Raw genomic sequence first — 115,343 nt, 5'->3', positions numbered from 1 at the left:
GAAAGAAAGAACTGAATATCCTCCTTCTTTAACCCCGCTTTTTCGATGGCTTTCTCACAAGCTTGTTCAAGCATTTTCTTTTCGGCTTTCTCGAAGCTGTCTTGTCCTAACCATGTGTCCTGATGCAGCATATCAAAGTCGTCAGCTAATGGTCCTTCTGCTTCAAAAGGACCTCCAACCACTCCTGTCGAGAGTATAACGGGTTTGTTGGAAAACACCCAGGTTTGGTGTCCTTGCAGCATTTTTAAACCCCTCCTAACTTAGTAATGGCCGTCTTGATTAAGGCAACGACAAAGGCTGCAAACACCCCGAACACAATGACCGATCCGGCAAGCTTGAACATATTCCCGCCCACACCTAAAACAAACCCTTCGGAGCGATGTTCAATGGCTGCTGACGCTACAGAATTGGCAAACCCCGTAACGGGAACAGCCGTACCCGCACCTGCCCACTGAGCAATATGATCATACACCCCAAACCCCGTTAATAAAACGGCTATAAAAATAAGTGTCGCTACGGTCGGGTTTCCTGCGGTTCTTTCATTGAAATCAAAATACGTCATGTAAAAGTCAGATATTAATTGCCCCAGTAGACAAATAAAACCACCCACCAGAAAGGCTCGTACGCAATTGAACAGTACCGGTCTTTGTGGTTCTCTCGCTTTTGCAAATTGCTGGTATTCCTGTTGGGTTGGCGATAACTTTTTCTTTTTCTTATCGGACATTTGCTTTCACCCTCACCGTTTAAGTTGTGTTCGAAGGTCAGTTAAGACCTCCATCAATTGTTCAGCTGATCTTTGGTATCCTTCCTTCACTGCCTTATCCTGAGTTGATAAAGCGTATAACTCAAGATCTGCTTCACACTTTTTCAGTGTGGCATATAGTAATTCTTTCGTTGTCGGTTTAGGGAGATAAATCGCATCGTTAAATAAGTCGACATATAAGTCACCAGATGTATCTACTTGACCTATAAATACATTCTCTAGTGCTATCCCCATCTTTTCAAGCTCTGTATGAAGCCACCCTCGATTAAGTCCTTGATTGCGTAGTCCCTCGTCGATGATATTCCCATCTAAAATTACCGTTTGCGGCTCACCGGTAATGGCTACCTTCCATTCCAGATGGCGTGGTGTAATGGGCGTTTGTTCCGGCTTTAGCATCACGCTAACTTCTCCATTTGCTTCCATTACTGCGAACTCTACATCCGCTAAGTTAAATACATTTTTCCTTCTAAGCTGACCAAGAAGCTCTTCCCCGGTATATCTTACTTTTTTCAAGTTATCCTCAAGTACTTTGCCATGCTTAATGAGAATCGTTTGATTTCCATATATAAAGTCATGGAACTTCTTGCTTTTCATTGCAAAATAATTCACGGCAACGGGCATTAACATCCATAGAGCCAGTGCCAGCAACCCATACGCAAGATTCGTTATGACATTGAGAGATATGAGCGCCACAATTCCTCCGATGGCAATCCCCACAACAAAGTCCGCATAAGTCATTTGTGAGGTCTGTTTACTTCCAACGATTCTTAAGAAAGAGATTACAATAACAAACATAAGAAAAGAACGAAAAAGTATAATTAACCACTCAGCCATTTCACTCACGCCTCTCCTTCTTAAAAGCCTTTATACTGAGGTTCTTCATACTCCAGCTGTGAAATCCGCTCTTCTAGAAACTCAATAATAGTTTCTATCGTCTTGCTGTTCCTCTCATAAATCACCTTTTCCTCTTCCTTAGGTGATTGGGAAGCGTATATATCAAGCGTTGCTCTTACCCCCTTCAAACTTGCGGCTGTTTGTTTTACTTGAGATCCAACTGTCATATGCATCCCACCTCACGAATTCGATATATATAATTTCCCTCATACCCATTTTTTTCATGTACAGAAAAAAACTTTCGCATGGCCTTTGAATGTAAAAAAACCTGTCGAAGGAAACCAAAGCTTCCCTTCGACAGGTTCTAAAACAAGAAAGCCTCATTAGAGGCTTATTATTCTTTCTTCAATTTCATATCCTCAAGTGTACAATTGTACGAAGACCAAATATCTCTCATATCCAACTGGGTAGAATCCACCTTAATTCCATAGGAGAGACGCTCCATTACAATAAACGTGATAAAGAAAAAAGACCCCATGATACACAAAAACTCAACCATATACATCATCCCTCCATTAGCTCGGTAATAGATGTATATGATCGTTACTCTAATTATTTTCTGATTATTTAGTAATTAGTTCTTTATTCTCCTCATTCACTTCTTGAAAGCAATCTATGCAATACCCGTTCTTTTCTTCTACTTCAAACTCAGTTAGCTTCACGCCACAACTTAAACATGTCTTCTCGAGAAGTTGGATATTCACTCCATTTCCTCCCTACTCTAAAATAATTTGTATATTCTAACATTTACGTTATATTAAATATATCAGAATCATCTTGCCGAATGTAGTGACAATATTGTGAACACCTCTAAGTCATAGTTATGGTTGAAGTTTACTTGGGTAAAATTATAGCCGCTCCGTATCCTAAGGAACAAGGAGGTGGACTATCGATGAAGAAGGTACCTTTTACACTTACTTTTCTCTTGATGTTGGGCTTACTTACGGGTTGTTCTCTTGATCATCGGTTCAATTCATTAGAGGAAGCCTCTTACCGAGCTAAAGGATTCGAAAACAATATGAATACCGCTCCCATAGATCCTGCAGACCATATAGAAAAAAGGGTGGAGGCTATACCTGGCGTTAAAGAGGCCCATGTTTTATTTTATGGAGTAGATAATTTAATTCTCGGCATCGATACCGAGGAACCACCTAGCTTACAAGCTATTAAAGGATGGATTAAGCAAGAACTCCAAGGTGAAGCAGTAGATTTCTTAATTTACGTTGTTACCAATCGTGAGTCTGACCTTCTTGCTCGTGTTAAGGCCATGCGAAGTAACATTCTTGAGGGACAGAAGGTGAGAGAGAGCGAAATGGTGAGGTTAGTAAACGGGGTTTGGAAGACAGTCGTACCATTTAACTTACTAAGTAAATCTTAAAAACTCATGCGGCGGATCTTACACATGGCGATTCGCCGTTCCCTTCTTAGTATGAAAAAAGGCCGTCTACCTGAAGATGCAATCTGCTCGCTCCTCTTATAGACGACCTCTCCTTATATTTAGCCCACTTGGGACTCATTCTTGTTCATGAAATCTTCCCACTTCAAACGCCACTTCTCTCTACGCTCTTCTCTTGAGCCCTTGTACATTTTCTTGTACTTCTTCCAGCGCTCCTTCCATTCCGTTCTTCGTTGCTGTCTTGTTTTCATTTTTTTCTCCTTCCATCACGCTTATTATTTAGAGGATAATAAACATATGCGTTCAACCCTTAATTTTACATGATTTATTCCCAAAAGTGGAAGTAAAAATACTGGATATAAAATATTAAATTTCCAAATATAAAATAAATCATGAAAAAGGATCCAGAGGCTGTCCATCAAGCCACCCAGTGGATTGCCGATTACGCTAAAAAAGAAAAGGCTCATCTCCTGTAGAGATAAGCCTCTATTTTTACTTTACTAAACCAATCATCAAATCATTCATCAGACGGATACGCTTATTAATGGTGTCGATTAGGTCATTGACTTCCCAGATCTCCACCTCAGAAAGGCATGAATGTTGAAGGTGATCCCTTAATTGCTTCTTTCTCTCTTCTAATTCCTGAATACTGTAGATCTCTTCAATCTCCCTATTCATCTCTCTGATCACTTGATACACCACTCCTAATTTTATGTATCCCAAAGAAGATGCTCTCAGTTGCTTCTTGTCTATAATAATCATATTATAACTCTGTATTTCAACAGAGAAAAGGTCGATTAATCGACACTAAACTACAGAAATCTACGTTAATTGAGCATAGATCGCCTCAACTAATAGAGGAATCTCTCGTGGATGTATAGTACGAAAATCAAGGATATATTCGTCCTTTGTTATTCTACCCACAACAACAGGGTTCCCTGTTCTGAGTTTTCTTTCTATGACATGGGCAGGATAGGAATCATGATGAAGGACGGCCACCACAGTTGGAAGAAGGACCCCTGGAAGACTGCCTCCCCCTACTTCGGTCTTGTCCTCCCGAACCTCAATCGTCATTCCTTCTAGCTTATCACGGAAGGATTCTGCTCTTGCTCGCACTTCCTCCATGGGCATAAGCATATCACGAAGAGCAGGAATAGACTCTGCAGCTTTTCGAGGATTAAGGTAGAGTCGGAGCGTAGCTTCTAATGCGGCTAAAGTAACCTTGTCTACACGGAGAACACGAGCTAGTTGATTTTTCTTGAAACGGTCAATCCACTCTTTCTTACCCGCAATAACTCCTACCTGTGGACCTCCTAACAGCTTGTCTCCACTAAAGGTTACCACATCCGCCCCTTGCTGTATGCTCTCATGGATGACAGGCTCATCCCCAATCCCATGTTTGCGCAAGTCATAGAGGACGCCACTGCCTAGATCCTCATACACTGGCACTCCTTTGCTTTTTCCTAACTCAACCAGCTCTTCTAGAGATACCGTTTTTGTAAACCCGCTCATGGCAAAATTACTTGTATGGACTTTTAGCAATAAGGCCGTGTTCTCATTCATCACCTGTTCGTAATCACGAGTATGTGTCTTATTCGTCGTTCCTACTTCTCGTAGAATGGCTCCACTCTCTTTCATGATCTCGGAAACACGGAAAGACCCGCCAATTTCCACCAGTTGCCCCCGCGATACAATGACTTCCTTATCCTTTGCCATTTCCCTTAGGACAAGATATACCGCAGCTGCATTATTATTTACCACCATGGCCGCTTCTGCTCCTGTCAGTCTGCGGATTAGATCCTCTACGTGATCATGGCGGGACCCTCGTTTTCCTTCTTCGATTCGATACTCTAGATTCGAGTAACCTGTCGCAATTTCAACCATCTGATCAATGGCTTCTTGCGCCAGCACAGCTCTACCCAAATTGGTATGAAGAATGACACCTGTGCCATTAATTACGGGTCTCAGATTTTGCTGTTGAGTATCTCTAATTTTTTCTTTTACTTTTTCTAAAACTATAGAATAAGATATCTCAACTACTTGGTGCGCTAATATATCTCTCCGTATGGATTCAATGGTTTCTTTCACTAATTGGGTAAATAGTTCTTCAGGAATCTGATTTGCTTCAACCCATTCCATTAATGTCAAATCATGTGTAAAATGATGGACAGCAGGTATCTCACGAAGCAATTGTTTTATTTCTGCCTGCAAAATAATAACCTCCTTTCAGGAAGGTGAAATATGCACATTCTATTTTTCACACCTTATTTTAACCAGCCCAGAGGAAATGCGACAACCTCTAAGCGGGTGATACACTATCTTCAAAAGCAGGGCATCCAAACCTGCGTATTTCCTTATGATGAAGCGGATCTCTGGCACCTGCCCCATACCGTGGATATCGTTCATATTCTCCATGCTACAAGATTTGCCGCTTGGGCACGGGAGCATAAATTTACCTTGAGTAAACCTTATATCCTGACCATGGGAGGAACGGATATTAACTCTGATCTGCAAAGTGAGGTATCCAATGATGTATTTCAACTTCTCGATCGGGCTGATGCTCTCACTGTGTTTACCGAGGATGCGCTAGAAAAGGTTAAAGCCTTAAACCAGGATTGGTTCACGAAAACCCATGTGATTCCCCAAGCCGCTTGGATCTCTTGGAAAGTGAAAAAACGGGTAGATTACCATTCTCCACATATCCTTTTGCCCGCTGGCCTGCGACCTGTCAAGGATGTTCTCCATGCACTACCAGCCCTAGATATTTTAGCTCAGGAGTACATGAATCCATCACTAAAATATACCATACTAGGTGCTAACCTAGATCAAGAGGTCCATAAACAAGTCATGATGGCAGCGGAGAGTCGCCCCTGGATGGATTATGCTGGAGTTGTCCCCTTTGAAGTTATGACACAATGGTATAACGATTCTAACATCGTCATTAATACTTCCATAACCGAAGGGCAATCCCTAGCTGTCATGGAGGCTATGGCCATGGGAAGACCCGTCATCGCTCGAAGAAATCCAGCTAACGAGAGCTTGATTCAACATGGAATTACAGGATGGCTGTATGAGACACCGAACGAGTTTGTCCAAGCTGTCCATTCCATTATGAAGGAGCCTTCTCTAAGGAATAACGTCACACGAAAAGCACAGCAGTGGATTGAACAGTATTCCTCACCTAAGAAGGAAGCGGAAGCTTATATCCGACTTTACCGAAAAGCGACCGAGTCCGTTACGGTCTGTCGGTAAATAAACAGGATTATATTCCGTTATTTATGTATACGGGTCAAAAACAGCAAAAATAGGCGGAGTTTTTCCGCCTATTCTGCGTAAAACACCTATTTTTTCGTGATTCTTACTAAATAACCGGAATCTCTCCGCTTAGCCCATTAAGCCTCAACTCGGATACATCCTACATTTTCATCTGTTACCCTTCCTATGATACTGGCATCAGCAATTCCACTGGCTTTTAACGCCTCTAAACAAGCTTGTGCTTCAGCTTCAGGGAGACTCACCATTAACCCACCTGAGGTCACCGCATCACAGAGTAAAAATTGCTCAGATTCGGACAAGGTACCGTAGTCTACACAATCATTCAGCCACTTATGATTCGCCTTCGAACCACCAGGTACAATTCCTTGCTCAGCCAATTCATAGGATCTAGGGAGTACAGGAACCTGTGTCTTATGCAGTGTCATCCCTACTCCACTGCCTGACGCCATTTCCTTTGCGTGACCCAAAAGCCCGAATCCCGTTACATCCGTACAAGCATGGACAGAATAATTCATAAAGACTTCAGCAGCCTTCTTATTCAGCTCAGCCATGACTTCCGTCACGCGCTCAATCTCTTGCTCATTGAGCAAGTCTCTCTTGATCGCTGTGGTTAGAATACCTACCCCAATTGGTTTGGTCAAAATAATCACATCGCCAGGCTTGGCTCCATGGTTTGTCCAAACTCGATCCGGATGGACGGTTCCTGTCACAGCCATACCAAACTTCGGTTCTTGGTCATCAATAGAATGGCCTCCAACAATAAGAGCGCCTGCTTCCTGGACTTTCTCCCCAGCTCCCTTTAAAATATCAGCTAGGATCGAAGGATCAAGTTTCTTAATAGGGAAGCCTACAATATTAAGAACAGTAAGGGGCTTACCTCCCATTGCGTAAACATCGCTTAACGCATTCGCAGCGGCGATTTGACCAAACATACGTGGATTATCTACAATGGGTGTAAAATAATCTACAGTTTGAACTAGAGCAATTTCATTCGTTAATTTGTATACTCCAGCATCGTCAGGAACATCAAGACCAACGAGGAGATTAGGATCTACTTCTGCAGAACTCGGTAAATGACGCAAAACTTGCGCCAGGTCTTCAGGACCTATTTTGCATCCTCAGCCAGCTTTACTGGACAGAGAGGTTAACTTGATTTGAGATTGCTCTGACACAGGACTTACCCCCTTCGAAATTATATATCCTTTATTCTATCTTACATGAAAAAATGAACCTAATCCAATTCAGGAGATGCTCAATATGAAAGAAATTGATATTCGACAAGCATTTACGATTGAAGACCACGTATTCATCGACGTGAGATCACCTGGTGAGTTCGATGAATCACATATCCCAGGTGCTATTAATGTACCCATATTTAACGACGAAGAAAGAGCAAAAGTCGGAACCACGTACAAAATCAAAGGGCAAGATCCAGCTAAGTGGCTCGGCATGGAGCTCGTCTCCCCTAAGATTCCACATTTAATGCAGTGTATTAGAGAGGTTTCTGAAAGTGGGAAAAAACCCATTATCTATTGTTGGCGAGGTGGCATGAGAAGCAAGTCAGTCGCTACTTTCTCCGAGATGGCAGGGTTGCAGGTCCAGCGCCTTACAGGCGGATTTAAACAATATCGTCAGTGGATCGTGGACAACTTAAACGAAACCATACTCCCTAATCGATTTATAGTCCTCCATGGGATGACCGGTGTAGGGAAAACCATGATCTTAGATCGATTAAAAGGGAAAGGGTTTCCTATCCTTGACCTTGAAGCGTGTGCAGGACACAGAGGATCGGTATTCGGTGGGATTGGCGCACCCGTGTATAATCAAAAAACCTTTGAGTCTAATCTATACCATCAATTAGAAAAGATAAAAGGTCTCCCCCTTGTCTTCATGGAAGCTGAAAGCAGAAGAATAGGAAAAGCCGTCCAACCTGAGTTCCTATTAGAGGCAAAGGCAAAAGGCATACACGTCGTCTTGGAAACTTCCGTTGAGATTAGAGCCAAGCGTATTTACGAGGAGTATGTAATACCCTATAAGTCTGAAGCACAGTTCCAAGAACGCGTAAAAGAAGCCGTTACACCCATACTCAAGCGATTCATACCAGCAATCAAAGACGAACTAATCCAGCATATTGATAAGGAAGACTATAAAAATCTAATCGTCCTACTATTAGAACAATACTATGATCCAAGATACCAGCATAAGCTTGAAGAATATGACGGACCATTCTACCATGTACGAGTTGACGATATAGAAGATACGGTAAAGCACCTTACCAAAATTATTCTGCAACATCAGCGGGATTCAACACTAGTCCAGGGCTAGACATATATCTACATCTAATAAACCGATCCCTATGGGTCGGTTTATTCTAATTATAAGTCTATAAAAAACAAAGAAGCCCAGCTATTACTAGCTGAGCTTCTTTATATTAAATACTACTCAAGGATTTTAGCAACAACGCCAGCGCCTACAGTACGTCCACCTTCACGAATAGCGAAGCGAGTTCCTTCTTCCATAGCGATTGTGCTGATCAATTCAACGTCGAAAGTTACGTTGTCACCAGGCATAACCATTTCTACGCCTTCAGCTAACTTGATGATTCCAGTTACGTCAGTTGTACGGAAGTAGAACTGAGGACGGTAGTTAGCGAAGAAAGGAGTGTGACGTCCACCTTCGTCTTTAGACAATACGTAAACTTCTGCAGTAAACTTGCTGTGAGGCTTAACGGAACCTGGCTTAGCCAAACATTGTCCACGCTCGATGTCTTCACGAGTTACCCCACGAAGAAGAGCTCCGATGTTGTCTCCAGCTTGAGCTTGGTCAAGAAGCTTACGGAACATTTCAACACCAGTTACAGTTGTTTGCTTTGGCTCTTCAGTTAAACCGATGATTTGAACTACGTCACCAACTTTAACGATTCCACGCTCAACACGACCAGTAGCAACTGTTCCACGACCTGTGATAGAGAATACATCCTCAACAGGCATTAAGAAAGGCTTGTCTACATCGCGCTCAGGAGTTGGGATGTAAGAGTCAACAGCTTCCATTAATTCATGGATCTTTTGAGCCCACTCACCAGTTGGGTTCTCAAGAGCTTCTTTAGCAGATCCCTTAACAACTGGAGTGTCATCACCAGGGAACTCATACTCAGAAAGAAGATCACGGATTTCCATTTCAACTAGCTCAAGAAGCTCTTCATCGTCAACCATGTCGCACTTGTTCATGAATACTACGATGTAAGGAACACCTACTTGGCGAGAAAGAAGGATGTGCTCACGAGTTTGTGGCATAGGACCGTCAGCAGCAGAAACTACTAGGATCGCTCCGTCCATCTGTGCAGCACCAGTGATCATGTTCTTAACGTAGTCAGCGTGTCCTGGGCAGTCAACGTGAGCATAGTGACGGTTAGCAGTCTCATACTCAACGTGTGCTGTAGAGATTGTGATTCCACGCTCTCTCTCTTCAGGAGCAGCGTCAATGCTACCATAATCCATAGCTGTAGCTCCACCACTTTGAGCCAATACAGTAGTGATAGCAGCAGTTAAAGTAGTTTTACCGTGGTCAACGTGACCGATAGTACCAATGTTAACGTGTGGCTTGTTACGTTCGAATTTAGCTTTTCCCATGAATTTAGCCTCCTTAAACATACAACGTTGGATTCAACGTGTTTTGTTATGAACTGTTTTAATTTAATTTATATAAGGAAAGGTATAAAAAGGCAAGATGCCCAACGATTATTTTATACCTTTCTTCTTAATAAGGGAAGACCTAATCTATTAAGAATTTGTTAACAAAGATTAAGCACCTTTGTTCTTCTTAATGATTTCTTCAGCTACAGACTTAGGAACTTCTTCGTAGTGATCGAAGGTCATTGTGTAGTTTCCACGACCTTGTGTACGAGAACGCAAGTTAGTTGCGTAACCGAACATCTCAGAAAGAGGAACGAATCCACGGATTACTTGTGCACCAGCACGAGCTTCCATACCTTCAATACGTCCACGACGAGAACTAATGTCTCCCATGATGTCTCCCATGTACTCTTCAGGAACAACAACTTCAACTTTCATCATTGGCTCAAGAAGAGCTGGGTTACACTTCTTACCGGCTTCTTTAAGAGCTAGAGATCCAGCCACTTTAAACGCCATTTCAGAAGAGTCAACATCGTGGTAGCTTCCGTCAACGATTGTCGCACGCACGTCAAGTAGAGGGTATCCAGCAAGAACACCATTCTTCATGGATTCTTCGATACCTGCTTGAACAGCTGGGATGTATTCTCTAGGAACAACCCCTCCGACAATCTTGTTAACGAATTCAAAGCCTGCACCAGCTTCAAGCGGCTCGAACTCAACCCATACGTGACCGAATTGTCCACGACCACCGGATTGGCGTACGAACTTACCTTCAACCTTAGCAGATCCACGGAAGGTTTCTTTGTAAGCAACCTGTGGAGCACCTACGTTAGCTTCTACCTTAAACTCACGCTTCATACGGTCAACGATAATGTCAAGGTGAAGCTCACCCATACCAGAGATGATCGTTTGACCTGTTTCTTCGTCAGTGAAAGTTTTGAAAGTAGGATCCTCTTCAGAAAGCTTCATCAAAGCGATACCCATCTTATCTTGGTCAGCTTTCGTCTTAGGCTCGATAGCTACAGAGATAACTGGCTCAGGGAACTCCATGGACTCAAGAATAACAGGATTCTTCTCATCACATAAAGTGTCGCCAGTCGTTGTATCTTTTAAACCTACTGCTGCTGCGATATCTCCAGAGTATACTACTGGGATTTCTTCACGGTGGTTAGCATGCATCTGAAGAATACGTCCAACACGCTCACGCTTACCTTTAGTAGAGTTCAATACATAAGAACCGGAAGAAAGTGTTCCAGAGTAAACACGGAAGAAGGTTAATTTACCAACATAAGGGTCAGTCATGATTTTGAAAGCAAGTGCGGAGAAAGGACCATTGTCATCAGACTCACGAACAACTTCATCTTCAGAATCAGGAAGAACACCTTTGATTGCTGGTACATCTAGTGGAGATGGCAAGTAGGCGATAACGGCGTCAAGCATTGGTTGAACACCCTTGTTCTTGTAAGAAGATCCACAAAGAACTGGAGTGATTTCAACGTTACAAGTCGCACGACGAAGAACAGCCTTGATCTCTTCTTCAGTCGGTTCGATACCTTCCATGTACTTCTCCATTAACGCTTCATCAAGCTCAGATACCTTCTCGACAAGGTTTAAGCGCCATTCTTCAGCTAGATCCTTCATATCCTCAGGGATCTCACGAGCTTCAGAAGTTGTTCCAAGGTCATCTGTATAGATGATCGCCTTCATTGTTATAAGGTCAACCATACCTTGGAAAGTATCTTCAGCACCGATTGGCAACACGATAGGTACAGCGTTAGCTTTTAAGCGATCGCGCATTTGGCTAACAGCAGACAAGAAGTCAGCACCCATGATATCCATCTTATTTACGTAAGCGATACGAGGAACACCATACTTGTCAGCTTGACGCCAAACAGTTTCGGATTGAGGCTCTACTCCACCCTTAGCGCAGAATACACCAACAGCTCCATCAAGTACACGAAGGGAACGTTCAACCTCTACTGTGAAGTCTACGTGACCTGGTGTGTCAATGATGTTAACTCGGTGACCATTCCATTGAGCAGTTGTAGCAGCAGAAGTAATTGTAATTCCACGCTCTTGTTCTTGCTCCATCCAGTCCATGGTAGCTCCACCTTCGTGAACCTCACCAATCTTGTGAACACGGCCTGTGTAGAACAGGATACGCTCAGTCGTTGTGGTTTTACCAGCATCGATGTGAGCCATGATCCCGATATTACGAGTCTTTAACAAGGGAAATTCGCGACCCATGATTTTGACTCCTTTCAATTGTTTAGAGTTATGTAACGAAAAAGCCTGACGGCTTTCCCATTACGATTTTACACCCAAATGGTAGATCTTATCCAGATCTACTCATCGAAGGGTATATGTTGTTTTTGTAAAGATGAGTTGGAATAGTTCCTACACCCATCAGTTCGGTATCATCTATTGCCAGCCATAGCTGGGCAATAATCCTACACCCATTAGTCGGGTATCATCTACTGCAAGCCATAGCTTAGCAGTAATCTTACCAACGATAGTGAGCAAACGCTTTGTTCGCTTCAGCCATCTTGTGAGTGTCTTCACGCTTCTTAACAGATGCACCAGTGTTGTTAGCTGCATCAAGAAGTTCAGCAGCTAGACGCTCTTGCATAGTCTTCTCTCCACGGTTACGGGAGTTTTGAACTAACCAACGAAGTCCAAGAGCAGTACGTCTCTCAGGTCTTACCTCAACAGGAACTTGGTAGTTAGCTCCACCAACACGGCGAGCGCGTACTTCAAGTACAGGCATGATGTTCTTCATTGCTTCTTCGAACACTTCTAGAGGATCGCGTCCGGTACGCTCTTTAATCACATCAAATGCACCATAGAGGATTCCTTGAGATGTTCCTTTCTTTCCGTCAACCATCATACGGTTAACAAGACGAGTAACTAGCTTGCTATTGTAAATCGGATCAGGCAATACGTCCCTGCGGGTTACTGGTCCTTTACGTGGCATGCTATTTCCCTCCTTTATCCAGTATTAGCTATTAAATAGCTTGTATTATTGTTTGGTTTGCTTTTCTTACTTCTTAGCAGCTTTAGGACGCTTCGCGCCGTAACGAGAACGAGCTTGTTGACGGTTTGCAACGCCAGCTGTATCCAATGCACCACGGATGATCTTATAACGTACCCCTGGAAGATCCTTAACACGGCCTCCACGAACAAGAACAACGCTGTGCTCTTGAAGGTTATGTCCGATACCAGGAATGTAAGCAGTAACTTCGATTCCGTTAGTTAAGCGCACACGAGCATATTTACGAAGAGCGGAGTTAGGCTTCTTAGGAGTCATGGTACCTACACGAGTGCAGACTCCACGCTTTTGCGGAGAAGCCAAATCATTGTGCTCCTTCTTCATGCTGTTGTAGCTCTTCAAAAGAGCAGGAGCTTTGGATTTTACCTCTTTTCTTTCGCGACCTTTGCGTACTAGCTGATTGATTGTTGGCATTTGTCGCACCTCCTTCAAAAAATTTTAAAACTGATTTTTAAGTCCACAGACCCAGGTGAATCATATATGAGCAAAGTAAAAGCTTTTGAACACATCTTACAGTACCCTGCTTAAGGGCACTGTAAGAATCGTGTATCAAAAACTGAAAGGTACTTACTCATGTATCAAAATCGCTGCCGTAGCGGCTCCCACTTCGATTCCACATGCTTTACCAAGCTGTTTCATCGAATCAACTATTTCAACTGGTATGTTCTTCTCCTTACAGAGCAGAGCAATCTTACCTGTTACTTTCGGATCCGCATCCTTGGCGACAAAGACTTCTTTCACCATTCCTTGCTCAACGGCTTTTAACGTTTGCTTCATGCCAATGGTCAGTTGAGTAGCCTGTTTAACTTTTTCATAAGACATCGAACATCCTCCAAAGAACAGGGTTACTTGGCACACTAAGAGATAATATCATCTTGAGAAAAAGAAGTCAACACTATTTATTCCACTGTTACAATTTCTTTTGCATCAGGGTTATCGGCTAATGTCTCTTCTCCTTGCTCCTGATCATTCATCAATCGTGTGTTACGGTATCTTGACATCCCTGTACCTGCAGGAATCAACTTACCGATAATAACATTTTCTTTCAATCCAAGCAAGCGGTCAACTTTACCTTTAATGGCAGCATCCGTTAAGACACGAGTAGTTTCTTGGAAGGATGCAGCAGAAAGGAATGATTCTGTCTCAAGAGATGCCTTCGTAATACCAAGCAATACAGGACGAGCAACAGCCGGCTCTCCGCCGTCACGGAAGACCTTGCGGTTTGCATCCTCATACTCGTGAATATCCACGTAGGATCCTGGCAGAAGATCGGTCGTACCACTATCAATGATACGGATCTTTCTAAGCATCTGACGAATCATAACCTCAACGTGCTTATCGTTGATTTCTACCCCTTGCATACGGTAAACCTTCTGAACCTCTTGAAGGATATAATACTGCACACCACGAAGACCCTTGATTCGCAACATTTCCTTCGGATCAATAGAACCCTCGGTTAGTTCATCCCCTGCTTGAAGTTTAACACCTGGAGTTACCTTTAGACGAGAACCAAATGGAATCTGGTACACCTTGGATTCCGCATGTCCCTTCACTTCGATTTCACGACGATCCTTCGTGTCACGTACATCAATCACTTCACCATCAAATTCCGTGATCGTCGCTTGACCCTTCGGATTACGCGCCTCGAATAATTCCTGAATGCGCGGCAAACCTTGCGTGATATCGTCTCCTGCAACCCCTCCGGTATGGAACGTACGCATCGTTAACTGAGTACCTGGTTCCCCGATAGACTGAGCTGCAATGATACCTACTGCTTCTCCGATTTCTACGTCTTGACCTGTAGCCAAGTTACGTCCATAGCATCGCTTACATACCCCATGCTGAGTCCGGCAAGTCAATACCGTACGAATATGCACGGATTCCACATCTATTTGGTTAGCTAAGATGTCAGCGATCTCTTCCGTAATGAGTTCATTTTTCTTGATAATAATCTCGCCTGTTTCAGGGTGACGTACTGTAGCGAACGAGATTCGACCATTAATGCGGTCATAAAGATCTTCGATCTTGTTCTTTCCATCAACGATTGGCGATACCTTTAAGCCTTTGTCAGTTCCGCAATCAATCTCACGCACAATAACGTCTTGCGCAACGTCAACCAAACGACGAGTCAAGTAACCGGAATCCGCTGTACGTAGGGCCGTATCGGCCAAACCTTTCCGTGCACCGTGGGTAGAGATAAAGTACTCTAATACCGTTAGACCTTCACGGAAGTTCGACTTGATCGGTAACTCGATGATACGTCCAGATGGGTTTGCCATCAATCCACGCATTCCAGCTAGCTGTGTGATCTGAGATACGTTACCACGCGCTCCAGAGTTCGCCATCATATAAATAGAGTTAAACTTATCCAATGAGGACATGAGAACTTCTGTTACTTCGTCCTTCGCTTTACTCCATACGCTAATAACGCGATCATATCGCTCGTCTTCCGTAATCAAACCTCGGCGATATTGATGCATGATCGTTTGAACTCTTTCTTCTGCGGCAGCAATAATTCTCTTCTTCTCTTCAGGTGTCTTGATGTCCGCTACCGCTACTGTTAAACCAGCCTTAGTAGAGTAGGTAAAACCAAGATCCTTTACTCGGTCTAGCATGACTGTCGTTTGCGTTGTTCCGAAACGACGGAATACTTCTCCGATAATCGTTCCAAGGAAACCTTTCTTAACAGCTTCCTGTTCTTTTGCTAATTGAGTATCAATGAATTCTTTGACACTTGCTCCCTTATCGAAAACAAAGTAACGATCAGGTGTACCTACTTGTAGGTTGCCTTTCGTCGGTTCATTGATAAATGGCATATCAGGAGGGAAGATTTCGTTAAAGATGATTTTCCCTGTTGTTGTAACAATTAAAGCCTGCTCCTGTTGTGGAGTAAAGGAGGTCTTTCCTAATGTTTTCGCTGGAACGGCTACGCGAGCATGTAAGGAAATTAATCCGTTTTGGTAAGCATGGATTGCTGCATTAGGAGAATGGAATACTTGACCTTCCCCTTTAGATCCTACTCTCTCAATGGTTAGATAATAACTTCCTAGAACCATATCCTGAGATGGAGTTACAACTGGCTTACCATCCTTAGGGTTCAAGATATTATGAGCTGCCAACATGAGAAGACGAGCTTCTGCTTGTGCTTCAGCAGAAAGCGGAACGTGAACCGCCATTTGGTCTCCGTCGAAGTCAGCATTATAAGCTGTACATACCAGCGGGTGAAGACGAATCGCGCGACCTTCAACAAGGATCGGCTCGAACGCCTGGATCCCTAGTCTGTGCAAAGTAGGGGCACGGTTCAATAGAACTGGATGCTCCTTAATGACTTCCTCAAGAACATCCCAAATCTCTGGGTGAACGCGTTCTACTTTACGCTTTGCACTCTTAATGTTATGAGCAAGACCCTTGCTCACCAATTCTTTCATTACAAAAGGCTTAAATAGCTCTAGAGCCATTTCCTTCGGTAATCCGCATTGGTACATTCTTAGATTCGGCCCTACAACGATAACCGAACGACCAGAATAGTCAACACGCTTACCAAGCAAGTTTTGACGGAAACGACCTTGCTTTCCTTTAAGCATATGACTCAAGGACTTCAATGGGCGATTTCCTGGGCCGGTCACTGGACGACCACGACGTCCATTATCGATTAGAGCATCTACTGCTTCTTGCAGCATACGCTTTTCATTTTGAACGATAATATCTGGCGCACCCAGATCAAGAAGACGCTTCAACCGATTATTTCTGTTAATGACACGACGATAGAGATCGTTCAAGTCAGAAGTAGCAAACCTACCTCCATCGAGCTGTACCATAGGACGAAGCTCTGGTGGAATAACAGGAAGGACTTCAAGTACCATCCACTCTGGCTTATTGCCAGAAGCACGGAAGGACTCTAGAACTTCCAATCGCTTGATGATTCTAGATCTGCGCTGACCTTGAGCAGAGTTCAACTCTTCCTTTAACTGAACCACTTCTTTGTCCAAATCGATTTGTGCAAGAAGTCTCTTAATCGATTCAGCACCCATACCCGCGGTAAAGGAATTACCGTACTTCTCGCGATAGTTACGATATTCTTTTTCGGAAAGAAGCTGTTTTCTGTCAAGTGGTGTATCCCCAGCATCAATTACTACATAAGAAGCAAAGTAAATGACTTCTTCTAGAGAACGTGGAGACATATCTAATACAAGTCCCATCCGGCTAGGAATTCCTTTGAAATACCAGATATGTGAAACCGGAGCGGCTAGCTCAATATGAGCCATCCGCTCGCGGCGAACCTTTGCCCTCGTGACTTCAACCCCACAACGGTCACAAACTACGCCCTTGTAACGTACGCGCTTGTACTTACCGCAGTGACATTCCCAGTCTTTCGTAGGACCGAAGATCTTTTCGCAGAATAGACCTTCTTTCTCCGGCTTTAGCGTTCTATAGTTAATCGTTTCAGGCTTCTTAACCTCTCCGAAAGACCAAGATCTGATTTTTTCAGGTGAAGCTAAGCCGATTTTCATATACTCAAAATTGTTCACATCTAACAAGGGGCATACCTCCCATGACCGGTTTTCAACCCTTAATCTTCAGCGCCTACACCTTGAAGGTTGAGGTTTAACTTGTCACCTGCATTATCATCTTCTTCATCGACTTCGCGCATCTCGATTTCCTGCTCATCTTCGGCCAGGATCTTAACATCCATACCCAAACTTTGCAGCTCTTTTATTAATACCTTAAACGATTCAGGAACACCTGGCTCTGGTACGTTCTCACCTTTAACAATCGATTCGTAAGTTTTCACACGACCAACCACGTCATCGGACTTGACTGTAAGGATTTCTTGAAGCGTGTAGGCCGCACCGTAAGCTTCCAGCGCCCAAACCTCCATCTCCCCGAAACGCTGTCCACCGAATTGAGCTTTACCACCCAATGGCTGTTGCGTAACAAGAGAGTATGGTCCAGTCGAACGAGCATGGATCTTATCGTCAACCATGTGAGCCAGCTTAATCATGTACATGACACCCACAGTTACACGGTTATCAAATGGCTCCCCTGTACGTCCATCGAACAATACGGTTTTACCATCCTTAGATAAACCAGCTTCCTCTAGTGTTTCGAATACGTCAGTTTCCCGCGCACCATCGAATACTGGAGTAGCTATATGGATACCTAATGCCCTTGCCGCCATACCTAGGTGAGTCTCTAATACCTGACCGATGTTCATACGAGACGGTACCCCAAGCGGGTTCAATACGACTTGTACCGGTGTGCCGTCAGGTAAGAATGGCATATCTTCTTCAGGTAGAATTCTTGCAATTACCCCTTTGTTACCATGGCGTCCGGCCATCTTATCTCCAACGGAGATCTTACGCTTCTGAGCGATATAAACCCTTACCAACTGGTTCACACCTGGTGGGAGTTCGTCACCGTTCTCGCGAGTAAACACTTTAACGTCTACGATAATACCAGATCCACCGTGTGGAACTCGTAGAGATGTATCTCTTACTTCACGCGCCTTCTCTCCGAAGATCGCATGAAGAAGTCTTTCTTCCGCCGTAAGCTCCGTAACCCCTTTAGGTGTTACTTTACCTACTAGAATGTCGCCGTCTTCGATTTCGGCCCCTACGCGAATAATACCGCGCTCATCCAAATTCTTCAGGGCATCTTCCCCTACGTTTGGAATATCACGAGTAATTTCCTCTGGCCCTAATTTCGTATCACGCGCTTCTGACTCATATTCTTCAATGTGAATAGAGGTGTAAACATCCTCTTTCACAAGCTTCTCGCTCATAAGGATGGCATCCTCGTAGTTGTACCCTTCCCAAGTCATAAAGGCAACCAGAGCATTACGTCCTAATGCTAGTTCTCCTTTTTCTGTAGAAGGACCATCTGCGATGATGTCTCCAGCCTTCACATATTCGTTCTTCCGAATGGTTGGGCGTTGATTCACACATGTTCCTTGATTGGAGCGGATAAACTTCTGTAAACGATACTTATCCAAGTCTCCTTTAACCATCTTCACGCCTTCTGGAAGTTCATTTGTTGCCGTTGGTCTTAATCTAGACTCAAGTCCAGATAGACCCCAATCCTTCGGTGTAGGAACAGGATTGTTGTTTTGGTCAAAGAATTGAACTCTGCGAATCCAAATCTCTCTTGCTGTTACTCTTTCCACGATTCCTGGGTGCTTCGCAACAGCTGCTACTCCTGAGTCTTTTGCTGCTTTATACTCCATACCCGTTCCGATGAACGGAGCTTCTGGTACTAAGAGAGGCACGGCCTGACGTTGCATGTTCGCTCCCATGAGGGCACGGTTGGCGTCATCGTTCTCTAAGAAAGGAATCATCGCTGTAGCGACGGATACAACCTGCTTAGGCGATACGTCCATAAAGTCAACCTTATCGCGCGGAATGGTTAAGATTTCACCCTTACGGCGACAAATGACGGTTTCGTTTAAGAATCGGCCTTCTTCATTGATTGGAGCATTCGCTTGCGCAACATTATAAACATCTTCCTCATCGGCTGTGAGGTAGACGATCTCTTCTGTTACTAAGCTGGTTTCTGGATCGACTCTTCTGCGCGGAGTTTCAATGAATCCATACTCATTAATCCTCGCATAACTAGAAAGAGAGTTGATCAAACCAATGTTTGGACCTTCCGGTGTCTCAATCGGACACATACGACCATAGTGAGAGTGATGCACGTCACGCACTTCGAAACCTGCGCGTTCCCGCGTCAAACCACCAGGCCCCAAGGCACTCAAACGACGCTTATGCGTAAGTTCTGCCAGTGGGTTCGTTTGGTCCATAAACTGAGACAGCTGACTGCTTCCAAAGAACTCCTTAATCGCCGCAATAACAGGGCGAATATTGATAAGAGCCTGTGGTGTAATAGCATTGGCATCTTGAATAGACATCCGCTCTCGAACGACACGCTCCATACGAGACAACCCGATACGGAATTGGTTCTGTAATAGCTCACCTACGGAACGCAGTCTACGATTCCCAAGGTGGTCGATGTCATCCGTGTTTCCAATGCCGTGAAGCAAGTTAATAAAGTAATTAATAGCCGCGATAATATCAGCCGGCGTAATGTGTTTAACTGTTTTATCAATAATACCGTTAGAGATAACCTTAATGATCTGCCCGTCATCCGTTGGTGAGAAGATATTAATACCTTGCACTTCGATATCTTCTTCTACTACACCGCCGCGAGGCTTCATTTTCGTGATGTTCAATCCACCCGCTAAGTACTTCTCCAACTTCTCCATAAGACGACGATCAACGGTTTGCCCTGCTTGAGCCAAGATTTCTCCTGTGCTGTTATCGACAAGGGTTTCAGCTAACTTCTGGTTATAGATTCGGTTGCGTATATGTAATTTCTTGTTGATCTTATAACGACCGACATTCGCCAGATCATAACGCTTAGGATCAAAGAATCGAGATACCAAAAGACTCTTTGCATTGTCTACTGTAGGTGGTTCACCTGGACGAAGACGCTCGTAGATTTCAATAAGAGCTTTTTCTGTAGAGTCCGTGTTATCTTTTTCTAATGTATTCTTGATATACTCGTCTTCACCAAGGATATTCAGGATTTCTGCATCAGACCCAAAACCTAATGCACGCAAAAGAACCGTAACGGGGATCTTCCTTGTACGGTCGATACGAACGTAAATGACGTCCTTAGCATCAGTCTCTAGTTCCAGCCAAGCCCCACGATTCGGGATGACAGTAGCCGTAAAAGCTTGTTTTCCGTTTTTATCCACTTTTGTATTGTAGTAAACACTAGGGGAACGTACAAGCTGACTGACGATGACGCGTTCCGCACCATTAATAACGAAGGTACCTGTATCCGTCATGAGAGGGAAATCTCCCATGAAAACTTCTTGTTCCTTTACTTCACCAGTTTCCTTATTAATTAAGCGTACTTTAACACGAAGGGGTGCTGCGTAGGTAACATCCCGTTCCTTGGTTTCATCGACAGAATATTTAGGCTCACCTAAACTATAGTCTATGAACTCCAAAACTAGATTCCCAGTAAAGTCCTGGATTGGGGAAATGTCCTGGAACATCTCTCGTAACCCTTCATCCAAGAACCATTGATAGGACTTCTGCTGGATTTCAATTAGATTAGGTAATTCCATTACTTCTTCAATTCTGGCATAACTCCTGCGTTGACGATAACGTCCGCTTTGAATCAGATGACCTGCCAAATCCATTCACCCCTCAAACCCGAGTATTATCAATGCTAAAAACCCTCAAAAACGCTAGAAAACTTGGCTAACGCCAAGCCTTATCGTAGCGTCGTGCAAATTTCCTTCAACCTCTCTTACTAGTTTAAGACAGGGACAGAAAAATTGACTGGCGCCAAGTTACTAACCCTCCTTATCCATCCTCCTTAACATTGCCGGAGTGAGTAAGAAAAATTTCAGTAATCCTAGATAACCGAGGGTACATATAACCAATAATTAATGCAGCTACACAATGATGTAATAGAGCATCTAAATAAAAAATGGACAGTTCTATTATGTTATTATTGCCATAAAAAAACTCATCCATTCAATAAAACTGTAAAAAACTTAAAAGACAATGCATAAGAACTGAATATCCAGTCTTAACTCGAAGTTGTACAAGATCTCTGCGTACTGTAAGATGCATTATAACGGGGTTATAATAAATACCTACAGTCGAAAAAAGTCAACTCTTGACAACGATAAAAAAATTGCCTCTTTTAGCATTTTATAACGATAACACAAACAAAAATTGATGTCAACTTCTATTTAGATGAGACTTTACAAATGATCTAGCCTTGTTGCTTTGATAATCCAGTATCCCTTGTCTTGGACTACCTTTTCTACTTTCTGATAAATCTCCTGCAATTTGCTCATAGCTGAAGGTCCACCTTGCTTCTTCTGGATAACAATCCATAACGAACCTGTATCCTTAAGTCTTGGGTAGGCCTCTTCGAAGATTTGGTGTACGGTTTGCTTACCAGCGCGAATGGGTGGATTAGTAAGAATCACGTCATACTTCTGATCTGGAAGATTCTCAAATAAGAAGCTAGTCATGATTTCAACATTATGTATGCCATTTCGCTCAGCGTTCCTCTGCGCTAATGTAACAGCTCTCTCATTCACATCCGCCATCCATACCTTTCCTTTGCTCGCTAACCTAGCGGCAACCAATCCGATAGGGCCATAGCCACAACCCATATCTAACACTTCATCTTTAGGTTGAATTTGCATTTCCTCAATTAATAGAACACTTCCATAATCAATACGGTCTCTTGAGAATACACCTGCATCAGTGATGAATTTAAGAGATTGGTCCCGCAGTTCAAAAACAAACTCTTTTTCCTGATGTTCTACTGAAGGCCTATTAGAATAGTAATGTTCACTCATGGTGCTCACCTCTTTCCATTAACCAAGTCTACCTATCTCTTGTTTGTACGAACGAAGGGAAAAATATACGAAGAGTAGAAAAAGAGTACAAAAAGCAAGACCCACTGCATATAACAGTGGGTCTTAGATGATAAAAGTAGAAACTACTTAACTTCTACAGTTGCGCCAGCTTCTTCAAGCTTAGCTTTGATAGCTTCTGCATCGTCCTTAGAAACGCCTTCTTTAACAGTAGCAGGAGCTCCGTCAACCATAGCCTTAGCTTCTTTAAGTCCAAGTCCAGTCAACTCACGAACAACCTTGATTACGTTGATCTTACCAGCACCTGCGTTAGCAAGTACTACAGTGAACTCAGTTTGTTCAGCAACTTCAGCAGCAGCAGCTCCGCCTACCATTGCAACTGGAGCAGCAGCAGTTACTCCGAATTCTTCTTCGATTGCTTTTACTAGATCGTTAAGTTCAAGAACAGACATACCTTTAATTGCTTCTAAGATTTGCTCTTTAGACATGTGTGAATCCTCCTAAATTTTTAATAGTTATATTGGTTCGAACGCTAGTGAATTAAGCTTCTTGTTCTTTCTTTTCTCCAACTGCCTTAACAGCAAGAGCAAAGTTACGCATTGGCGCTTGAAGAACGCTAAGCAACATAGAAAGTAAGCCTTCGCGGGAAGGTAGAGCTGCCAATGCCTTGATTTGTTCATCAGACATTACCGCTCCGTCAACGATACCGCCTTTAATTTCAAGCTTATCGTTCTTCTTTGCGAAATCAGCAAGTACTTTTGCAGCTGTAACTTCATCTTGAGCAAACGCGATCGCAGTAGGTCCAGTTAGATATTGATCTAAACCAGAAACCCCTACTTCTGCTGTTGCACGTTGAGCCAACTTGTTCTTATAAACCTTGAACTCAACTCCAGCTTCACGACAAAGTTTACGAAGTTCAGTTGCTTGCTTAACAGTCAAGCCACGGTAGTCACTCAATACAGCACTCTTAGATTCACGAAGTTTCGTTGCAATCTCTTGTACCGATTGAACTTTCTCTTCACGTACTACTGCCATGTTACACCTCCTATTAGATTTTCTGGTGCAAGATAAGAGAAATACCCTCCACAAGACAAGCGGAGGGCATAGATAATCTATCTATTATGCACCTCGGAAGGAAATTAAGCTCTTACGAGCACCTTCTGTCTACGGTAATCAAATGTTCATTTTTATGATGTGCTCTGAGGCACAAGATATATAATATCAACAGTGCGTTAGGAAGTCAACTACTTCGCTGCACCAATTGTTCCCAAGTTCACTTTTACACCAGGTCCCATTGTGGAGCTTACAGTGATATTCTTCATGTAAGTTCCTTTTGCAGCAGCTGGCTTCGCCTTTTGAAGAGTGTCGATAACAGTTGCTAAGTTATCAGCCAACTTTTCGTTGTCGAAAGAAACCTTACCGATAGGAGCGTGGATATTACCAGCCTTATCTGTACGGTATTCGATTTTACCAGCCTTAATTTCTTTAACAGCTCTGTCAAGATCAAAAGTTACAGTACCTGTCTTAGGGTTTGGCATTAAGCCTTTAGGTCCTAGAACACGCCCAAGCTTACCTACTTGACCCATCATGTCAGGAGTAGCAACAACTACATCAAACTCGAACCAACCTTGTTGGATCTTGTTGATTAGATCTTCATCCCCTACAAAATCAGCGCCAGCAGCTTCTGCTTCTTTAGCTTTTTCACCTTTAGCGAAGACAAGAACTCGTTGAGTCTTTCCTGTACCGTGTGGTAATACAACAGCTCCACGAAGTTGTTGATCAGCCTTTCTTACGTCAACACCAAGCTTTACTGCTACTTCAACAGTTTCGTCGAACTTAGCAGATGCAGCCTTCTTTACTAATTCAATTGCTTCAGCAACATCATATTGCTTCGCACGGTCAACAAGCTTTACAGCTTCTTGAAACTTCTTTCCTTGTTTAGCCACTTTTGTTTCCTCCTTAAATTATGTGGTAGTAGCGGTTCTGCGGTTTTACCTCCCACCGGCTGCTAATAGCAGCCTAAAGAAAACGTCGGCAGAAACAGAACTCGTCCGTAATCCTCGCCGACGTCTTTCACAACTTGAAACTAGTCTTCGATCACGATTCCCATGCTTCGAGCCGTACCCTCAACCATACGCATAGCAGCTTCTACGCTAGCAGCGTTAAGGTCAGGCATCTTGGTTTCTGCGATTTCACGAACCTTGTCGCGCTTAATCGTAGCAACCTTCGTACGATTAGGAACACCAGAACCAGACTCGATACCAGCAGCTTTCTTCAAAAGAACAGCAGCTGGAGGGGTCTTAGTGATGAAGGTAAAAGAACGGTCTTCAAATACAGTTATTTCAACAGGAATGATCAAACCTGCTTGTTCTTGGGTACGAGCATTGAATTCTTTACAGAATCCCATGATATTAACCCCTGCTTGACCAAGCGCAGGACCTACTGGAGGAGCTGGATTCGCTTTACCTGCAGGAATTTGTAATTTAACCATTTTAATAACCTTTTTAGCCATGTGACACACCTCCTTAATCCGAAATGTGGTGAACGGGACGAGCCCTCCCACTTAAAACACACTTCGTCGCAATAAATTATATCACAACGAGTTTATGAAACAAAATTGAAAATACCACATCGCGCAGTATATTTCAAGCCTTTACGGACTTTATATTTTTTCCACTTGAGTGTAATCCAGTTCAACCGGCGTCTCGCGTCCGAACATGTTCACATGAACCTTGATCTTACGCTTGTCCGTTTGAATCTCTTCTATAGTGCCGACAAAGTCGGTGAATGGCCCTTCTTTCACTTTTACCGTTTCTTTTAAGTTGAAGTCGATCTTAGGCTTAACTTCCTCAACGCCCATTTGCTTTAATATCGAATCGACCTCGCCCGGCTTAAGGGGAGTGGGCTTAGATCCAGAACCTGCCGATCCAACGAATCCTGTTACACCAGGCGTATTACGCACAACGTACCAAGAATCATCCGTCATGATCATCTCGACGATGACATACCCAGGAAACACCTTCTTCGTAACGGTTTTCTTCTTACCGTCTTTCATCTCAACTTCGTCTTCAGTCGGGATGAGTACTCGAAAGATCTTATCCTTCATATCCATGGATTCGACACGCTTTTCTAGATTGGTTTTTACCTTGTTTTCATACCCAGAATAGGTATGAACAACATACCAAGACTTTTCCATTCAGTAGGACTGTAACGTCCTTTCCCCCCTATCGATTTATTGACCTAAAATCAATTCAATGATCTGTGAAATCCCTAAATCGATAACCGCAAAGAATACGGCAATCAGTGTGACTGTCACAAGAACAACAGACGTATACGTCGTTAACTCCTTGCGATTGGGCCACCTTACTTTCTTCAGTTCTGCTACAACATCACGAAAAAAAGAAGGCACACTCTTAAATCCAGCACCTAGTCTAGCTAAGAACCCCACGGCTACACCCCCAATACATCGAGCCTATAGTTAGCGTGTTTCACGATGAGCAGTGTGCCCATTGCAAAATTTGCAGAACTTCTTCATCTCAATGCGGTCAGGATGCTTACGCTTATTTTTGCCTGTGGTGTAGTTACGTTGCTTACACTCGGTGCACGCTAAAGTTACGATAACTCGCATGTTGTTACACCTCCCACATTTTTAAATCTTACCCGTTAAGGGTGTTAGACGTTCTCTAAAAACATATAAACTACTATATCCTAACAGGTAAAACCAGCTACTTGCACAGCTACCCTAAAAACTTTAGCACACTCGGAATATCGATGTCAAGAAGAATGACAATTGAATCTTGACACAACGTTTTCCATTACGATTTAGGAAGTTCAGATCATTAACATCCATTATTAACTGTTTTTGGACGAATAATCAACATTTTGTTAAAGAAAACTTTGGAGAGATTGGAGATAGGATTTTTTGATTGATGTAATCTTTTTTAGATTTTCTTTAATTTTAGGCCTGTCTTTGCATTGTTAATACAATTTTCTATATAACTACTTCTATTCTCTGGATATTTACCCGTTTTAACCTGACTTTGTGGGTCAACTTTTTCTCTTCACTCCTAATCCTAGTCGAAAAATGGTCTGGATATTTCAATTTCAATCCGTTCTAATACTTCTCTCCAGCTCAAACTCACGACATTTTCGTTATTCTCACGTATTCATCCACTTTTCTCACGATCTGGACACCGAAAACCACGAACCGGTAATCATTGCAATTATCGGACCTGTTTTGATCACGAATTCTAGCTGCTTTCTCACAAATCAATAATAATTACAAATAACCCGATCACTTTCCGTCTCTCAGCTCCAACAACCAAACGAAAATCACGAAACAGACAACCAAACTCACGGACAATAGTTACGAAGTCACATTCCTACAACTATTACAAATAGGCCCACACCGCACATCATACAAAGCAAAAACCTCACCTAAACCAAAGCCCTAAAGGACTAATCGTTTAGTGAGGTTTATCATTTTAGTATAGATATTTCCCTGATTTCTAAATATTTTTCAAGTTTACGCTTCACTCTCTGCAACGCATTGTCAATCGACTTCACATGCCGATCTAAGTCAACCGCAATCTCTTGGTAGGAGCGGCCATCTAAATAAAGCGCTAGCACTTGTCTTTCTAAGTCACTGAGAATCTGTGCCATCTTATCTTCGATATCATCAAACTTTTCTTGATTGATAATCAATTCTTCAGGGTCTGTAACTCGTGTACCGCAAATCACGTCCAATAGCGTTCTGTCGGAATCTTCATCATAGATCGGTTTATCTAGGGAAACGTAAGAGTTGAGTGGGATGTGTTTTTGTCTAGTCGCAGTTTTAATTGCGGTGATAATCTGCCTTGTGATACACAACTCAGCAAACGCCTTAAAAGATGTCAACTTGTCCCCGCGATAATCACGTATCGCCTTGTAAAGTCCAATCATTCCTTCTTGAACAATATCCTCTCGATCAGCCCCGATTAAGAAATAGGATCTGGCCTTCGCCCGGACAAAATTCTTATATTTATGAATGAGGTATTCCAACGCATCCGAGTCACCCTCTCTGACCATGTCAACCAGATCTTCATCAGATATGTAATCATATTCAGCGGGTATATCTACGTCTTTAAGGTCGACATTCACGTTTTCATCCCTCCGGGCTCCCGACATGCCCCTCCCACTTGAGATACATGATAAGCACATCTTATCAAGCATGTCAAACGGGAGAGGAATAGATGAAATCATTATACATTATGTAACCTTGGAACGTCAACAATCGGCTCCTCTGTTAAACATTATTGCCTCCTCCATTTTTCGAAGAGTTCTGCTATATCTCCTTTTAGCGGAATGCCTGAACGTAGGGGCTCGTACTTTATTTTATCGACCTTTTGACGAATGGATTTCTTCGACTTCTCAATATCTTCCAGTAATTCCCTTGCGGATTTTCGTAATGCTCCATAGCCAAATGACATTCTCTGCTCGGTATAATCTGAGGTCGCTACAGTGATTCTTCTTTTTCTGGAAATTTCCTTTTTAACTAGGCGCTCAATTAATTCATCCGCGGTCTCATTCTCTTTCGTGTAAAAGATATCGACCTTGTACTCTTTAATCCTTTTCCCCATACCCGGTACCTGGTGAGCATCGAAAACCACTACGATTTTATAACCTGAATAAGCCTGGAATTCAGAAAGCATCGTTAGCAGTTCGTCCCTCGCTCTGCCTAACTCGTTTTTCTTCATGGCGGCAAGCTTAGGCCAGGCACCGATCATATTGTAGCCATCTACAACAAGTAGCTCTTCCATTCCTCACTATTCCCATCAAGTCGTTTTATTGCCAATTGGGTTTCGTTGTCTATGCACTTCAAACATGAGCAAGGCTGCTGCCACCGAGGCATTAAGGGATGTAACATGTCCCACCATCGGAAGTCGCACAGTAAAATCACAAGTATCTTTTACAAGGCGGCTCATCCCCTTGCCTTCGCTCCCAATAACAAGCCCGATTGGCATATCATATCTACCTTGTCTGAAATCTTGTTCTCCTGTTGCGTCCGTTCCAACCATCCAAACTCCTTTTTCCTTTAAGTCTTCCATTATCCTCACCAAATTTGTGACTCTTGCAACCGGAACATATTCCATGGCGCCCGCTGCTGCTTTCGCAACAGTAGAGGTTAAGCCGACCGCTCTTCGTTTTGGAATAATCACGCCGTGTGCTCCAATTGCATCCGCCGTCCGCATGATAGAACCTAAATTATGAGGATCTTCGATTTCATCTAGGATTAGAATAAGTGGCGATTCTCCTTTTTCTTCCGCGCGCTTCAAGATATCTTCCACTTCTACGTAATCATAAGCCGCGACGAAAGCGACAACCCCTTGATGAGCTTCTCCTTCAGCTACTTGATCTAACTTCTTTTTGGGAACAAGCTGCACCTGAATTTTCGCTTCTTTCGCCATCCCGACCACTTGACTCATTGGTCCCTTCATCGAACCCTCAGCAACCCAGATCTTATTGACAGATCGGCCGGAGCGTAGAACTTCTAAAACTGGATTTCTACCTACAATATATTCTTCACTCATGCCTTTTCACCCGTTTCAATTATAGTAAACATTCTTTTTATAAGGCTATCCAATCTCTGCTTCTGTCCCGTTAAATATAGATAACCAAGCATACATTCGAAGCCGGAACTATTCCGATATTCTATAGGATCCGCATTTTTAGGGATCGTGCCCGACTTGGTATTACGTCCACGCTTCACCATCCAACTCTCTTCTTCTGTCAATTCTTCTTGCAGGATATGCAGTGCTCTTGATTGGGCTTTAGCCGATACATATTGCGTCGCCATCCGGTGAAGAAGGTGGGGCTTAGCCCCCTTCTTCGCAATAAGATGTTGGCGAACATAGACCTCTAATACGGCATCTCCCATATAAGCTAAAGTAAGAGGATTCAGCAGTTTGGGCTCGGTACTTAATGGTTCGTCGAGAAAAATCATATTTACTTCCTTCTCCACCTTACACCCTGTGGCGTATCTTCAAGGATGATTCCTTGCTCTTGTAAGAGATCTCGGATTTCATCCGCTCGTTTAAAATTCCGATCTTTCCTTGCTTGAACTCTTTCGTGAATCAGTGAATCAATCTCCTCATCAAGCAATTCTGCCCCTTCTGCTATAAAAGGAAGACCAAGTACATCTCCAAATTCTTTAAGCAAATTGAGGTACACTTGAATACCGTCCATCGACACCTTATTGTTTCGCAAATATTGATTCGACTCACGAACCCACTCGAATACGATAGCTAAAGCATCCGCTGTGTTAAAGTCATTATCCATCGCTTCCTGAAACTTCAATCGATATTGATCTTGCTTTTCCTGTTCTTGATGCGTGTCAGCTGTCGCTGCCTGTTTTCTGTGCTCTAGGTTTGTAACGGCAGTAATAATCCGATCCCACGCATTCTGTGCCTGTTCGAGTAATTCTTGGCTGAAGTTGATCGGATTACGGTAGTGCGCACTCAGCATAAAGAATCGAAGAATATGCGGTGGCACTTGCTCGCGCAACTCCTTAACTAGAATGAAGTTCCCTAGAGATTTAGACATCTTTTCATTGTCTATATTAATATACCCGTTATGCATCCAATATTTCGCCATGCTTTTGCCCGTGAGTGCCTCGGTTTGAGCAATTTCGTTTTCGTGATGAGGAAAAATTAAATCATGCCCTCCGCCATGAATGTCAAAGCTCTCACCAAGATACTTCATCGACATCGCCGAGCACTCGATATGCCAGCCTGGACGCCCTTCGCCCCATGGACTTGGCCAAGAGATTTCGCCTGGCTTCGCACTCTTCCATAAAACGAAATCAAGTGGGTTTTCCTTTTGCTCATTCACAGCGATTCTTGCGCCTGACTGAAGCTCCTCAATATTTTGATGAGAGAGCTTCCCATACTCATCGAACTTGTCAGTACGGAAGTAAACATCGCCACTGGATTCATAAGCAAATCCTTTATCAATCAATTGTTTAACGAAGTCAACAATCTCTTCGATATGATCAGAAACCCGTGGGTGAACCTTCGCTTCCTTTACCCCTAGAGCTGTCACATCATCCTTATAGGCTGCAATAAATTGTTCTGCTACCTCTAGGACCGTTTGCCCAGTTTCTTCTGCTTTACGGATTAGCTTATCATCAACATCAGTGAAATTTTGGATATAAGTTACTTCATAGCCACGATAAGTTAAATAGTTTCTTACCACATCAAAGACAATCGGCGGCCTTGCATTACCGATATGAATAAAGTTATACACGGTTGGGCCGCACACATACATCTTGACCTTTCCCGGCTCCATCGGCTCAAAGTTTTCTTTCCTTTTTGTTAATGAATTATATAGTTGAATGCTCACCTGATTTCAGGCCTCCCTTCACTTGATCCAGTTCCTTCTTTAATTCATCAATTTCGCGCTGCATGGACCGAAGCATATCGGCGACAGGATCCGGCAAATTTACTTGATCCAAGTCATCAGTTATGCGAACCCCATTTTGCACCACGATTCTCCCAGGAATACCAACAACAGTGGAATGAGGAGGCACTTCCTGCAAGACGACGGATCCTGCTCCAATTTTAGAGAAATCTCCAATTCTCATCGATCCAAGCACTTTTGCCCCGGAGGCAATAATAACGTTATTGCCAATGGTCGGATGACGTTTCCCTTTTTCTTTTCCTGTTCCACCCAACGTTACCCCTTGATAGATCGTGACATTATCACCTATTTCACAAGTTTCTCCAATAACCACACCCATACCATGGTCAATAAATAATCGTCTGCCGATAACCGCTCCAGGATGAATTTCAATTCCTGTAAAGAACCGAGCCAATTGAGAGATCGCACGAGCGAGCGTATACCACTTCTTCTTCCACAAAGAATGACTCATACGATGAAACCAAATCGCATGAAGTCCAGAATATGTTAATACCACCTCTAAAGAACTCCTGGCCGCAGGATCTTGTTGAAAGACGGTATCTATATCTTCCTTCAACCTATTAAACACTAGCTGACACTCCCTTACGTTAGGGTATTAAATACAAAAAACACCGCCCCAAAAGCAATACATTGCTTTCAGAGACGGTGTAATCCGCGGTTCCACTCTGCTTAGATTCTCCCATAGAGAAAATCTCGCTTGTTACCCTTCGTTAACGGTGGGTGATTCCGGTTCCACCTACTTCCTCACACGAGGGTTCAGCGAACGACTCCCAGGCGCACTTCCAAAGATTCGGATGCAAGCTGCTTTCAGCTGAGGGCAGCTCTCTCTGTAGCAGCCGAAATCTTAGTACTCTTCCTGTTCTACGTCTTTTTATTTTACTATTGTACGTAAGCTAATATTCTTTGGGTTACTTTTTCTTTTCCTAATAAGGATAGCGTCTGGTTCAAGTCACGTCCGTGAAGCTCTCCTGTTACAGCTACGCGGACCGGCATAAAGAGAGCTTTCCCCTTTTGTCCCGTAGCCTTCTGTACAGTCTTCAACGCTTGCTTTACATCTTCCGCTGTAAAAGTTTCTAGGCTCTTCACTTCTTCATAGAAAGCCTTCATCACTTGGGGAACTTGTTCTTCAGCAAGCACAGCCTGTGCTTCTTCTCCGTATTCTATCTCATTTTTGAAGAAATTAGAAGTCAATTCAACAATCTCCGCCCCATAGGATAACTGCTCCTGATAAAGGGCCACTAATTGACTTGTCCACTCCAACTGCTCTTCTGTTGGCTGTTCAGCTACTAACCCAGCCGCTTTCAAGTGAGGAAGACAGATGTCAAGTACTCTCTCAATAGGTTGCTGCTTGATGTAATGATTATTCATCCACTTCAGCTTCTCTGGGTCAAACACAGATGGAGACTTAGAAACACGAGTAAGGGAGAATTTCTCAATTAACTGCTCCTTCGTAAAGATTTCCTCTTCCCCTTCAGGCGACCAGCCTAACAAGACGAGGAAATTCATTAAGGCTTCAGGTAGATACCCTAACTCTAAGTATTGCTCAACAAATTGGACAACAGACTCATCTCTTTTACTCATCTTTTGTCTATCTTGGTTTAAAATCAACGCTACGTGGGCAAAATCCGGAGGCTCTACCCCTATAGCTTCATAAACCATGAGCTGTCTTGGCGTATTCGATAAGTGCTCTTCACCGCGGATAACATGGGTAATTTCCATAAGATAATCATCTATTGTTACCGCAAAGTTATATGTCGGGATCCCATCTGGACGAGCAACGACGAAGTCTCCAATTCCATTGGATTCGAACGTGACTTCCCCGCGGATATGGTCCTTCACCACATATTCCTTATTTTCTAGTACACGAAAACGCGTGGATGGCTTGCGTCCTTCTTTTTCGTATTGTTCCTTTTGCTGGGCTGTCAGGTTGCGGCACTTCCCTGAGTACATCGGCATTAACCCTTGGGCTTTCATTTCTTCACGTTCTTGCTCTAATTCCTCAGGAGTACAGTAGCAAGGATATGCCTTTCCTTCTGCAACAAACTGTTCAAGATACTTTGTATAAATATCTAAGCGATCCATAGAACGATAAGGGGCAAACGGACCACCTACATCCACGCTTTCATCCCATTCTACTCCGAGCCAGCGCATACTAGCCATCAACTTAGCTTCCGCGCTTTCCACGTTCCGCTGTTGGTCGGTGTCTTCTATACGAATAATAAACTTGCCGCCTTGATTGCGGGCAAAAAGGTAATTAAAGAGAGCTGATCTTGCTCCACCAATATGTAAATGCCCTGTAGGACTCGGGGCAAAGCGAACGCGAACTTCCTTGCTCATATCTTTCAAACCCTCCTATTTTCGTACCTCTACTTCTAAGTTGACATTATAGCATAAGTTCCTTCTTCTGCCTCTTCTTTTTACTTCGATAAGAGAACAGCAGCCTGAGCTGCAATGCCTTCTCCACGACCGGTAAAACCTAACTTTTCCGTTGTCGTTGCTTTCACGTTCACTTGGTCTGTCTCGACTTCAAGTAGACTTGCAATCAACTGATTCATCTCAGGAATGTATGGGGCCATCTTCGGCTTCTGTGCGATGATGGTACAATCCATGTTTATTACTTTATATCCCTTTTTCTTCATGATGGCTACCACTTGTTGCAAGAGCACCTTGCTATCCGCATCCTTATAAGCTTGATCCGTATCCGGGAAGTGTTTTCCTATATCCCCTTCACCCAATGCACCTAGAACTGCATCACTAATCGCATGCAATAAGACATCAGCATCGGAATGCCCGAGCAACCCTAACTCGTAAGGAATCGTAATTCCCCCAATGATTAAATCCCGATTTTCAGCAAACTGGTGTACATCAAATCCTTGTCCAATTCGAAACATGTTCATCGCCTTCTCTTTTCCATAATCGTTTCTGCTACCTTGAGATCTTCAGGGGTTGTGAGCTTTATATTCGTATATTCCCCTTCCACTACAGACACCCTTCGACCTAACCATTCAAACAACATGGCATCATCCGTCCCTAGAAACCCCTTATCCATCGCTTCCCTGTGGGCCTGAAGAATATCGAAAAGACGAAAAGCTTGTGGGGTTTGCACGGCCCACAAGCTTTGGCGAGAGGGAGTATTGACAACCTCCCTATTCTCATCCACGATCTTTATCGTATCTTTAACAGGAACAGCTGGAATGGCCGCTCCCATCTCTATCGTCTTTTCTAATACTCTGCGAACCATCTCTATCGTAGCAAAAGGCCTAGCCGCATCGTGAATCATAGCATACTCTACATGCCGTAACGCTTGTAGTCCTAGATATACGCTATGCTGCCTCTCTGCCCCGCCAGCTACGACTTGAATATGGGGAAAGTCCTTCAGGAGTTCCTCAGTACGACTAATGTCCTCTGCATTGGTCACTACAACAATTTCTTTCAGCTCAGGCATGTGGGCAAATAAATGGACAGTATGATATAAGACCGGTTTTCCGTTTAATTGAATAAATTGCTTTTTATCTGCTGCACCCATTCTTTTTCCTTGGCCTGCCGCTGCTATAACGACCCCACAACTTACCATAGCGCTCCTTCAACTCCACGTAATAAATCTATTATAGTGCCTTCTCCAACATTTTAGGCTTGGCAAAGATCATACGTCCAGCAGAAGTTTGAAGTACACTGGTGACCAATACATCAATATGCATACCGATGTAGTCACGACCGCCTTCCACAACGATCATCGTCCCATCATCAAGATAAGCTACGCCTTGGCCATGCTCCTTACCGTCCTTAATTAACTGAACATTCATCTCTTCTCCTGGAAGAACGACAGGCTTGACCGCGTTCGCCAGATCATTAATATTTAAAACTAGTACACCTTGCAATTCACATACTTTATTAAGATTAAAATCATTCGTTACGACTTTTCCTTGGGTTACTTTTGCAAGTCTGACTAGCTTACTGTCTACCTCATGGATATCGTCAAAGTCACGTTCATCAATTAAAACGTTAACCTTAAGCTCCTTTTGGATACGATTGAGAATATCCAGCCCTCTTCTTCCTCTATTTCTCTTCAAGACATCAGATGAATCAGCGATGTGTTGAAGCTCTTCAAGTACGAACTGAGGAATAACCAATGTCCCTTCTATAAAGCCCGTTTTACAGATGTCTGCAATTCTTCCGTCAATGATGACACTCGTATCCAAGATTTTTAAATCATCATTCTTCTGTTTGGCTGGTTCCTCTTTCTTATTGCGTGAAAACCTTCCGATGGAGAATACATTCATCAATTCATCTCGCTTACGAAACCCTACTTGGAATCCCATATAACCAAGCAAACAGGAAATTATCAACGGTATAAAATCTCCGATGATAGGAAGCGGAATATAACTGAGTGGAATAAAAAATAAAAAAGCGACGATAAGACCAATAATAAGACCCATTGCACCGAATAATACATCGGTAATCGGCAATTTCAGTAAGGCCTCTTCTCCCCATCGAATAGACTGAACAATATAATCCGCCAACCAAGTAGAAAGAAGGAAGAACAAGAGAGCTCCTACTACCGCGCCAATATAAGGCCCGACAACTCCGCCCACATTCAAGAACGGATCTAGAAGTTCAAATAAATCAGAGCCAAACCGAAATCCAAGCCCGCCTCCCATCAACGTGAGAAATAATTGAACAAACCTTCTAACCATACCTTCACCTCCTTTCTACATTATTGACCAATTCTACAAATAAAAATCAAAGCTTTCAGGAAATATTCAAATATTCATATCAGTTTCTTCATGACCAAACATTGTCTAATCAGAATACTACGCTCTGGATAATCCTGTCAATTAGCCTAAAGGGACGAATCATGATAGACTTTGTCATCGTCATCTACTTTTGTTTTCTTCCACTTTTTCCTGAAGTGATCTAACCCCTTTTTCACCCCATAGAGAGCATATAGAAATAGAGGAATCGATACAATCTTCGGAAACTGAGTCGGATACATAAAACCAAGTACGGCAACAACTACAATTAAAATAGGGGCAACCCAGTAAGTGGACTTCGGAATTCCTACCTTCTTGAAGTTAGGATATTTGATCTTACTAATCATCAAGTAAGATAAGAGCAACATGGCTAAAGATAGATATACCGGTGAAAATAAATTGTGATACAGGGCTAGTGTCGCTAAAACGCCTCCTGCTGCCGTAATAGGCAATCCTACAAAATAACCAGTATTGCCTCCTGTCTGAACGTTAAAACGAGCTAAACGAAGGGCTCCGCAAATCGGAAACACGGCTACAATAAACATCGCCATCATGCCCATCTCTTGAAAGGCCGCTACATACATAATGAAAGCAGGTGCCACTCCAAACGTTATCACATCGGACAAGGAGTCGAGTTCTTTTCCGAATTCGCTCTGTGCATTAAGCAAACGAGCCATTCGCCCATCCAACCCGTCCAACAGCATGCCGATAATGACCATAATGGCTGCATAATCTACATACTTATAATCAGGTTGAAACGCCAGCATAATGGCCACAATGCCAAGGAACAAGTTCCCTACGGTTAACATATTAGGTATGGCTTTAATCATCTTTTTTGCCTCCAGTCTTTCTCCCTTACTATTGTAATACGAAACTCAGGTTAATAGGGTTTCATTTTTTTAAATATGTCTGTCAATGAATACCTGTTCCTGAATCCGCTTCAACCCTTCCCGAATGGCCCTAGCCCTTACCTCTCCAATGCCATCTACTTCATCTAGCTCTTCAATCGTAGCCATCATGACCTCCGGAAGGTTCATGAACTTCTCAATTAAATTCTGCACGATGACAGCCGGCAGGCGAGGAATCTTCGTAAGGATTCGATAACCTCTAGGTGAGACCGGTTCTTCTTGTATATTGATATTCGTTGCATAGCCCATTAAGCGGACAATATGTTGTGAGTCCAGTAATTCCTCCGACGAAAGCTTCTTCAGCTCCCCTAAAATATGATCTGGGGTCGTCTTTTCGAGATGTTTCGTATAATCCTTGATGAGAAGCCTAGCCTCTTCTTCGATATTACCCACTAACTCTTCGAGCTGCATGGTGATAAGTCGGCCCTCTGTCCCTAATTCATTAATATACTTTAGAATTTCCGACTTAATCCTAAGAACCATCTCAATCCGTTGAATCACCATCACAACTTCTTGGAGGGTTACTAGCTCTTCAAATTCTAAAGCTCCAAGATTGGTCATGGATTGGTCTAAGACAGACTTGTACTTCTCTAGTGTCTGCATCGCTTGATTAGCCTTCGTAAGAATGACTCCAATATCCTTCAAAGCGTATCGAAAGTTTCCTTGGTAAAGCGTGATGACGTTTCTTCTTTGGGAAATCGAAATAACCAGATGCCCCGTCTGTTTGGCCACCCGTTCTGCTGTCCGATGGCGTATTCCGGTCTCACCCGAAGAGATGGATGAATCGGGAATCAACTGAGTATTCGCATACAAAATTTTCTTGCCATCTTCGCTAACAATAATCGCACCGTCCATTTTGGCTAGTTCATACAGATGGGCAGGCGTCAATTCGCAGTTGATGGAAAATCCTCCATCCACAATGTTGGTGATGCTTTGTCCGTAGCCCACTACAATGAGTGCTCCAGTTTTAGCCCGCAATACATTCTCCAAACCCTCTCGGAATCTCGTCCCTGGAGCGACAAAGCGCAGGATTTGACTCATGAGCTGCTCATTCTTTAATTCTCCCATGCTCTACCTCCCTATCGCTTCCCTTAGTGCTTCTTCTACTGTTCTTACAGGTATTAGCTCTATCCCGCGTGGTGGCTGCCATCCTGCCAAATTCTTCTCAGGCATAATGACTCGCTTAAACCCGAGTTTGGCCGCTTCCTTCACTCGCTGTTCCATCCTCGATACGCCGCGCACTTCTCCTGTAAGACCTACCTCACCTATAATGACGTCATCAGGCTGAGTGGCTAAGTCCCGGAAGGAAGAAGCTAGACTTACCGCAATGGCCAAATCTATAGCAGGTTCATCTAATCGGATGCCTCCCGCTACATTAACGTAGGCATCCTGATTCTGCATAAGCATTCCTACTCGCTTCTCAAGGACGGCCATAATTAAGGCGACTCGGTTATAATCTACTCCCGTTGCCATCCTTCGAGGCGATGGAAAGCTGGTTGGAGTGACCAATGCCTGAAGCTCCACTAGAACAGGGCGAGTGCCTTCCATACTGGCCACCACAGCCGAACCTGCAGCCTTACTTCGCTCGGACAAGAAGAGCTCAGAGGGATTCGAGACCTCCTGTAGACCCTTTTCTAGCATTTCAAAGATGCCAATCTCATGGGTGGAACCAAACCGATTCTTAACAGAACGAAGAATCCGATAGGTATTATGCCTCTCTCCCTCAAAATAGAGAACGGAATCCACCATGTGCTCAAGCAATCTTGGTCCAGCCAAATCCCCTTGCTTCGTTACATGACCTACTATAACAATGGCTATATCCTTTGATTTACCCAGGCGCATTAAATGAGAGGTACATTCCCTAACCTGAGAAACACTGCCTGGTGCTGACGTAACGGCTGGATGATAGACCGTTTGAATGGAGTCAATGACGACTACTTTAGGCTCAATTTCGCCCACCTGCCATTCAATACGCTCTAGATCCGTTTCGGAAAGAACGAAGAGCTCATCGCTATCTGCCCCTAATCTTTCCGCACGCAGCTTTGTCTGCTTGGTCGATTCTTCACCGGATATATATAGTACCTTATGCTTACTCTGAGCTAGAAAATGAGACATTTGTAAAAGAATTGTGGATTTTCCGATTCCCGGATCTCCCCCTACTAAAATAAGGGACCCTGGAACGATGCCTCCGCCTAACACACGGTTCAATTCCGCCATTCCCGCATCTAAACGCGGCTCTTGCTCACTTTGAATTTCTTTTATAGATAACGCCACATTATCTTTAGACGAAACTGAACGATGCTGATGCCCTGTATTCTTCTTCTGTTCTTCTAATTCTTCCACTAAAGTGTTCCAGCTTTCGCACCCCGGACACTTTCCCATCCACTTGGGGGTCTCGTATCCACATTGCTGGCAAACAAACTTGGTTTTTAATTTTGCCATTCGCTTACTCCCCAACTTTACGTTTATTATCAGTATAACTTATTACTTTTCGCTATTTCGTGTACAAATTCCTCCCATATCGCGCATATCGCAAAGGAAACACAAAAAAAAGAGGGCTGTTCTAGCCCTCCTCTTGTTCAACAGATCTATTAACTTACTACGCTTTGTTCGTCACGGTCAACCGTCAGTTTACCATCCTTTAAATCAATAATGACGGTATCTCCCTTCTGAATATTTCCAAGTAATAATTCCTCAGATAAGCGATCTTCGATATGGCGTTGAATCGCTCTGCGCAGTGGTCTTGCCCCAAACACCGGATCAAAGCCTTCCTTGGCTAAATAAGCCTTCGCTTCATCGGTTAAGATAAAGTCGATATTTTGCTCCATGAGACGCTTACGAAGATGCCCCGCCATAAGCGTAGCAATCTCCGAAATATGCACCTGCTCCAGAGAATGGAAGACAATCAGTTCGTCAATACGGTTTAAGAATTCCGGACGGAATGTACGCTTCAATTCATCCATTACACGATCTTTCATATCGGTGTATTCACGATCATTGTTTGCAGGCGTGAATCCAAGACTCTTACCCTTCTTAATTGTTTCTGCACCGACGTTAGATGTCATAATGATGACGGTATTGCGGAAGTCAACCGTTCTTCCTTTAGAGTCCGTTAATCTTCCGTCTTCTAAGACTTGAAGGAGAATATTGAATACATCCGGGTGTGCTTTCTCAATCTCATCAAGTAAGACGACAGAATAAGGCTTGCGTCTTACTTTTTCTGTCAGCTGGCCACCCTCTTCAAAACCTACATATCCCGGAGGGGCACCAACTAATCGAGAAGTTGAATGCTTCTCCATGTACTCAGACATATCAATACGAATAATCGCATCTTCATCACCGAACATGACTTCAGCTAGAGCACGAGCTAATTCGGTTTTACCTACACCTGTAGGACCAAGGAAAATAAAGGAGCCGATAGGACGCTTAGGATCCTTCAGACCAGCGCGCGCACGACGGATAGCACGGGAGATCGACTTAACAGCATCCTCCTGCCCAATAACACGCTGATGAAGAATCTTTTCCATATTAAGCAATCTCTCTGTTTCCTCTTCCTTCAGTTTGATAACCGGGATTCCCGTCCATCCCGCTACGACTTGCGCAATATCTTCAGGAGTTACTTCATAATCCGATTGGCCTTGCTTTTCTTGCCACTGAGCCTTCGTTTGATCGAGTTCCTCGCGGATTTTTTGTTCCTTATCTCGAAGCGATGCGGCTTTTTCGAATTCTTGGCTTTGCACCGCAGAATCTTTTTCTTTTCTTACCTCTTCTAGTCGTTGCTCTAACTCCTTGAGGTTTGGTGGAACCGTAAAGGATTGAAGGCGAACTTTAGAAGCAGCTTCATCGATCAAGTCTATCGCCTTATCCGGAAGGAAACGGTCAGAGATATAGCGGTCGGAGAGCTTTACGGCTGCTTCGATCGATTCATCTGTAATCTTTACACGATGGTGCGCTTCATAGCGATCGCGAAGTCCCTTTAAGATTTGAATGGCTTCATCTGCACTTGGTTCATTGACTTGAATCGGCTGGAAGCGACGTTCAAGTGCTGCATCTTTTTCAATATACTTTCTATATTCATCTAACGTAGTAGCTCCGATGCACTGCAGTTCACCACGCGCGAGAGATGGCTTCAGAATGTTGGAAGCATCAATGGCTCCTTCTGCTCCTCCAGCTCCGATCAAGGTATGAAGCTCATCAATGAATAGAATGATGTTACCAGCTTGACGGATCTCATCCATGATCTTCTTCAAGCGATCTTCAAATTCCCCACGGTACTTCGTCCCTGCAACTACGGTACCCATATCAAGAGTCATTACACGCTTATTGCGTAGCGTTTCTGGGATTTCATTTTGAACAATCTTCTGAGCTAAACCTTCAGCAATTGCGGTTTTCCCAACGCCTGGTTCACCGATGAGAACGGGATTATTCTTTGTACGGCGACTTAAGACTTGAATTACACGTTCGATTTCCTTTTCTCTTCCGATAACAGGATCCAAACCACCATCTCTTGCTTGAACCGTTAAATCACGAGCTAAACTGTCCAAAGTCGGAGTATTGATGGCTGCATTCCCTGTGCCTTGATTGCTTGAAGACAGGGCCTCATTGCTTCCTAGCAACTGAAGCACTTGTTGTCTTGCTTTATTTAAACTTACACCTAAATTATTTAGCACGCGAGCAGCCACGCCTTCTCCTTCGCGAATTAAACCAAGTAGAATGTGCTCCGTACCTACGTAAGTATGGCCAAGCTTCCTGGCTTCGTCCATGGATAGCTCAATCACTTTCTTGGCCCGAGGGGTATAATTGATGTTGCTCGGATGTTCTCCACCGCGGCCGATGAGTGTCTCGACTTCCCCTTGGATCTTATCAAGACCTAATCCTAAAGCTTGCAGTGCCTTTGCTGCAATTCCCTCTCCCTCACGAATCAAGCCAAGTAGAATATGTTCTGTCCCAATATTTTTATGACCTAAACGAACTGCTTCCTCCTGGGCTAAAGCCAGGACCTTTTGTGCCCTCTCCGTAAATCGACCGAACATCATAGTATATACCCTCCATTCTCCTCTAAGTGTACTTTATTCCTTACTGGTCCACGACGGATAACAATCTCTCTCGAATGAGCTTCGCTCTTCTCACATCCCGTTGTTCAGGTGTAAGATCCTTCCCGGAATACAACTGCAAAAAACCTGGCTGAATTAATACCATTAATTCATTAATGACCTTAGGCGAGATCCCTTGAATCAAACCTGTATCAATCGCAAGGCGCAAATCAGAGAGCCGAGTTGCCGCTTCCTTCGATTCGATGACTCTGGCATTGGACAAGATTCCATAGGATCGACATAATTTGTCTTCCACTTCAATCTTGTTATGTTCGAGCAAGGTTTTCCGCGCTGCTCGCTCATGGTCAATAATCTGATTAGCTACATTATACAGATTATCAATGATTTCTTCCTCAGAATGACCTAAGGTAATTTGATTCGAGATTTGAAATAGGTTGCCTGCCGCTTCGCTGCCTTCTCCATAAATCCCCCTAACGACCAATCCGATCTGTCCAATAGCAGCTAGAATTCGGTTAATCTGTTGCGTCAGAACCAAGGCTGGCAGATGCATCATAACGGAGGCCCGAATGCCTGTTCCTACGTTCGTCGGACAACTTGTGAGATAACCTCTTCGCTCATCAAAAGCAAAGTCTAAATACGACTCAAATACATCATCAATCTGGTTAGAGATGTTCCAGGCTTCCTTTAACTGAAAACCAGGAAAGAGGCATTGAATACGAAGATGATCTTCTTCATTTACCATAATGCTAACCGCTTCATTTTCACTAAGGATGACGGCGCCATGGCGAGATTCATTGGCAAGATGCGGACTTATTAAGTGCTTTTCGACCAAGACTCTCTTTTCTAGACCAGAGATGTCGTTTAAATATAACGTCTCAAACTGATCTAGATTCTGAAATTCTTCTGTATTCATGACTTGTGAAACTTGCCCGATAATTTCTTTGGCTTGACTTTCTGTAGCAAGCATAGGAAAGGGATGAAGGCGCAAGTTTCTTGCTAGGCGAACCCGACTGCTAATGACGATATCGGAGTCGGGACCCTCTCCACTCATCCACTCGCTGACTGCTTTTTCAAGGAAACGCTGCAAAGACATCGATGCTTCCCCCTTACCTTAGGAATTAGCAAGCTGCTTTTCCAATTTTTTAATTTGATCCCGAATGGCTGCCGCTTGTTCAAATTCCTCAGCTGCAACCTTTTCTTGAAGTAAAACCTTTAACTCATTAATTTCCTTATTGATCCTGATTTTTCCTCCTGAGCGACGAGGAACTTTTCCGCTATGTTCCATACTGCCATGAATTCGTCGAAAAACAGGATCAAGCTTAGCTCCGAAACTAGAATAGCAGTCAACACAACCAAATCGCCCACTCTTGCTGAACTGGGAATAAGTTAATCCACACGTTTCACAACGTAAAGGCTTCTCTGTGCTTAATCCCCCAACCGATTTCCCTTGCTCGAAGTTAATTAACCCGGACAAAAGGTGATGGATCGAAAAATTCCCTGGAGAGCCTGGGAACATCTCTCCTTTCTCTGCTGCACAAACTTCGCATAAGTGGAACTCCGTCTTCTCACCATTCAATATCTTAGTAAAATGAAGTGTAGCTGGACGTTGCTCGCAGTCCTGACATATCATGATGACTCCCCTCCATTATGCATAAAGATCTGAGTAATCATGGCCCGTATGATTGCCGCTCTCAGCTGATCTCTGATCTGAAGGTCAAAGGTTAACACATCACGGGAGATCGCAGCTTTCATTATCTGGCCCTCTCTTGGAGTTATAAATCCCTCTTCTTCCAGCCGAATCAAGATGTTTTCCGCAGTGGATTGGCTCATGCTGTTCCCAACCATATCCATCAACAGCTCATAGAGATTTCTACTGCCTGTTATCTCTACCTTTCGGATACGGATATATCCTCCGCCCCCTCTTTTACTTTCAACAATATACCCCTTCTCCATGGAAAAGCGGGTACTAATCACATAGTTGATCTGAGAGGGGACACATTGGAATTGGTCTGCCAATTCACTCCGTTGGATTTCAACAATACCGCTCCGACTTTGCTGCAAGATGGATTTGAGGTGTTGTTCTATGATGTCAGAGATATTACGCACAGATCCACCCCCCTCAAACGCACATCATTCTTTTGACTTTGACTTTCTTTGACTATAATTATATTATCAATTCTCCATTTTCGCAACCATTCTCCTTACTATTCTAGCCCATTTTGCTCCTTGCTAATCGTTCTTCCACAATAGGTAGAACATCTGCAAAATCCTTAATGATTTTGTCCGCTTCCTTAAGCTCTCCATCAGCCGAAAAGCCAAAAGCACATCCAATCGTATACAGCTTATTTGCTTTACCCGCTTGGATGTCAGACTTTCGATCCCCCACCATGACGGCATCCTCAATGTTATGGTCCTTCAGCAATTTCGCTACAAGATCATCTTTGCTTTCCGTTTGGAATCTTCCCGCACTGTATAAGTCCTGAAACAACTCCGTCATTTCAAAGCACTCGCAAACCGCTCTTATGTATTCATCTAATCCATTACTTGCTACAAACAAGGGGATATTCTTTTCTTTCAGCTTTTCTAAGGTTTCCTTTACTCCTGAGTAGAGATGGGTTTTGCCTTCTTTTAATATCTCCAATTCGTACTTCAGCATCATTCGATCTGCTTTTTTCTTTATCTCTTCAGACTGACCTGGCAAAAGTTTATTCCAAATTTCTTCTAAGGTCATGCCAAATACATCAGTAATTTCTTGATCCGTTGGAATTTTGTCACGAAAGGAGCCTTCTTCGGTCAGCTTTTCAAATGTTTTTTTAAAGGCAGGAACAGCTACCTCTTCCGTTTTCAACAGGGTTCCATCCATATCAAAAATCGCTGCAAAAGAGATTTTACTCAACTTTATTTCCTCCTTCGATTTGATTTGTTCTTATATGGCTTATCCTAAAAACAACCTCAATATGCTATACTGTTAACAATTAGCATAACTCAATTAGCAGGAGAAAAGATGAGAGCAAAAACGAACACAACTTTCAGTCTCCGCTTTAAGATCGGTGTCCTGGTCTTCTGCTTGGTGCTGTTATCAACAGGTATAAGTGGAACGATGTTAATTGAAAAGGTGTATACCGCCATTGAGAAGGAATTAGGACAACGCGCGCTATCCATCGCCCGAACCGTTTCTCAAGTAGATGAAGTAACTAACTATATCGGCACCCCAGTGGGCCCCCAAATCATCCAGCCGATTGCAGACAAAATTCGCTTAGCCACGAATGTAGAATACATTGTGGTCATGGATATGGATCGAGTCAGATATTCCCATCCTATCCCGGAGATGATTGGAACCGTTTTTGAAGGCGGCGATGAAGGGCCTGCGTTTGCCGAACATGCTTATATTTCCCGAGCCGTAGGTGTCAACGGCCCTTCTATCCGAGCCTTCGTTCCGCTCATGCGAGGGTCTAAACAAGTAGGTGTCGTTGTCGTTGGTATGGTGACACCCACCTATCTGAAGCTTCTCGAGGAATACCGGAACGATCTTTATTTTTCCCTCTTTGTTGCGCTTTTTATCGGTTTTATTGGGGCGTTTCTCCTAGCTTATAATATCAAGAAGCAAATGTTCAACATGGAGCCAAACGAAATAGCGAGGCTGTTAGAGGAACGAATTGCTGTCTTTCAATCGATTGGAGATGGCATTATTGCGATTGATACGAATCACCGGATTACGATTGCCAACCCTAAAGCTTGCGAAATCTTAGGCCTCGATTATCCCGTAGTCGGGAAAAAGATTCATGACGTTGTCCCTGAGACTCAGCTTGCGGATGTGGTGAAGACTGGGATTCCACAATATAATCAAGACCGAATGCTAGGACAAACTCGAATTATGATCAGCGTCCTTCCCATTCGGATAAAAGGGAAAATCGTTGGAGCGGTGGCCACCTTTCAAGATAAAACAACTGTCTTTAATCTAGCGGAAGAACTCACGGGGGTTAAACAGTTCATTGAAGCCCTTCGTGTTCAGAATCATGAGTATATGAATAAGCTGCACACGATTGCAGGGTTAATTCAACTGGGCAAGACCGAACAGGCTCTAACCTATATCTTCGATACAACAGAGCAACAAGAAGAACTAGCCGCCTTCCTAACGAATCAGATAGCTGATTACAGCATCTCCGGTTTATTGCTTGGTAAGGTAAGTCGCGCTAGAGAACTAGGAATTGATCTTCATATTGATCGCAATAGCAGCCTTACCGCCATCCCTAAACCATGGGATTCAAGTGTGATGGTTGCCGTTATCGGGAATTTGTTGCAGAACGCGATGGAAGCGCTTCAGGGACAAGAGCTTGGCAAGCGGAAGATCTACTGTTATATCCGCAATGATTATGAAGTCCTGAACATTATAGTGGAAGATAATGGACCGGGGATTCCAGATGAGATACGAGAATTGATCTATATCCAGGGATTCTCGACAAAAGCCAATAAAGATAAGAACCGGGGGATTGGACTAGCTCTTATTCATCAATACGTGATTAATGCCGAAGGGACCCTGGACTTAATGTCCGACCCGTCGTTCGGAACTCGTTTTGAGATTGCCGTTCCCATGAACCCTGATCGGGAGGAGGAAATGGACCATGGAAGAGAAAATTAGAACGATGATTGTAGAAGATGATCCGATGGTAATGGAAGTGAATAAAGGGTTCGTAGAAGCTACAGGAGGCTTTGACATCGTTGGCCTGGCCCGTTCTGGTACGGAGGCGCTGGAATTGATGACTGTGGTCCAACCTCAACTAGTCATCCTCGATATCTTCCTTCCAGACATGGATGGACTACAGACCTTAGCTGAGATTCGAAAGAGAAATGACCCTATTGACGTCATTCTCGTGACCGCAGCGAGGGATTCGGAAACGGTACAGAAGGTTTTTCGTTACGGTGCGATTGACTATATTATGAAGCCTTTTAAATTCGAGCGTTTTAAGAATGCTCTAGAATCCTACCGCACCCTGCGTAAAACCTTAACCAAGGATTTATTGGATCAGGAGGAGATCGATCGTCACCTGTCCGCTATGAAACTAGTAGCTCAAGAAAGAGACTCAAGCAACCAAGTAGTGGGAGATGCTGATGCCCTCCCAAAAGGCTTGAACGAAATCACTCTTAAACAAATACTGCTCTTTTTACTTAAGCAATCTCATCCTCTGTCTGCAGAAGAAGTGGCGGAAGGTGTAGGACTAGCCCGTGTGACTGCAAGAAGATATCTAGATTTTCTAGCGAAGGCAGGAAAGGTCAAACTCGAGATTCAGTACGGCTCAGTAGGAAGGCCGATTAATCGATATCATGTGAAATGAAAAAAGGGAAGAATTTCCCCTATTTGGCTAAAAAGAACCGGTAAGAGCCCTTTTTAGTGATATAGAGGGAAAAACTTCCCTTATTCTTTCGTTTTTTAGTTTCTCTCTTTTGATTCTCTACCCTACTGCATCATCTGCGGCAACCACAGGGAAATCTGCGGGAAGAGGACGAGGAGAGCGAGTACGATGATGAACAACACGATAAACGGTATTACTCCTTTTACGACGGCCCCAAGCTTCTCCTTCGCAATCCCTGCCACAACGAACAAGTTCAGCCCAACTGGTGGCGTGATCATCGCCAATTCCATGTTCACCGTCATAACAATAGCAAAGTGTATAGGATCAATGCCTAGATGCTTGATGATCGGCAGGATGATAGGCAATGTAATCAAGATAATGGATACGGCTTCTAAGAAAGTACCCATGATGAAGAACAAGATGTTAATAATGATGAAGAAAGTCCACTTATTCATATTGCTCTCGGCGATCCATGCTCCCACGTGATGTGGAACTTGAGCATTGGTCAGATATAGCCCGAACAAGCTGGCAGCCGCAATAATCAAAAAGATCATCGAAGTGATGTTAATGGACTCAACAAGAATCGGACGAAGGTCCTTTAAGCCCATTTCACGATAGATAATAGTGGAAACGATAATTGCATAAGCTACTGCAATAACAGCAGATTCTGTAGGTGTTGCTACCCCTGTGTAGATACTCCCCAAGATAAGGATTGGCAGAAATGCTCCCCATAGTGCCTTCACAGAAGCTTTCACACGCTCTTCATTCGTTGCCTTCTCGGCCTTACCATAGCCATTTTTCTTTGCATAGAAGATAGCAGAGACGATTAATATGCTACCTAGTAATACCCCTGGGATAATACCAGCCATAAATAGCTTACCAATAGATTCTTCTGCCGTAATTCCATAGATGATAAGAGGAATGCTTGGAGGAATCAGGATTCCTAGTGTTCCCGCTGCCGCAACCAACCCCATGGAATACTTCTTATCATACCCTGCACTCACCATGGCCGGGATCATGATTGAACCAATCGCTGCTGCGGTAGCAGGACTGGACCCTGAAATCGCCGCGAAGATCATACAAGCCAATATGGTTACAACCGATAGTCCCCCTGGAAGATGTCCAACCCAAGTCCGTAAGGCTTCAATGAGGTACTTCGAAATTCCTCCTCGAGCAAGGAGAACCCCTGCCAAAACAAAGCCAGGAATAGCCATGAGTGGAAATGAGTCAAGAGCGGAAAACATCCTTTGTGGTACCATGTTCATATTGAAGTTTTCTTGCATGAGGACTGCTATCGTCGCTAGCGCCAAGCTGATTGCAATTGGCACGCGCAATAGCATCATGACAATAAAAATACTAAACAAGATGAGGGTCATGTTTATCCTCCTTTCCCTGTAATACACCTACAAGTCTATCAATAAAGCGAAGTAAAAATAGGAAGCCTGAGATTGGCAAGATGAGATAAACAATCCACATAGGAATTCCTACGTCCATGGAAACCATGCCCGAACCAAATCGCTTAGCTACTAATAAACATCCGTAGTACGTATAAAAAAGGCAGAAAACAATTCCCATAGCATTAGCGAAGATATCTGTAATCTTTTTCATCGGTTTAGAAAACTTCTCGTAAAGCATGTCAACTTGAATGTGATGATTATTCCTTAATGCAATTGGCACTCCTAATAAGGCTCCCCATACTATCGTGTAGTTGGCAATTTCCTCCACCCATGCCTTCGGCTCGTTAAAAGCATAACGCATAAGTACACCGTAGAAGATGAGGGCAATTCCTATAGAAAAAAACGTTCCCGCAGTAATGTCTTCAAATAGATCCCAAGCTTTTCTCCAACGCGGCATTCTTGTATTCCCCTCTCTCTTTTTTTCTAATTAAGAACAGGCACTAAGCAAAGTTAGTGCCCGGCTCTCCTTATTTCGTCTTATTTAAGATTTTTAATTCCGTCGATTAACTCAGGAGTGATCGTAGCTGAGAACTCTTCATAAACCTTAGCGAAAGATTTTTCTAGCTCAGCACGCTGTTCATCTGTCAACTCGGTTACTTCAAGCTTTCCGGATGCTTTTAGCTCTTCGTATGCCTTTTGGTTTTGGCCTTCCGCTAGCTCTAACTCATAAGTGGTAGCTTCCTGTAGTGCTTCTTCTACCTTCGCACGTACGTCAGCAGGCATTCCTTCCCAGAATGGCTTGTTTACGAAGATCGCATAATCAAGACGTCCATGATTGGATACAGTCAAGTACTTTTGTACTTCTTGGTACTTTTGAGTACTCATGTTGTCAAAAGTATTTTCTTGTCCATCAACCGTTCCTTGTTGAAGGGCTGCATAGGTTTCACCGAATGGAATCGTTGCAGAACCTGCTCCAACTGCTTTAAACTGAGCTTCTAGCACCTTACCTGCTTGAGATCGGAACTTTAATCCGTTGAAATCAGCAGGCGTTACAAGAGCCTTCTTGTTGTTTGTGAAGTTCTTGAATCCGTTTTCCCAGAACACTAATCCTAAGATATCATTAGAAACTAGCGCATCACCCTCAAGCAAGCTCTTTGCTACATCACTTTCGAAAAACTTCACTGCATGGTCACGATCCTTAAACAAGAAAGGCATATCAACATATTGCCAGCGCGGGTCTAGCTTTACCATCTTCGTTACAGATGGAGCGATCATTTGTACGTTTCCAGCTACTAGAGCGTCCAATTCATCTTTATCACCATAAAGCTGAGAAGAAGGGTATACTTCAACTTTTACTTGTCCACCTGTCTTTTCTGCTACTAGATCAGCAAACTTTTGTGCCGCTTTACCCTTAACACTTTCAGGAGCCGTTACGTGAGAAAACTTAATAACAATTTCCTCTTTTGAAGCCTCAGCTGCAGGCTTTTGCTCTCCGCTTGGTTGTTCTGCTGTTGGTTGCGATTGTCCGCCGCCTCCACAACCTACAAGAGAAACTGCTAATGCACTAGCTAAAAAGGCAGATGCTAACTTTTTCATTTGATAAATCCCCCATTTTCTTGTATTTTTATTTATCTTTAGAGGCAAAGTCCTCTTCAAAGATCTCTTTAATATAAACCTTGATGAGATCATCATGAATCTGTGAGACGAACCATTCATAGGTAGGATAGAAGGCAGATCTCCACTGTTTCTTCTCCTCTTCCGTCAATTCATAAAGCTCAAGGTTCTTTCTCTCTTTCAAATAGGCATACTCTGTTTTATCTATTTCTAATGCTAGATTTCTCTCCCACTCCGTTACATCTGCTAGCACTTCCTCTAGAATCACTCTGGATTCCTGTGGAATGCTTTCCCAGAACTCTTTTTGTGTTAATACAAAGTATCCTAAATAGCCATGATCACTTTTCGTCATATATTTCTGAGTAACATATAGCTTCTTGCTGTAAATATTGGATACCGTATTTTCTTCACCGTCAACCTGACCCCGTTCTAGTGCTTGATACAACTCATTGAACGGAAGAACCAGACTGGTCGCCCCGACAGAGTCAAACTGTCTGGCTAACACTCGACTTGGCATAATACGAAAGCTTAAATCTTTAAAATCATCGGGATGATGAATTGGATGCTTGTTGTTCGTAATCTGCTTGAATCCATTATCCCAAACAGCCAACATCTTGTATCCTTGCTTCTCCAGCAGGATATTGATTTCATCTCCCACCGGTCCATCTGCCAATTTCCAAACATCATCTTGATCATGAAATAGATAAGGAAGATCAAATAATAGCGCTTCCGGAACAACCGATGATACCTTAGAAATGGCCGGAGCAATTATCTGTATGTCCCCCCTTTTCAACGCACTCAACTCTTCTTTATCTGAGTACAACGTTGAGTTAGGAAAAACCTGAACCTCGATCTTGCCTCCGCTCTTGGCTTCGACTAGCTCCTTAAACCGTTTTGCCGCTAGGCCTTTTGGCGTTTCCTCTCCCGTTACATGGGAAAAGCGGATAATAAGCTTGTCATTCGGCCCTACCTGATCATAATCGATGGCTCTCGGAGAACAGCCTAATAGGAACATCAGCACCGATATCGAAATTACAAACCAGCCATAGGCTTGTCCTTGAATCATCTGTAACTTACCTCCAGCTGAAATGTGCAGGTTTTGATAAAACCGTTTTCATTTCTGACTTTATTTTATTTTCCCATCTTACTTTAAACAATCTTATGGCCATATTGTTTTTTTTGATCTTTTTGGTCTCCACAATAGTTTTCCAAGGAAAATGTAAAACCACTTCATCCTAAACATGATAAAGTGGCCATTAAAGTAACTTATGTTATTTATGTTACCTAGAAATATCTACTCCAAACCATTTCATACTGATCTGTTCATAGGTACCATCTTTGATCATTTCATCTAAGGCTGATTCGATAAGGTCTAGTAAGTCTGCACGGTCCTTCGCAACAGCGATTCCTATTTCATCTTTGTACAGAAACTCTCCTACAGGCTTCAATGGGGCCTTATTCTCCTTCATTGTGATGATGCCCATCATCCGATCCATGATAATCGCATCGGTTTTACCATCCACTAGTTCCTGTAACATCGTCTTATAATCCGCATGATTGGCGATCTTTTTGCTGTAGTTCTTGGCTAGTGTATGATAGGCGGTTCCGTCCACTGCGCCTATCTTTTTATCTGTTAGATCTTCCAGTGTAGTTATTTTGTCATTATCGTTTTTAATAAATACCTGAGCACCAGAAACATAGTACGGCTTCGTGAAAGAGAACCTCTCTGCGCGCTTCGTCGTAATGGATAAACTACTAATGACTGCATCATACTGTTGTTGCTGCAGTCCTTCTAGCAGACTCGCCTGAGGCTCTTTAACCACTATAGGATTCATATCCAGTCTGCGGGCAAGCTCCTCTCCCAACTCCACATCAAAACCTGTCAGGCTGCCATCCTGCTGCTCAAAGTTGAATGGCTTAAACTGCCCAGATACAGCAAACGTAAAATTCTCTTTTTCTTGGATTGCTGGCTGTTCCGCCGAAGGCAATTCCGTTGGCGACTCTATAGGTGGCGTCGTACTGGCATCCTTTGCATTACATCCTGTCCCTAGAATAATCGTCATCAAAGCCAAGCAGAGAGGTTTCAACCAGGTTTTCATCGCTATAGTACCCCCATTAAAAGTTCGCTCTCTCTTCATATGTAGTGACAAGCTGGGGGTTTTAGAACTGTTGTGAAACTATTTGTAATGATTACCGGTTCGTGACCATGTAACTATTGTTTGTGACTATGCTCTCTGTTTTCGTGAGTTTGCAGTGGTACGATAGGGATATAGCTACTCAGAGAAAGTGTTAATTGGAGTCATTTCAGCCTCGTGAGCTTTAGTCCAGGTTTCGTGAGTATTTTGCTACTCTTATTTGTAGTCCATTCAGCTTTGTGAGTTTGATGGCCATTTTCGTGACAAAAGCAGAGGAATACGTGAGTATTCCAAAAAATTCGTGAGTTTCGCTCCCACAAAGAGAGCTTCAAGTCTCCCTACTAAACGACTTCATCTACCGACCAGTAAAAAATACGCTCTTTTTTCAAAAAATAGTGCCCTTTCCAGCCAATTATTCATTTTATTAAGCCCTCTTACTCGTTCATTAATCCCAATAATCCATCAAACCCAGCAAAAAGAGGCTACAAATTAACGAAAATCAAAAAAACACGGACCCCATTCAGGAATCCGTGCTCCTTTTTACTCTGTATCTTCTTCTGCGTGTTCTGCCTGCTGCTGATGACGCATAAGCGGGAATAGTAGTACGTCGCGGATCGATGGAGAGTCGGTTAACAACATAACCAGACGGTCGATTCCGATTCCCAGTCCTCCTGTTGGAGGCATACCATACTCTAGAGACTCGATAAAGTCGTCGTCCATCATATGGGCTTCATCATTACCTGCTTCACGTTCCGTCAACTGAGCTTCAAAGCGTTCACGCTGATCGATTGGATCGTTCAACTCCGTGAAGGCATTAGCATGTTCACGTGCAACAATAAACAATTCGAAGCGATCGGTGAATCTTGGGTCCTCATCATTCTTCTTCGCGAGTGGGGAAACATCAACCGGGTGACCGTAGATAAAGGTCGGCTGGATTAGTGTTTCTTCTACCTTCTGCTCGAAGAATTCATTGACGATATGGCCAAACTTCATACCCGGCTTCACGTGTACACCATGCTGTTCAGCTAGAGCTCTTGCTTCATCATCTGTCATCTGTGGCCAGAAGTCAGCACCCGTCACTTCCTTAACCGCGTCCACGATATGAACTCTCTTCCAAGATGGAGTGAGATCGATAGCTTGTCCTTGGTAAGTAACCTTAGTTGTACCGAGTACCTCTTGCGCAATATGAGCTGTCATCTCTTCTGTCAGCTTCATGATATCTTCAAAGTCCGCATAAGCTTCGTAAAGCTCAATGGAAGTAAACTCCGGGTTATGACGAGTAGAGATTCCTTCGTTACGGAAGATACGTCCAATCTCATACACTTTCTCTAATCCGCCAACGATGAGTCGCTTCAGGTGAAGCTCTGTCGCGATTCTCATATATAGCTTCATATCCAACGCATTATGATGCGTGATGAATGGGCGTGCCGCAGCACCACCCGGGATCGAGTGCATGGTTGGAGTTTCAACCTCTAAGTACCCTCTAGAATCCAAGTATCTCCTCATCGATTGTAAGATCTTGCTTCGAGTGATGAAGGTATTCAAGGACTCGGGACTCATGATCAAATCCAAGTATCTCTTACGATATCTCGTCTCGATATCACGAAGACCATGGAACTTCTCCGGTAAAGGTCGAAGGGATTTCGTCAGAAGGGTAAACTCCTTCGCCTTCACCGTGGTTTCCCCTTTATTTGTCTTGAAGATATTTCCCTTAAGGCCAATAATATCTCCAATACTGCACATATCAAAAATCTTGTAGGATTCCTCTCCTACTTGATCTTCACGAACGTAGATTTGAATTCTTCCTGTGCGATCTTGGATGTGGGAGAAGCTTGCCTTTCCTTGTCCCCTTTTGGCCATGATTCTTCCAGCGATCGTTACTTCTACTTCTTTTTCATCTAGTTCCTCTTTGCTCAGGTCACCGTATTCCTTAAGAATGTCTTCCGCCGAATGAGTTCGAATAAATTTCTTCCCGAAAGGGTCAATCCCCATCTCGCGAAGCTGGTTCAATTTATCCCGGCGTACCTGCAGCAATTCATTTAATTCTTCTTGGGACACAGCAAATCAACTCCCTCGATCATCCCTTACTCTTAAGTGATTACTTTAACTTAATGTCTAATATCTCGTACTGAATTACACCCGCAGGTACTTGTACATCAACGACAGCACCCTTAGACTTCCCTAGAAGCGCTTGGCCAACAGGGGATTCATTCGAGATCTTGTTATTAGCTGGATCGGATTCTGCAGAACCAACGATCGTGTAGTCTACAACGTCACCGTATTCTAGATCCTTCAGCTTTACAGTAGTACCAACGTTCACTACCCCTTGATCTAGATCTTCCTGGCTGATCACTCGGGCATTACGAAGCATCTTCTCTAGGGTTATAATGCGTCCTTCAATAAACGCCTGTTCATTCTTTGATTCTTCATACTCAGAGTTCTCGCTTAGATCTCCATAGCTAATTGCTTCCTTAATTCTTTCGGCAACTTCACGGCGTTTTACCGATTTCAGATGCTCAAGCTCTTCCTCTAAGTTCTTTAAACCTTCCGGCGTCAGAAATACCTCTTTTTCAGACATGTTTTATTCCCCCCGATGCTATTTTTATTGAACCGAAATATGGTCAATTATATGCAAAAACGAACTAAATATGCTTATAGCCCTGAGTTAAGGCATCAAGCTTATTACGAAGTGAGAGGCTTATATCCCACTACAAGCCCATTTAGGGTTGTATATCATAGGTATTATATGGGAATTAGTATTCCTTGTCAAATATCTTTAGTGAACAACTTCCTCTTTTTCTTGTTCACATTCCACTTGTTCCACATAAGAAAGAAGTAGCTTACTCAATCCTTCCCTTGTTTCTTGCTCGTTAATCTTCTGGCGAACAAGGGCGGAATTTTTTAGGCCCTTAAGATACCAGGCGGCATGCTTTCTCATTTCTTGAATAGCTATCTTCTCGCCTTTAAGATCGATTAGGCGATCCGCGTGCAGCAAACAGATCTCAATCTTCTCCTTCGCACCTGGCTCAGGGAGCAATTCGCCTGTTTGAAGATAATGTACGGTACGATAAAGCATCCAAGGGTTTCCTAGAGCACCACGTCCGATCATCACACCATCGCATCCCGTTATGTCGAGCATGCGCTTGGCATCTTCGGGTGTGACCACGTCTCCATTCCCGATAACGGGAATCTTAACATTTTTCTTCACATCTCCAATAATGTCCCAATTCGCTTTCCCTTCATACATCTGAACACGAGTTCGGCCATGAACAGCAACCGCTTGTCCTCCTGCTCTCTCCACTGCTTGAGCATTTTGCACGGCATAAATGTGATCCTCATCCCAACCAATACGCATCTTCACGGTAACCGGTTTATCTACTGCTTCGACCACAGCTGAGACCATTTCCTCGATTTTATTCGGATCAAGCAACCACTTGGCCCCTGCTTCACAGCTGACCACCTTAGGCACAGGACAGCCCATGTTAATATCAATAATATCGGCATTCGTATGCTTATCTACATATTTTGCGGCGGCTACTAGGCTTTCTTTTTCACCCCCGAAGATTTGCAGGCTTAACGGCTTTTCTTGCTCATCTACGAAAAGCATCTTCATGGTTCTCTCATTCCCATGAATCACTGCTTTATCGCTTACCATTTCCGCGCAGACTAGTCCTGTACCGAACTCCTTGGCGATAAGCCGGAAGGCTGGGTTGCAGACTCCTGCCATCGGAGCGAGTACGACATTGTTTTTCATTTCAATGTTTCCGATTTTCAACTTATTCATTTTAAGATCCCTCTTTATGGTCTATTTTCGGAGCGGCCAGAAGTTCACTTAGCTCAATTCCTAAGAGTTCACCAATCCGCTTCATCATCATCTCGGAAGGCTCCTTCATGCCTCGCTCCACCGAGCCAAGAAGAGCTACAGAAACACCCATTTTTTCCGCAAACTCTTGTTGGGTATATCCCTTTAGTTTTCGAAAAGCTCGAATTCTGTTGCCCAATCGATGTTCTTCCATTTTCTCACACCACTCTTATCTGTAACCTTCTCTAATAGCTCCACCGGTGTTGTTTTTTCATTTGACAGTATAGGAATAGGAAAGTCTGGTGCAATCTCAGCTAATGGGATCATGACAAATGCCCGATCAGCCATTCTTGGATGAGGGACTTCTAATTCCTCTTCCTTCAACTTAGCGGTTCCAAAAACTAAAATATCCAAATCGATGGTTCGAGGGCCGTAACGTATATCCCGCTTTCTGCCTAATTGGCGTTCCAAATCCAAGATCATATGCAACAACTCATGGGGGGACAGACCTGTCTTCCCCCCTACGACCATATTTAAGAAGGCTGGCTGATCCGTATAACCAACAGGATCGGTTTCGTAGATACTCGAATACGACTCCAATATAACAGACGATTGTTTCTTAAGAGCCAATATGGCTTTTGATAAGTAATTTAGACGGTCCCCTAGATTTGAACCCAGGGATAAATAAAAAGGAACCATACTCTATCGTCCTCTTCTAATTTCAACAGCGACGGAATCATAATGACCCGCGATCGGAGGATCAGGTTTGGTCACTCGTACCATCAATTCATCTAATAGATGAAATTGCTGTAAAGATCTTTCAGCAATTTGTTGAGCTACCTTTTCCACTAATTGAAATGTTTCATTCTCTACAATGTTCTTACATAGCTCATATACTTGTGCATAATTGATGGTATGTTCTAAGTCATCGGTTTGTGCTGCTCTACTAAGATCAAGATAAAGCTCAATATCTACAATATACCGCTGTCCTAGCTTGTTTTCCTCCGGAAACACGCCATGGTATCCGTAGAACTCCATCCCGTTAAAATAAATTTTATCCATGGTTTGCTCCCTCCCAATACATCATTTTATCCATCATCTCACATGCTCTAACCGTTTCTTTTACATCGTGTACACGAATCACTTGGCAGCCTTTCTGAACGCCGTAGCAAACCGTGGCAAGAGTCCCTTCTAATCGCTCTTCAACCGGTAGGTCTAAAGCCAATCCGATAAAAGATTTTCTAGAAGTACCGAGCAGTACAGGATATCCCATAGCAACAAACTGTTCTAGCTTGGCCATGACCTCGAGATTATGTTCATATGTTTTGGCAAATCCGATGCCCGGATCAATCCATATCGCATCATCTTGTACTCCTGCCTGTTTACAAATGTCGATACTCTCCAAAAGGTCTGCTTTCATGTCATTGATCAAGTGATGATAATTTTTATTTTGTCTATTATGCATAAGAATTATTGGTACTTGATATTCTGCTGCAACGTTCGCCATACGAGGGTCAGCCTTAGCTCCCCAAATATCGTTGATGATGTCTGCCCCCGCAAGGATTGCTTGCTGAGCCACCTCAGCTTTATATGTATCGATAGAGATCGGAATTTCTTTAATCTCATTTCTTATCGCCTTAATAACAGGAATGACACGCTGTAATTCTTCTTCAAGACTAACACTTGCAGACCCTGGTCGTGTCGATTCCCCACCAATGTCCAGTATGTCTGCTCCATCTCCAACCAATTTCTTCGCATGAGTCACAGCTTGCTCTACCGTATTGTATCTTCCCCCATCGGAAAAAGAGTCCGGTGTGGTATTCACAATTCCCATTATTAGCGTTTTTTCCCCTAAGCGAGGAATCCGAGTGGGACTTTCGGTTATGTTCATCAGGTATCAGCTCCTAACTTATCGACCTCTTGCTCATATTTCTGCATAAAGAAGGATGTAAGTGGCCCCATGACGAGAGAAACAGGCTGATGATCCACTTCTTTAACTGGAATGATTTGTTGAATAGAGTTGGTAATAAAAATCTCATCCGCTTCAAGCAGGTCTTCTATGGTATAGAAGCCTTCTTCATATGGAATCTGATTCTCTTTAGCTAGACGAAAAATAAACTGACGTGTTACACCAGCTAACAAGCCCGTTTCAACATGAGGAGTGTACAAGCAATTATTTTTAACAAAGAAGATGTTACTGACTGTACCTTCGACAATAAAGCCCTGGTTATTGAAAAAGATTCCTTCAGCTGAGCCTTCCTTTCGTTGCACGAGCTCCTTCTTCGCTAACATGTTATTTGCAAAGGACATAGACTTCGCACGTCTTGTCCCTTCTGGAGTGGAACGTTTTATATTTAAGCTTACTAGACTTTTCGCAGCAGGCCAAGAGCCTAATGGTTTAGTCATGATTAACCAAGTAGGCGAATGATGCTCCTCTCCGTGAAGTCCCAATCCTTCTGGGCCACCACTTAGCGTGATCCTGATATAGGCATCCTGGAGTCCGTTAGCTTCCATCGTTTGGTATATATCATTCTGCAACTGTAGCAGGGTTTTATTCATATGTATTTGATAATCTTGCGCCGCTATCCTCAATCGCTCATAATGATCTTGAAAGAGAAAAATCCTTCCACTGTAGGAACGCAACGTCTCAAATAAACCATAGCCATAAAGAAAACCGTGATCAAAAACAGATATCACGGCTTCCTCTTCAGTTAGAACCTTTCCATTCAAAAACACTTTCATCTATTTCAAACCTACTTGTTTGATCTCTATAAAGTTTCTTAAAAGCTCCTTGCCATAATCCGTGATGATGGACTCAGGGTGAAACTGCACACCCTCTACTAAGAGGCTCTTGTGACGCAGACCCATAATCTCGCCTTCCTCTGTCCAAGCGGATATCTCTAGACATTCTGGGAGTGATTCTTTCTCTACAATGAGAGAATGATAACGAGTTGCCGTATACGGGGAAGGAATTCCCTCGAAGATCGTCTTGCCATCATGATAGACCGGCGACGATTTCCCATGCATCAATCGCTCAGACCGTATTACCTTTCCTCCGAAGGCTTGGGCAATGGATTGATGGCCTAGACAGACTCCTAGAATGGGAATCATGCCTGAAAACTTTTCAATCACTTGCAGACTAATCCCTGCTTCGTTCGGTGAACATGGACCAGGCGAAATCACAATATGATCCGGATTCAATGCCTCGATTTGTTCTAAGGTAATCTTATCATTGCGATGCACCTGTAATTCCTCACCTAGTTCACCTAAGAACTGCACCAAATTATAGGTAAACGAATCATAGTTATCAATCATCAGTATCATGACTTATCTCTCCTCTCTAAACTCTGCTCAACTTGTTCTGTTCTTGGCTTAATTGTACGGCTTTAAGAACGGCTTCTGCCTTCTTTAATGATTCATAATACTCCGCTTCAGGCTTAGAGTCAATAACTATTCCCGCTCCAGCCTGTACATGTCCCCATCCATTTTTGGCCACAAGGGTGCGAATCACGATATTCAACTCTAAGTCCCCATTAAAACCAATCCAACCGATGGAACCCGTGTACAATCCACGCTTTACTGGTTCTAATTCCTCAATAATCTCCATCGTGCGGATCTTCGGAGCCCCTGTAATGGTACCTCCCGGGAAACAGGCTCCTATCGCATCATAGGCTGTTTTTCCTTCAGCCAGTTCACCCTCTACATGGGATACGATATGCATCACATGAGAGTATTCTTCAATGACCATAAGATCCGTAACCTGAACCGTACCATACTTGCATACTCGTCCTAAATCATTACGCTCCAAGTCCACTAGCATAATGTGTTCAGCTCGCTCTTTCTCATTCTCAATCAATTCGTTGGCCAATCTCAAATCTTCTTCCCGGTCTTTCCCGCGAGGTCTTGTTCCCGCAATCGGCCTCGTGCTTAGCTTAGACCCTTGCAGTTTAATCAGAAGCTCAGGAGACGCCGAGACCACCTGATAATCAGGATAATGAAGATAAGCCATATAAGGGGAAGGATTAATCCTTCTTAAGGTCTTATATACCTCCCAAGGCGTAGTTGTTAAAGGAAAATCCTGTCTTACGGAAAGATTAACTTGGAATACGTCCCCAGACCGAATGTATTCTTGTACCTTTAGAACCGCTTGCTCAAACTGTTCCTTCGAGAAGGAAGGATCGACCTGAAGACTACTTTCTGTAAGTTCAACCTTGGCAGGCTTGTCCATTGGAGCCTTCAAAGTCAGGATCTTATCCATCATCATTTGCAAACGGTTATTCCCTTGCTCATCATCATCTTCTTGATCCACAATCACATTTGTTATGAGGTAACAGGCCTTCTCTTGATGATCGATAGCAATACAGTCTCGATAAACCGTAAACATGAGATTAGGGAGCAGCAGATCATCATGAGCATGATCGGGCATTTTCTCTAAGTGCTGTACGAGATCATAAGAGAGAAAGCCAAGCGCTCCTCCCTGCCAGTCTGGACCTTGCACTATACGCGGTGACTTCCATTGGGCCATTAACTTTTCTAGAGTAATTAGCGGATCCGTCCCAGCACGATGAGTTACCACTTCCGCAACAGGGGTGAATGCCACATAAGAGTACTTACCTGCCCGTCCGCTTTCTAATAATCCACCCGTCTCAGGGTCCGGGCAGAAAAGCTCATATATCTCCGCTAAATCTGGTGCGTGATCCCATTTGGCGATCAATGGAATCACATTAAAGCCTCGATTGATATAATCTTGATAATCCTCTTTCGAAATCCCGATCATATAGTCACTCCTATATCCAACTTATGCTAGGCTTATTTTAACATAATCCCTTCCCAATTATAAAATCCAAAAAGAAAAGCCACCCAACAGCTAGTTAGGCAGCTCATCAAAAAAACGACTACTCTTCAAATTGATATAAAGGCGTGCTCAAGTATCTTTCTCCGTTACTTGGAATAACGGCTACAACTTTCTTTCCTTTACCCAGCTTTTCTGCTACCTTCATAGCAGCGAAAATAGCCGCTCCAGAGGAAATCCCTCCAAGGATTCCTTCTTCTCTTGCAACTCGACGGGACGTTTCGAAGGCATCCTCATTCTCTACTGCGATGATTTGATCATAAATCTCCGTGTTCAAGATGCTTGGCACGAATCCAGCACCAATCCCTTGGATCTTATGGGGGCCAGGCTTTCCACCGGATAGAACAGGGGAAGCGGCTGGTTCAACCGCTACGATCTCAATGTTAGGATACTTTTCTTTTAACACTTGTCCTGCTCCCGTAATCGTACCACCTGTACCGATTCCAGAAACAAAGGCGTCGATTCCACCCAATTCTTCCGCTTGTGCCAATAGCTCTTTCCCCGTTGTTTCACGGTGAATCTTCGGATTGGCAGGGTTCTCGAACTGTTGAGGCATGAAATAGTTCGAATTCTCATTTGCTAATTCCGTTGCTTTACGGATCGCTCCACCCATACCCTCAGGTCCAGGAGTCAATACGAGCTCAGCACCATAAGCACGCAATAGGTTGCGGCGCTCTAAGCTCATTGTTTCTGGCATAACTAGAATAGCCTTATATCCCTTAGCTGCGGCAACCATCGCTAAACCGATTCCTGTATTTCCGCTAGTAGGCTCAATGATCGTCGTACCAGGCTTTAGCTTCCCATCCTGCTCAGCGGCTTCAATCATAGCTAGAGCAATACGGTCCTTTACACTGCTTCCAGGATTAAAGAATTCTAACTTCAAGTAGATATCTGCATGATCTGGATTACCGACACGATTCAACTTCACAAGAGGAGTATTTCCGATCAAGTCTACAATAGAATTGGCCACTTTCATCCGCTCTTCCTCCAATACCAAGTAATTTAGTAGGTTTTATAGAAATTATAATAGCGGTATTCTGTTTTGTCAATCTCTTTTAGTTTTTCTGGAAAATTTGTACATCCATGCCCTTCCTCAGCTTTTCCAACACATTCTCCAGTGATCCCGCTTGATTTAGAGCTAACTCACGTTTAATTTCATCCTTTACATCATCAAACGTGCGGGTGACAGCCTCTCTTTTCTTATGGAGCTTGATGACAACATACCCTTTCTCGATTGCAATAGGCTCACTTACTTGGTCTTCCTTCATGGATAATGCAGCATCCACGATTTCTTGGTCTACATCTCCCCCTAGTAAAGAAACCCAACCTAAGTCACCACCGCTCGCAGCCGAATAGATTTCCCCTGATCGTTCCTTGGCCAAAGTTTGGAAGTCTGCTCCCTTATGTAATTCAGCTATGACCTGTTCTGCTTCATTCTTGTCCCCTAAATAGATGGCTGAAATTCTACCCAAGGGAGGTTGATTATAATTCGCCCGATTTTCTTCATAATGACGGAATAATTCCTGATCACTAACTTCAATATCAAGTGTAGCAAGCTTCTCTAGTAATAGATAATGGCGAAGCTCTTCCTTTAATTCTTCAGGAGCCAAACCCATATCCTTGCGAATGGCTCCGAAGAAGCTTTCTGAACTAACGTAGCGATCTTGTAATTTTTTCAACTCCGAATCAATCTCTTGATCAGTAACTGTGACACCATTTTGTTCCGCTTGAAGGAGTACCACCCGTCGATCAATCATCTTCTCTAAGACCAGTTTACCGTAGATCCGCTTTAATTCATCTGTCCAATCACTTTCCGTTATGGACTCGTTCGCCACTTGGGCGATCTTCTTTGCTCCGATGAGGGAATTGTAGTTCCACCCTAAGACACCGAGCAGGAGAAGCAGACTGCCTATGATTCCCCACAGAACTCTAATATTCCTCATTCCGTCTACTCCTCTATTTTTTTGCCAGCTTCATGAGTCTCTCTAGTTCAGGTTGATCCACTTGATATACTTCATTACAGAAATGACAAGTCAATTCCGCTTTTCCTTGTTCTTCAATAATGCTCTTGATTTCTTCCGCTCCTAAGCTGATAAGGGCATTTTCCATCCTTTCCACGGAGCAATGGCAAGAGAACACAATGTCAAGATCTGCTAAAATTTCCACATCATCTTTACCTAGTACAGCATAAAGAATCTCTTCCGGAGTTAAACCTTCATCCACCATGGTAGATACAGGAGGGATCCCACTTAACTTCTTTTCTAACTCTGCAATATCTGCTTCACTTAATCCTGGCAGAAGCTGAATAATAAACCCTCCAGCTGCTTTAATTGAGTTATCCGGGTTGACTAAGACACCAACACTCACTGCCGAAGGCGTTTGCTCTGACTTGGCAAAGTAGTAAGTGAAGTCTTCTCCTAATTCCCCGGAAATAAGCTCTACACTTCCGTTATATGGCTCTTTTAAACCCAGATCCTTCGTAACGAGTAGCTGTCCATCTGTTCCTACCGCCTTAGCCACATCAAGCTTCCCCATCGCATTTAGAGGAAAATGGATATGTGGATTCGTGACATAGCCTCGGACTTCTCCTTTTCCATTAGCATCGACCACAATTTGCCCGATCGGGCCGCCACCCTTAATAATGACGGTTAACCTCTCATTTCCCTTTAGCATCGCACCCATCATCGCCGACGCGGAAATTGAACGACCTAGAGCAGCACTTGCTACTGGCCATGTATCTAATCTTCTTCTGCTTTCTTCCACAACTCCCGTAGATCTAATGGCAAAGGCTCTCACCTTTCCATTACGAGAAATGGCCCGAACTAAATAATCTTTCAAGAGGTTCTCCTACCTTTCTTTTCTGTTTCGTTCATAGATGAGCATAAGCCCATTTAGCGTGAGGAATGGATCCACAATATCAATGGAATCCGTTTCGTGCTTGAATAATTCAGCCATTCCACCTGTAGCCACAACCTTAGGGCTCACCCCGGATTCCCCCTTCATTCTGCGTACAATTTCATTGACTTGTCCTACAAAACCGTAATAAATGCCCGCTTGCATCGCGACGATCGTATTACGACCTAAAACACTGGTTGGGCGTGTAATCTCAATTCGAGGAAGCTTAGCCGCTCGGTTGAAAAGGGCCTCTGTGGATATTTTTATTCCCGGGGCAATGGACCCTCCTGCCCATTGTCCGTTCGGATCAATATAGCAGAAGGTAGTCGCCGTTCCAAAGTCGACCACGATTAACGGTGCACCATAATAATGAATGGCGGAGACTGCATTCACGATACGGTCGGCCCCTACTTCCCGGGGATTCTCTGCCTTAATATTCATTCCCGTTTTGACACCAGGTCCAATCACCATCGGCTTATGTTGAAAATATTTTAAACACATACTTTCAATTGTGTACATGAGGGGAGGAACAACGGAGGCCATAATGACACCCTCAATTTCCTCCACAGGAAGGTCCACATCTTTAAACAGGCTTTTGACTAAAATACCATACTCATCCACTGTCTTATTTCTCTCGGTTGACACCTTCCAATGATACTTTAATTCTGCTTTCTTAAAGACACCCAAGGCGATATTCGTGTTCCCCACGTCAATAACAAGAATCATAGACTTTCCTCCGGCTTTATCTTTTCCTTTGGTTCAAATCCAAGCTTATATCTAATGCTTTTACCGAATGGGTTAAGGCTCCGACAGAAATAACATCTACGCCAGTCTCAGCAATGCGGGCGATGGTGTCTAGTGATACTCCCCCAGAAGCCTCCACCACAGCCCTGCCGTTAATCAGGGCGACGGCTTTCTTCATTTCTTCAATTCCCATATTATCTAACATAATAATATCCGCCTTGGCTTCAAGCGCTTCTTCCACTTGGGCGAGAGATTCTACTTCCACTTCCACTTTCATCGTATGGGGAATGAATTCCCTAGACGCTGCTATAGCCTGTTTAATGCCTCCTGATGCTTTGATATGATTATCCTTAATCATCACGGCATCGAATAATCCGTAACGGTGATTATGACCTCCACCCATACGAACGGCGTATTTCTCTAGCATTCTTAAGCCGGGTGTTGTTTTTCTAGTATCCACGACCCGAACAGCTTGGCTTCCTTCCCTTGCACGAAGAACATACTGATTAGTCATGGAAGCAATTCCGGACATACGCTGCATGAGGTTTAACGCTAGACGCTCTCCTGTTAAAATGGAGGCCGCCTTTCCTTCTACCTCTGCTACAACCTCTCCCTTTTGGATCTCTTGTCCATCCTTCACTATGGATCGGAACTGTAAAGTTGGGTCAACCGAAGTAAAAACCAGCCTTGCTACTTCTAAGCCAGCGATTACTCCAGTCTCCTTCGCATAGATAATCCCTTTTGCGTATTCATCCTGTGCTACTGTCGCTTGAACGGAGATGTCTCCGAATCCAATATCCTCTTCCAGCCATTCTTGGATTTGCCGCTTCAGTTTTTGCTGATTAATCATCATAAGTACCTCTCTCCTCTAAGACGCCTTCCCCGATAGACTGAATAATATGCTTGCGCCATATAACATCATCCCGCTTAGGAAAGTCTTCGCGGTAATGCCCTCCTCGACTCTCTTCCCGCAGTAATGCGGCTTTAACTGTAAGCAAGCCACACGTAAGTAAGTTAAGAAATTCGTATTCTGAAGGATGTGTGGGTTGCAGCTGGAATTGCTTTACTTGCCTTTCCATTTCCTTCAAGGCCTTTCTAAGCCTTTTCTCATCCCGCTTCAACCCCACTTGCCGCACCATCATCTTCTGAAGCTTCAGCTTCTTCTCTAGAATATGTTCATCAGGCGTTGTCTCTCTCATAATCGAAAAAGAAAGCCCTGACACATCAAGTTCTATGGGCTGTAGTTCCTTCACACGTTGAGCAATCCTCTTCCCGAATACAATGGCTTCAGATAAGGAATTACTTGCTAGTCTATTCGCTCCATGCACCCCCGTACACGACACTTCTCCACAAGCGAACAATCGAGGAACCGTTGTCTCTCCCCACAAGCCCGTCTTTACTCCGCCCATCATATAGTGTGCAGCAGGAGCTACTGGAATCCAATCCGTTACCATGTTCAAACCATAAGTAAGACAGACTTGGTAAATCTTAGGGAAGCGGTGCTTGATCAGTTCTTCGGACTCGTGAGTAATATCAAGATAGACGAAGGTGGATTCCGTCTTCTCGATCTCCGACACAATCGCTCTCGCTACAACATCTCTTGGAGCCAACTCAAGCTGCGGGTGATATCTTTCCATAAACCGCTCGCCATTCACATTACGAAGAACCGCACCCTCTCCACGAACAGCTTCGGATATCAAAAAGCGGGGTGCACCGGGATAACACAGAGACGTCGGATGAAATTGAATAAATTCAACATCCTTAATCTGTGCTCCTGCACGGTAAGCCATGGCTATACCGTCTCCGGTCGCAACGGGAGGATTGGTAGTATAGCGGTATAGTTGCCCTGCTCCGCCTGTAGCCAGTATGGTTGCGTTGGATTGGATAAGGAATTGCTCCCCATGAGAATCCTCTACTATAACCCCCACACACTGATCCTTTTCGGTAACAAGGTCGATAGCAAAGTGGTGTTCTAAAATATGTATTCGCTCATTTTCTCTTGCCCTCTCAGATAAGGCTCTCACGATCTCAGCCCCGGTCGAATCCCCTCTCGCATGGAGAATCCTTCTGCGACTATGTGCCCCTTCCTGGGTTAAAGCTAACTTGTCGCCTTCTTTATCAAACTGAGTACCATAACGAATAAGCTCGTACACGCCTTCTGGACCCTCATTAACTAATACATCTACAGCCTCATGGGAACATAAACCCGCACCGGCAATAAGGGTATCCTGACGGTGTAGTGCCGTTGAATCCTTTTTCGTGATTACGGCAGCTATGCCACCTTGGGCATAATTGGTATTACTCTCTGATAATCCTTCCTTACAAATGAGCGTAACCTCTTGATATTTGGCAATCTGAAGAGCCGTGTACAACCCAGCGATCCCTGAGCCGATAATACAGACATCGGTCCGCTTCGTATTCATGTCTCTTATATTAAAATCGATTAAATAACGTGGGACCATGAGAGTTTGTCCTTTCCATGAAAAAAAGTATAAAACGGTGATTTTATCACTATTTTATACTTCTTACCTAAAAGTAACCAGATTTATTCTAGACTTTATAAGTCTCTGCCTCAAATTGAAGCATACGCTCCAACGATTCGCGTGCAGCATCGGCAACATGCGGTGGAACATAAATTTGCGGTTGCATGGTTTCTAAGCAATTTGCCAGCTTCTTCAGGTTATTCACCTTCATATTTGGACAGACGAGATACTTAGAAGCGAAATAGAATTTTTTATTCGGACTGTCTTGGGATAATCGGTAAAGGACTCCATCTTCCGTACCTACAATAAACTCGTCATGCTTAGATTCTCTACAGTATTTGAGGATTCCGGTAGTACTTCCCACAAAGTCAGCTAACGCAACGACTTCTGGACGGCACTCAGGATGCACGACAAATTGAGCATTAGGATGTTCCTTGCGTAGGCGATACACATCCTCCACCGTCAATTGGTCATGCGTGTTACAGTAGCCTTCCCAAATAATCATTTTCTTGTCCGTAAACTGAGAAACATAATGACCTAAATTCTTATCAGGAACCCAAATAATCTCTTCGGCATCTATATTCTCAATGACATTCTTGGCATTCGATGAAGTACAACAGACGTAAGTTTCAGCTTTTACATCAGCAGAAGTATTAATATAAGCAACGACCTTAGCATTCGGATGTTCTGCTTTTAATTTACGCAAGCCATCCACGTTCACCATATCAGCCATTGGACAGCCTGCTCGTTCATCAGGAATAAGAACAGTCTTATTCGGAGCAAGAATTTTCGCACTTTCACCCATAAAGTGGACCCCACAGAACACGATCACATCCGCATCTGTCGTTTTTGCTTTTTGGGCTAAGCCAAAGGAATCACCTAAGAAATCGGCAATTTCTTGGATTTCTGGCCTCTGATAATAGTGAGCCAGAATAATGGCATTACGTTCCTTTTTTAAGCGAATGATTTTCTCCTTTAATTCTTCATTTCGCTCTGCTTTTTTAGCAAGCGCTAATGCTTCCATGTGGGTAGACCCTCCTAACATGTAGCCTAATTTTTATGTTTGAATTGTAGACCTAGGTCTCCGATTTGTCAATGGATCAAACACTTCATAGCAGAGAAGAAAAGCACCCATATGTCAAGGGTGCTTTCCATTTCATCTTATTATTCCTCTTTTTTCGGTTGAATTTGCACCTTCACGTCACTTTCAGCAGTAACTTTAGGCTCAATTTTCCCCTTTTCGATCAATTGCTTAATTTGGTCCGCATCTAATGTTTCAATTTCAAGCAACGTCTGAGCAATCAATTCCAGCTGATCTCTGTATTTTACGAGTAGATCTGTCGTTCTCTTATATTGATCACGTACGATGCGTTGAACTTCTTCATCAATAGTTTGCGCAGTCGATTCACTGTAATCCCGCTCATGACCGAAATCACGTCCAAGGAATACTTGACCTTGAGAGCGACCAAACTGCATAGGACCAAGACGGTCACTCATCCCAAACTCCGTAACCATGCGACGAGCAATTCCCGTTACTCGTTCGAAGTCGTTATGAGCTCCTGTACTTACTTCATTCAATACAATTTCCTCTGCGACACGTCCACCAAGCAATCCAGAGATCTTATCCAAGAGCTCAGAACGGCTAGCAAAATAACGATCTTCCTTAGGAAGCATAACGGTGTAACCACCTGCGCTTCCCCGTGGAATAATAGTTACCTTGTGAACCACATCGGCGTGTTCCATATGATACCCAACAATAACGTGCCCAGCTTCATGATAAGCCACAAGTCTTTTCTCATAATCACTGATGACACGTGTCTTCTTAGCAGGTCCAGCGATCACCCTATCAATCGCCTCATCCACTTCAAGCATCTCAATCTTCTTCTTATTCTTACGAGCGGACAATAAAGCAGCTTCATTCAGCAAGTTCTCTAAGTCTGCTCCCGTAAATCCTGGTGTTCTTCTTGCAATGACGTCTAGGTCAACCTCATCAGATAAAGGCTTGTTACGCGCATGTACACGTAATACCGCCATACGCCCCTTAACATCTGGACGATCCACTGTAATCTGACGGTCAAAGCGTCCTGGACGAAGCAAAGCAGGATCTAGAATATCTGGGCGGTTCGTCGCGGCAACAATGATAATTCCTTCATTGGCACCGAATCCATCCATCTCAACAAGCAACTGGTTCAATGTTTGCTCTCTCTCGTCGTGTCCACCGCCAAGACCAGCTCCACGCTGGCGACCAACTGCATCAATCTCATCGATGAAAATGATACATGGGGCGTTCTTCTTCGCATTCTCAAACAAGTCACGAACACGGGAAGCACCGACACCGACAAACATCTCAACGAAATCTGAACCTGAAATACTAAAGAAAGGAACTCCAGCTTCTCCCGCTACCGCTCTTGCAAGTAACGTTTTCCCTGTTCCTGGAGGACCTACAAGAAGTACCCCTTTAGGAATTCTGGCACCCAGCTGGCTAAACTTACGTGGATCCTTCAGGAAGTGTACAACTTCCTCTAATTCGGCTTTTTCTTCATCAGCCCCGGCCACATCATTAAATGTAACCTTTTTCTTATCATCGTTATAAAGCTTCGCTTTACTTTTCCCAAAGTTCATCACTCGGCTGCCGCCACCTTGAGCTTGATTAAGTAGGAAAAAGAATAGGATAAAGATGATAACAAATGGGATAATGGACGTAAGGAAAGTTAACCATACCGAGTCACCCTTCTGCTCAGCATAGGTCTCCTTATCCAGATTCGCAGCTTCAATCTTCTCTAGTAGAGACGTATTATTGTATAGAGGACCATTCGTAAAGAATGTTTCCCCACTTTTCAGCCTTCCTTCGATATAGTATGTACCACTATCCGGGCGAATTAGAATCTCGGCTACTTGGCCATTATCCAGGTTCTGCCTGAACTGATTGTACGGCATCTTCGATGTTTCAGTTCCTTGGTTGGCGATAAAGTTTACAATTCCTACGGTAACTAGGAAGATAAGCAGATAAAACCCCGTATTTCGAAAAAAACGATTCATCTCTGACCTCCTCTCACGACAAGACACTCACATTATTTTACCATAACTAACTCTTTGTCCACAACTTAGGCTAACTACTATATACTTCAGGCTTGAGGATCCCTATGTAAGGAAGATTGCGGTAACGCTCCGCATAATCCAAGCCATAGCCCACAACAAATTCATCTGGTACTTCAAAACCGCAATAATCAGGTTTAATATCTACCTTCCTGCGGTGCGGCTTATCTAATAAAGTAATAATCTTTACGCTTCCAGCCTTGCGACGGTGAAGCAGATCATGCAGGTAATTGAGTGTAAGACCGCTATCGATGATATCCTCGACAATAAGGACATGTCGACCTTCTACACTTGCGTCTAAGTCCTTAATAATTCGAACTTCCCCTGATGAAACTGTCGATGCACCATAACTAGACACGGCCATAAAGTCCATCTCCATATGGATGGTAATACGTTTGATCAAATCGGACATGAAAGGAGCAGCTCCCTTCAAAACACAGATGATCAATGGATTTCTATCCTTATATTCTTCGCTAATGATCTGTCCTAACTCAGCTATCTTAGCTTGAATAACTTCTTCACTTAATAATATTTCTTGGATCTCGTTCTGCATAGTAGCCTCCTAGAGTAAAACATCTGTATCATATTGTAGTAAAAGTTGTTTCTGCGTTGTTTCTGTAATACGGGCTCGATTAGAACGCTTTAATCCGGGAATCCATAACAAACCCTCATTGTCTGCTATCATAGGAATACGTTCTCTTAGCTGCTTCGGTACCTTCTCATCGATGAAAAGATCCTTTACCTTCTTCGTGCCTTCCATGCCAAAGGGTATAATTCTATCTCCTGGTCTACGGCTTCGTACTGTTAATCCACCCTTGACTTGATCTAAATCGAATAAAGCTTCGTATCCAGACCGTGGTTCAATTAAAGTAGATTCTCCCTCTATAATACGGGCGTAAAGCCAAGCATTAATCTCTCTAATATATGTACGTCCTGGGACTTCCATGTTATAACAGTAACTTTCTGTTTGCTCACCATAATGGGTCAGCTTCGTACTAAAAGTAACTTCATCATACTCCTTAAAAGCCTGTATCCCTTGAGGAAGTTCCAATCGTGATGCATTACGCCCGTGGCGCATCCATTCCAGGATGGATTCAATATGTATAAAACCAATATTTGCTTGTTTACGATCTAGATAATTAAATATTAGTTTAATCATCCTCCTTTGTAAAGCAAGGTGCATGGATAGAAATAGTTTACCCTTGATTACAATTTTATTTTCTTCTTTAGATTTCATGATTGATTCGAGCATTTCTGTAGAAATTCGCTCAAAATAATCATTTTCTTCACTTGCAATCATGCCTAGTTGGATTAGGGCTTCTTGTATAGAAGGGTTTACTTCCTTCTCGAGCCACGGAATGACTTCCAATCGAAGAAAATTGCGGTGGTACTTCTTTTTCAAGTTACTGCTGTCTACTCTAGGAGTTATTCCTTGAAGCTGACAGTACTTCTCTAAGTCATCTTTATAAAAGGAAAGAAGAGGTCGAATAATCGTTAGGGGGCCCCATGCTCTAGAGTCAGGAATACCAGCAATGCCCTCGATCCCTGTTCCCCTGAAGACTCTCATCAGAATGGTCTCAGCTTGATCATTCGCGTGGTGCGCTAGGGCAAGCTTCCTAATCCCCCACTGACTTGCAACTTCTTGAAAAAATTGATATCGAACCTGGCGTGCCGCCGCTTGGGGATTGGCCCCTGTTTCTCGAATCCACTCTGGAACATTGCGTTCTTCTACACGACATGGAATCCCATAATCTCTACAGTACTCTTCGACAAAGCGAGCATCTTCTTCTGCTTCTTCCCCTCTAAACTGGTGATTCAAGTGTGCGGCATATACCTGCCACCCTTCTACTTCGGACAGGTCATATAAGGCTCGAAGTAAGGCCAGGGAATCCACTCCTCCCGAAACACCTACAAGGACCTTCTCCCCTCTCTTTAATAATCCCTTTTCCTTTATCACAGCATTAAGCTTGGTTACAAGCATAAGTTCTCCCTCAAGCAAGTAAATTGGTAACACGTGGAGGTAATTATATCATACATAGTGAAATGTACGGACGAACGAAATACAAAAAGTTTGTGAAGATCTGGCTGCGGACAAGAAAATAGAAAGCCCAAAGGTTTAAGTCACCCTTGAGCTATCAACTCACTTCCCATTATTTCCAGTCTCTAAGGAAATAGACGTTAACTTACGCGTTTGGGCCGTTGTATAGGTTCCATGCCTGGAATAGGGAAGGTTCCCCATCTTGGAATGAATTGATCAATTCTCGATACAAGTATAGTCATGTCGTCGTTAATCTCTCCAAATTTGCTTCGTATCACCCTCTCTAGCAAGATATCCGTGATTTCCTCTGGATCGTCGGTCTTCAACTCCGAGATAATTCGCTTAAACCACATCTCCTTATTCTCAATCTGGGCAGGTGCCTCAAGCAAGCCATCACTCACCATGATGAGGATGTCACCTGGCTTTAATTGCTCAGTCACCACATCTACTTCAATATCTTCAATAATACCAATCGGCAAATTATTTGCCGTAATCATGAAGACCTCTCTTCCTCTTTTAATAAAGCTAGGGTTCGATCCTGTTTTAATAAACTTTGTATGACCGTAATACTGATCGACAATGGCTAAGTCAACCGTGGCGAACATTTCATCCGGCGATCGTAACGATAACACCGTGTTTACAGACTTAATAGCTAATGTCTCATCTAATCCAGCTTCTAATAACTCCTTAAGTAATTGAAGAGTAGAGGTACTCTCAAGATGCGCCCGATCTCCATTTCCCATCCCATCACTGATAGCCATGATGTACTTCCCACTCCCAAGCTCCATTGTCATGAAGCAATCGCCAGATACCAACCTCCCATCCTTAGCCACACCTGTACCATAAGAAGACACCGAATAATTTTTCTCCGAGCCTAGGATCACGACACATGTCCCATCTCCTGAAACATCGCACTCTTTACTCTTTACTGTAATATTTTCACCCACAATCGAGGTCAGCATCGGTGCTATAATACTTTCACATTGCATATGTCCATCACAAACGGGCTGTGTAATTTCAATATCGACCTTCCCCTCTTCTAAACTTAGAATGTTCACCCTTTGTACGGACAAGCCAATATTCTCTAGAGCCCCGAGAATCTGTTGTTCCTGTAAAGATAGATCGATTCCCTCACGTCCAAGTTCATTGGCAAAGTTGCGCATCACTTTAGAGACACCCGCTAGCTGATCTGCTACTAATCTTCTGCTGTCCTTCACCTGCTTTTGCATAAATAGTCCTTCCTGTACAGCAAAGTATTCTTCGTAGATCACCCTTTCTAATTTTTCTTTATTTCCACACATACTGTGATAATCGGTTCCCTCTAGCCGATCCCGATCGATCTCTCCATAGGCATCCAATTGATGTATGAGTTCCCCTAGGATATGAACGGTATTTTCCGTGCCATATTCCGACCAGCACTTTTCCTTCCTCCAACACGTCTGACAGGATCTTTCCGTTATTCGAGCCAAAAATTCGTTCATATCCATACTCTCTTGCTCTTCTTCCTTTTTATTTTGAATCGATACTTGGGTAAAGGCATCAGAGAGCTCTTGGAATACAGTTGAGAACTTCATAATCTTTCCAACGGTGACATCACGGACCTTTTTCATATACTCATATTGGGACTTCTCATTTTCCTCCGTACCAGGGATAAATCTCGATATGTTTTGTAATAAAAATGGCGGAGTAAGCAGGAACAATCCCACCGCCATAAGAGTTTCTATACTTGAATGGATGATAGACTGCTTGTCTCCTACATAAAGGATAAAGATAGACGAACCTAAAATCATCCCAAGGGCAGCCCCGCCGCGTTTTCCTTCCTTTAATAACCCAGATAACAATCCAGCAAAAGCTAGCAAGCTAATCTGTTCCACCAGCCTAACGTCTGCTAAGCTTATTATAACTCCCGTAATCACCCCAACCGTTGCCCCGATCATCCCGCCTCCGACGAAGGCTAATGTCAGTACTAGATACTTTGCAAGCGTACTCTGGACGGAAACGCCATCGATCGTCCAACCAATGGTTCCGGTCATTACAGAGGCTAGTAAGATCACTAAACAAACAATCTCATCTGGCTTTAATTCATGATGATATTTTCGACTCGTTAAGAAGGGTAGCGATTGAACAAAAATCAGCGTAAGAACCATTGCCAATACGGCTTCAACCACATTCATGATGGTTGAATACAGCGTCATTTCATTCGAAAGATACGTATAAGCCGCTCTACTAATAAATAGTGAAATCAGTACGATAAATGGAGCTTGATTCAACTCCCTTTTTACTCGCTTTTCCTGAACCCTTAAAATCATAAAGGCGATAGCTAAGCTTATGAAAATCATGACAGCATGTGAGGTGGAATGTGATGCAGCACCCATTAATAATGCGATTGAGGTTAAAAGCACCTTGTCCTTCCTAATAAAGTAAACAACGATAAAGTAGGCTGTCGCAAAGGGGGCTAAATCTTGGAGGATCATCGCCCTTCCCAGCAAGTAACCCATCAGGATATAAAAGATCCCTAGTCTTTGTATCCCTGTTTCTAAACCAACCGCTGTCCTGGAAAGAAGGCGCTGTGCTGGAACCATCATTCTCTGTCCCAAATGAGTAGCAAACGCCTGAATACGAGACATAACTCAACACCACCCGATTTGTAATTTATTGATTTGATTATAGACTTGTCCAATTGTAAAATTTGTCAAAACAAAGAGAGGGATTCCAAGAAGTTTGCGACAAATAGTAAGCGCAGTCTACAAGAAGGTGGTTTACATTTGTTTCCAATCGTCTACAGCGCTCTATGTAAGCTGGAATTTGTTGTCATAATGTAAATCAGTGTCGATAAAATGATGGTATAAATTTTAGAACAACTAAAATTAGCAGGCAAAAAAATAAAAGGTGTCTACTCGTATAGTTCATACGAATAGACACCCAACGTGGTTATTCTGGAGTAATAAATATTACTTCACCAGGCTTGGACAGATGATAGTCTCTTCGAGCTATCTCTGCTATATATTCCTTATCATGTAGCTTGTTCACCTGATACGTTAACTCCTCATTCTCTAGCTTGACCTGATCAAAGGATTGTTGTGCTTTCCTTAGATCTTCTTTCTTTCCTAGGAGAATAGATTGTTGTTCATACCAAGTGAATCCGGCCCAAAGGCAAAAGGGAAACATCACTAATGCGAGCAATCGCTTCCTTCTTCGTTGACCCCTTATTCTCGTTTCTGTTGGATCAAGTTCAGGCATAGGCTGGCTCACCTCATTCGTCTTTGTCTTTGTCGATATCATCTTTACGCTTCAACTTAATTAGTTTCGCCAGCCTTTTTAAAATTCCTGCTCCCTTCTTCTTTGAACCGGAATATATTTTCTTACCTAACTTTGATGACTTTGTACCTAGTGGGACGAAGATCTTCTGAAACAACCCATAAATAAACAGAATGATCTTCCACACAAACAAAGAAATCGTTACAATTACGGTAATGATCACCTTATATAAGAAGATCACTGGTTTTATAATCAACGTCTGTATCATGTTAATGATAAAGCGATAAATGGCTTTAACTAACTGAATGAATCGCAAAAACCATTTTACATAAAACGAATGAAAGAGAGCGAAGTAAGCCCAGGCTCCAATCCCCATGCCTAAAAACAAATAAACTCTTACGATTCCATCATTAATGCGTAACAAGGTTCCAAATACAAGGAAAATACAGCTCGCCCAAAACAAAAGATCGCAGATGATCACTAACCATCCGCGAAGCCCAGTCTGCCCTTTCATTACTCTATATGTATCGTAAAGCAGACCCATGGTCAGGCCGCAGGCAACCATCATCAGCATCGTAATCGCTTGGATTTTTATACTCACTTGAACAACTTCCCTAGGAATCCTTTTCCTTTCGATCCCCCGCCTTGCTCATCGATATAGCCCAAGTCAAAGACATAGCCTTCAATGGACACCTGTCCTGTCTCCAAGCTTAGATTCTTCATGTGCAAGTTCTGACCTTTTATACAAAGGAATCCACATTCCGTCTCAAGCAAAAATTCTTCACTATCAAAGCTCTCTACATTTAACACCCCGGAAATTTCTAATTTCTTGCGGTTAAACATCATGATTTCATGCCTTGGGGTCTTTTTCGCATCCGCCATAACCTGTACACCTCCGTGATTCGCTTTTTTGTACATGTTATGGCTTGGATACAAGAATTAGAACCTGAAATGGAAGTTACCAAGGATAATCCGGATCAATCTTTGGCTCTTCCTGATTCAATCTTTCCTCAGAAACTAAAGTATACATCGTGGCTGCTTCTTCCTTTTTTGTAGAATCCACAATACGCTCGATCGTAACAGTGACCAGGCGGTTCCCGTAACGAATAGCCAACTCATCCCCCACCTTCACGGTGCTGCTTGATTTGGCTTGTCTTTGATTCAGCTGCACACGTCCCTGATCACAAACTTCTTTGGCCATGGTTCGTCTTTTTACCAATCTGGATACCTTTAAGAATTTATCTAGTCTCATCTGTTTCAGCACCTCTGCTTCACTTAAGTTCGTTTCGCTTCTTGCCATAAAGCTTCCATCTCGTCTAGAGTTGCTTCTTCGAGATTCTTCCCCATCTCTTGCAGTCGCTTCTCGATATGAGAAAATCTTGTCTTAAACTTACGATTCGTTAAGGCTAACGCTTCTTCTGGATCTACCTTCAGGAATCTGGCCAGATTGGCAACAGCAAACAGAAGATCTCCTAGCTCTTCCTTTACCTCTTCTGCATTGCTAGCTTGTTTAACCTCGTCCATTTCTTCTTCAATTTTAGCATAGACGTCTTGTACTTGATCCCAATCAAAGCCTACCTTTGAAGCTTTCTTAGCTAACTCATAAGCAGTCAACAATGCCGGTAAATGTCGAGGTATCCCATCTAATAGAGATTTATTTTCGATATCGATTCCTTTATCCATTTTCTCTTGTACTTTAATCTGATCCCAATTCGTTAGTACCTCATCGCTCGTGTCAGCTGCCTTCTCACCGAATACGTGAGGATGCCTGCGAACAAGCTTCTCATTTAACACGGAGATAACATCTTCCACAGTAAAATCCCCATCATCCTCAGCAATTTGCGAATGAAGCATTACCTGCATCAAGAGATCTCCCATTTCTTCACACATCGCTTCGGGGTCATCATCATCAATGGTTTCTAATACTTCGTAAGTCTCTTCAATTAAATGCTTGCGAATGGACTTATGGGTTTGTTCTCGATCCCAAGGGCATCCCTCAGGACTCCTTAAAATGCTTATAATCTCCCGCAACGTGCTAAACTGCCGATTCAGGATCTTGTCATCCTGTGTCGGTGGAACGTAGACCGCAGCTAAGTTGTGAGTGCCTTTAATATGATCTAACTCATATAGAGGCATCTGTTGAATCTTCTCTTCCCCAGTCACACCCGCGGCAATCACCAATGTAACAGGATACTCATCCGGAAAAACTTCCATAAGTGTTAATTTTACTTCGGACGCGGTTAGATCATCATATACTTGCGTAATGATGGTATGTACCCGAGGATTGATATCTTTTCGATCTAAGTGAAGGGCATCAAGGAGAACAAAACCTTCAACCGGATCCATTTTGATGGCCGTGAACATCGCATCAAGAAAGCTTTGCCCTCCCAATATTTCTACCTCGACACCCTGATCATGTGCCTGCTGTAAAAGAAGCTGAGTTGTCTGCTCAGCCACCATAGGATGACCGGGTACAGCAAATAACACCTCACCCTTCTCTTTGGCTTGAACGAACAGCTCCTTACAAATCAAATGATAGACCTCCGGGAAGCTCTCTGCGTCTTCATAAAATGAATCGAAGGATTGGAATTTAACTCCTCTTTCTTTTAATTGCTGAGCCACTGGATGCTTTTGCGTACGAAGATATAAGTGTTTTGCCCCTGTGATCTGCTCATAAACGCCTAACGGCATCTGACTTACATCACCTGCTCCTAAGCCAATAACCGAGATCTTCAACATGTCTAAAACACCCTCTTTTCTAATCTCTCAATAGATGTAATTTGTTTAGCAAAGGAATAAACTTCTCTGCCTTAGGGATATACTGCAAATCAGTTCGGGTAATGGAACCTGAAATAAATAAAGCAATTCCAAATATCATAGCGCCAGAGACGACGGCAATGATCGCCACGACCGTGAAATAAAGACGATAAGACTCGATGACACCAAAGAGCAGATTCATACTGATTTGTTCAATGAGGAACACCATCACCCCCATCATCGTTACAGCAAAAATGGGCTTAAGGAAGAATCGCTTAAATTGAAAAGTAACTCCTGTATATCTGGCTACAGCCATGAGATTTAACATCGTAGCTACAGCGTAAGCGAGAACGGTAGCAAGAGCTGCTCCCGTAATCCCCATTAAAGGGATGAGCATGATATTTAAGCCTACTTTAATGATGACCCCGACTAACAGATTCTTAGCTGGAAGAAGTACTTTACCTAACCCCTGTAGAATACCCGCTGAGGTAATACCAAGAGTAGAAAAGATGGTTGTAAAAGAAAGAACGATTAGCGTAAAGGTTCCGTTGTTATTTTGATAAAGCATGATATTGACCGGCTCCGCCACAACAGCCAAACCAATTGATGTCGGTAATCCAATCATTAAGGTAAGGCGCAAGGCTAGCTCAGTTCGACTCTGAATGATCTGTTTCGCACGACGAGCATTCGCCTCCGAGATCGCTGGGACAAGAGAAAGGGATAAGGCTGTAGCGAAAAAAGCACCAAAGGAGACTAAAGGCTGTCCCCGGTCGAATACTCCTTTGAGAATATTAGCTTCTTCTGGTGGATAACCAGCCTTCATAAGAAGATTAGCCACGGTAAAGGAATCCGATAACTGGAGTAACGGCAGTACGAGTGCACCAAAGCAAATCGGTATAGCATAATATAGTATTTGTTTCATTAGCTGCCAGGATGATTCCTGGGGCATCTTTTGTTGAGTAAATTGTGGTTCTTTATGTAACTGTTTGTTCTTTCTCCAAAACAAAAGAAGGACAAGAAGGCCTGTTAACGCTCCTGTGAAAGCTCCGAATACAGCTCCGGCTCCTGCCAAGTATTCATTCCCAGTTGTACTCATAAACCAGTACGCCAGAATGATAATCGTTGCTACACGAACAAATTGCTCGGCAATTTGAGATATCGCTGTTGGAACCATATTCTGATGGCCTTGGAAATAGCCTCTCATGGCTGCCATTGGAGGAACGATAAGTAACGCATATGAAACACTTCGGATCGGAAGGGTGAGCTTATCATTACCCATCCACATAGCGATGGACTCTGCCCCATAATACAAGGATAAAAAGGAAATAATTCCGGTAAAAAACAAGGTAATCACGGAAACTCTAAACACCCTTCGAACCCCATATAGATCTCCAACGGCCAATTTTTCTGAAACCATCTTCGAAATGGCGATGGGAAAACCGGCAGTTGCCAAGATTAACAGAGTTCCATAAAGCGGATAAACCTGGGTGTACACATAGTATCCCAAATCACCTGTAATGTTTTGATAAGGAATCCTGTAGATCAACCCCAACATCTTGGAGAATAAAGAAGCCAGTCCAAGTATGGCCGCTCCTTTAATAAAGGTTGCTCCATCCAACTTTTTTGCCATATATTTCCTCCTCCAGGATTCAAAATCTAAGCTATTATATCATATGCCCAACTAAACACAAAGAGCTCTTCCAGACCACAATTTAGTCTGGAAGAGCTCTATCCCTTGTCCATTATTGTTCCATTTGCTTCGCTAGAAAACCAGCTGCGGTTTCTGCCATCTTCGTTTCCAAGTCGCCCATCTTTACGGAATCCTCTTTGCTAGAGAGGATAACGGCACCAATGGGGTCCCCACCTGCCACAATCGGAGCCACTACAACCGAGGAATAGTGTTCCTGTAAGTCACGGCAGATTTCATACTCACCAGGTCCCTGAATCATGGTTTTGCGTTCTTCCATACAGGTTTCAATCATTGAACCAATAGCCTTGTCCATAAATTCTTTCTTACTAGCCCCAGATACAGCAATGACGGTATCTCGATCAGAGATGAGCGTAATATGTCCTATACTTTCATATAAAGAGTCTGCATATTCTTTGGCGAAGTCTCCAAGCTCTCCAATTGGGGAATACTTCTTTAGAATAACTTCGCCGTCCCTGTCAACAAAGATCTCAAGAGGGTCACCTTCACGAATTCTTAGAGTTCGGCGAATCTCCTTCGGAATGACCACACGGCCAAGATCATCAATTCGACGAACGATTCCAGTTGCTTTCATTATCTAGATGCCTCACTTTCACTTGAAGTATTTACTTGACTGGAACTACCCATAACCATCGTTTAACCCTATTTTTATCCTTTTCCTTACCTGTTGGGGAAGTGCTTGTTTCCTGGTGTAGGGATAGTATATATCTCCTTTATGGATAATATTCACCAAGCTATGCTTCACCCTTATTTTGGAAGACAAAAAAGAGGACCCCTTAAGGGATCCGTCCTATTCCTTCTTCTCTGGAAGGTTTACATTCTTTAAAATGCCTTCTAATTCTTTTTCCATGAATGCATCATATTTTTCATTCACGAATTGAGATCTAATTTGATCAGCTACATCTTCGTAGCTCTTCTCCGTACGCTTCTCCACTTTCATAACGTGGTAACCGTAATCGGTTTTAACAGGATCGCTGATCTCGTTAAGAGGAAGCTCAATTGCTGCCTTCTTAAACTCAGGTACCCACATGGCAACCTCTACATCTTCGTATAAACCGCCAGTTTCTTTACTTCCAGGGTCATCGGAGTATTCTTTCGCTAATGCTGCAAAGTCTTCTCCCTTACGCAATCGATCCGACAACTCATCGGCTAGCTTTTTCGCTTCTTCATCAGTTAAAGCTTTCTTCTCGCCTTCCGCAGGAGCCATAGGCTGTTCCCCTACAGAGACTAGGATATGACGAACGGATGCCACCGTATAATCGCCTTGACCCTTTCCTTCATCATAACGCTTCTTAATTTCCTCTTCTGTTACCTGAGAACGCAGGTAAGCTTCTACCTTCTTATAACGTACGAAGAATTCCTTCAGCCCTTCATCCGTAACTTTTTGGTCTTGCATTTGCTTTTCTACCTTTTTCTCATCGCCGCCTAGGACCATTAGGTATTGTCCTTTAATCCGGTCAACTAATTCCGTAGCTTCTTTTTCCGCATTGCTAACATCCGGTGCTCGTTCTGCCATGATGATTTCAGAAACATAGCTTTCTATGAAAAGCTTCAAGGATTCAGGAAGTTTCTCATGGATCGCTAAACCAGCTTGTGGATTGATGAACGATTGGATCGCTAGATAGCTCTCGAATTGTTCAGCAGTAATCTTACCGCCTTCATATTCTGCAACAACGGCTTGAGGATCCATCCCTAAGTTTACGTCAACAATTGGAACTGGATTCTCTTCACCATTTGGCTGTTGATTTTGATCGGCTGGAACAGCCTCATCCTTCGCTTGAGCCGCCTCATCCTTCGCTTTGGCGTCTTTATCATCTGCTGTCCCACATGCGGATAACACAGATAACGCTAGGGTAAAGGAAAGCATTAGGGCTCCCCATTTTCTAAGTGGCAACATTATTTAGTTCTCCCTTCACTTTTTTCACCTGTTCGAATTCCGATAGGAATTTCTCTACAAGCTTGATCCCATCTTCGGGAGTCAACCCATTTACTTTAACAGTAACTGATAGGTGTTGTCCAGTTGCTAGGGACATACGTCGATCATACTGGTTAGCGAGAGCAAACAATTTGGTACCGTCGATTTGCAAGTTCTGATCCTGATGCAAATTAATAATAATATTGGTTCCCTTTTGCACTATGCTCGTGATTCTGTGCTTATAGGAATATACACGCAGTCGGGCTACTCGAAGAAGGTTCTCCACTGAAAGCGGAAGATCTCCGAAGCGATCCACCAGTTCTTCTTGTAAATCCTCTACATCCTCCATCTCGAATACAGCAGCAAACTTCTTGTACATCGCGATCTTCTGCTTACTATCGTTAATATAGTCGGATGGGATAAACGCATCTAATTGAATATCAATCTCTGGATGAATGGATTCTTCCTCTTTCGGACCACCCTTCAATTCATCAATGGCTTCCTTCAGCATTTGGCTATATAAGTCAAATCCGACGGAGGCAATAAACCCGTGCTGTTCAGCGCCTAGAAGGTTACCAGCTCCACGAATGGCTAAGTCTCGCATGGCAATTCTAAAGCCCGACCCAAGTTCCGTAAATTCTTTAATGGCTTGAAGCCTCTTCTCTGCTACTTCTGTCAGCACCTTATCACGCTGATAGGTAAAGTAAGCATAAGCCATTCGATTCGATCTTCCTACCCTTCCTCTTAACTGATAGAGTTGGGATAGCCCCATACGGTCCGCATTATATACAATCAGCGTATTTACATTAGGAATATCGACACCTGTTTCAATAATCGTTGTACTGACTAAGACATCAGTATGACCCTCAAGGAAATCAAGCATCACTTGCTCTAGCTCCGTCTCTTTCATCTGACCATGTGCGACGGCTACTTTACAATCAGGAACAAGGAACGAAATCTGTTCCGCCATCTGTTCAATTCCTTGAACTTGGTTGAATAGGAAGTAGACCTGACCTCCACGGCCTAATTCTCTTTCAATGGCTTCCCTAACCAGTGCTGCACTATATTCCATCACATACGTTTGAACAGGGAAGCGATTTTCTGGCGGTGTCTCGATGACAGAAAGATCCCTTACCCCTAGCATAGACATATGGAGCGTACGTGGAATTGGGGTAGCTGTCAGCGTAAGGACGTCAACGTTGCTCTTCAATTGCTTTAGCTTTTCCTTATGCGTAACCCCGAAACGCTGCTCTTCATCTACAATAAGAAGTCCTAAGTCTTTAAAGATCACATCTTTAGAGAGTAGACGGTGGGTACCAATAATGATATCCAACCTTCCATCTTTGAGCATTTTCATGGCCTCGTTCTGTTCTTTGCGGGAACGGAATCGGCTAATCACGGCGAGATTCACAGGATAGCCTGAAAATCTCTCTTTGAAGGTCTCAAAGTGTTGTTGCGCAAGAATCGTCGTTGGAACCAACACGGCCACTTGTTTACCTTCCATAACCGCCTTGAAGGCAGCACGAATCGCAACCTCTGTTTTTCCATACCCTACATCTCCGCAGAGTAGGCGATCCATCGGACGAGATCTTTCCATATCCTTCTTAATCTCTTCAATCGCACGAAGCTGATCGGCCGTTTCATCGTAAGGGAACATGGCCTCAAATTCACGCATCTCCGGTGTATCCTTGGTGAAGGCATAGCCTTGACTTGCTTCTCGCTTTGCATAGAGCTTAATGAGATCCGCAGCAATATCCTGAATGGAGGAGCGGACCTTACTTGTAACCTTCTTCCACTCCGTACCACCTAGTTTATAGATCTTCGGTTCTTTATCTTCATCGGCTACATATCGCTGCACCTGATCAATCTGTTCAATGGGAACGTAGAGCTTATCATTACCGGCATATCTTAGGTGCAAATAATCCTTATGAATGCCGTTAATTTCAAGCGTTTCGATGCCGAGATATTTCCCTATACCATGGTTAACATGGACTACGAAGTCGCCCACTTTTAATTCATTGTAGTTCTTTATTCTCTCCGCATTGCTGATATTGGTCTTTGTTTTTCTTGCTTTCCTAGCTTTCTGCGTAAACACTTCCGATTCCGTTACGACGATAAGGTGATGAATCGGAAGCTCGAAGCCGGTTTGCAAATTTCCTACGGTAATGATCGGTCTGTTTCCTAGGGTTTCAATAGGTCCTAAGATGAGATCTGCTTCCATTTCATAATCGTGAAACACTCTTTCTAAACGTCTAGCCCTCTCTTCATCCGCCGTAAGAAACACGACCTGGTGCTGAGACTTGGTCCAACGGTCGAGTTCACCTTTTAGAACATTCATTTGACCATGAAAATCTTGCATAGCCTTACAGTTGAAGTTCACAATGTTCTGCGGTGCCGTCTTGGGTATCTGACGAAGAAATAAACTGAGGTGAATCAATCTATTTCTTTTATTATTAATCAGTTCATCATAGTTAAGAGCAATAGGAATGTTATGAGCAAACTCCCCTTCCGAAACAAGGGTCGTCTTCCACTCAGCCTCTTCCTTTTCGAGTTGGTCGATCGTCTCTTGAATACGTGAGGGCTCATCGAGAACCATAATGGTGTCTTGCGGCATGTAATCTATCAAACTCTGGTATTCAGGATAGAGTAGAGAAATATATTTATAGATCCCTTGAAAGCGATTACCTTGCTTTAATTGCTCAATCTCCCATCCCATCTTCTCCGCTAGCTTTTCCTTGACGGTTGGATCCTTCACCGTTCTTAGCGCTTCACTTAACTTCTGCTCTAATCGCGATGCCGCAGATACTAACACATCTTGGCTACCAAATACTTCACTCATCGGTGGGATGGTAATGGTCTCTAACTTTTCTAAAGATCGTTGACTAGCTGTGTCGAAGGTACGAATAGAATCTACCTCAACATCAAACAATTCGATGCGAAGTGGGTTGTCCAAATATACAGGGAATATATCCATAATTCCCCCACGGATACTCAGTTGACCTTTTGCTTCTACCATGTCTACTCGTTCATATCCAATGGATATTAAACTCTGTATTAAAGATTCCAACTCAATCTCTTGGCCTACCTTTACGGTGACCTGGGACTTCTCCCATACCTCTTGAGATACTAAAATTCTTCTTAAACCAGCAAACGGCACAACTAGAATTCGCTTCTTCTTCTCACTTAATTTATTTAATACCTCAATCCGGCCAGCAAGCGTCTCTGGGCTGGCTATAGCCATCTCGGATACGATAAGCTCATTGGCTGGAAACAACAATACCTGGTCGTCGCCGACCAGTTCTATTAAATCTTCATATATCTTCTGGGCTTGGAACATGTTATGTGTAACAACTAACAAGGGTTTGTCCAGTGACTCAAAGATGGCGCTTAAGAACACCTGTCTAGAAGAACCACTGAGCCCTGCTACTAACTGTTCCTTTAGACCCTGACTAAAGCCTGTAATTATGGTTTGAAAATCTACATTTTCTAAAAATCTTTGAATAATTCCCTTCACGATTAGCCCCCCTCTCCGTTGGGTGGAAAAAATAAACCTTCTTAAAAGTAGAAAATAAGCCTCAGCAAGGTGGGCCGAGGCTATTGTACGTTATTGCAGAGGATAAGCCAACTCGGGGTTCCGTTCAACAGCTTCACTGCAATATTCACAAGTTACGTTCACAACCATATCACCATTATTATAGCTAATTATATGTTGTCGTTCTTCAGGGGTCAAGAAATGCCAGCCTAACTGCATCTCTGTGACATGATCAGACTCAATTGTCCCATGGGTGGATTTGCAATGTGGACATACATATTTTATAGACATGATTATGCCTCCTAAGGGGAGTTTATTCCTGATAGCTATTCTTTCCCCTCCCAAGGTAAATCATACTTGGACCGTTAGTTAAACCGATTCATAACTTGAACAAACGAGTCCTCCAGCCAACTATTAGCGGCTTCAGACGCTTTTTTTACAGCAGATTGAATGTCCCCTTCCTCCTCTTGGTGGAAAGGCTCCAACACATAGTCTACTACCTTTCTTCCAGCAGGCGGCCGGCCAATCCCCACTCTAATCCTGTAGAATTCTTCTGTCCCTAAGTGCTGGATGATGGATTTAATTCCGTTATGACCACCAGCACTTCCTTTCATCCTTACTCGGATCTGACCCACCGCGGTATCCAAATCATCATAGATAACAACCAACTGGTCTGTTTCTAACTTAAAGAATTGCATCACTTGAATAATGGATTCTCCTGATAGATTCATATAAGTCAAAGGCTTGAGAAGAATGACCTTCTCTCCCTTTACATGACCAACACCATACATTCCTTTAAATTTAAGCTGATTCATATCTATGCCTAATGTTCGAGCGCATTCATCTACAGCCATAAAACCAGCATTATGTCTTGTTTTTTCATATTGCTTGCCTGGATTCCCCAGCCCCACTATGAGCTTCAAAGCCGTTCCTCCTCTCCATCTATATACAAAGAGAACTGTGTGCCAAGCTTAATCCCTTGTCATCACACAGTTCTCTTCAGGTGTTCTATTATTTTGCTTCATCCAATCCGTGGCTATCACGAGCTCCAACCACTTCAGGCTCTTGAATTTCGTCAGTTGGTTCTTCTTCCACCGGCTGTAAACGAGGCGGAACAATGGATACAATGACTTCATTCATCTCGTGTTGAACTTCAACTCCAGAAGGTATATCTAGATCTGCTATCGTGATTGAAGAGCCAATCTCCAGCTCCGATACATACACAGGGATAGTCTCCGGACGCTCTGTCGGCAAGCAGCGAATTTCCAATTCTCTAGTCTGGAATTGGACTACCCCACCTTGCTTGGCTCCCGTCGCCTCTCCAATTAAAGCGATAGGAACTGTTGTAACCATCGGTTTGTTCATGTTTACTCGTTTGAAATCGACATGCACAATTCGGTCCTTTAGGTTGTCCTTTTGGACCTCATTGATGATTACTTTCTCCGTGGTTCCATCCTGCATCGTTAAATCAACAATACTACTTTTCCCGTGTCGACGAATGTGTTGCTGTATGTCGCTGTAATCCACGTGAATGTTCTGGTTTTGTTGATTCAATCCATATAGAACAGCTGGTATTCGTCCGTTATTTCTTAATTGGTTTAACTCTGAACAAGACTGGTTATTGCGAAGCTCCGCTCTCAATGCGCTAGACATACAAAATCACCCTCCTAAAAGTAGTACATTCCCTATTGTTTCCCTTTTAGGAAGGTTCAAACCTAATCAAAAAGTTTACTTACAGATAGTTCCTCATGGACGCGGATGATGGCTTCTCCAATGATTGGAGCGATGGATAACACTTTGATCTTAGGAATTAGCTTCTGTTCATCAAGTGCGATGGTATTCGTTACAACCAATTCTTGAATTTTCGAGTTCGCAATTCGCTCAATAGCCGGGCCAGAAAGAACGGGGTGAGAACAGCAAGCATAAACACCCTTCGCTCCGCTCTCTACTAAAGCATTAGCTGCCAATGTAATGGTTCCTGCTGTATCAATCATGTCATCAATAAGAATGGCTGTCTTCCCATCAATATTTCCGACAATATTCATGACTTCAGCGACATTAGGTTCTGGTCTACGCTTATCGATAATAGCAATTGGTGCTTCTAAGCGTTCAGCTAATTTCCTCGCTCTCGTCACACCACCATGATCCGGAGATACAACAACGATATCTGATAGTTCTTTCTCTAAGAAGTATTTGGCAAGTATCGGCACACCAAGCAAATGGTCAACCGGAATATCGAAGAACCCTTGAATTTGCGTTGCATGCAAGTCCATGGCGATCACGCGATGGGCCCCAGCCGTCTCAATTAGATTAGCAACCAACTTGGCTGTGATAGGATCACGGGCACGGGCTTTACGATCCTGTCTTGCATAGCCATAGTAAGGAATAACAACATTAATACTTTTCGCTGATGCTCTTTTTAGGGCATCTAACATAATGAGTAATTCCATAAGGTTCTGGTTAACAGGTGCGCTCGTCGATTGAATAACAAAGACATCCGCTCCACGAACACTTTCATTTAATTTAATTTGAATTTCACCATCGCTAAAACGAACAACTTCTGCATTCCCTAGCGGGATACCAATGTGGTCAGCGATTTCCTTTGCTAATTGGGGATTTGCATTACATGTAAATACCTTCAGCTTTGGGTCACGATAATTTGCCATTTCCTTCTATAACCTCCAACCTATTTTTCCTTACGCAGCCACTTACTTGCATAACCTTCTTTATTCGATTGACGCTCCCGGGCGACAGCTAACGCTCCCTCTGGAACATCTTTTGTTACCGTGGATCCGGCCGCAACATATGCCCCTTCTCCAATAGTGACAGGAGCTACTAAATTAGAATTACAGCCAATAAAGGAACGATCTCCGATAATGGTCTTGTGTTTGTTGACACCATCATAATTTACTGTGACGGTTCCGCATCCTACATTGACACCTTCCCCTACCTCTGCATCTCCTAAATAAGAGAGATGCGATACTTTAGAGAAGTTACCAAGACGAGTGTTCTTTAGTTCAACGAAATCGCCCACTTTAACCTGCTCACCAACATCAGAGCCTGGCCGGATATAAGCGAAAGGACCTACAGATGCCTCTCTGCGAATCATACTGTCAGATATGACGGAATACTGAACGGTCACACCGCTCTCTACTTCTGTATTCGTTAAATCTGCGTTAGGTCCAATGAGACAATCCTCACCAATTAGGGTCTTTCCGCGTAGAAAGGTTCCAGGCTGAATGACTGTATCTGCTCCAATAACGACATCATCTTCGATATAAGTAGATGACGGATCTATAATAGATACTCCGTTACGCATATGGGCTTCGTTAATACGACGCCGCATAATTTGTTCGGCTTGGGATAATTGAACTCGGTCATTAACACCCATTCCATCTTCAGCATCCTCTGTAAGGAAAGCCGAAATCGTTTCGCCTTGTTTTTTTAGTATCCCAATAACATCCGGGAGATAGTACTCCCCTTGCACGTTATCATTATTAACTTGGCTAAGCGCCTTAAATAGCAGCTCATTGTTAAAACAAAAAATCCCTGTACTGATTTCTTTAATTTGTCTTTCATCTTCGTTTGTATCCTTATGTTCTACAATCCGCTCTACATGACCTTGCTCACCCCGTACAATTCTTCCATACCCTGTAGCGTCCGCTAAAACGGTAGTCAGCACGGTTGCCGCTGCTTGGGTTGCAGCATGATGAGACATCAGTTGTTGCAATGTCTCTTTCTTTATGAGTGGAGTGTCACCGGTGACAACTAGAGTTGTCCCTTGCTTATCCTTTAATAATCCTTCACTCATCATCACAGCATGAGCAGTACCAAGCTGTTTTTCTTGGAAGGCATAGTGAATATTTGATCCCAGTTGTTGTTTCACTTTGTCGGCTCCATGCCCTACAATCACCACAATCTCATCTATAGCTAGAGCCTGTAATCGATCGACAATATGTTGAACCATAGGCTTCCCACAAACGGGGTGCAAAACTTTATAGAGCTTGGATTTCATCCGCGTGCCCTGGCCTGCAGCCAAAACCACTGCATATTTATGATGCATGGTAGCCTCCATGTATGTACATATTTTATACATTCCAATAGGGTACCTCCATCAAAGGTAAGGTACCCCATATTGACTATATCTTAATCGATATTCGATTTCAAGAGATAGAAATTCAACACCAGAAAAAAGACCTCAATTAATTGAGGTCTTCTACTTCTTTCTTTAAAGAACATTACATTCCTTATAGATAGGGCTCTTAAGCTCCTTCTACCATCTGTTCTTCTTGCTCTTCTTCTAGACCTACGCGCTCGTATTCAGATAATACAGCTGCCTGAATCTTCTCGCGTGTTGTAGACGAGATTGGATGAGCAATATCTCTAAATTCTCCATCAGGAGTTCGCTTGCTTGGCATCGCTACAAACATGCCATTGTTACCATCGATAACACGAATATCATGAACTACAAACTCGTTATCAATGGTAATAGAACAAATTGCCTTCATACGCCCATCCGTGTTCACGCGGCGGAGTCTAACATCTGTCACTTCCATCAAGTAACACCACCTTTTACCAATATATGTGCATGTTACACTTAATTCGTCAAAGGCTAAAAAATTCCTTCTGGTTTTTTGTAAAAAACTTATTAATTTTTTGATTTAATAAAACTCTATTAAAAGGTAGCTGACACCTCTTCTTATATGTTTTAGACTAAATAATCGCGATAGCTTCGACTTCAATAGATACATCTTTAGGAAGTCGAGCGACTTCTACAGTAGAACGAGCCGGCTTATTCGTCGTAAAGTAAGTTGCATACACCTCATTAATCCTTGCAAACTCGTCCATATTCTTAATAAAGACAGTCGTTTTCACTACCTTATCCAAGCTGCTTCCAGCTGCTTCAAGAACGGCTTTAAGATTTGCAAAGACCTGGTGAGTTTGCTCCTCAACAGTACCCTCTACTAAAGTGCCATCCGCTCTTAAAGGGATATTGCCAGAAGTATAAACCATATTCCCGACCTTAACGGCCTGTGAGTAAGGTCCAATAGCCTGTGGAGCTTGATTGGTTTGTACAATTTCCATTGTTGTTCCTCCTAATTGGTTGGGACTTTCTGAACAAAGTTTCCTGGTATCACTTTTATATCCTTATCCTTCATGTCCAATTGAGATACCTTTGCTAAGGAAATGTATTCCTCTACTAGTTTCTCTTCTACTTCAGCCGCTTCAACAAAGACACCAATGCCAACGACTTCCGCATTAAATTCCCTTAATAAATCAACCATACCTCTGACCGTTCCGCCTGCCTTCATGTAATCATCAATAATCAGTACCTTAGATTTCTCTTGTAGCACTCTGCGAGCGAGCGACATGGTCTGAATTCGCTTGCTTGATCCAGATACATAATTAATGCTTACCACAGAACCCTCTGTTACCTTGCTATCTCGACGAACAATAACAACAGGAACATTGAGATAGTTCGCTGTAGCGTAGGCTAAAGGGATTCCCTTGGTTTCTACCGTCATCACCACGTCAATTTCTTTCTCCATAAACACGGTAGCCATGATTTTTCCCACTTTATTCAATGTCTCGGGGTTTCCTAAGATATCGGACATATAAAGATAACCGCCTGGAAGCAGTCGATCTTGCTGTTCTAAGCTCTGGCAGATGCTCTCCACAGCTTCAAGAGCTAATTCCCTCTTCAACATAGGGATATATTTTACTCCACCAGCCGCACCCGCTACCGTTTTAAGTATTCCAATGCCTTTATACTCAAAAGCCTCTTTAATAATAGATAAATCTTCACTAATAGATGATTTGGCGGAACCAAACTCTTCCGCAAACAGTGTTAAAGGAATTAAGCGATAGGGATTGTCGAGCAAATGTTGAGTCATATCGACCAACCGAGCGCTCCTTCTTAATTTCTTCTCCATAACACGCCTCCAATAACCGAATATTATGATGACAATATATCATTTTTGTACGGTTTTTTGCAAGCTCGTTGGATATTTATCACCTAGAATCCTTACCGCGTATACATCTTTGCAGAACCCGCGCAACCCGTTGTATATCCGACTCACTCGAGATTCTTTGTCTACTAAGCTAAATACTGTAGGGCCGCTTCCAGACATCAAGGAGGCATCTGCCCCAAATCGAAACATCTGCTCCTTCAATCTTCGAACTTCTGGGTACAAGGATAACGTGACCGTCTCAAGATGATTACCCAATGTTTGATGTACAGCTTCATAATCTCGGTTATTGATCGCTTGTACCATCTGATGTGATTTAGCTGGGTACTTCTTTACTTCATCCATAGATAGCTTTCCGTAAATTTCTGCTGTAGAGACACCAATAGGCGGTTTAGCCAAGATCACCCAAGAAGGAGGAGGAGAAGGCAATGGAGTAATCTTCTCTCCTCTCCCTCTTGCTAAAGCGGTTCCACCGTGAACACAGAAAGCTACATCAGAGCCGACCTCAGAGCCGATCTCTGCCATCTCTTCCGTGGAGAGCCCGAGCCCCCATAGTTGATTTAACCCTCTTATTGCTGCTGCGGCATCACTGCTTCCTCCCGCAAGCCCAGCTGCTACCGGAATTCTCTTATGTATATAAAAATGCACGCCCTTCGTAATTCCCATCTTCGTACGAAGAAGCTGAGCAATCTGATATACGTGATTACGCTCTCCAAGTGGAACAAAGCATGCTGAACAATCAATGGTAATCCGTTGATCATCTCTAGGATAAATATCAATCCGATCAGCTAAATCGATGGTGGTCATCACCATTTCCACTTCATGAAACCCGTCTTCACGTTTCCCCAGAACGTCCAGCGTAAGATTGATTTTTGCCGGAGCTTTTATCGATATCCTCACACGTTTCACCCGCTCACTTATGTCAATAATACCTTTCATTTTAGCATTACTAGGTTTTGGATTCCAGTTTAGACAAAAACCTTTTAAAACAAAAAGAAACTGAAAAGATTATATCCTTTCAGCTTCTAGGGGAATCCCTATTTCTGTGTTTGGTTGGCTAGAGTCTGTTCGGCAATCTGGATGGCGCGCTTCACCAAGTTCCCAGCATCACGAGTGGTAATTCCACCCCAACCTTCCTTCTGGACGGTATCATAAATACCTAGATCCTTGGCCAATTCCATTTTGAACTGCTCGGACATGATCCCACGTCTACGACTCATACTAGCCCTCCTTTAGCTAAGAAATGTTTCCCCTAAAAGTAGTATAGCTTGTCCAATAATATATAAACTAAGAATCCTTGGTCTATTTGGAAACATTAATTAATGGTGTAAATAACTTCTTATGCAGAGAAGCAAAAAACAGCAGAACAAAAGATGTTCTACTGTTATAAGCCGCTTATCGGAATCTGTTCTTGCTCAGATGGACAAACTGTAAGCATAACGGTCTCGGTCAGTATATCTGCATAGCTGTAGGAAACTCGTTCGAAAGAATGACGCTCCTCGTCCAACTTTACAATAAAAACGGACGGATAGGTGGATTCCAAAATCCCTGTACGTTCAACCGTCTTGCGACGACCTCCGTTCGCTCGAAGTACGATACGCTCACCCAAATGAGCGTCCAAACTGCGCTTAATATCCATTAACGCACTATTTGCCATTGCATGACCACCTCACTTATGTATGATTATAACAACATAATGTTATTATGTCAAATAAATTGATAATTATAGCAATGAAACAAACAAATTGTCAATGAATATTCTTTTACATGATTCTACAATACTTGGCTTTCCATGATAGATCTTTATCTAAACCATCTATTGCATTGCGCGAATTACTATGTTCAGCAAGTTTTTTATCTGTAACCCAGAAATTGGAGTCTATTGATAAAACCTTTTAAAATAACGAAAAGAACCTTTCCTCAGACTGTTTAGACCTGAACGAAAGGTTCTTTTTTTATTTTATTGACGTGTTTTCTTCATATTTTCCGTAATCGGCAAGCCAAGTCGAAATGTGCCGAAAGTTTCAATTCCACCTAAGCCATCAATTCCTGTAATCGTGTTCTTCGCCGCTTCAAAAACATTTACTGTATCCCGTACTGAGGTGAAAGCTACCCTTTCTGCGATATAAACAGGGTCTAACGTATGAATATTTATGCGTTTAGGTGAACTGGCAAAATTGGCTCCGGCCTCCAGCAAACTCTCAAAATTGGATTGACAGGCCCCAGCAAAGATAATTAAGCGGTCACGGTTTCGCTCAAATCGACGAGCTTCTAGGACCGCCTGAACAAAATACTTAGAGTTTCTGTAACAGTCTAAGGAGTTGATATCCCCAAGATGTCTACGATAAGAGTCATGCCCGGTGAGAATTAAGATATTGGGCTGATAACGCTCCAATAGCCGGGTCGTATACATAGGCATATCCTTCTCCTGAAGATGAAAGCCATACACTTTGATTCCTAATTCCCGATACATTGCGATGCACTTTTCTAAATAACGCCCGTCACCGTCCAAGTGCAAGACTGTGCCGGGTATCTCAAAAGTTACACTGTCTTCTTCCGATCTGCCAGTATAACCCGTCTGCTGATACAAATTTTTTTCCCTCATGAGTCTTCTCTCTTGTTGAATAAGTCTAAGGGACTCCTGGCTTTTCACCAGACTTTTCTCCAATTCCTTTTGGACATCCTCCGGTTGGACCCTAACCAGATCATCCATAGGAGCATCCGCAACCAGCCTAAACTCCAATCCTTGAAGTATTGCTATTTTACCGTCCTGAATGCTCGTGACGGTAAACATGATATCGTTGCCATATGATTTTCTCGTAACCATGTCGCCCACGCGAATAGACATAAAAAACACCCTCCTCCCTGCTACTATATGTGGAGAAAGGTGTTTATGCTTCTTCTATTAACCGGATTTCGTGAAACGATCGGCAACCGAGCTTGCCCCATAAGAATCTGGCTTAATAATCGCTTTATAACCCACAGCAGAAACCCACCCCACAACCTCTTGTATGAGCACACGGGTTTCCCCGCGCTGCCCTACATCCAGATGGATTTCTACGGGCCAGTTTTCCGTGATATCCATAATCCCTGCCTGTTTAAGCTTATCCATTACTTTGAGGCTTAGCTCGGTCTCCCTGTAGATCCGGCTCCGCAAGTCAAACATCGGCTTTACCCTCCACTTGCAGAAGAAGAATCTAGCCCCTTTACCTACGCGGTGAATAATGACCGCTGTAACAAATGTAGTCTTTTCGGAGCTGGTTTGGGAATCGGTTCCAATTACGATTTTATACTTGGCACTCTGATCTTCGCGAACATAGCTTTTAATATAATCCATTAACTCCTGCTCCCCAAGCATTCCAACCGTTGGGCTTATAAAATCCAAATCGGTACCTCCTTGGATGAGAGTCAGACGTGTTATATTATACTCTCGCCTCTACAATCAGGTTACAAAGCTTTGCAAATTCCGCAATACTCAGTGTTTCCCCCCTCCTAGAAGGCTCGATCTCGGCCCGTTGCAGGATGTCTAGGAGTAACTCGCGCTGTTCCCTGTCAAACATAGATCCCATTAAATTATTAAAGATCGTTTTCCTTCGTTGGGCAAAGCTTGCCTTAATGACCTGGAACAGTACGCGGCGATCTGCAACTTCAACAGGCGGCTTCTCTCGAACAGCCAGCTTTAGAACGGCTGAATCCACATTAGGCTGTGGTATAAAAACACTATGTGGAACAATCATAGCAATCTCGGGTTCAGCATAATATTGCGCCATGATGCTTAGTGCCCCATACTCTTTCCCACCAGGCTTCGCAGCAATTCTCTCAGCTACTTCTTTTTGCATCATGACTACAATATTCTCAAGAGGGAGTTCTTCCTCTAATAATCTCATTAAGATAGGGCTCGTTACATAATAAGGCAGGTTCGCTACGACGCTAACCTTAGAGAACTCATTGAATTTCTCGGCAAATAAACGCTTGAGATCTACCTTAAGCACATCCCCATGGATCACCTGTGCATTAGGATACGGATCCAATGTATCTGCGAGAATAGGCAACAACCGCTGATCTAGCTCTATAGCTACAACCCTTCCAGCCGCCCTCGCCAGGTGTTCTGTTAGCGCACCAATACCAGGGCCAATTTCTAATACAGCCTTGCTTGAATCTAATTCTGCCGCTTTTACAATATTATGCAAAATATTGGTATCAATGAGGAAATTTTGTCCTAAACTCTTTTTGAAGGAGAAACCGTACTTCTTCAGGATCTCCTTCGTTCTGGTTGGCGTTGCAATATCCTTACTCACCTTTATCTTCACCTCCTAATGCTTGTAAAGCAACTTCGAACTCTCTTTTAGATATTTGAAATTGATTTAATCGCTTATGAATCTGCTTGGCATTAGCATAGCCAATCCCAAGATATTCTCCAAGTAGCCGTCTTCGCTCACTCGCGGATTCACCGCCTACCAAGCCAGCATCGATTAAATCCTGTAAACGGATCTGTTCCTCAAAGAGACCGTTCGCCTCCGTCCGTACTTCTTGAAGCGCCTGACGTATCACTTCCACACTCGCATTTTCTACACCTAAGTTACGCTTTCCCCTGCCTTGCTCGCGTGTGATAAAAGCATGTTTACAGCCGGGTACAGCTTGACTGATAATCTTACGAATTCTTTCACCCGGGTAGTCCGGATCCGTAAAGATGATCACGCCTCTTTTTTCTTGCGCCAGTTTTATCCTCTGGATGACGGAATCCGGAATCGCAGATCCCCCTGTTTCTATCGTATCGGCTTCTACTGCCCTTCGAATGGCAAGTGTGTCCGATTTTCCCTCTACAATAATCATTTCCTTAATCATGAAACCTATAGCCTCCAACCTAAAAAGCTGTGTCTCCATGAAACACAGCATAGACTTCTATTTATTCTGGTTTTGTTTTCCCAATCACATACACGGCTTTTGCTCTCTTCTTACCGAAACGATGAGCGGATTGATCGGATTCATAGAAGATATCGATCTTATTCCCCTTAACCGCTCCTCCAGTGTCTTCAGCTCGGCGGAATCCTACTCCCTCAATATAAACCCACGTACCTAGAGGTATCACACTTGGGTCAACAGCTATGGTATGACCTTCTTTAGCTCGTCTACCGGAGGCTGTTATTCCATAATGCGGATGATCAGGCCCCTTACCCGTATGGGTAACACCTGGTGCGTACGCTGTCAGAGTAACATTGTTAATCACCTTGCGAGCGACAAAATTCACTCCACCACGAGAAACCGTAGTCAAAGTGCCGATGGCAACGACTCGATCCTGCTTCGGTTGAACCACTTGCGTCTCCACAAGTGTCCTAGACTTTTCTTCTCCATTCTCCATCACGATCTCGTATCGATGGACAGCTTTTCCGTCTCGACCTTCTTGAACAACCTTCTGTTCTCCTTGGTTAAGCAGATAGTCCTTCCTCTTGACCTGATTAAATGGAATAATCTGTTGTTCTTCTACCATCCGCTTCTCAACCCTAGTGATCTTAATTTCTTGGTTGGACTCCACTTGTGAGTCGGTGGATGGTTCAATTCGATCCCACTCTTGTAATGCTATGTTCTGTTCCTTAAGAACGGATTGTACGGATGATTGACTAGTTATGGCGGTACGCTTCTCTGTTCCGTCTAGGATGACTACTGGCCACCTATCGGTATAAACCACTTCCAAGCCTTTTACAATCTTTTCGTCCTTGCTTGGACTTAATAGATCATACGAATCGATATGTACACCTTGCTCTGCTAGAAACTCATCCACATTCTGACTCTTCGTCAAAACACTTCGAGCCTCTCCATTATGTACGAACTCAACTTGCTTAGGTTGGTTAGCCAGGTAAATCCAAATACAAACAGCGGTGATGAAAAGTGCGGCTAGGATTCCAACCACGAAAAACTTCCGTGAAGACGGCATTGCTTTTCCTGGGTCCATTTTCCTATTTGTCCTCCTCTTCAAGTTGAGATTATTTTAGTTGACACCTTTCTTTTTGTCAAACCAAAATATGGAATTTAATTTCGACATAGAACCGTAGATGCTTGTCGAAGAGGACTAGACCGTACTTTATTGAATATTAAACAATCTTTTCGCATTATTTGTCGTATGTTGAGCTAATTCCTCTACACTCATCCCTCTGAGAGCTGCAATGGTTTCAGCTACATAACGAACATAACCGCTCTCGTTTCGTTTCCCGCGGTAGGGCTCTGGCGTTAAATAAGGGCAGTCGGTTTCAATTAACAATCTGTCTAGAGGAATCTCTTGCGCAATCTCCTTTGGCTTCTTGGCATTCTTAAAGGTTACCGGCCCGCCAAATGAGATGTAAAAATTCATGTCAAGACACTGCTTTGCCATTTCTAAACTCCCTGAGAAGCAGTGCATGATTCCGCCAACCTCAGCCGCTTTCTCCTCTTTCAGAATATCGACGACATCTTGATGAGCATCCCGATTATGAATGATGATAGGCATTTTCAACTCTCTTGCTAGTTGGATTTGGCGACGGAATACAACTTGTTGAATTTCCCGAGGAGAAGTATCCCAATAATAGTCTAATCCGATCTCCCCGATCGCCACTACCTTTTCATGCTTGCTTAGTTCACGTAGCCAGTCATAGTCTTCTTCCCTCATATCTTTAGCATCTTGCGGATGCCATCCAACAGCGGTATAGATAAAATCATATTGCTTAGCGAGGGCTAATGAGGTCGGAATCGTTTCCCGATTAAAGCCGATATTGACAATGCGACTGACTCCGTTTTCCTTTGCTCGACGAATCACTTCCTCTTGATCCTCTTGAAATTGTTCAGCATTCAGATGCGCGTGTGTGTCGAAAAGCATCGAATCACCATCCTATCTCTATGTCGAATTTGTTGGATTTTGTAGTAATTTTTCAGTCAACTTGGGTGAAAGAAAGAATAGCCTTGCTCATTTTTGCAAGACTATTCCCGGACCTTATTTTACTTTTGCTCCATTTGGCATATTTTCCGGAACGGTCGCTAAGGTTAGCTTATCTCCTTCCGATGCCGCTAAGATCATGCCGTAAGACATCTCTCCACGAAGCTTAACAGGCTTTAAGTTGGTTACACAGATTACCTTTTGTCCCTTTAGCTCTTCCGGCTTGTAATACTTCGCAATCCCAGACACCACTTGTCTCTGTTCGTATCCTAGGTCAAGCTGAAGCTTCAGCAGCTTATCGGCCTTAGGAACCGGTTCGGCATGAATCACTTGAGCTACACGAAGTTCTACCTTCATAAAGTCATCAATCGCAATTTCTTCGACTTCTGGCTTCTCCGGAACGACAGCAACTGCTTCTTTTTGTAACTTGTTTTCTTCAGCCTGCTTGCGTGCAGCCGCTGTATTCTCGTCAATTGCTGCGATCTCCACTTCTAGTTCAAGTCGAGGGAACAGCATCTCGGTACGATTCACTTTAAGCCCTGAAGGAAGCTTGCCCCATTCCTTCGCTTGTTCCCATTGAAGTACATCAGAATTAGAATCTAAGCCTAATTGAGTCCAGATCTTCGCTGGCGTCTTCGTTACGAATGGCTGGAGAAGGACGGAAGTAATGCGGATACTCTCTGCTAGGTTGTACATGACAGTTCCCAAACGCTCCCGATTCGCTTCATCCTTGGCTAAGTTCCAAGGCAATGTTTCATCTATATATTTATTCGTCTTCCCGACTAACTCCCATAAATGCGTCAAAGCATTCCCAAAGCGCATCTCATCTAGATGATGTTCCACTAATTCAACGGTCTTGGCTGCCAACTGCTGCAGCTGGTCATCATATTCTCCTGGTTGAGTAGGAGCAGGTATGACCCCATCAAAATATTTATCGATCATGGCGACTGTTCTACTGACTAAGTTTCCTAGGTCATTCGCTAAGTCAAAGTTCAGACGCTGAATAAAGGCTTCAGGCGTAAACACTCCATCTTGACCAAAAGCAATCTCACGAAGCAAGAAGTAGCGAATGGAATCCGAACCGTAACGGTCGATTAAGAACTTGGGATCGATGACGTTTCCTTTAGATTTAGACATCTTGCCGTCAGGCATGAGCAGCCATCCATGACCAAACACCTTCTTAGGTAGTGGAACATCCATAGCCATAAGGATAATTGGCCAATAAATGGTGTGGAAACGAAGGATATCTTTACCTATCAAGTGAACATCTGCTGGCCAGTACTTCTGGTATAGTTCGTCTTGGTCAGACATAAATCCAAGTGCCGTAATGTAATTGGCTAGGGCATCAATCCATACGTAGATCACGTGTTCTGGATCATTCGGAACCTTAATTCCCCAGTCAAAGGTCGTACGGGAAACACAGAGATCTTCTAGGCCTGGTTTCAGGAAGTTATTAACCATCTCGTTCCGTCTAGATTCAGGCTGAATAAAGTCTGGATGCTCTTCAATGTATTGAAGAAGGCGATCCTGATAATTTGACATACGGAAAAAGTAACTTTTTTCTTTTACAATCGAGATTTCTCTTTCACAGTCTGGACACTGGAATTTATCATTCTTCTTGGCTTGTCGCTCCGTCCAGAAAGCTTCACAAGGCACGCAATAATAACCCTCATATTCTCCAAGGTAGACATCACCTTGGTCAACTAGCTTTTGGAATATCTTCTGCACAGCTAACTTATGTCGATCCTGAGTAGTTCGTATAAAATCATCATAGGATATATCGAGCTTGCTCCATAGATCTTTAATCCAATCGACAATTGGGTCAATAAACTCGAGAGGCTTCAATCCCTCTTCTTCAGCTCGGCGCTGGAGCTTCTGGCCGTGTTCATCAGTCCCGGTTAAATAGTAAACATCATATCCTCTTAATCTCTTATATCGAGCCATCGCATCGGCAGCGATTGTGGTGTATGCATTCCCGATATGTAGTTTATTGCTCGGATAATAAATAGGCGTGGTAATATAGTAGGTTTTTTGATTTGACACGTTTATACTTCCTCCCGAATGCTTGTAAAAAGTCCTTTTCCCATTATCTCATCTTTGCCCAAAATATACAAAACATTACTTTACAAAATAAGCAAGGAGGAGTTAACGCATCTGGCAAGTTGGCTTTGTGTCGAAAAGATGTCGAATTATACATTCGTACAACTATCGAATTTCCAGTTATTTTTCCAAAAATAGCGCATACATATTGGGAATTCTTAGTTTAACTTGAAAGTTTACTCTGGTCATATCAAGCGATTTATAGGATAAACGATCTTGTTTTTTCTAATATTATCTTTTTTATTCCAATAACTTGAAAAAATATGGTTGACTACTTTTGGAAGTGCTGGTATTATAAATGTAAGTTGATTTTGTCGAATTTTGGCGAGATATTACTCATTAAGATTAGAGAACTTGAAGGCCGCAAGCCCTTTTTCCAAGCCAACAAGTTTTCCTTCTCCTGTTGTTGACGACAGGTACATAAATACACAATGGATATTGAGAGGAGTAATGACAATGTTAAAATCTACAGGTATTGTACGTAAGGTGGACGAACTAGGACGAGTGGTAATTCCTATCGAACTTCGCAGAACGTTAGGTATTGGGGAGAAAGACGCATTAGAAATTTTCGTAGACGGCGAGCGCATTATCCTTAAGAAATATGAACCTTCTTGCATCTTTACTGGGAACGCTGAGAACCTTGTACACTACAAAGGTAAAATGATCAGCAAAGACTGCATTCAAGAGCTATTAGAGCTTGTTGAGCAACCAGTTAAGTAATTACATAAGAACGGCACACCGAGCCTCTCGCCTGGTGCGCCGTTTTTTTATTTGCTTCGTTCTATATTTGCAGGTTGGGTTGGGTTATTTGCAACTGAGGGTGAGATATTTGCAGTCTCATTCCCCGTGATACAAATTATAAATATCTCTCTTCGGAACCTTACGATCCTCTGCTGCTTTTTTGATCGCCTCTTTAGAAGTCAATCCTTGCTGAATATACCCTTCGACATGGGCTACCGGCTCGAGTTCCTGCCACCACTCGGCCATCACTTCCTCATCTCCACCCAAATTCCCTTCGATTATAACCGTAAATTCCCCACGAACCTGATCCTGTTGCTCTAAATAACCAATGACTTCCTCTACACTTCCTCGTATGTATTCTTCGTATTTCTTGGTCAGCTCTCGAGCTAAGACGATTTGTCGGTTGCCCATGACTTCATGGACTTCCTTTATCATCTTCAATACCCGATGGGGAGCTTCATAGAATAGAAGGGTTTCAGGATAAACTTTAATACGATTTAACTCTTCTCTTAGCGGTTTTTTATCCCGGGGGAGAAAACCTAGGAAGATGAACTTATCTGTAGGTAACCCTGAAGCAATTAAGGCACTTAAAGCTGCATTAGGACCTGGTATCGTGATGACTGGAATTTCGTGTTGAATAGCAACTCTCACAAGCTCATATCCCGGATCCGAGATCGCTGGCATCCCTGCATCGCTGACAAGCGCCAGCTTCTTGCCTTCCTTGAGCCATTGAATGATTCCTTTTGAACTGGCTTCTTTGTTATGCTCATGATGGCTAACCAACCTTGTATCAATCTCGAAGTGGTTTAACAGCTTTCTCGTTTGTCTTGTATCTTCCGCCGCTATGATATCCACCGACTTCAGAATTTCTAGCGCACGAACGGTAATATCCCCTAAGTTTCCAATCGGGGTTGCAACCAAGTATAACTCTCCAGCTACCCCACGGTTACCTGCAAAGCTGGACTGTACAAACATGCTATTCCCCCCTTTCCCCATAATAGATCTCAAGCAATTCGGGACAATAAGAGCCATCGTCGTCATAGACAATAAGTGGTGGAAGGAGTTTGAGGTCAGGCTTTCCGTCGCGAATTCCTTCAATTAGCACCATATTCGCTTCTGCTCCTGCTTTGGGATGTACAAAGCGAATACGCTTCGGCTCAACACGATATTTGCGCATCAGCTCGATCATGTCAATAAGTCTAGAAGGTCTATGGACAAAAGCCACCTTTCCTCCAGAACGAACGAGATAAGCACTCACTCGAATCACATCTTCTAACGTACAATAGATTTCATGCCTGGCAATGGCAAAATGCTCATTCTGGTTGACTTCCCCCGTTTTCGGCAGCATATAAGGGGGATTGCAAGTTACAACATCGTAGACCCCATGTCCAAAACGCTGCGGTGCTTCCTTCAGGTCTCCTAAGTAAATCTTTATTTGATCTTCTAGTTGATTCAGCACAACATTCCGACTAGCCATGTCATGCAACCGCTCTTGGATTTCAAGACCTTCGATCTTGGCTTTACTCCTCGTCGATAGGAGTAATGGAATGACCCCATTTCCGGTACATAAATCCATAATTCTCCCCTTCTGAATAGGCAACGAGGCAAAACGAGCAAGCAATACAGCATCCATCGAGAAACTAAACACCTCATGGCTCTGTATAATTTTCCGATCATGCGTTAATAAATCATCCACCCTCTCAGATGGGTGCAAAGCGATTTCCATACGAACACACCTCGAGTAAAATTCAGCTTTTCTCAATATACTACTTATCTTTCCCATAAGAAAGGTCGAAGGACCGGCTTTTTAGGAAAAATAACAACAAATGTGATAATCCTCCTCCCATTCCCTAAAAGAAAGAGGTCAACCTGAATTCTACAGGCTGACCTCTTTTTCTTACAGTTATTTATTTAAGAAAGATAGACAGAAGAGACAATCTCCTTCTTTTCGTAAGCTGCCAAAATGCAAATTGCAGATATGAAAGCCCTCTTGATACAACCGAGCCAGGTTATCATACCCCTCACCTACGCCGACTTTTTGTTTTTCTTCCGTTTTTTCCTCTTTATCCGGCAATGGTGGAGACGTGTTTAGTCGCTCCAATTGCAAGCGCAGGTGCTGGTTTTCTATGGTGAGGTTCTTGTTCTCCTCCAGCAATTCCACTATTCTCTCCCTCAAACTGCCAACTTCCTTAAACAGTTTGCCGACTTGTTCTTCAATATTGGTTGCCTGCTGAAACATTTTCTGTTTATCCATGACCTCACCCCAACTGGAATACCTAGTTCACCTTCTCCATCTCTGAAATCTCTTCTAAGGCAAATTCTATCATTCCTCCTTCTTCAGGCAAATCTACTTGAACCAAGCGCTCGAGAATATTTAACCCCACAACACGGCCACGACCAAGCGGTGTTACAACATGCTGACCGACATCTGGCAGAGATTCTTTTGCACTTTCATAATTATCGTTTTCATATTTCAAGCAGCACATTAATCTTCCACATAAACCCGAAATCTTTACCGGATTGAGGGATAAATTTTGATCTTTTGCCATCTTTATGGAAACAGGTTCAAAATCACCTAAGAAGGTCGAACAACATAGAATTCTCCCACATGGACCAATCCCACCAAGCATCTTCGCTTCATCTCGCACGCCAATCTGACGAAGTTCAATTCTTGTGCGGAAAACAAAGGCTAAGTCCTTCACTAGTTCACGAAAATCAACGCGTCCTTCAGCGGTAAAATAAAAGATGATCTTATTGCGATCGAATGTATATTCGACGTCTATCAGTTTCATATCTAGCTGATGAGTAATAATCTTATCTTGACAGACCTGCAGAGCTTCCGCTGCCATGATTTTATTCATATGGACTTGTTCGGAATCTTCTTCTGTCGCCAATCGAATGACCTTCTTCAAAGGGAAGACGACGTCATTCTCACTAACTTGCTTGCGTCCGATGACAACTTGTCCATATTCAACCCCTCGTGCGGTCTCCACAATGGCAAAACCATTCTTCTCAACCGGCAATTCACCAGGATCAAAATAATATATCTTACCCGCCTTCTTAAAGCGGATTCCAACTACTTCAACCAATCATCATCCCTCCTGTAGCTCGATAACCATCCTTTCGAGGGATAGCTGAGGATTGGCATGGCGAGAAAGACGATTCTTCGTCTCCATGACAACCTCTATTCCTTTCAATATCCAAGTTCTACTGCAACGTAGAGCTTGTCTCTGGATGGCATCCAATTGATCAATATTTACAAGCTCATGTTTACGATCTATCTGAAATAGCAATAAGTCTCTATACCAATAAACAAGTATATCTAAGATGTAAGGCAACCCCTGGTTACCCTGTTCATTTTTTAGTATCTTCTCTTGTATTGTAACGAGAGCATAAGAACCTTTATCAAGAATATCTTCTGTTAATTGTAACACTAGGCTTCGATACTGTGCAAACCCATCTGATTGGCACCATTCCCTTGCCTGATCCAAATTGCCCGTAATTTGGCAAATATTACGCAATAATGGCTCATAGAACCCTTCTTGCTTCAGCATATCCACCCTTCGTTCAAAGGAAAGCTCGTCAAAGTGAATAACCTGACAACGAGAGAGAATCGTTGGCAAAATCTGATGAAGGTGTTCGGTTAATAAGATCGCAGTTACATCATACGTCGGTTCTTCTAGAAATTTCAATAGACTGTTTGCCGCTTGTACCGTCATTCTTTCGACATGCTCAATGATGTACACATTCCTTGAGGATTCCACAGCCTTAAAGGAAAACTGCTTCTGCAATTCTCGAATCTGATCAATCTTAATGCTTGCCCCTTCTGGTGTTACCCTATGCAGGTCAGGATGATTACCTGATTCAATCCGTAGACAATGATGACATCTTCCACAAGCATCACCGTCTTGCTCTAAACAAAATAACGATTTAGCAAATTGAACAGCCACCTTCTTTTTACCTACCCCTTGGTTCCCTGCAAACAGATAGGCATGGGCTACTCGGCCGTTCTTCATACTATTCTGCAGGATGGACGCTACTCTCGGTTGTTCCGTGCAATCTTTCCAGCTCATATGAATCACCTATCATTCATTCTAATATCATTGTTATATTATACATTGTACAACAAATAGCCCGCTAGGCTTAAGCGGGCTACTTGACTACATTTGAAGTAATTTCTTATCAAGTATAGCTATCACATCTTCAAAAACCTTATCGATCGGCTGATTCGCGTCGATGACCTGTATTCGCTCTGGGAATCGTTCAACAAGCTGTAGATAGCCTTCTCTCACTTTATAGTGGAAGTCTAATTTCTCCATATCCAAGCGATTCACTTCTCTTTGCTTATCCGCTGCTATCCTTGCTAAGCCGGCCTCAGGAAGAATGTCAAAATAAAGGGTAACGTTCGGCATTCCTTCTTCAACCGCAAACCGATTGATGGAATAAACTTCTTCCACCCCTAAGCCCCGTGCATGACCTTGATAAGCTAGACTGCTGTCCACGAATCGATCGCATAACACGGTCTTTCCAAGTTGGAGAGCCGGAATGACTCTTTCTACGAAGTGCTGCCTGCGAGCAGCCGCATAGAGCAGGGCCTCTGTACGTCCGTCCATCATGGTATTCTCAGGGTTTAGTATGACGGTTCGAATTTGCTCCGCAATATCAATTCCACCCGGTTCACGCGTGATCATCACGTCATGCCCCTTATCCTCTAGATAACGTTGCAAAAGAGGGATCATGGTCGATTTGCCAGCCCCTTCTCCCCCTTCAAGACTAATGAAATATCCTGTTTTCATCTTGGCTTTCTCCTCATCCATTCAACATCTAATACCTTATTTTATCAGATGTTGAAGAAGAACCAAAACATTATAGCGTGCGATCACCAGGTCTCCAATTTGCCGGGCATAACCCGCCAGATTGAATCGCTTGCAACACTCGCAATGTTTCATCTACGCTGCGGCCAATATCATTATGGTTAACGACCTGATACTTCAGTTCACCTTCAGGATCAATAATAAAAAGCCCGCGCAGCGCAACTCCTTCTTCCTCAATCAGCACCCCGTAATCACTGGCCACCTTCTTCGTAATATCTGAACCTAATGGAAAATTAAGTTTGCCTAATCCTTTATCTTCTCTTGACATATTAATCCAAGCTCGGTGTGAGAACTTACTATCCGTACTAACTCCTAGAATCTCTGCATCCAAGTCAGCGAATATGTGTGCTGCATCACTTAATGCTGTAATTTCTGTAGGACAAACAAAGGTGAAATCCAGCGGATAGAAAAATAAGACCAGCCACTTACCTCGATAATCGGATAACGTCACCTTGCCAAAATCTTTTCCATTCCCTAACGCCGTTTCCATCTCGAAATAAGGAGCTTGCTTTCCGACTAAACGATTAGACATACATTCATCCTCCATCTATATCATAATTTCTTATTTGTAATCTATCCACATAATAACAAACCGATTAGTTATTGTAAATGTTAACTACTCGTATTTCACCTAACTTTGAATCAGATATTCCATGGAAGCGACAACCTAACCGTTGTAACTCTTGTAAGTAATTCATGATTTCTTTACTCATTCGCTCTCCTGGATTTATTACTGGAATGCCAGGCGGATAAGGAACAATCATTTCTGCACAGATCTTCCCCTCAGCCTCCTCGAAAGGAACCGTAACACTTCGCTCGTTAAATACTTCATATGGCGTCAATACGAGTTCATTAGAGAATGGTTGGAATTGTGCTGGATCAAATAAAGAAAAGGGACCACCGTACTGAACCTCTAATTGCTCGATGGCTTCAACGGTTCTTTCCACATCCCGTTCAGAAGAGTGAGTAGATATAACTAATAGAACATGCTGATCATCTGCCAATTCAGGATAGATTCCCTTACTCTCCAAATACTCTTTCAACCTGAAACCATGATAGTTTTTAGAATACGTTCGTATGGTCACCTTCAGCGGATCTAAGCTATCCGCCTTTTCTCCTCTGTCTACGACTTGGAGCCAAGGGATTTGAGCAGATTCTATACCTTGCTTTAGTTTCTTACTCAGTTGAATAGCATGCTCTACGTCCTTGCGTCCCTCATGGACGAGATAATGCCTTGCTAGATCTAAGGATGCCATCAAAGGATAAGATGGGCTGCTCGATTGAACCATAGCAAGAGCCTGCTTGAGACGACCACGGTCTAACAGATCTCCTTTCACATGCAGCATGGAAGACATCGTAAGAGACGGAAGCATTTTATGTGTAGATTGAACGGCAGCCGTTGCTCCAGAATCCATAGCGGATCTTGGAAGATCATCGTGCAGGCCATAATGGGCGCCATGCGCTTCATCCACTAACAAGGGGATACCATATTGGCGGCACGCTTTGGCATAAGGTTGCAGATCCACTCCCATACCGTAATAGTTGGGGTTCGTTAAAAAAACCGCTTTTGCCTGAGGATGCTCCTGTAACTTTTGCAACAATTCACTTATGGATACCGTAATCGGTAAGCCTGTTTTCTCATCTAATTCAGGTACTAGATAGACAGGGCTTGCCTGCGATAGAATCAGTCCATGAATAACGGATTTATGGACATTTCTTTGCACCAGAATTTCTTCTCCCGGCTTGCAAGCTGCAAGAAGCATCGCTAGATTCCCTACTGTACTACCCCCTACCAGAAAAAACGTTTCATCCGAACCGAAAACTTCGGATGCGAGCTGTTGAGCATAAAGAATGGCTTCTTCTGGGTGATGTAGATCATCTAAACCGGGAATCTCCGTGAGGTCTAAAGGATACAGGGAAGATAACGGCCCAGTTCCTCTTCCTTTATGCCCCGGCACATGAAACCGAACAGGATCCTTCTCTTGGTACCTGTGCATAGCTTCTACTAACGGCATTCTTTCTTGATTCATCTATTGTTCTCCCTATCAGTTTGTCTCTATCTCCTATTATATACAAGAACTAGCCCAAACCAAAAAAAAGAGTTGTCTTACATAGCGCAAGACAACTGCTGGTTCAGGCTTCCATCTTCCAAATATTTTTCATCTTTTCGATAAAGAAAGGATACTTGGCATCCATGACATCGGTATGAACCATCTCCTGTTCACAGGACTGGCAGATAAACGCTTCCCAAATAAAGATCCCTTCTTTATTTGACTCCCCACAAACTATACAGTTTTTCTCCTTCAAATCCATATCTTAAAACCACCTTACGTCATTTTACTTCCATTATTAACTAGTATAGTGTGGTTCATACGCTATGTTCAGACTTTTCTACCAACTGGGATATATCTAAATCCTAACATGTCCATCATGTCCGGGTAAAATAGATTTCTCCCATCAAGGATGAGTGGATGATTTAACTTTTCTTTTAGATGAAGTAGATCAACTTCTTGAAATGGCTGACATTCCTGTAAAATGATTAAAGCCTCGGCCTGCTCAACAGTCTTCCATTTATCCGCATGCCATATCGTATTCCGTGGGAAAGAATGATCCGAACTAAGAAATGGGTCGTATAAGTGCAATTCCATACCCTCTGCTAACAGCTGCTCTATGATGTCTAACGCAGGTTGATCACGAACACCCCATATCGCAATCGTTTTTCCTTCTAAGGCACCTAACTCTCTTCTCAAACGGTTCTTTACCCAATCTCCCTGAACATCGTTTATCTCTTGGACAGCTTCCAACAGAGGAGTCTTTACTCCGTTCTGCTTTCCTTGTTCAATTAAAGAAAGGAGGTTATCGGATAGTGACTCTCCAAAGCCAATCCCGGCTTTCAAAGCGCCCTGGCCAATTCTTGGATCCATCCCTATTCCTCGGGCAATGGTCTGAATATCCCCTCCAAACGTCTCACAAAAACTAGCCACTTGATTGATAAAAGACATCTTGGTAGCCAAGAAAGCATTACGAGTATATTGAATGATCTCTGCTTCTTTCCTTGTTGTCATTAGGATAGGGACATCGTAGGAAAGCATTATATGACGTAGTTCTTTGAGCTTTGGGTGATTAGCTTGCCCTCCGATGACAATGTGGGAGGGATGCTGGATCTCCATCATGGCGCATGATGCCACCACGACCTTTAACCCCTTTTGGTCACACCAATCTTGTAGTTGATCCCCCGTACCTATGGGAACCGTAGGATGGATTATTAAACAAGTATCCTTGGTTAAAAACGAAACAGTTTCCTCCACTACAGACCAAAATTGACTAGAGTCAACGCAGAGAAATACAAATTTTATTGTCTCTAAGGGGATAGATAATTCTCCGGTAGGTTCTATTAATACTACGGGATAACCCCTTTTCTCCAAGCTATCAGCCAACGCCACGCCTATAGAATTCCCACCTAGAACCCCCAACGTTTGCTTCATCATCGGTTATCCTCCTAAGGCTTTATATATTGTTGAGTGTTTCCCAGAATGGGAGATAGCATAACAAGATAAAAAAAGAGCCCAGGGGAACATCCCTTGAGCTCAACTTTTTGTTTCGTTATACAATAAAAGCTTTAATAAAAACCAAAGAGACCAATCCTGGCAGCCCAAGAAACCCAGACATTGCAGCTGTTATCGGGTTAATAGGAATGGTGAAATCGTAATATCCAGCCATGGAATTAAACACAAATAAAAGCACGCCACCAACCGCAATTTTAAACAGACCATACCCTATCCACCGAAGCGGGCTCCAGACCGATTGACTTACAACTAACGCCATGAAAAGAATTCCTAAGGCAACAATTAACCAGACGAGAGAAGCATCCATTTAGGCATCGAACCTCCTATTCTAAAGCATGAAGCTTTCTTTTTTTGGCAATTTGGTAGAGGTACATGTATCGTCGTTCCAAGATGTCTAAGAGCTGGTACTTCCCCCCATTATGATCCTGATGAATTTGCCCATACTGCCATTGACTTCGGGCCAGGTCAATGCCCTGCAACAGTCTTCGTCTCTCCTCCAATACTTTACTTTTTACTAATCTACTTTCTTTTAATTTCTTAATCATATGCCGTCCCTCCTCCACATTACAGGGTACGCTTGTCTCACAAAAAAAAGAACTAGTCAATAAAGACTAGTTCCTATAATTCTCTTCGACCTTCTAAGGCCTTCGTGAGCGTAACTTCATCTGCATATTCTAGATCTCCACCAACCGGGAGACCATGAGCGATTCGGGTTACTCTTATTCCGAACGGTTTAATCAGTCGGGAGATATACATCGCTGTAGCTTCCCCTTCAATATTCGGGTTCGTAGCTAAAATAAGTTCTTGTACCTGATCATCCTTCAATCGATTAAGCAGCTCCGGCAATCGAATATCTTCCGGCCCAATTCCATCCATTGGGGAGATCGCTCCATGAAGAACATGATATTTCCCTTTAAACTCTCTTGTCTTTTCCATAGCAATAACATCTTTAGGTTCCTGAACGACACAAATGCAAGAAGCATCTCTAGACTTATCACTGCAAATATAACACGGATCAACGTCGGTAATATTTTGACAGTGGGAGCAGTATAAGAGGTTTCGCTTGGCATTTACTAAGGCTCTTGCTAAGTCCATACAATCATCCTCTTTCATCGTGAGGACGAAAAAAGCGAGTCTTGTCGCCGTTTTTGGGCCTATTCCCGGTAGTTTACTGAATCCTTCAATTAATTTAGCAATGGGTTCTGGATAATACACTTAAGGACACCCTAGAACAAACCTGGAATATTCATTCCACCTGTAAGCTTGCCCATTTCCTTATTGTTTATTTCATCTACTTGCTTCATAGCATCATTGACCGCTGCAAGGATTAAGTCTTGAAGCATTTCTACATCATCAGGATCTACGACTTCAGGCTTAATTTTGACATCTTTTACTTCCTTGTGGCCATTAACAACGACGGTAATCACACCGCCACCAGCTGTTCCTTCTACTGTCTTTTCCTTCAACTCTTCTTGAGCCTTCATCATCTGTTCTTGCATCTTCTTTACTTGCTTCATCATATTATTCATATTTCCCATTCCGCCACGCATTTTGTTTCCTCCTTGTTAATCCTTAATATGGATGAGATGTTCACCAACTAGTTTAATCGCTTCATCGAGAAATGGATCTGATTCTTCCTTATTCTCCTCGCCTTGGGGCTCTGATGCCCCTGTAGACCTTGTTGTAGCTTCGATTTCCTGCCATTGATTTTCCATCAAGGTCAGAAGATCAAGCCTCTGTCCCCACACCGACTGTAACACTTCTTCGATAATTTGACGGTGTTGAGGCTTCTCTGTTGTCTCCCGGTGGATCGCACTCTTAAAGCTGACAACTAATCCCCCTGAACCAACAGCAACTGGTACTCCATCTAAGAGCCACGCATGAACCTGAATTTTCTTCTTCTTAATTCGATTCAAGACATCTGACCATAGGCCGGTTATTTTCCTTAACCCTTCAGGTTCAGACCCCGCAGCCACTTCCCGAATACGGTTTTCTGAAATCCTCACTGTTGAAGGCATACCTACACGTCTCATCGCTTCTTTTCGTGGGGTTTCCATGACCTCCGCTGCGGGCGTACTAACTGCCACTTGGCCCACTTGATTTAATCTTTGTTCAAGTTGATTAATTCTCTGGAGAAGATCTTCCACACTAGCATTCGTTGCTGCCTCTTTAGGTTGTTCAGAGTTCCCTTCAGATTCTAACAAACGAATTAGTCCCATTTCTAGAACAATCTTAGGATGACTAGCCCACTTCATGTCTTGGCTTACCTTGCTCAACTTTTCAATTATAGAATAGAGGAAGGGATGAGTGAAGCTTTGTGACAATCCATGGAATTGGTCATCACCCATGAGGCGGTGTTGCAACTCATCTAACTTAGGAGCTGTCTTATACAACAAGAGATCTCGGAAATACATCAGAAGATCATTAAGGAACTGCTCAGAGTTTTTCCCTTCTGAAATGACTCGTTGTAGTACTTCCAGTAACCCAGAGGCATTCTTTTGACGAACGAGTTCAGTAACCTCTGCAAGCACCGACTGGGATACAACACCAGTAACCAAAATGACGTCGTCTACTTCTACTTTATTCCCTGAATACGAGAGAACTTGATCAAAAAGGCTTAATACATCGCGCATCCCACCTTCAGATACACGAGACATCAAGGCAAGAGCCTGATCCGATATCTCCACATTCTCCGTAGCTGCAATATAGCGAAGACGATCCATCATTGCCTTAGCCGAGATGCTTCGAAAGTCAAATCTCTGGCAACGCGAAATAATAGTAGCAGGAAGACGGTGTGGCTCTGTAGTAGCCAAAATAAAAATAACATGCCCTGGAGGTTCTTCTAATGTTTTAAGCAGGGCGTTGAAAGCCTCTGTTGTTAACATGTGTACTTCATCAATAATGTACACTTTAAAGCGGACTTCAGAAGGGGCATATTTAACCTTGTCTCGAACGTCACGAATTTCTTCAACACCACGATTAGATGCGGCATCAATCTCTATGACGTCGACAACCGAACCCTCTGTAATTCCTTTACAAGCTGCACACTCATTACAAGGCTCTGGAGCAGGTCCTTGTTGACAATTGACCGCTTTGGCCAGAATCTTGGCCGCACTAGTCTTCCCTGTTCCCCTTGGTCCACTGAACAAGTATGCATGTGAAAATCTTTGTTCTCTTAATGCATTCTGTAATGTTTTGGTGATATGCTCCTGACCTACCACATCCTGAAACGTCTGTGGACGGAATACCCGGTATAACGCTCGGTATGCCATAATGGACACTCCAAATCTCATATTCAATAGTATAAGTATACTATAGATGTTTTTAAATTAACAAACCATCATAGGCTTTTTTTGGTATGTAAAAAGGACTATCCTTCTAGAGGATAGTCCTTCTATAAAAATTATGCCGTGCACCCATTGTCGATACGACCAACCAAGCGTTACTCATGTAGTTAGCTCGAACCAGGCTACCCTGCGGCACACAGAATGATCCACTTATGGCTGCTTCCTTCCGGACCTGACCAGGTTCATGGGTTCCTGTTGCGCAGGACCCAGTTGTCAACACCACTTGCATAAGGCAGACCTTACATGAAGCGCACCTTCAATGGGAATTCAACCCCGCTAAGGCGGATTGCGGGTTACAGGGCACCGCCATCTCCCCATCTAGCACGACAAGCTTATACACGATAGTAAAAGGTACAACCTCATTTGGTTGCTTAGTAAGCATAACATAAACATCACGGTAGATTCAAGGATTTTAGGAACTTAAATTTTGGAATAAATGCAAATCCCTCTACATTAGTATGTAGAGAGACGTGGCTTGAAACCTCATCTTATCTTGAGTCTTATTATCTGTCGATTCTTCCGATATTATTCATATCCATATTAAAGAATAGCGTCACATTCTATAATCATACATGAAAGATCTTTTAATAAATCCAATTCATAATGAGACGCTAATGGATTCCCTGCTGGATCCTTTATCACTCTCACTAAGGGACGACTTGGCGAGTGCTCATTATACCCTACGACAACTGCGGTCTCACCGGAGTTCAACTTCACGGTTACCCCTACAGGATAAATCGCAATTGTCCTGCGGAATAGTTCTACTACCCCCTGCTCGAAATGGGTATTCGTATCAGCATAGATGATCTCCATTGCTTCATGCGGCAACATAGCTCGACGATAAACACGATGTGTCGTAAGAGCATCAAACACATCGCCAACAGCCATTGTACGGGCATAGGGATGAATTTGCTCTCCAGCTAATCCCCTTGGATAACCTTTACCATTCCATTTCTCATGATGCTGCAAGGCGCAATGAGCGGATAGAAGCGGGATATCTACCTGTTTTCTTAAAAGCTCAAAACCGTACTCCGAATGCTTCTTAATCTCATCAAACTCTTCATCTGTCAGCCTTCCGGGTTTATGCAGTATTTCCGAGGGAATCATCATCTTCCCTATATCATGCAGCAATCCACCTAAGCCAATCTCATAGAGCTGCTTATCATTAAATCCCCGCTTCGTTGCCACAGCGAGTGTGTAGAGTGTAACATTCAAAGAATGGGAGAACACATAATGATCTCGGACTTGAATATGGGATAATAAATTCATCACCGATTTAGTCCCTTTAATCTCAGATATCAGAAGATCTAATATCCGTTTAAAATCCTTTATCATTCTGGAATGAAATATGGCACCCTTCTGTCCATCCTGTATTGCCTCAAAATGCGTGTGAATCGTAATGACCGCTTCTCTTCTAACCTCAAGTGGAATAGCATCCTCCACAAAAATATCATCCGTTATCCCATCTTTAATATAGAGATGAGTAATTCCCTGCTCTTCTAGACGATTTATGGCTTTATCTGATAATTCGAATCCTTCCCCCAACAATTTTCTTCCTGATTCATGATAAATCGTCTTAGCCAACACCATCCCCGATTCACAGTTGACAATCGACACTAATCTCATATTTTTCCCCTTTAATTCACTTTCCCCATTTATACTCTTATAGTAATGGATATATATATAAACATATAGAGTCTATTATGTACATTACGTGAAATCTTCAAAAGAAAATGCGCTTAGGAAAAATATTTATGATGATTATCATCGCCTAATCATCTATAATAGCTATAGCTAAACTAAACGGTTGTTTAGCGTTGAGAGTTTCGCCCCAGGATTGGGGCTTTTTTTGTTTGAATTCGATCAAAGTTGTATAACGGAACAATTTTCCGCTATTCTTGATTTTGCACTTAAAAAGCCTTATATTACGGAATAATTTTCTCTTATCAACGGATGTAAGCGGTTACAAATAAATTTTAGAAGGAATAACGGAAAAAATTTACCCTATTTACACTCAAAACCCTCTTTTCTTTAGAATAAGGGAAGTTTTTACCGTTAGTACTCTGCTGATTCAGCCTTAGTCCACCACCAATAAACATAATCCCGTAAATGTCTTCCAGTGTACCCTATAGTAGGTATGTAAAAAACCACCGAAATCCTCGGTGGTTGCAATTCATAAATATGTATGGCGGAGGCGAGAGGATTTGAACCCCCGCGACGCGTGAACGCCCTAGCTGATTTCGAGTCAGCCCCCTTCAGCCTCTTGGGTACGCCTCCGTATGATAGAACAAGAAATATGTTAACATAGGCTGAATCAAGAAATCAAGTCTCTAATTCCTTCCTTACTGCCTTCTTTTTATTTCTTAATTCGCGGAAGAAGTCCTTTAACACATGCGAACAAGATTCCTGAAGGATACCGGAGTCTACCTCCACTTGATGGTTAAATCGTTCTTCTTGCAAAAGGTTCATCAAGGTCCCTGCGCAACCGGCCTTAGGATCCGACACTCCATAAACGACTCGTTCAATCCTCGATTGAACTATCGCTCCCGCACACATGGGACAAGGCTCTAAGGTTACATAAAGAGTACTATCTAAAAGACGCCAACCCCCTAATATTTCACTTGCTTCTTTAATAGCAATCATCTCTGCATGGGCCGTAGGATCCTTTGTAGATTCTCG

Annotated in this window: 119 protein-coding genes, 1 tRNA gene, 1 other RNA gene and 2 other annotated features (2 of these 123 cut by a window edge); of the genes, 6 read left to right on the top strand and 115 right to left on the bottom strand. The window is 43.1% G+C overall.

The features are described from left to right. From spoVAD to EIZ39_RS26520, 6 genes are all read right to left on the bottom strand, one after another. On the bottom strand, positions 1–242 hold the 5' portion of the coding sequence (spoVAD, locus tag EIZ39_RS09930; RefSeq protein ID WP_129199789.1) for a stage V sporulation protein AD. Its footprint begins 763 nt before the window's first position; 242 of the gene's 1,005 nt are visible here — the first part of the coding sequence; the start codon lies at positions 240–242; the stop codon falls past the left edge of the window. Positions 243–244: 2 nt separating this feature from the next. Continuing rightward, positions 245–724 (bottom strand): stage V sporulation protein AC, encoded by a 480-nt coding sequence (gene spoVAC, locus EIZ39_RS09925; RefSeq protein WP_129199788.1) that lies wholly within the window; start codon positions 722–724, stop codon positions 245–247. Between the two features lie 12 nt (positions 725–736). After that, positions 737–1,597 (bottom strand): DUF421 domain-containing protein, encoded by an 861-nt coding sequence (locus EIZ39_RS09920; RefSeq protein ID WP_129199787.1) that lies wholly within the window; start codon positions 1,595–1,597, stop codon positions 737–739. Positions 1,598–1,617: 20 nt separating this feature from the next. Beyond that, complete coding sequence (locus EIZ39_RS09915; protein WP_129199786.1) at positions 1,618–1,824, bottom strand: DUF1657 domain-containing protein; 207 nt, start codon at positions 1,822–1,824, stop codon at positions 1,618–1,620. A 167-nt stretch (positions 1,825–1,991) separates the two neighbouring features. Next, positions 1,992–2,156, bottom strand: coding sequence for a hypothetical protein (locus tag EIZ39_RS26525; RefSeq protein ID WP_164984995.1), 165 nt, complete (start codon positions 2,154–2,156; stop codon positions 1,992–1,994). A gap of 64 nt (positions 2,157–2,220) precedes the next feature. Further along, a complete protein-coding gene (locus EIZ39_RS26520; RefSeq protein ID WP_164984994.1) occupies positions 2,221–2,361 on the bottom strand; it encodes a hypothetical protein in 141 nt (46 codons plus the stop codon). Between the two features lie 188 nt (positions 2,362–2,549). Here EIZ39_RS26520 and EIZ39_RS09910 point away from each other — a divergent pair, with 188 nt between their 5' ends. Beyond that, positions 2,550–3,035, top strand: a complete 486-nt coding sequence (locus EIZ39_RS09910; protein ID WP_164984993.1) for a YhcN/YlaJ family sporulation lipoprotein — start codon at positions 2,550–2,552, stop codon at positions 3,033–3,035. A 119-nt stretch (positions 3,036–3,154) separates the two neighbouring features. Here EIZ39_RS09910 and EIZ39_RS26515 read toward each other — a convergent pair whose 3' ends face one another. The 3 genes from EIZ39_RS26515 to selA form a co-directional block, all read right to left on the bottom strand. Continuing rightward, positions 3,155–3,304 carry a hypothetical protein gene (locus EIZ39_RS26515; protein WP_164984992.1) on the bottom strand — a complete coding sequence of 50 codons (150 nt, stop codon included), beginning with the start codon at positions 3,302–3,304 and terminating at the stop codon, positions 3,155–3,157. Between the two features lie 241 nt (positions 3,305–3,545). Beyond that, positions 3,546–3,743 carry a hypothetical protein gene (locus EIZ39_RS09905; protein WP_129199784.1) on the bottom strand — a complete coding sequence of 66 codons (198 nt, stop codon included), beginning with the start codon at positions 3,741–3,743 and terminating at the stop codon, positions 3,546–3,548. A 132-nt stretch (positions 3,744–3,875) separates the two neighbouring features. Next, entirely contained in the window at positions 3,876–5,264 is a 1,389-nt protein-coding gene (gene selA / locus EIZ39_RS09900) for an L-seryl-tRNA(Sec) selenium transferase (protein ID WP_240675754.1), read from the bottom strand. A 30-nt stretch (positions 5,265–5,294) separates the two neighbouring features. Between selA and EIZ39_RS09895 the strand changes: the two genes are divergently transcribed. Then, positions 5,295–6,305, top strand: coding sequence for a glycosyltransferase (locus EIZ39_RS09895; RefSeq protein WP_129199783.1), 1,011 nt, complete (start codon positions 5,295–5,297; stop codon positions 6,303–6,305). 140 nt (positions 6,306–6,445) lie between these two features. On the opposite strand, the gene selD is transcribed toward EIZ39_RS09895, so the two are convergent. Next, positions 6,446–7,501: a selenide, water dikinase SelD gene (gene selD / locus EIZ39_RS09890; protein ID WP_129199782.1), complete on the bottom strand. Its 1,056-nt coding sequence runs from the start codon at positions 7,499–7,501 to the stop codon at positions 6,446–6,448. An 85-nt stretch (positions 7,502–7,586) separates the two neighbouring features. On the opposite strand from selD, the gene mnmH reads away from it, so the two are divergent. Next, on the top strand, positions 7,587–8,654 hold the full coding sequence (gene mnmH / locus EIZ39_RS09885) for a tRNA 2-selenouridine(34) synthase MnmH (protein ID WP_129199781.1): 1,068 nt from the start codon (positions 7,587–7,589) through the stop codon (positions 8,652–8,654). Between the two features lie 113 nt (positions 8,655–8,767). Here mnmH and tuf read toward each other — a convergent pair whose 3' ends face one another. The 33 genes from tuf to EIZ39_RS09720 all read right to left on the bottom strand — a co-directional run bounded on the left by tuf (position 8,768) and on the right by EIZ39_RS09720 (position 44,482). Then, positions 8,768–9,958, bottom strand: a complete 1,191-nt coding sequence (gene tuf, locus EIZ39_RS09880) for an elongation factor Tu (RefSeq protein WP_129199780.1) — start codon at positions 9,956–9,958, stop codon at positions 8,768–8,770. Positions 9,959–10,129: 171 nt separating this feature from the next. Next, complete coding sequence (gene fusA, locus EIZ39_RS09875) at positions 10,130–12,208, bottom strand: elongation factor G (RefSeq protein WP_129199779.1); 2,079 nt, start codon at positions 12,206–12,208, stop codon at positions 10,130–10,132. A gap of 256 nt (positions 12,209–12,464) precedes the next feature. Continuing rightward, the gene (rpsG, locus tag EIZ39_RS09870; protein ID WP_129199778.1) at positions 12,465–12,935 is read right to left on the bottom strand and encodes a 30S ribosomal protein S7; all 471 of its coding nucleotides are present in this window, start codon (positions 12,933–12,935) and stop codon (positions 12,465–12,467) included. Between the two features lie 66 nt (positions 12,936–13,001). Beyond that, positions 13,002–13,424 (bottom strand): 30S ribosomal protein S12, encoded by a 423-nt coding sequence (gene rpsL / locus EIZ39_RS09865; protein ID WP_129199777.1) that lies wholly within the window; start codon positions 13,422–13,424, stop codon positions 13,002–13,004. Positions 13,425–13,577: 153 nt separating this feature from the next. Further along, positions 13,578–13,832: a 50S ribosomal protein L7ae-like protein gene (locus EIZ39_RS09860; protein WP_129199776.1), complete on the bottom strand. Its 255-nt coding sequence runs from the start codon at positions 13,830–13,832 to the stop codon at positions 13,578–13,580. A gap of 77 nt (positions 13,833–13,909) precedes the next feature. Continuing rightward, the gene (gene rpoC / locus EIZ39_RS09855) at positions 13,910–17,548 is read right to left on the bottom strand and encodes a DNA-directed RNA polymerase subunit beta' (protein WP_129199775.1); all 3,639 of its coding nucleotides are present in this window, start codon (positions 17,546–17,548) and stop codon (positions 13,910–13,912) included. Positions 17,549–17,580: 32 nt separating this feature from the next. Then, positions 17,581–21,210 carry a DNA-directed RNA polymerase subunit beta gene (gene rpoB / locus EIZ39_RS09850; protein ID WP_129199774.1) on the bottom strand — a complete coding sequence of 1,210 codons (3,630 nt, stop codon included), beginning with the start codon at positions 21,208–21,210 and terminating at the stop codon, positions 17,581–17,583. 579 nt (positions 21,211–21,789) lie between these two features. Next, the gene (locus tag EIZ39_RS09845; protein ID WP_129199773.1) at positions 21,790–22,398 is read right to left on the bottom strand and encodes a class I SAM-dependent methyltransferase; all 609 of its coding nucleotides are present in this window, start codon (positions 22,396–22,398) and stop codon (positions 21,790–21,792) included. Positions 22,399–22,541: 143 nt separating this feature from the next. Beyond that, positions 22,542–22,904 carry a 50S ribosomal protein L7/L12 gene (gene rplL, locus EIZ39_RS09840; RefSeq protein WP_129199772.1) on the bottom strand — a complete coding sequence of 121 codons (363 nt, stop codon included), beginning with the start codon at positions 22,902–22,904 and terminating at the stop codon, positions 22,542–22,544. A gap of 52 nt (positions 22,905–22,956) precedes the next feature. After that, positions 22,957–23,451 carry a 50S ribosomal protein L10 gene (rplJ, locus tag EIZ39_RS09835; RefSeq protein WP_129199771.1) on the bottom strand — a complete coding sequence of 165 codons (495 nt, stop codon included), beginning with the start codon at positions 23,449–23,451 and terminating at the stop codon, positions 22,957–22,959. A 27-nt stretch (positions 23,452–23,478) separates the two neighbouring features. Then, positions 23,479–23,604: a sequence feature (ribosomal protein L10 leader region), on the bottom strand. Positions 23,605–23,660: 56 nt separating this feature from the next. Continuing rightward, positions 23,661–24,362 (bottom strand): 50S ribosomal protein L1, encoded by a 702-nt coding sequence (gene rplA / locus EIZ39_RS09830; protein WP_129199770.1) that lies wholly within the window; start codon positions 24,360–24,362, stop codon positions 23,661–23,663. A 140-nt stretch (positions 24,363–24,502) separates the two neighbouring features. Further along, positions 24,503–24,928, bottom strand: a complete 426-nt coding sequence (gene rplK, locus EIZ39_RS09825) for a 50S ribosomal protein L11 (RefSeq protein WP_129199769.1) — start codon at positions 24,926–24,928, stop codon at positions 24,503–24,505. 150 nt (positions 24,929–25,078) lie between these two features. Then, positions 25,079–25,612, bottom strand: a complete 534-nt coding sequence (gene nusG, locus EIZ39_RS09820; protein ID WP_129199768.1) for a transcription termination/antitermination protein NusG — start codon at positions 25,610–25,612, stop codon at positions 25,079–25,081. Between the two features lie 36 nt (positions 25,613–25,648). Beyond that, positions 25,649–25,864: a preprotein translocase subunit SecE gene (gene secE / locus EIZ39_RS09815; RefSeq protein WP_129199767.1), complete on the bottom strand. Its 216-nt coding sequence runs from the start codon at positions 25,862–25,864 to the stop codon at positions 25,649–25,651. Positions 25,865–25,894: 30 nt separating this feature from the next. Then, positions 25,895–26,044, bottom strand: coding sequence for a 50S ribosomal protein L33 (gene rpmG, locus EIZ39_RS09810; protein WP_129199766.1), 150 nt, complete (start codon positions 26,042–26,044; stop codon positions 25,895–25,897). Between the two features lie 851 nt (positions 26,045–26,895). Beyond that, on the bottom strand, positions 26,896–27,555 hold the full coding sequence (gene sigH, locus EIZ39_RS09805; RefSeq protein WP_129199765.1) for an RNA polymerase sporulation sigma factor SigH: 660 nt from the start codon (positions 27,553–27,555) through the stop codon (positions 26,896–26,898). Between the two features lie 152 nt (positions 27,556–27,707). Beyond that, a complete protein-coding gene (locus EIZ39_RS09800) occupies positions 27,708–28,214 on the bottom strand; it encodes an NYN domain-containing protein (protein WP_129199764.1) in 507 nt (168 codons plus the stop codon). A gap of 15 nt (positions 28,215–28,229) precedes the next feature. Then, positions 28,230–28,985, bottom strand: a complete 756-nt coding sequence (gene rlmB / locus EIZ39_RS09795; RefSeq protein ID WP_129199763.1) for a 23S rRNA (guanosine(2251)-2'-O)-methyltransferase RlmB — start codon at positions 28,983–28,985, stop codon at positions 28,230–28,232. Then, positions 28,982–29,398, bottom strand: a complete 417-nt coding sequence (locus EIZ39_RS09790; protein WP_129199762.1) for a Mini-ribonuclease 3 — start codon at positions 29,396–29,398, stop codon at positions 28,982–28,984. Before EIZ39_RS09790 ends, rlmB begins: the two co-directional genes overlap by 4 nt. Before the next feature lie 2 nt (positions 29,399–29,400). Continuing rightward, on the bottom strand, positions 29,401–30,795 hold the full coding sequence (gene cysS, locus EIZ39_RS09785; RefSeq protein ID WP_129199761.1) for a cysteine--tRNA ligase: 1,395 nt from the start codon (positions 30,793–30,795) through the stop codon (positions 29,401–29,403). After that, positions 30,776–31,441 (bottom strand): serine O-acetyltransferase, encoded by a 666-nt coding sequence (cysE, locus tag EIZ39_RS09780; RefSeq protein ID WP_129199760.1) that lies wholly within the window; start codon positions 31,439–31,441, stop codon positions 30,776–30,778. Before cysE ends, cysS begins: the two co-directional genes overlap by 20 nt. Before the next feature lie 67 nt (positions 31,442–31,508). Further along, positions 31,509–31,746 (bottom strand) — a binding site (T-box leader). Between the two features lie 6 nt (positions 31,747–31,752). Continuing rightward, on the bottom strand, positions 31,753–33,210 hold the full coding sequence (gene gltX / locus EIZ39_RS09775; protein ID WP_129199759.1) for a glutamate--tRNA ligase: 1,458 nt from the start codon (positions 33,208–33,210) through the stop codon (positions 31,753–31,755). Positions 33,211–33,290: 80 nt separating this feature from the next. Then, on the bottom strand, positions 33,291–33,764 hold the full coding sequence (ispF, locus tag EIZ39_RS09770; RefSeq protein WP_129199843.1) for a 2-C-methyl-D-erythritol 2,4-cyclodiphosphate synthase: 474 nt from the start codon (positions 33,762–33,764) through the stop codon (positions 33,291–33,293). A gap of 2 nt (positions 33,765–33,766) precedes the next feature. After that, complete coding sequence (ispD, locus tag EIZ39_RS09765; protein ID WP_129199758.1) at positions 33,767–34,447, bottom strand: 2-C-methyl-D-erythritol 4-phosphate cytidylyltransferase; 681 nt, start codon at positions 34,445–34,447, stop codon at positions 33,767–33,769. A 31-nt stretch (positions 34,448–34,478) separates the two neighbouring features. Continuing rightward, positions 34,479–35,567: a PIN/TRAM domain-containing protein gene (locus tag EIZ39_RS09760; protein ID WP_129199757.1), complete on the bottom strand. Its 1,089-nt coding sequence runs from the start codon at positions 35,565–35,567 to the stop codon at positions 34,479–34,481. A gap of 146 nt (positions 35,568–35,713) precedes the next feature. After that, positions 35,714–36,454 carry a CDP-diacylglycerol--serine O-phosphatidyltransferase gene (gene pssA, locus EIZ39_RS09755; protein WP_129199756.1) on the bottom strand — a complete coding sequence of 247 codons (741 nt, stop codon included), beginning with the start codon at positions 36,452–36,454 and terminating at the stop codon, positions 35,714–35,716. Between the two features lie 69 nt (positions 36,455–36,523). After that, the gene (gene disA, locus EIZ39_RS09750; RefSeq protein ID WP_129199755.1) at positions 36,524–37,600 is read right to left on the bottom strand and encodes a DNA integrity scanning diadenylate cyclase DisA; all 1,077 of its coding nucleotides are present in this window, start codon (positions 37,598–37,600) and stop codon (positions 36,524–36,526) included. 3 nt (positions 37,601–37,603) lie between these two features. Continuing rightward, a complete protein-coding gene (gene radA / locus EIZ39_RS09745; RefSeq protein ID WP_129199754.1) occupies positions 37,604–38,974 on the bottom strand; it encodes a DNA repair protein RadA in 1,371 nt (456 codons plus the stop codon). Positions 38,975–39,123: 149 nt separating this feature from the next. Next, the gene (gene clpC / locus EIZ39_RS09740; protein WP_129199753.1) at positions 39,124–41,568 is read right to left on the bottom strand and encodes an ATP-dependent protease ATP-binding subunit ClpC; all 2,445 of its coding nucleotides are present in this window, start codon (positions 41,566–41,568) and stop codon (positions 39,124–39,126) included. A 40-nt stretch (positions 41,569–41,608) separates the two neighbouring features. Then, a complete protein-coding gene (gene mcsB, locus EIZ39_RS09735) occupies positions 41,609–42,679 on the bottom strand; it encodes a protein-arginine kinase McsB (protein WP_129199752.1) in 1,071 nt (356 codons plus the stop codon). An 18-nt stretch (positions 42,680–42,697) separates the two neighbouring features. Next, a complete protein-coding gene (mcsA, locus tag EIZ39_RS09730) occupies positions 42,698–43,216 on the bottom strand; it encodes a protein-arginine kinase activator protein McsA (protein WP_129199751.1) in 519 nt (172 codons plus the stop codon). Further along, positions 43,213–43,692, bottom strand: coding sequence for a CtsR family transcriptional regulator (locus EIZ39_RS09725; RefSeq protein ID WP_129199750.1), 480 nt, complete (start codon positions 43,690–43,692; stop codon positions 43,213–43,215). The genes mcsA and EIZ39_RS09725 overlap by 4 nt, the downstream gene beginning before the upstream one ends. A gap of 103 nt (positions 43,693–43,795) precedes the next feature. Next, positions 43,796–44,482, bottom strand: coding sequence for an HAD family hydrolase (locus EIZ39_RS09720; protein WP_240675753.1), 687 nt, complete (start codon positions 44,480–44,482; stop codon positions 43,796–43,798). A 108-nt stretch (positions 44,483–44,590) separates the two neighbouring features. Between EIZ39_RS09720 and EIZ39_RS09715 the strand changes: the two genes are divergently transcribed. Next, a complete protein-coding gene (locus EIZ39_RS09715; protein WP_129199749.1) occupies positions 44,591–46,225 on the top strand; it encodes an ATP-binding protein in 1,635 nt (544 codons plus the stop codon). Further along, complete coding sequence (locus EIZ39_RS09710; RefSeq protein ID WP_129199748.1) at positions 46,209–46,919, top strand: response regulator; 711 nt, start codon at positions 46,209–46,211, stop codon at positions 46,917–46,919. Before EIZ39_RS09715 ends, EIZ39_RS09710 begins: the two co-directional genes overlap by 17 nt. Before the next feature lie 122 nt (positions 46,920–47,041). Here the strand turns inward: EIZ39_RS09710 and EIZ39_RS09705 are convergent, their stop codons facing one another. The 53 genes from EIZ39_RS09705 to metG form a co-directional block, all read right to left on the bottom strand. Then, entirely contained in the window at positions 47,042–48,313 is a 1,272-nt protein-coding gene (locus EIZ39_RS09705) for a TRAP transporter large permease (RefSeq protein ID WP_129199747.1), read from the bottom strand. Beyond that, positions 48,294–48,791, bottom strand: a complete 498-nt coding sequence (locus tag EIZ39_RS09700) for a TRAP transporter small permease (RefSeq protein WP_129199746.1) — start codon at positions 48,789–48,791, stop codon at positions 48,294–48,296. Before EIZ39_RS09700 ends, EIZ39_RS09705 begins: the two co-directional genes overlap by 20 nt. Positions 48,792–48,871: 80 nt before the next feature. Then, positions 48,872–49,930: a DctP family TRAP transporter solute-binding subunit gene (locus EIZ39_RS09695; protein WP_129199745.1), complete on the bottom strand. Its 1,059-nt coding sequence runs from the start codon at positions 49,928–49,930 to the stop codon at positions 48,872–48,874. Positions 49,931–49,958: 28 nt separating this feature from the next. Further along, positions 49,959–51,014, bottom strand: a complete 1,056-nt coding sequence (locus EIZ39_RS09690; RefSeq protein ID WP_129199744.1) for a DctP family TRAP transporter solute-binding subunit — start codon at positions 51,012–51,014, stop codon at positions 49,959–49,961. 214 nt (positions 51,015–51,228) lie between these two features. Continuing rightward, positions 51,229–52,047, bottom strand: a complete 819-nt coding sequence (locus EIZ39_RS09685; protein ID WP_164984991.1) for a transporter substrate-binding domain-containing protein — start codon at positions 52,045–52,047, stop codon at positions 51,229–51,231. 576 nt (positions 52,048–52,623) lie between these two features. Then, on the bottom strand, positions 52,624–54,141 hold the full coding sequence (gene lysS, locus EIZ39_RS09680; RefSeq protein ID WP_129199742.1) for a lysine--tRNA ligase: 1,518 nt from the start codon (positions 54,139–54,141) through the stop codon (positions 52,624–52,626). 40 nt (positions 54,142–54,181) lie between these two features. Continuing rightward, positions 54,182–54,661, bottom strand: coding sequence for a transcription elongation factor GreA (gene greA, locus EIZ39_RS09675; protein ID WP_129199741.1), 480 nt, complete (start codon positions 54,659–54,661; stop codon positions 54,182–54,184). A 198-nt stretch (positions 54,662–54,859) separates the two neighbouring features. After that, the gene (gene dusB, locus EIZ39_RS09670; RefSeq protein ID WP_129199740.1) at positions 54,860–55,867 is read right to left on the bottom strand and encodes a tRNA dihydrouridine synthase DusB; all 1,008 of its coding nucleotides are present in this window, start codon (positions 55,865–55,867) and stop codon (positions 54,860–54,862) included. Position 55,868: 1 nt separating this feature from the next. Continuing rightward, positions 55,869–56,099 carry a helix-turn-helix domain-containing protein gene (locus tag EIZ39_RS09665; protein ID WP_129199739.1) on the bottom strand — a complete coding sequence of 77 codons (231 nt, stop codon included), beginning with the start codon at positions 56,097–56,099 and terminating at the stop codon, positions 55,869–55,871. Continuing rightward, positions 56,051–56,584: a 2-amino-4-hydroxy-6-hydroxymethyldihydropteridine diphosphokinase gene (folK, locus tag EIZ39_RS09660; RefSeq protein ID WP_129199738.1), complete on the bottom strand. Its 534-nt coding sequence runs from the start codon at positions 56,582–56,584 to the stop codon at positions 56,051–56,053. The genes EIZ39_RS09665 and folK overlap by 49 nt, the downstream gene beginning before the upstream one ends. Before the next feature lie 3 nt (positions 56,585–56,587). Next, entirely contained in the window at positions 56,588–56,947 is a 360-nt protein-coding gene (gene folB, locus EIZ39_RS09655; protein WP_129199737.1) for a dihydroneopterin aldolase, read from the bottom strand. Beyond that, entirely contained in the window at positions 56,940–57,776 is an 837-nt protein-coding gene (gene folP / locus EIZ39_RS09650) for a dihydropteroate synthase (protein WP_129199736.1), read from the bottom strand. The genes folB and folP overlap by 8 nt, the downstream gene beginning before the upstream one ends. Beyond that, complete coding sequence (locus tag EIZ39_RS09645; RefSeq protein ID WP_129199735.1) at positions 57,776–58,627, bottom strand: aminotransferase class IV; 852 nt, start codon at positions 58,625–58,627, stop codon at positions 57,776–57,778. The genes folP and EIZ39_RS09645 overlap by 1 nt, the downstream gene beginning before the upstream one ends. Further along, the gene (gene pabA / locus EIZ39_RS09640) at positions 58,628–59,209 is read right to left on the bottom strand and encodes an aminodeoxychorismate/anthranilate synthase component II (protein ID WP_129199734.1); all 582 of its coding nucleotides are present in this window, start codon (positions 59,207–59,209) and stop codon (positions 58,628–58,630) included. Between the two features lie 16 nt (positions 59,210–59,225). Then, the gene (gene pabB / locus EIZ39_RS09635) at positions 59,226–60,662 is read right to left on the bottom strand and encodes an aminodeoxychorismate synthase, component I (protein ID WP_129199733.1); all 1,437 of its coding nucleotides are present in this window, start codon (positions 60,660–60,662) and stop codon (positions 59,226–59,228) included. Positions 60,663–60,780: 118 nt separating this feature from the next. Beyond that, on the bottom strand, positions 60,781–61,713 hold the full coding sequence (gene cysK / locus EIZ39_RS09630) for a cysteine synthase A (protein WP_129199732.1): 933 nt from the start codon (positions 61,711–61,713) through the stop codon (positions 60,781–60,783). Positions 61,714–61,792: 79 nt separating this feature from the next. After that, positions 61,793–62,680, bottom strand: a complete 888-nt coding sequence (locus EIZ39_RS09625) for a peptidyl-prolyl cis-trans isomerase (RefSeq protein ID WP_129199731.1) — start codon at positions 62,678–62,680, stop codon at positions 61,793–61,795. 13 nt (positions 62,681–62,693) lie between these two features. Continuing rightward, positions 62,694–63,575 carry an Hsp33 family molecular chaperone HslO gene (gene hslO, locus EIZ39_RS09620; RefSeq protein WP_129199730.1) on the bottom strand — a complete coding sequence of 294 codons (882 nt, stop codon included), beginning with the start codon at positions 63,573–63,575 and terminating at the stop codon, positions 62,694–62,696. A gap of 9 nt (positions 63,576–63,584) precedes the next feature. After that, positions 63,585–64,358, bottom strand: coding sequence for a type III pantothenate kinase (locus tag EIZ39_RS09615; RefSeq protein WP_129199729.1), 774 nt, complete (start codon positions 64,356–64,358; stop codon positions 63,585–63,587). Between the two features lie 16 nt (positions 64,359–64,374). Next, a complete protein-coding gene (gene nadC, locus EIZ39_RS09610) occupies positions 64,375–65,229 on the bottom strand; it encodes a carboxylating nicotinate-nucleotide diphosphorylase (RefSeq protein ID WP_129199728.1) in 855 nt (284 codons plus the stop codon). Beyond that, positions 65,219–66,838 (bottom strand): L-aspartate oxidase, encoded by a 1,620-nt coding sequence (gene nadB / locus EIZ39_RS09605; protein ID WP_129199727.1) that lies wholly within the window; start codon positions 66,836–66,838, stop codon positions 65,219–65,221. The genes nadC and nadB overlap by 11 nt, the downstream gene beginning before the upstream one ends. An 88-nt stretch (positions 66,839–66,926) precedes the next feature. Beyond that, on the bottom strand, positions 66,927–67,883 hold the full coding sequence (gene nadA, locus EIZ39_RS09600) for a quinolinate synthase NadA (RefSeq protein ID WP_129199726.1): 957 nt from the start codon (positions 67,881–67,883) through the stop codon (positions 66,927–66,929). A 140-nt stretch (positions 67,884–68,023) separates the two neighbouring features. Continuing rightward, positions 68,024–69,898 (bottom strand): ATP-dependent zinc metalloprotease FtsH, encoded by a 1,875-nt coding sequence (ftsH, locus tag EIZ39_RS09595; protein ID WP_129199725.1) that lies wholly within the window; start codon positions 69,896–69,898, stop codon positions 68,024–68,026. A 70-nt stretch (positions 69,899–69,968) separates the two neighbouring features. Beyond that, positions 69,969–70,508 carry a hypoxanthine phosphoribosyltransferase gene (gene hpt / locus EIZ39_RS09590; RefSeq protein WP_129199724.1) on the bottom strand — a complete coding sequence of 180 codons (540 nt, stop codon included), beginning with the start codon at positions 70,506–70,508 and terminating at the stop codon, positions 69,969–69,971. A gap of 9 nt (positions 70,509–70,517) precedes the next feature. Further along, positions 70,518–71,936, bottom strand: coding sequence for a tRNA lysidine(34) synthetase TilS (gene tilS, locus EIZ39_RS09585; RefSeq protein ID WP_129199723.1), 1,419 nt, complete (start codon positions 71,934–71,936; stop codon positions 70,518–70,520). 197 nt (positions 71,937–72,133) lie between these two features. Next, positions 72,134–74,620, bottom strand: coding sequence for a stage II sporulation protein E (gene spoIIE / locus EIZ39_RS09580; RefSeq protein WP_129199722.1), 2,487 nt, complete (start codon positions 74,618–74,620; stop codon positions 72,134–72,136). Positions 74,621–74,924: 304 nt separating this feature from the next. Then, complete coding sequence (locus EIZ39_RS09575; RefSeq protein ID WP_164984990.1) at positions 74,925–75,233, bottom strand: FtsB family cell division protein; 309 nt, start codon at positions 75,231–75,233, stop codon at positions 74,925–74,927. A gap of 13 nt (positions 75,234–75,246) precedes the next feature. After that, entirely contained in the window at positions 75,247–75,852 is a 606-nt protein-coding gene (gene yabQ, locus EIZ39_RS09570) for a spore cortex biosynthesis protein YabQ (protein ID WP_129199720.1), read from the bottom strand. Next, positions 75,849–76,133, bottom strand: coding sequence for a sporulation protein YabP (yabP, locus tag EIZ39_RS09565; protein ID WP_129199719.1), 285 nt, complete (start codon positions 76,131–76,133; stop codon positions 75,849–75,851). The genes yabQ and yabP overlap by 4 nt, the downstream gene beginning before the upstream one ends. Before the next feature lie 76 nt (positions 76,134–76,209). After that, positions 76,210–76,503, bottom strand: a complete 294-nt coding sequence (locus tag EIZ39_RS09560; RefSeq protein ID WP_129199841.1) for an RNA-binding S4 domain-containing protein — start codon at positions 76,501–76,503, stop codon at positions 76,210–76,212. Positions 76,504–76,526: 23 nt separating this feature from the next. After that, positions 76,527–77,990 carry a bifunctional methyltransferase/pyrophosphohydrolase YabN gene (gene yabN / locus EIZ39_RS09555; protein WP_129199718.1) on the bottom strand — a complete coding sequence of 488 codons (1,464 nt, stop codon included), beginning with the start codon at positions 77,988–77,990 and terminating at the stop codon, positions 76,527–76,529. Positions 77,991–78,009: 19 nt separating this feature from the next. After that, positions 78,010–79,638, bottom strand: a complete 1,629-nt coding sequence (locus tag EIZ39_RS09550; RefSeq protein WP_129199717.1) for a putative polysaccharide biosynthesis protein — start codon at positions 79,636–79,638, stop codon at positions 78,010–78,012. Between the two features lie 112 nt (positions 79,639–79,750). Then, positions 79,751–80,290, bottom strand: a complete 540-nt coding sequence (gene spoVT / locus EIZ39_RS09545; RefSeq protein ID WP_129199716.1) for a stage V sporulation protein T — start codon at positions 80,288–80,290, stop codon at positions 79,751–79,753. A 216-nt stretch (positions 80,291–80,506) separates the two neighbouring features. Further along, positions 80,507–81,613 carry a peptidylprolyl isomerase gene (locus EIZ39_RS09540; RefSeq protein WP_129199715.1) on the bottom strand — a complete coding sequence of 369 codons (1,107 nt, stop codon included), beginning with the start codon at positions 81,611–81,613 and terminating at the stop codon, positions 80,507–80,509. Then, positions 81,600–85,145, bottom strand: a complete 3,546-nt coding sequence (gene mfd / locus EIZ39_RS09535) for a transcription-repair coupling factor (protein ID WP_129199714.1) — start codon at positions 85,143–85,145, stop codon at positions 81,600–81,602. Before mfd ends, EIZ39_RS09540 begins: the two co-directional genes overlap by 14 nt. Positions 85,146–85,235: 90 nt before the next feature. After that, positions 85,236–85,454 (bottom strand): anti-sigma-F factor Fin, encoded by a 219-nt coding sequence (locus EIZ39_RS09530; RefSeq protein WP_129199713.1) that lies wholly within the window; start codon positions 85,452–85,454, stop codon positions 85,236–85,238. Between the two features lie 74 nt (positions 85,455–85,528). Beyond that, positions 85,529–86,086, bottom strand: coding sequence for an aminoacyl-tRNA hydrolase (pth, locus tag EIZ39_RS09525; protein WP_129199712.1), 558 nt, complete (start codon positions 86,084–86,086; stop codon positions 85,529–85,531). Between the two features lie 88 nt (positions 86,087–86,174). After that, entirely contained in the window at positions 86,175–86,816 is a 642-nt protein-coding gene (locus EIZ39_RS09520; RefSeq protein ID WP_129199711.1) for a 50S ribosomal protein L25, read from the bottom strand. Positions 86,817–86,878: 62 nt separating this feature from the next. After that, entirely contained in the window at positions 86,879–87,829 is a 951-nt protein-coding gene (locus EIZ39_RS09515; protein ID WP_129199710.1) for a ribose-phosphate diphosphokinase, read from the bottom strand. Positions 87,830–87,849: 20 nt separating this feature from the next. Continuing rightward, positions 87,850–89,226: a bifunctional UDP-N-acetylglucosamine diphosphorylase/glucosamine-1-phosphate N-acetyltransferase GlmU gene (gene glmU, locus EIZ39_RS09510; RefSeq protein ID WP_129199709.1), complete on the bottom strand. Its 1,377-nt coding sequence runs from the start codon at positions 89,224–89,226 to the stop codon at positions 87,850–87,852. 199 nt (positions 89,227–89,425) lie between these two features. Continuing rightward, positions 89,426–89,719 (bottom strand): septation regulator SpoVG, encoded by a 294-nt coding sequence (gene spoVG / locus EIZ39_RS09505; RefSeq protein WP_129199708.1) that lies wholly within the window; start codon positions 89,717–89,719, stop codon positions 89,426–89,428. A 157-nt stretch (positions 89,720–89,876) separates the two neighbouring features. Next, on the bottom strand, positions 89,877–90,248 hold the full coding sequence (locus EIZ39_RS09500) for a RidA family protein (RefSeq protein WP_129199707.1): 372 nt from the start codon (positions 90,246–90,248) through the stop codon (positions 89,877–89,879). A gap of 11 nt (positions 90,249–90,259) precedes the next feature. Next, positions 90,260–91,096, bottom strand: a complete 837-nt coding sequence (gene purR, locus EIZ39_RS09495) for a pur operon repressor (RefSeq protein ID WP_129199706.1) — start codon at positions 91,094–91,096, stop codon at positions 90,260–90,262. A 39-nt stretch (positions 91,097–91,135) separates the two neighbouring features. Next, the gene (gene ispE, locus EIZ39_RS09490) at positions 91,136–92,032 is read right to left on the bottom strand and encodes a 4-(cytidine 5'-diphospho)-2-C-methyl-D-erythritol kinase (RefSeq protein WP_129199840.1); all 897 of its coding nucleotides are present in this window, start codon (positions 92,030–92,032) and stop codon (positions 91,136–91,138) included. A gap of 137 nt (positions 92,033–92,169) precedes the next feature. Further along, positions 92,170–92,352, bottom strand: a complete 183-nt coding sequence (locus tag EIZ39_RS09485; RefSeq protein ID WP_129199705.1) for a small, acid-soluble spore protein, alpha/beta type — start codon at positions 92,350–92,352, stop codon at positions 92,170–92,172. 164 nt (positions 92,353–92,516) lie between these two features. After that, complete coding sequence (veg, locus tag EIZ39_RS09480; RefSeq protein WP_129199704.1) at positions 92,517–92,789, bottom strand: biofilm formation stimulator Veg; 273 nt, start codon at positions 92,787–92,789, stop codon at positions 92,517–92,519. Positions 92,790–93,092: 303 nt separating this feature from the next. Then, positions 93,093–93,980 (bottom strand): sporulation peptidase YabG, encoded by an 888-nt coding sequence (gene yabG / locus EIZ39_RS09475; RefSeq protein ID WP_129199703.1) that lies wholly within the window; start codon positions 93,978–93,980, stop codon positions 93,093–93,095. 57 nt (positions 93,981–94,037) lie between these two features. Continuing rightward, on the bottom strand, positions 94,038–94,517 hold the full coding sequence (locus EIZ39_RS09470) for a ribonuclease H-like YkuK family protein (RefSeq protein WP_129199702.1): 480 nt from the start codon (positions 94,515–94,517) through the stop codon (positions 94,038–94,040). A gap of 37 nt (positions 94,518–94,554) precedes the next feature. Continuing rightward, on the bottom strand, positions 94,555–95,430 hold the full coding sequence (rsmA, locus tag EIZ39_RS09465) for a 16S rRNA (adenine(1518)-N(6)/adenine(1519)-N(6))-dimethyltransferase RsmA (protein WP_483296029.1): 876 nt from the start codon (positions 95,428–95,430) through the stop codon (positions 94,555–94,557). Next, complete coding sequence (rnmV, locus tag EIZ39_RS09460) at positions 95,423–95,977, bottom strand: ribonuclease M5 (protein ID WP_129199701.1); 555 nt, start codon at positions 95,975–95,977, stop codon at positions 95,423–95,425. Before rnmV ends, rsmA begins: the two co-directional genes overlap by 8 nt. Before the next feature lie 61 nt (positions 95,978–96,038). Continuing rightward, positions 96,039–97,082, bottom strand: coding sequence for a resuscitation-promoting factor (locus EIZ39_RS27660; protein WP_129199700.1), 1,044 nt, complete (start codon positions 97,080–97,082; stop codon positions 96,039–96,041). Positions 97,083–97,211: 129 nt separating this feature from the next. Further along, complete coding sequence (locus EIZ39_RS09450) at positions 97,212–97,979, bottom strand: TatD family hydrolase (protein WP_129199699.1); 768 nt, start codon at positions 97,977–97,979, stop codon at positions 97,212–97,214. 114 nt (positions 97,980–98,093) lie between these two features. Then, positions 98,094–100,079, bottom strand: coding sequence for a methionine--tRNA ligase (gene metG / locus EIZ39_RS09445; RefSeq protein ID WP_129199698.1), 1,986 nt, complete (start codon positions 100,077–100,079; stop codon positions 98,094–98,096). 513 nt (positions 100,080–100,592) lie between these two features. Between metG and EIZ39_RS09440 the strand changes: the two genes are divergently transcribed. Beyond that, the gene (locus EIZ39_RS09440) at positions 100,593–100,856 is read left to right on the top strand and encodes an AbrB/MazE/SpoVT family DNA-binding domain-containing protein (RefSeq protein WP_129199697.1); all 264 of its coding nucleotides are present in this window, start codon (positions 100,593–100,595) and stop codon (positions 100,854–100,856) included. Positions 100,857–100,973: 117 nt separating this feature from the next. Here the strand turns inward: EIZ39_RS09440 and rsmI are convergent, their stop codons facing one another. The 19 genes from rsmI to tadA form a co-directional block, all read right to left on the bottom strand. Then, complete coding sequence (gene rsmI, locus EIZ39_RS09435; protein ID WP_129199696.1) at positions 100,974–101,852, bottom strand: 16S rRNA (cytidine(1402)-2'-O)-methyltransferase; 879 nt, start codon at positions 101,850–101,852, stop codon at positions 100,974–100,976. A 1-nt stretch (position 101,853) separates the two neighbouring features. After that, positions 101,854–102,603: a tRNA1(Val) (adenine(37)-N6)-methyltransferase gene (locus EIZ39_RS09430; RefSeq protein WP_129199695.1), complete on the bottom strand. Its 750-nt coding sequence runs from the start codon at positions 102,601–102,603 to the stop codon at positions 101,854–101,856. 177 nt (positions 102,604–102,780) lie between these two features. Further along, the gene (yabA, locus tag EIZ39_RS09425; protein ID WP_129199694.1) at positions 102,781–103,131 is read right to left on the bottom strand and encodes a DNA replication initiation control protein YabA; all 351 of its coding nucleotides are present in this window, start codon (positions 103,129–103,131) and stop codon (positions 102,781–102,783) included. A gap of 22 nt (positions 103,132–103,153) precedes the next feature. After that, complete coding sequence (locus EIZ39_RS09420; protein WP_129199693.1) at positions 103,154–103,966, bottom strand: PSP1 domain-containing protein; 813 nt, start codon at positions 103,964–103,966, stop codon at positions 103,154–103,156. 3 nt (positions 103,967–103,969) lie between these two features. After that, complete coding sequence (gene holB / locus EIZ39_RS09415) at positions 103,970–104,950, bottom strand: DNA polymerase III subunit delta' (protein WP_129199692.1); 981 nt, start codon at positions 104,948–104,950, stop codon at positions 103,970–103,972. 87 nt (positions 104,951–105,037) lie between these two features. Beyond that, on the bottom strand, positions 105,038–105,673 hold the full coding sequence (gene tmk, locus EIZ39_RS09410) for a dTMP kinase (RefSeq protein ID WP_129199691.1): 636 nt from the start codon (positions 105,671–105,673) through the stop codon (positions 105,038–105,040). A gap of 70 nt (positions 105,674–105,743) precedes the next feature. Then, a complete protein-coding gene (locus tag EIZ39_RS09405) occupies positions 105,744–106,283 on the bottom strand; it encodes a peroxiredoxin (RefSeq protein WP_129199690.1) in 540 nt (179 codons plus the stop codon). 64 nt (positions 106,284–106,347) lie between these two features. Continuing rightward, positions 106,348–107,781 (bottom strand): aminotransferase class I/II-fold pyridoxal phosphate-dependent enzyme, encoded by a 1,434-nt coding sequence (locus EIZ39_RS27655; protein WP_129199689.1) that lies wholly within the window; start codon positions 107,779–107,781, stop codon positions 106,348–106,350. 103 nt (positions 107,782–107,884) lie between these two features. Next, positions 107,885–108,064: a sigma factor G inhibitor Gin gene (locus EIZ39_RS09395; RefSeq protein WP_129199688.1), complete on the bottom strand. Its 180-nt coding sequence runs from the start codon at positions 108,062–108,064 to the stop codon at positions 107,885–107,887. 68 nt (positions 108,065–108,132) lie between these two features. Beyond that, a complete protein-coding gene (locus EIZ39_RS09390) occupies positions 108,133–109,239 on the bottom strand; it encodes a UDP binding domain-containing protein (protein WP_129199687.1) in 1,107 nt (368 codons plus the stop codon). A 115-nt stretch (positions 109,240–109,354) separates the two neighbouring features. Continuing rightward, positions 109,355–109,624: a pro-sigmaK processing inhibitor BofA family protein gene (locus EIZ39_RS09385; protein WP_129199686.1), complete on the bottom strand. Its 270-nt coding sequence runs from the start codon at positions 109,622–109,624 to the stop codon at positions 109,355–109,357. Between the two features lie 16 nt (positions 109,625–109,640). Continuing rightward, positions 109,641–109,862, bottom strand: a complete 222-nt coding sequence (locus tag EIZ39_RS09380) for a hypothetical protein (RefSeq protein ID WP_129199685.1) — start codon at positions 109,860–109,862, stop codon at positions 109,641–109,643. A gap of 73 nt (positions 109,863–109,935) precedes the next feature. After that, positions 109,936–110,532, bottom strand: coding sequence for a recombination mediator RecR (gene recR / locus EIZ39_RS09375; protein WP_129199684.1), 597 nt, complete (start codon positions 110,530–110,532; stop codon positions 109,936–109,938). Positions 110,533–110,543: 11 nt separating this feature from the next. After that, the gene (locus EIZ39_RS09370; RefSeq protein WP_240675761.1) at positions 110,544–110,855 is read right to left on the bottom strand and encodes a YbaB/EbfC family nucleoid-associated protein; all 312 of its coding nucleotides are present in this window, start codon (positions 110,853–110,855) and stop codon (positions 110,544–110,546) included. Between the two features lie 27 nt (positions 110,856–110,882). Then, on the bottom strand, positions 110,883–112,589 hold the full coding sequence (gene dnaX, locus EIZ39_RS09365) for a DNA polymerase III subunit gamma/tau (RefSeq protein WP_129199682.1): 1,707 nt from the start codon (positions 112,587–112,589) through the stop codon (positions 110,883–110,885). 136 nt (positions 112,590–112,725) lie between these two features. Further along, an RNA gene (gene ffs / locus EIZ39_RS09360) (signal recognition particle sRNA large type) lies at positions 112,726–112,991 on the bottom strand. 213 nt (positions 112,992–113,204) lie between these two features. Beyond that, a complete protein-coding gene (locus tag EIZ39_RS09355; RefSeq protein ID WP_129199681.1) occupies positions 113,205–114,290 on the bottom strand; it encodes an HD-GYP domain-containing protein in 1,086 nt (361 codons plus the stop codon). A gap of 560 nt (positions 114,291–114,850) precedes the next feature. Beyond that, positions 114,851–114,941 (bottom strand) — tRNA-Ser (locus tag EIZ39_RS09350). 45 nt (positions 114,942–114,986) lie between these two features. Next, positions 114,987–115,343, bottom strand: partial view of a tRNA adenosine(34) deaminase TadA gene (gene tadA / locus EIZ39_RS09345; RefSeq protein WP_129199838.1) — the 3' portion only. It continues 132 nt past the right edge of the window; the window shows 357 of its 489 coding nt (coding positions 133–489); its start codon lies off the right edge, out of view — the gene reads right to left on this strand; it ends in the stop codon at positions 114,987–114,989.

The sequence above is a fragment of the Ammoniphilus sp. CFH 90114 genome (assembly GCF_004123195.1).
Taxonomy (GTDB): domain Bacteria; phylum Bacillota; class Bacilli; order Aneurinibacillales; family RAOX-1; genus YIM-78166.
This window is presented reverse-complemented; position numbering and strand designations above follow the sequence as displayed.

Coding starts and splice junctions, on each gene's coding strand:
- EIZ39_RS09395 (WP_129199688.1), bottom strand. CDS start 108,064: ATGGATTTGAAGGAGAAAAACTGTATAGTTTGTGGGGAGTCAAATAAA.
- EIZ39_RS09625 (WP_129199731.1), bottom strand. CDS start 62,680: ATGAGGAATATTAGAGTTCTGTGGGGAATCATAGGCAGTCTGCTTCTC.
- folK (WP_129199738.1), bottom strand. CDS start 56,584: ATGGTTCCTTTTTATTTATCCCTGGGTTCAAATCTAGGGGACCGTCTA.
- pabB (WP_129199733.1), bottom strand. CDS start 60,662: ATGATCGGGATTTCGAAAGAGGATTATCAAGATTATATCAATCGAGGC.
- tmk (WP_129199691.1), bottom strand. CDS start 105,673: ATGAAAACAGGATATTTCATTAGTCTTGAAGGGGGAGAAGGGGCTGGC.
- glmU (WP_129199709.1), bottom strand. CDS start 89,226: ATGCATCATAAATATGCAGTGGTTTTGGCTGCAGGCCAGGGCACGCGG.
- EIZ39_RS09920 (WP_129199787.1), bottom strand. CDS start 1,597: ATGGCTGAGTGGTTAATTATACTTTTTCGTTCTTTTCTTATGTTTGTT.
- yabN (WP_129199718.1), bottom strand. CDS start 77,990: ATGTTGAAGATCTCGGTTATTGGCTTAGGAGCAGGTGATGTAAGTCAG.
- rpmG (WP_129199766.1), bottom strand. CDS start 26,044: ATGCGAGTTATCGTAACTTTAGCGTGCACCGAGTGTAAGCAACGTAAC.
- EIZ39_RS09385 (WP_129199686.1), bottom strand. CDS start 109,624: ATGGATGCTTCTCTCGTCTGGTTAATTGTTGCCTTAGGAATTCTTTTC.
- EIZ39_RS09700 (WP_129199746.1), bottom strand. CDS start 48,791: ATGCCGCGTTGGAGAAAAGCTTGGGATCTATTTGAAGACATTACTGCG.
- mnmH (WP_129199781.1), top strand. CDS start 7,587: ATGAAAGAAATTGATATTCGACAAGCATTTACGATTGAAGACCACGTA.
- pssA (WP_129199756.1), bottom strand. CDS start 36,454: ATGATTAAAGCCATACCTAATATGTTAACCGTAGGGAACTTGTTCCTT.
- rplK (WP_129199769.1), bottom strand. CDS start 24,928: ATGGCTAAAAAGGTTATTAAAATGGTTAAATTACAAATTCCTGCAGGT.
- EIZ39_RS09550 (WP_129199717.1), bottom strand. CDS start 79,638: ATGGCAAAAAAGTTGGATGGAGCAACCTTTATTAAAGGAGCGGCCATA.
- yabG (WP_129199703.1), bottom strand. CDS start 93,980: ATGTCTATTCGCGTGGGCGACATGGTTACGAGAAAATCATATGGCAAC.
- EIZ39_RS09665 (WP_129199739.1), bottom strand. CDS start 56,099: ATGGAAGAACATCGATTGGGCAACAGAATTCGAGCTTTTCGAAAACTA.
- EIZ39_RS09540 (WP_129199715.1), bottom strand. CDS start 81,613: ATGTTGCCACTTAGAAAATGGGGAGCCCTAATGCTTTCCTTTACCCTA.
- ispF (WP_129199843.1), bottom strand. CDS start 33,764: ATGTTTCGAATTGGACAAGGATTTGATGTACACCAGTTTGCTGAAAAT.
- EIZ39_RS09860 (WP_129199776.1), bottom strand. CDS start 13,832: ATGTCTTATGAAAAAGTTAAACAGGCTACTCAACTGACCATTGGCATG.
- EIZ39_RS09615 (WP_129199729.1), bottom strand. CDS start 64,358: ATGATTCTTGTTATTGACGTGGGGAACACGAATATCGCCTTGGGTGTC.
- spoVG (WP_129199708.1), bottom strand. CDS start 89,719: ATGGAAGTGACAGATGTTAGACTCCGCCGCGTGAACACGGATGGGCGT.
- pabA (WP_129199734.1), bottom strand. CDS start 59,209: ATGATACTGATGATTGATAACTATGATTCGTTTACCTATAATTTGGTG.
- nusG (WP_129199768.1), bottom strand. CDS start 25,612: ATGGAAAAGTCTTGGTATGTTGTTCATACCTATTCTGGGTATGAAAAC.
- veg (WP_129199704.1), bottom strand. CDS start 92,789: ATGGCAAATAGTGCGTTAATGGATATTAAGCGCAGTTTGGACGCTCAT.
- spoVAC (WP_129199788.1), bottom strand. CDS start 724: ATGTCCGATAAGAAAAAGAAAAAGTTATCGCCAACCCAACAGGAATAC.
- yabP (WP_129199719.1), bottom strand. CDS start 76,133: ATGGCGGATGCGAAAAAGACCCCAAGGCATGAAATCATGATGTTTAAC.
- folB (WP_129199737.1), bottom strand. CDS start 56,947: ATGGATAAAATTTATTTTAACGGGATGGAGTTCTACGGATACCATGGC.
- mcsB (WP_129199752.1), bottom strand. CDS start 42,679: ATGTCTTTGCAGCGTTTCCTTGAAAAAGCAGTCAGCGAGTGGATGAGT.
- ispD (WP_129199758.1), bottom strand. CDS start 34,447: ATGGTAAGTTGTGGGGTCGTTATAGCAGCGGCAGGCCAAGGAAAAAGA.
- disA (WP_129199755.1), bottom strand. CDS start 37,600: ATGGGAGAATTAAAGAATGAGCAGCTCATGAGTCAAATCCTGCGCTTT.
- mcsA (WP_129199751.1), bottom strand. CDS start 43,216: ATGATATGTCAGGACTGCGAGCAACGTCCAGCTACACTTCATTTTACT.
- yabA (WP_129199694.1), bottom strand. CDS start 103,131: ATGGATAAACAGAAAATGTTTCAGCAGGCAACCAATATTGAAGAACAA.
- EIZ39_RS09530 (WP_129199713.1), bottom strand. CDS start 85,454: ATGTCTATAAAATATGTATGTCCACATTGCAAATCCACCCATGGGACA.
- EIZ39_RS09355 (WP_129199681.1), bottom strand. CDS start 114,290: ATGAGATTAGTGTCGATTGTCAACTGTGAATCGGGGATGGTGTTGGCT.
- radA (WP_129199754.1), bottom strand. CDS start 38,974: ATGGCAAAATTAAAAACCAAGTTTGTTTGCCAGCAATGTGGATACGAG.
- hpt (WP_129199724.1), bottom strand. CDS start 70,508: ATGCAGAACGAGATCCAAGAAATATTATTAAGTGAAGAAGTTATTCAA.
- nadB (WP_129199727.1), bottom strand. CDS start 66,838: ATGGTCCCACGTTATTTAATCGATTTTAATATAAGAGACATGAATACG.
- fusA (WP_129199779.1), bottom strand. CDS start 12,208: ATGGGTCGCGAATTTCCCTTGTTAAAGACTCGTAATATCGGGATCATG.
- rlmB (WP_129199763.1), bottom strand. CDS start 28,985: ATGAGTGAAGAATATATTGTAGGTAGAAATCCAGTTTTAGAAGTTCTA.
- EIZ39_RS09695 (WP_129199745.1), bottom strand. CDS start 49,930: ATGAAAAAGTTAGCATCTGCCTTTTTAGCTAGTGCATTAGCAGTTTCT.
- EIZ39_RS09645 (WP_129199735.1), bottom strand. CDS start 58,627: ATGAAAGTGTTTTTGAATGGAAAGGTTCTAACTGAAGAGGAAGCCGTG.
- tuf (WP_129199780.1), bottom strand. CDS start 9,958: ATGGGAAAAGCTAAATTCGAACGTAACAAGCCACACGTTAACATTGGT.
- ftsH (WP_129199725.1), bottom strand. CDS start 69,898: ATGAATCGTTTTTTTCGAAATACGGGGTTTTATCTGCTTATCTTCCTA.
- EIZ39_RS09685 (WP_164984991.1), bottom strand. CDS start 52,047: ATGAAAACCTGGTTGAAACCTCTCTGCTTGGCTTTGATGACGATTATT.
- spoVT (WP_129199716.1), bottom strand. CDS start 80,290: ATGAAAGCAACTGGAATCGTTCGTCGAATTGATGATCTTGGCCGTGTG.
- EIZ39_RS09560 (WP_129199841.1), bottom strand. CDS start 76,503: ATGAGACTAGATAAATTCTTAAAGGTATCCAGATTGGTAAAAAGACGA.
- holB (WP_129199692.1), bottom strand. CDS start 104,950: ATGAGCTGGAAAGATTGCACGGAACAACCGAGAGTAGCGTCCATCCTG.
- EIZ39_RS09485 (WP_129199705.1), bottom strand. CDS start 92,352: ATGAGTCGTAGACGTGGGATCATGTCCGAGCAGTTCAAAATGGAATTG.
- EIZ39_RS09515 (WP_129199710.1), bottom strand. CDS start 87,829: ATGGCAAATTATCGTGACCCAAAGCTGAAGGTATTTACATGTAATGCA.
- EIZ39_RS26515 (WP_164984992.1), bottom strand. CDS start 3,304: ATGAAAACAAGACAGCAACGAAGAACGGAATGGAAGGAGCGCTGGAAG.
- gltX (WP_129199759.1), bottom strand. CDS start 33,210: ATGAGCAAGGAAGTTCGCGTTCGCTTTGCCCCGAGTCCTACAGGGCAT.
- purR (WP_129199706.1), bottom strand. CDS start 91,096: ATGGAGAAGAAATTAAGAAGGAGCGCTCGGTTGGTCGATATGACTCAA.
- EIZ39_RS09715 (WP_129199749.1), top strand. CDS start 44,591: ATGAGAGCAAAAACGAACACAACTTTCAGTCTCCGCTTTAAGATCGGT.
- EIZ39_RS09405 (WP_129199690.1), bottom strand. CDS start 106,283: ATGTCTAATCGTTTAGTCGGAAAGCAAGCTCCTTATTTCGAGATGGAA.
- rplJ (WP_129199771.1), bottom strand. CDS start 23,451: ATGGCAGTAGTACGTGAAGAGAAAGTTCAATCGGTACAAGAGATTGCA.
- EIZ39_RS27655 (WP_129199689.1), bottom strand. CDS start 107,781: ATGAATCAAGAAAGAATGCCGTTAGTAGAAGCTATGCACAGGTACCAA.
- EIZ39_RS09575 (WP_164984990.1), bottom strand. CDS start 75,233: ATGCCTGAACTTGATCCAACAGAAACGAGAATAAGGGGTCAACGAAGA.
- EIZ39_RS09520 (WP_129199711.1), bottom strand. CDS start 86,816: ATGTCTAGCGCATTGAGAGCGGAGCTTCGCAATAACCAGTCTTGTTCA.
- EIZ39_RS09915 (WP_129199786.1), bottom strand. CDS start 1,824: ATGACAGTTGGATCTCAAGTAAAACAAACAGCCGCAAGTTTGAAGGGG.
- rpsG (WP_129199778.1), bottom strand. CDS start 12,935: ATGCCACGTAAAGGACCAGTAACCCGCAGGGACGTATTGCCTGATCCG.
- EIZ39_RS09500 (WP_129199707.1), bottom strand. CDS start 90,248: ATGGAAATTGTACAAACCAATCAAGCTCCACAGGCTATTGGACCTTAC.
- EIZ39_RS09440 (WP_129199697.1), top strand. CDS start 100,593: ATGTTAAAATCTACAGGTATTGTACGTAAGGTGGACGAACTAGGACGA.
- EIZ39_RS26525 (WP_164984995.1), bottom strand. CDS start 2,156: ATGGTTGAGTTTTTGTGTATCATGGGGTCTTTTTTCTTTATCACGTTT.
- EIZ39_RS09390 (WP_129199687.1), bottom strand. CDS start 109,239: ATGATGAAGCAAACGTTGGGGGTTCTAGGTGGGAATTCTATAGGCGTG.
- EIZ39_RS09895 (WP_129199783.1), top strand. CDS start 5,295: ATGCACATTCTATTTTTCACACCTTATTTTAACCAGCCCAGAGGAAAT.
- EIZ39_RS09690 (WP_129199744.1), bottom strand. CDS start 51,014: ATGATTCAAGGACAAGCCTATGGCTGGTTTGTAATTTCGATATCGGTG.
- dnaX (WP_129199682.1), bottom strand. CDS start 112,589: ATGGCATACCGAGCGTTATACCGGGTATTCCGTCCACAGACGTTTCAG.
- EIZ39_RS09710 (WP_129199748.1), top strand. CDS start 46,209: ATGGAAGAGAAAATTAGAACGATGATTGTAGAAGATGATCCGATGGTA.
- rsmI (WP_129199696.1), bottom strand. CDS start 101,852: ATGTTTGTACAGTCCAGCTTTGCAGGTAACCGTGGGGTAGCTGGAGAG.
- dusB (WP_129199740.1), bottom strand. CDS start 55,867: ATGAATAAGTTGAAAATCGGAAACATTGAAATGAAAAACAATGTCGTA.
- EIZ39_RS27660 (WP_129199700.1), bottom strand. CDS start 97,082: ATGGACCCAGGAAAAGCAATGCCGTCTTCACGGAAGTTTTTCGTGGTT.
- EIZ39_RS09760 (WP_129199757.1), bottom strand. CDS start 35,567: ATGGTTAGAAGGTTTGTTCAATTATTTCTCACGTTGATGGGAGGCGGG.
- EIZ39_RS09790 (WP_129199762.1), bottom strand. CDS start 29,398: ATGATTTTTCTCGACGAACCATTAAGTACCGAGCCCAAACTGCTGAAT.
- EIZ39_RS09450 (WP_129199699.1), bottom strand. CDS start 97,979: ATGCTTTTCGACACACACGCGCATCTGAATGCTGAACAATTTCAAGAG.
- EIZ39_RS09430 (WP_129199695.1), bottom strand. CDS start 102,603: ATGGAAATCGCTTTGCACCCATCTGAGAGGGTGGATGATTTATTAACG.
- EIZ39_RS09800 (WP_129199764.1), bottom strand. CDS start 28,214: ATGGAAGAGCTACTTGTTGTAGATGGCTACAATATGATCGGTGCCTGG.
- folP (WP_129199736.1), bottom strand. CDS start 57,776: ATGAACATAACCGAAAGTCCCACTCGGATTCCTCGCTTAGGGGAAAAA.
- EIZ39_RS09380 (WP_129199685.1), bottom strand. CDS start 109,862: ATGATTAAGAAATTAAAAGAAAGTAGATTAGTAAAAAGTAAAGTATTG.
- rnmV (WP_129199701.1), bottom strand. CDS start 95,977: ATGATTAAGGAAATGATTATTGTAGAGGGAAAATCGGACACACTTGCC.
- rplL (WP_129199772.1), bottom strand. CDS start 22,904: ATGTCTAAAGAGCAAATCTTAGAAGCAATTAAAGGTATGTCTGTTCTT.
- cysK (WP_129199732.1), bottom strand. CDS start 61,713: ATGAAAGTGGCCAATTCTATTGTAGACTTGATCGGAAATACTCCTCTT.
- EIZ39_RS09910 (WP_164984993.1), top strand. CDS start 2,550: ATGAAGAAGGTACCTTTTACACTTACTTTTCTCTTGATGTTGGGCTTA.
- nadC (WP_129199728.1), bottom strand. CDS start 65,229: ATGATGATTAATCAGCAAAAACTGAAGCGGCAAATCCAAGAATGGCTG.
- nadA (WP_129199726.1), bottom strand. CDS start 67,883: ATGGAAGCATTAGCGCTTGCTAAAAAAGCAGAGCGAAATGAAGAATTA.
- EIZ39_RS09370 (WP_240675761.1), bottom strand. CDS start 110,855: ATGGGAAATATGAATAATATGATGAAGCAAGTAAAGAAGATGCAAGAA.
- greA (WP_129199741.1), bottom strand. CDS start 54,661: ATGTCTGAAAAAGAGGTATTTCTGACGCCGGAAGGTTTAAAGAACTTA.
- rpsL (WP_129199777.1), bottom strand. CDS start 13,424: ATGCCAACAATCAATCAGCTAGTACGCAAAGGTCGCGAAAGAAAAGAG.
- spoIIE (WP_129199722.1), bottom strand. CDS start 74,620: ATGTCTCGTATTCAGGCGTTTGCTACTCATTTGGGACAGAGAATGATG.
- EIZ39_RS09845 (WP_129199773.1), bottom strand. CDS start 22,398: ATGAGTGAACATTACTATTCTAATAGGCCTTCAGTAGAACATCAGGAA.
- tilS (WP_129199723.1), bottom strand. CDS start 71,936: ATGCTTGTAACCAAGCTTAATGCTGTGATAAAGGAAAAGGGATTATTA.
- clpC (WP_129199753.1), bottom strand. CDS start 41,568: ATGATGTTCGGTCGATTTACGGAGAGGGCACAAAAGGTCCTGGCTTTA.
- EIZ39_RS09705 (WP_129199747.1), bottom strand. CDS start 48,313: ATGACCCTCATCTTGTTTAGTATTTTTATTGTCATGATGCTATTGCGC.